Here is a 115,343-nt window from a genome sequence, read left to right as displayed (position 1 = left end):
CCTCGGCAATACCTCGCTCCAGATGAACCTGCCCGAACAGGCGATCGAAATGTACGATCGCGCCATCAAGCTGAAGCCCGATTATACCGATGCGCTCTGCAATCGTGGTCTGGCCGAGCTGGCGCTGGGCCGGTTTGCCCCTGCCATGCAAAGCTTCGAGCGCGCGCTGTTGTTTCAGCCGCGCCATGTCGAGGCGCTCGTCGGCAAGGCGGTGGTCGGCCTCGAGCTCAAGCATTACGATGATGCGGAAGCTGCTCTCGCAGCGGCGCTCGCGATCAGGCCCGGTTCGGCGAAGATATTGGCGCAACGCGGGCGGCTCAATTACGAGCTGCAGCGTCTAGAACCGGCGGTTGCCGATTTCGAGGCGGCGCTTGCGATTTCGCCCAAGCTCGAACTGGCTCTCCGAGGCAAGGCACAGGCTTGGCTCGTGATGGGAAAGACAGCGCAGGCGATGGCGGCCGCAGCGGCCTTGATCGAGCGAAATCCGCGCTCGGAGACAGGACTGGCGCTGATGGGCTTTGCTCATTCGAACCACGGGGACATGGACGCCGCGATCGAATATCTCGATCGCGCCCTGGCGATCCGGCCGGACTATGAAGATGCGATCCGGGGAAAGATCTTCTTGCAGGACTTCCGTGCCGAGGCCGATTTCGCGCTCCAGCAGGCGGTGCGACGGGATTGGTGGGACGTGATCGGCTCCAGGATACCGCGGCGGACGCTGCCGAAGCGGCCGCTCGATCCGGACAAGCAGATTGTGGTCGGCTATGTCGCTTCCGAATTCCGACAGCACTCGGCGGGGCTAACTTTGCTGCCGGTGCTGCGCCATCATGATCACACCAACTTCAAGATCATCTGCTATTCGTGCTCGCCGTCACGAGACGAGATGACCGCCAACTTCAAGTCGCTGGCGGACGTCTGGGTCGATGCGTGGCAGCTCTCGGACGACGAGCTCGCCGATCGCATCCAGGCCGACGATGTCGACATTCTGATCGACGTTTCGGGCCACACGACCGGCAACAGGCTGCAGGTCTTCGCGCGGAAGCCGGCTCCGATCCAGGCCACCGGATTCGGACACGCGACGGGCACGGGCATGCAGACCATGGACTATGTGCTCGCGGACCCCGTCTTCATTCCGCAATCGGCACGGCATCTGCTGGCCGAAAAGGTGTTTGACCTGCCGTGCCTCAACACCATCGATCCGATCCTGGATGTGCCGCCGTCGGACCTTCCCATGCTCCGCAACGGCCATGTGACCTTCGGCGTGTTCAACCGTGTCAACAAGATCTCGGACGAGGCGATCCGGGTGTGGTCGAGCGTGATGCACGAGGTGATCGGATCGAAGATCATCGTCAAACATACGCTGCTTGACGATCCCATGATCCGCGACGGCCTGCTTGCGCGACTCGTGAACCAAGGCATCCCCGAACAGAACATCACCTGCCTGGGCTCGTCAGGGCGGGCGGATCATCTGCGGACCTTCGCCCAAGTCGATATTTCGCTCGATCCATTCCCGCAGAATGGCGGCATCAGCACCTGGGAATCCCTCTATGCGGGCGTTCCTGTCGTGGCCAAGCTCGGTCATGGCGCCTCATCGCGCGCCGGCGGCGCCATCGTGGCGGCGGTCGGGCTTAACGACTGGGTCGCCGAGGATGACGACGGCTATGTCGAGATCGCCCGCAAATTTGCCTCGCAGCCCGACTATCTGGCGAAGTTGCGCGCGGGCCTGCCGGCCCGGATTGCAGCTTCGCCCGCCGGCAATGTCGAGATTTACACGCGCAGGGTCGAGGAGGGGTACCGCCGGTTCTGGCGCGACTATTGTGCCGCTGCTGCGGGGTGAGGCAACGCCGTCGCCGGCGAGGCGGGCGCGCCCAGCGGCTCCTGAGCCAGGACAGTCCAGCGCGGGCCCGGGATATCCCGGGTAATTTCCGGTCTCGCCGACCGTCAGGCTAACTGCGCGAATCAGCTAGACTCGCCGAGCACCATCTCCCGGAGAGACATCTTGCAGAGCAGCGCCGGCGCGCGCGCATTCCAGAATGCGCGGTTGCAGAAGAAATTGAAGAAGCAGGCCGACGGTATCATCTCCGCAGCGGCGAGCGCCTATGGCCAGGGTAGATATGCGGAGAGCGAGGCGCTTTGCCGCCAGATCGTGCAAGCCGTTCCGGATCATTTCGACGCTACGCATTTGCTCGGCTTGAGCGTGCAACAAAGCGGGCGGCTGCAGGAGGCGCAGCAGCTGCTGGAGCGCGCAATCGCGATCGAGCCACGCTCGCACGAGGCCCACAACAATCTCGCGGCAGTGCATCTGGCCCTTCAGAAATTTGACGCCGCTCGCGCCTGTCAGGAAAAGGCGATCGCGCTGAAGCCGAACTTTGCGCCGGCCTTGGCCGGCCTTGGCAATACCTTGCTTCAGATGAACCTGCCCGAACAGGCCATCGAGCTGTACGACCGCGCCATCGCCCTGAAGCCCGACAATGCCGATGCGCTCTGCAATCGTGGCCTCGCCGAGCTGGCGCTGGGCCGATTTGACCGCGCCAGGCAGAGTTTCGAGCGCGCTCTGTTGTTTCAGCCGCGTCACGCCGAAGCCCTTATCGGCAAGGGCGTGGTCGGGATCGAGCTCAAGCATTACGACGAGGCGGAAGCCGCGCTCGCAGCGGCGTTCGCGATCAGGCCAGGTTCGGCGAAGCTCCTGGCGCACCGCGGACGGCTCAATCTTGCGCTGTCGCGGCTGGAACAGGCGGCGGCGGATTTTGACGCAGCCCTTGCGCTTTCACCGAAGCTCGAAGTTGCGTTGCGGGGGAAGGCGGAAGTCGCGTTGAGCATGGGTAATACCGCGCAGGCGATCCAGGCCTGCACGGCTTTGCTCGAAGAAAATCCGCGCTCGGCGATCGCATTGGCGCTGCTGAGCTCCTGTTTTGCCAACCAGGGCGAAATCGCAGCCGCAATCGAACATCTCGACGCCGCGCTCGCAATCGCGCCGGACCAGCCGGACCTGCTCGCGCGGAAGATCTATTTTCTGGACTTTCTCTCCGACGCCGATTTCGCGATCCAGCAGGCGGCGCGCAAATCCTGGGGGGATGCGATCGGCGCCAGATTGGCGCAGAAGACGCACGCACCCCGGCAACTCGATCCTGACAGGCGGATCGTGGTCGGGTATGTCGCGGCCGAGTTCTGGTACCACTCGGCGGCGTTCGGTCTTTTGCCGGTGCTGCGCCACCATGATCACGCCAAGTTCGAGATCGTCTGCTATTCGTGCTCGCCGGTACGAGATGAGATGACCGCCAAGTTCAAGTCGCTGGCGGACGTCTGGGTCGACGCCTGGCAGCTTTCGGACGACGAACTGGCCGATCGTATCGAGGCTGACAAGATCGATATCCTGATCGACGTGTCAGGGCATACGACCGGCAACAGGCTCCCGGTCTTCGCCCGCAAGTCCGCCCCGATCCAGGTCACGGGCTTCGGACATGCCACGGGCACCGGCCTTCAGACCATGGACTACGTGCTCGCCGATCCGATCTTCATTCCGGAATCGGTCCGTGGTCTACTGGCTGAAAAGGTCTGCGATCTACCTTGCCTGATCACGATCGATCCCATCCTGGATGTGCCTGCTTCGGAGCTTCCCATGCTCCGCAACGGCCATGTGACCTTTGGCGTTTTCAATCGCATCTCCAAGATCTCGGATGAGGCCATCCGCGTGTGGTCGAAGGTGATGCGCGAGGTGCCCGGATCCAGGATCATCATCAAACATACGCTGCTTGACGATCCCATGCTGCGCGACGGCCTTCTTGCGCGGCTCGTGAACCAGGGCATCCCCGAACAGAACATCACCTGCCTGGGCTCGTCAGCGCGCGAGGAACATCTGCGGGCCTTCGCGCGAGTCGATATTTCGCTCGACACGTTCCCGCAAAATGGCGGCGTGAGCACCTGGGAATCCCTTTATGCGGGCGTTCCTGTCGTGGCCAAGCTCGGTCACGGCGCCTCGTCGCGCGCCGGCGGCGCCATCGTGGCGGCGGTCGGGCTTAACGACTGGGTCGCCGAGGATGACGACGGCTATGTCGAGATCGCCCGCAAATTCGCGTCGCAGCCCGACTATCTGGCGAAGTTGCGCGCGGGCCTGCCGGCCCGGATTGCAGCTTCGCCCGCCGGCAATGTCGAGATTTACACGCGCAGGGTCGAGGAGGGGTACCGCCGGTTCTGGCGCGACTATTGTGCCGCTGCTGCGAAGCGCGGCGAGGTCATATAAGCCGGACGAACCGCGCTGAGCTTTGTGACGCGCGTCCCCGACCCGAGGGTGCGCGTGACGATCACACGAAGGGCGGCTTGATGTTGCTGCGCTTCTCCAGCCATTCCGGCACCGGCAGGTTCTTGGCGCGCATGAAGTCCGCGTTGAACAGCTTCGACTGATAACGGCTGCCGGAATCGCACAGCACGGTGACGATCGTCTTGCCGGGTCCGAGCTGCTTGGCGAGGCGCATTGCGCCCACGATGTTGACACCGGTCGAGCCGCCGAGACACAGGCCCTCGTGCTGCAGCAGTTCGTAGATCACGCCGACGGCTTCGGCATCGGGAATGAGATAGGCATCATCGACCTTCGCGGTCTCCACGATGGCGGTCGCCCGGTTGAGGCCGATGCCCTCGGTGATCGAGCCACCCGGCGTCGCCTTGGGATCGCCGGTCCTGAAGTATTCATACATGCCGGCGCCGTGCGGATCGGCGCATGCGATCCGCACGTTCTTGTTCTGCTCTTTCAAGTAACGGCTGACACCAGCCAGCGTGCCGCCGCTGCCGACCGAGCAGACGAAGCCGTCGACCTTACCGCCGGTCTGCTCCCAGATTTCGGGTCCGGTGGACTCGTAATGCGCCTTGGCATTGTCGAGGTTATTCCACTGGTCGGCGAACAGCACGCCATTGGGTTCGGTCTTGCGCAGCTCGTCGGCGAGGCGGCGGCCGACATGCTGGTAGCTGTTGGGGTTGGCGTAGGGCAGGGCCGGCACCTCGATCAGCTCGGCGCCGCACAGCTTCAGGAAGTCTTTCTTCTCCTGGCTCTGCGTTTCCGGGATCACGATCAGGGTGCGATAGCCGCGCGCGCTGGCGACGACCGCAAGGCCGATGCCGGTATTGCCGGCGGTCGATTCCACCACGAGACCGCCCGGCTTGAGCTCGCCGCGCTTCTCGGCCTCCAGGATCATCCATTTGCCGGCGCGGTCCTTGACCGACTGGCCGGGATTCATGAACTCGGCCTTGCCGAGAATGGTGCAGCCGGTCAGTTCCGAGGCGCGCTTCAGCTTGATCAGCGGGGTGTTGCCGATGGCTTCGACAACGTCGTTTCGAATGGTCATGTCAGGGAAATCGCTACCAAGGGGGTTGATCTGGTTGGTCAGAACCTAGTGCTTGGGAGCCCAAAGGGGAAGGCTTTTGCGCTGCGGCGAAACCAAGCGAAACCTCTGCTCAAACAACGATATTCCTGAGAGGCGCGCCCGGCGGCAATCAGCTCGGCCGCAAGCCGGGATATCGATGGGAGGAAACGCCTGCGCTCCGTCCGGCCAGGGAAGATGACAGTCGTGACCAGCCAACTCGCGACAAACTTTTTCCAAGCCCGAGGCTTCTCGCCATCGAGGGCCGTGGATGACGCCCGGATGGTCGAATCATATCGGCCCGAGGAACGGCTTTCTGTTCGGCGATTGACGGGCTTGTGAGATTACTCAGCCAGGGCGCGACTGAGGCGGGGCGTGGTGCGGTCGGATGGAAACGCCCAAGTGCCGCTGTGGCAGCAATATCACATGAAATCTTGGTAAGCTTGATCGTGTATCCCAATGTTTCAAAATGAGAAAAATCCCTGCGAGACAGCCGTCTTTTGAATTTCGAGCGGTTCGTTTCCACTTCGTAGGCAGAGCCATCTCGCAACTGCGGGACTGTCCCGCAGTTCAGCGCCCGGCTAGTATGATTTTCGAGGTTCCGCAGAAAGCATCGCCGCTGTGAACGAGTTGTCCAAAGCCCCCCGACTGTCGCGCCGCGAATCGGCTAATCCGGCTGCGCGGCGGTTCGATCTGCCCGGCGGGGGATGGATGTGACAGAGGATGTTCCTGCGATCGCCACGCGGCGATCTGAAGGTTCTGCATCCCGGACGCTGCGCGCGGCGCGCTGGATTGCGGTGATGTGCCTTGCCGCCGGTTCGGGGGCTTGCGTGCTGACCCAGGATCTTCCCGATCCCGCCCTCGACGTTCCCACGCAGTACAAATACGCGGGCAAGGGTGATGCGCCGCCGTCACTGGATTGGTGGCGCGGGTTCCGCTCCGCGGAGCTGACGCAGCTGATGGAGGAGGCGCAAACCGTCAACCTCGACATCGCCGCCGCCGTTGCGCGCATCGTCCAGGCCGACGCCCAGGCGCGGCAGGCGGGGGCGGCGCTGCTGCCGAGCGTCTCGACAGGCGGATCGGAAACCTATTCGCGCACCTCGGGCTCGAGCGCGTCCGGCCTTTCGATCGGCGGCCGCGAAGTCGTCAATTATTCGGCCTCGCTGAGCGCGAGCTACCAGCTCGACTTCTGGGGCCAGAATCGCGATGCGCTGCAATCGGCGGAAGAGACGGCGAACGCCAACCGCTTTGACCGCGACACCGTCGCGCTGACGACGCTGGCGGCCGTCGCCAACGCCTATTTCCAGGTGCTGGCCTCGCAGGACCGCATCAGGACCTCACAGCGCAACATTGCGAGCGCGCAGCGCATCCTCGATGCGGTCAGGGAGCGGCGCAGGGCCGGCACCGGCACCGATCTCGACGTCGCCCAACAGGAGAGCGTGCTTGCCAACCAGAAAGCCCTGGTGCCGCCGCTGCGCCAGACGCTGGACCAGAACGTCAACGCGCTCGCCGTGCTGGTTTCGCGCCCGCCGGAAAGCGTGCGCGTGCTCGGCGGCTCCCTTGACCGGATCGCGATCCCGCGCGTCACGCCCGGCCTGCCTTCGGAGCTGCTGACGCAGCGGCCCGACATCCGCCGACAGGAGGCGCAGCTTGCCTCGGCGACGGCGAATATCGGCAATGCCCGTGCTCAGTTCTTTCCGACCATTCAGCTCACCGGCAATGGCGGCTATCAGAGCTCGGCTTTGGTCTCGCTGTTCCAGCCGCATGCGGCCTTCTTCCAGCTCGTCGGCAGCGCCACGCAGCCGATCTTCGACGGCGGCAAGATCCTCGGCAATTTCGAGTTGGCCAAGGCGCGGCAGGACGAATTGCTCCAGACCTACCGCAAGACCATCATCCAGTCGTTCGCCGACGTCGACAATGCGCTGTTCTCGATCAAGCAGACCACGATCAAGCTGCAATTGCAGCGCGACGTCGTCGTCGCCTCACGCCGCGCCTTCGATCTCTCCGAGCAGCAACTGCGCGCCGGCACCGCCGACATCGTGACTGTACTCAACACTCAACTGACCCTGTTCCAGGCGGAAGACGCGCTGTCACAGGCGCAACTGGCCCGCTTGCTCGCCATCGTCAGCCTGTATCAGGCGCTCGGCGGCGGCTGGGAGCCGCGAATGGAGAAACCGGTCAATGCTCTTTAAGCCGGATACCAAGCAGGACGCGAAGGAGGGGACGGCGAAGAAGTCGCGCGGCCGCGGTTTCGTCATGACCCTGATCACGCTCGCGATCCTTGGTGGCCTCGGCTATCTCGGCTGGAACGCGATGCACCAGAAGCCGGCTGCCGACCGCAACGCGCGGCCGGACCTGCCGGTGCCCGTGCTGGCGGCGACGCCCCGCGTTCAGGACGTTCCGGTCTATCTCGACGGCGTCGGCGCGATCCGCGCGCTCAACACCGTGACCGTGCGCTCGCAGGTCGACGGCAAGCTGATCGCCGTGAATTTTACCGAAGGGCAGGACGTCAAAAAGGGCGACGTGCTCGGCGAGATCGATCCCGCGCTCTACCAGGCAACCTACGACCAGGCGGTCGCCAAGAAGGCGCAGGACCAGGCCCAGCTCGCCAACCAGCGCATCGACCTGACACGGTACGAGCAGCTCGCTGCCTCCAACGCCGGCTCCAAGCAGCAGGCCGACACCCAGCGCGCGCTGGTCGCGCAGACCGAGGCGCTGGTCAAGGCCGACCAGGCTGCGATCGACAACGCGGCGGCGACGCTGAGCTACACCAAGATCGTGGCGCCGCTCTCAGGGCGAGCCGGCCTGCGCCAGGTCGACCAGGGCAACATCATCCACGCCGCCGACACCACGGGCCTCGTGGTGATCACGCAATTGCAGCCGATCGCGGTGTGGTTCAGCCTGCCGCAGCAACAAATCATGCGCGTCAACGCCGCGGCGTCGAAGGGCACGCTCGCGGTCGACGTGTTCGGCAATGACGGCATCACGGTGATCGATACCGGCAAGCTCACCGGCATCGACAACCAGGTCGACCAGACCACCGGCACGCTCAAGCTCAAGGCCGAGTTTCCCAACGCCAACTACCAGCTCTGGCCGGGCCAGTTCGTCAATGTCCGTCTCAAGGTCGAGACGCTGACGCAGGCGCTGGTGGTGCCGACCTCGGCCGTGCAGCGCGGCCCGATCGGGACGTTCAGCTATGTCATCGGCGAGGACAATATCGTCTCGGCCAAGCCCGTGACCGTGACCCAGCAGAACGAGCATGACGCGGTGATCGCCAGCGGCCTGTCGGCGACCGACAGGGTCGTCACCACGGGCTTTGCCAATCTGTCCGACGGCTCCAAGGTGACCATCGGCCGCGACGACCAGACCCCGTCGGCCGATCTCGCCCCGCGCAAGCGGTCGCGCGGGCCTGACGCCCAGAAGAAGGATGGTGCCAAGGAAGGGCAGAAGGAGCACCAGAAGGAACAGGGTAAGGACGGCGAGTTCCGCGCCAAGCGCAAGAGCAGCGAGGGCGACCAGAAGGGGCAGACCGGGCCGGCCCCGGGGCCGGGGGCAGCGGGAAGTGGAGCCAAGCAGCAATGATCCCGACAACAGCCGCTTGAAGCGGCAGGCAGATCCCATGGGTGTCTCCGAACCCTTCATCCGCCGTCCGATCGCGACCTCGTTGCTCGGCATCGCGCTGCTGATCGGCGGGCTGCTGGGCTATTTCGCGCTGCCGGTCTCGGCGCTGCCGCAGGTCGATTTCCCGACCGTGCAGGTGACGACGCAGCTTCCGGGCGCGAGCCCCGACGTGATCGCCTCACTGATCACCGCGCCTTTGGAGCGGCAGCTTGGCCAGATCCCGTCGCTGTCGGCGATGAACTCGACGAGCTCGTTCGGTGTCAGCCAGATCTCGCTCCAGTTCGATCTCAACCGTGACATCGACGGCGCGACCCAGGACGTGCAGGCCGCGATCAACGCAGCGGCGGGCGTGCTGCCCAAGACGCTGCCTTATCCGCCGACCTACGCCAAGGTGAACCCGGCGGACGCCCCGGTGATGACGCTGGCGCTGCGCTCCGACACCATCTCGCTGCGGGCGATGAGCGACATCGCCGACACGCTCCTGGCGCAACGGCTGAGCCAGATCTCCGGCGTCGGACGGGTCTCGGTGCTGGGCGGGCTGAAGCCGGCCGTACGCATCCAGGCCGATCTGGCGCGGCTCGCCGCCTACGGCATCGCCATGGAAGATCTGCGCACCGCGATCGCCAATGCCAATGTCTCGGGGCCGAAAGGCTCGCTCGACGGCGCGCAGCAATCCTACATCATCGCGGCCAACGACCAGATCGCCGCCGCCGATGCCTACAAGCCCGTCATCATCGCCTACCGCAACGGCTCGCCGGTCACCATCGCCGACGTCGCGCGGATCGTCGATGGCCTCGAGAACGACCGCACCGGCGGCTGGTACCAGGGCACGCCCGCCGTCATCATCGACATCCAGCGCCAGCCCGGCGCCAACGTCATCGACGTCGTCAGCCAGATCCGCGCCGAAATCCCCAAAGTGCAGCGCGCGATCCCGGCCGGGGTGAACCTCACCATCGTCTCCGACCGCACCGTGACCATCCGCGCCTCGGTCCACGACGTGCAGTTCACGCTGGTCCTCAGCGTCGTGCTGGTGACGCTGGTGGTGCTGCTGTTTCTGCGCTCGCTGCGGGCCACCCTGATCGCCGGCGTGGCGCTGCCGCTGTCGCTGATCACCAGCTTCGGCATCATGTATTTCGCCGGCTTCAGCCTCGACAATCTGTCGCTGATGGCGCTGACGATCGGCACCGGCTTCGTCGTCGACGACGCCATCGTCATGATCGAGAATATCGTCCGCCACATGGAGAACGGCGACGGGCCGATGGAGGCCTCGCTGAAGGGCGCCAGCGAGATCGGCTTCACCGTGATCTCGCTGACGGTGTCGCTGATCGCGGTCTTCATCCCGCTGCTGTTCATGTCCGGCCTCGTCGGGCGCATGTTCCGTGAATTCGCGTTGACCTTGACGATCGCGGTGGTGACCTCGGCCGTGGTCTCGCTGACGCTGACGCCGATGATGTGCTCACGGCTGCTCAAGCACGCCCATGAGGAGCTGGCGGTGCCGGGCCTCGCCGCCATCAGTCGCTTCATCGACCGCACCGTGGAGGCCTATCACCGGACGCTGCTCTGGGTGCTGGAGCGCCAGCGCGCCACGCTGGTCGTGACCTTCGCCACGCTGATTGCGACCCTCGTCCTCTACGTCGTTGCGCCAAAAGGCTTCCTGCCGCTGCAGGACACTGCCTCGATCACGGCGGTGACGGAGGCGGGGCCGGACGTGTCGTTCGCGGAGATGCAGAAGCGGCAGGGCGAGGTCGCCGACACCATCAAGGCGGATCCTGACGTGGTCGGCGTGGTCTCGGTGATCGGCGCCGGCTCGGTCAATCCGACCACCAATGTCGGCCGGCTCGTCATGACCTTGAAGCCGCGCGGCGAGCGGCGCGACGATGTCAGCGTGGTCGTGAGCCGGTTGAAGCAGCGGGTGGCGGGCATTCCCGGCATGACCGTCTATTTCCAGCCGGTGCAGGACGTGCAGATCTCGACCCAGTCGAGCCGCTCGCAATACCAGTACACGCTGACCGGCACCGATGCGGCGCTGGTGTCGGAATGGGCGCGCAAGCTGGTTACGGAGATGCGGCGCGATCCCCTGTTCCGCGACGTCTCCTCGGAGGCGCAGGAAGGCGGCCTGCGGGCGCAGCTCGACGTCGATCGCACCCGCGCGGGCCAGCTCGGCGTCAGCCTGCAAGGCATCACCGATACGCTCAACGATGCCTTCGCGCAGCGCCAGATCTCGACCATCTACGGCCAGGCCAACCAGTACCGCGTGGTGCTGGAGGCGCTGCCGATGTACCAGCGCGATCCCTCGATCCTGTCAAAACTCTATCTGCCGGGCGCCGCGAGCACTACAGTCGGCGCGCCCAATGCCCAGGTGCCGCTGTCGGCCGTGGCGACGCTGAAGCGCACCACGGCCCCGCTCGCGATCTCACACCAGGCGCAATTCCCGTCCGTGTCGCTCAGCTTCAATCTCGCGCCGGGTGCCGCGCTCGGCGATGCCGTCGAGGCCGTGAAGGCGATCGAGACCCGGATCGAAATGCCCAACAGCATCGTCGGCGTCTATGCCGGCGATGCCGCTGAGTTCGCCAAGGCGCTGGCGGGACAACCCTGGCTGCTGCTTGCGGCCGTGATCACGATCTACATCGTGCTCGGTGTGCTCTATGAGAGCTACATCCATCCGATCACGATCCTGTCGACGCTGCCCTCGGCCGGCGTCGGGGCGATCCTGGCGCTGGTGTTGTGCGGGCAGGACCTCTCGGTGATCGGCCTGATCGGCATCATTTTGCTGATGGGTATCGTCAAGAAGAACGCGATCATGATGATCGACTTCGCGCTCGAGGCCGAGCGCGGGCAGGGCATGTCGCCCAACGAGGCGATCGTGCAGGCCTGCCTGTTGCGCTTCCGTCCCATCATGATGACGACACTGGCGGCGCTGTTCGGCGCCTTGCCGCTGGCGATCGAGAGCGGCACCGGCGCCGAGCTGCGGTTTCCGCTCGGCATCTCCATCATCGGCGGGCTGCTGCTCAGCCAATTGCTGACGCTCTACACCACGCCCGTGATCTACCTCGCGCTCGACCGCATCAACCGCCGCCTCGAGCAGGCGCTGCCGCCGGCCGAATCCGGCGGCCCGCCGGTCGCGGGCGCGACCGAGGGGATGCAGTGATGGCATCGATCTCGGAGCCCTTCATCCGCCGCCCGGTTGCCACCACGCTGCTGTCGATCGGGTTGTTCCTGCTGGGTGTGGTCGCCTACGATTTCCTTCCCGTCGCCTCGGTCCCGAACGTCGACTTCCCCGCCATCTTCGTCTCGGCCAGCCGGCCCGGCGCCGACCCGTCGGTTATGGCGGCCACGGTGGCTTCACCACTGGAGCGGCGGCTCGGCGAGATCTCGGGCATCAATCAGATCACCTCGACCTCGACGCTCGGCAACACCAGCATCCAGCTCCAGTTCGACATCGGCCGCAACATCGACAAGGCCGCGCGCGACGTGCAGGCGGCGATCAACGCCGCGATGGTCGATCTGCCGAGCGACCTGCCGACGCTGCCGCGTTTCCGCAAGGCCAACACGGCCGGCGCGCCCGTCTTCGTGCTGGCGCTGACCTCGAAGACGCTGTCCGCCAGCGCGATTTACGATGTCGCCGACACGGTTCTGGCGCAGCGCATCTCGCAGGTGCCTGGAGTCGGCGACGTCACGGTATCAGGCGCCGACCAGCCGGCTGTGCGGGTCCAGCTCAACCCCGTCGCGCTGTCGAACGCCGGCATCGCCACCGACGACGTCAGGACCGCGATCGTCAACGCCAACCCGCTCGGTCCCGTCGGCATCTTCAACGGCGAGCGCCAGAGCGAGACGCTGGCGCTCAACAAGCAGATGCACACGGCGAAAGAGTTCCGCGACATCGTCATCAAGAGCGCCAACGGCAATTTCGTGCGGCTGTCCGACGTCGCCGACATCGAGGATTCCGTCCGTAACGCCCGCTCGATCGCCTGGTTCAACAAGCAGCCGGCAGTGCTGATCCAGATCACCAAGCAGGGCGATGCCAACGTCATCGACACCGTTGACAGGGTGAAGGCGCTGGTCCCCCAGCTGAAGCAGTGGATTCCGGCCGGCGTCGAGATCTCCACCCTGGTCGACCGCACCGGCACGATCCGCGCCAGCGTGCTCGATATGCAATGGACGTTGCTGGCGACCGCGGTCCTGGTGATGGTCGTGGTGTTCGTGTTCCTGCGCAGGCTGACGCCGACCATCGCGGCCGGCATCTCGGTGCCGCTGGCGCTGGCCGGCACCTGCGCCGGCATGTGGGTCGCGGGCTTCTCGATCGACAATCTGTCGCTGATGGCGCTCGCGATCTCCGTCGGCTTCGTGGTCGACGACGCCATCGTCATGATCGAGAACATGTACCGCAATCTCGAGCACGGCATGCGGCCGTTCCGGGCAGCGCAGGAGGGCGCGAAGCAGATCGGCTTCACCGTGGTCTCGATCAGCCTGTCGCTGATCGCGGCATTCACGCCGCTGATCTTCATGGACGGTATTGTCGGCCGCCTGCTGCGCGAATTCTCGCTGACGCTGACCTTCGCTATCCTGGTCTCGACGCTGGTGTCGCTCACGGTCACGCCGATGATCTGCGCTCATTACATCCGGCAGGCCACGTCCGGCACGGCGACGCTGTTCGATCGGGTGATCGAGGGCTCGCTGTCGCGCATCGTCGCCTTCTACGCCCGGACCTTGCGCACCGTGCTGGACTATCCGCTGGCGACGCTGCTGGTGTTCTTCGCCACCATCGGCCTCACGGTGACGCTCTACATCAAGGTCCCCAAGGGCTATTTCCCGACCGACGATTCCGGCTTCGTGATCGGAGCGACGCGTGCCTCGGCCGACATCTCGTTCCAGTCGATGCTCGGTCTCCAGCAGCGGCTCGCCGACATCGTGATGCAGGATCCGGCCGTGGCCGGCATCGGCTCGACCGTCGGCGCCGGAGGCGGGCCGGGGGGAGCGACCTCAAACCGCGGCATCATGTATATCAGCCTGAAGCCGCCGGAGGAGCGCGACCACGTCTCGACGCAGGTCGTGATCGACCGTCTGAGGCGCGCGCTGTACCCCGTGCCCGGCATTCGCCTCTTCATGTTCGCTGCCCAGGACGTCCGTGCCGGCGGGCGGCAGAGTGATTCCGACTTCCAGTACACGCTGACCAGCACCGACCTCGGTCTGCTGCAGAAGTGGGCGCCGATCGTGGCCAAGCGCATGGAGAGCGTCGAGGGCATCACCGACATCTCCAGCGACCGCGATCCCGGCGGGCTTCAGCTGACCCTGAACATCGATCGCCAGAAGGCCTCGGCACTCGGCGTCAGGGTTCAGGACATCGACAACGCGCTGAACAACGCGTTCTCGCAGCGGCAGATCTCGATCATCTACACCCAGCGCAACCAGTACATGACCGTGCTGGAGATCGATCCCAAGTTCCAGGTCGATCCCTCCAACCTCGAGCGCATCTACGTTGCCGGCGCGAACGACGCGCAGGTGCCGCTGTCGGCCGTGGTGCATGCGACGCGTGGGTTGGCCGCGCTCGCGGTCTATCACTCGCAGTCGTTTCCCTCGACGACGGTGTCGTTCAACCTGCTGCCGGACGTGCAGCTTCAGGCAGCGACCCAGAACATCCAGCGGGCGGTGGAGGAACTGCACATGCCCGAAGGCATCCGCGGCAGCTTCGACGGCAACGCCGGCGACTTCGCCAAGACCAGCGGCCGCCAGCCGCTCCTGATCCTCGGCGCGCTGGTGGCGATGTATATCGTGCTCGGGGTGCTCTATGAGAGTCTCGCCCATCCGCTCACGATCATCTCGACGCTGCCCTCGGCGGGGTTAGGCGCACTGCTCGCCTTGCAGCTCACCAATACGCCGCTGACGGTGATTGCCTTCGTCGGCATCATCCTCTTGATCGGCATCGTCAAGAAGAACGGCATCATGATGGTGGATTTCGCGCTCGACGCCGAACGCCAGCGCGGCCTGTCCTCGGCGGAAGCGATCTTCGAGGCCTGCCAGGCGCGCTTCCGGCCGATCCTGATGACGACCATGGCGGCGCTGTTCGCCGGCATCCCGCTGGTGGTGGCGACCGGCCCCGGCACGGAGCTGCGCCGTCCGCTCGGCATCACCATCATCGGCGGCCTGTTCGTCTCGCAGATCCTGACGCTCTACACCACGCCGGTGATCTACCTCTTGATCGATCGCCTGCGGCGCCGGTCCGCGCCGCGCCCGGTGCCTGCGCCCGCGGAATAGGTTGTTGAAGCGCCGCATCAAGCGTATAGCGGCGCCCATGTCGAACCCGCCAGACACGGCCGCCGCGCCGGCCGATCCGATCCCCGAGTGCCCGCATTGCCAGAAGCCGATGCCGCTGTGCATCTGCGACAGCGTCACGCCAATCGAAAATCGCCTCTCACTCCTGATCCTCCAGCACCCGCAGGAGCAGGACAGGGCGCTCGGCACCGCGCGCCTGCTTGCCAGGCATTTTGCCGATGCCACGGTGCGGGTCGGCCTGTCCTGGCCGAGCCTGTCCAAGGCGTTGGGACGGCCGGTCGAGAATGCCGCGCGTTGGGCCGTGCTCTATCTCGGCTCGGCCCGCGCCGCCGATCTCGAAGCGGAAGGCGAAATCGTCGCGCTCAACCGCAAGGGCGAGGTCGCGGAGAACCAGCGCGCGATCCTCGGCAAGCTCGAAGGCGTCGTGCTGCTCGACGGCACCTGGAGCCAGGCCAAGGCGCTGTGGTGGCGCAATCCCTGGATGCTGAAATGCCAGCGCGTCATCCTCAACCCGGCGCACCCCTCGCGCTATGGCCGTCTGCGCAAGGAGCCGCGCAAGGACGGGCTCTCCACAATCGAGGCCGCGGCGACGATTCTCGCCGGGCTCGAGCGGCGTCCCGACATCGCCGAGACGCTGAATGCGAGCTTTGAACGCCTGTTAATACGCTACCGCGAGGTCCAGGCCGAGATGCCGGAATTGGCGCCAAAACCTGCCCCGAAGGGCCGGCGCGACTTCCGGCGGCGCAAACGAGCCTGACTTCGGCCCGCATCATCTGTACGGTCGATTGCACCGCGACAGCCGGGCGTCTAGAGACGATCGGCCGAAACCGGTTGCGATCTGCTCTCCTGTTGCGGCATCGGAGAGCGAGAACCTGAGGGGCAGTCGAATTCAGCTCGCAGCGAAGGAAATCCTGGCACAGGCGGCGCGGCCCGATCGTTGGGGCACGCTCGCGCTGATGGACATTTCGCTGCGCTACCGCCGGACCGTGATCGGCCCGCTCTGGATCACGCTGACGCTGGCCGCGACGATCGCAAGCGTCGGCACCGTCTATGCGGCCCTGTTCAAGCAGGACATCGCCACTTTCCTGCCGTCCTTCGCGGTCGGCCTGATCGTCTGGACCCTGATCGCCACGACGCTCCAGGAAGGCTCCAACATCTTCGTGGTATCAGGCCATCTCATCAAGGCGGTGCCGGCCCCGCTGATCGTTCATGTCCTCCAGATGATCGCGCGCAACGTCCTCATCTTCGCACATCATTTGGTGATCGTCGTGCTGCTCTACGTCGTGATGCCCTGGCCGCTGCGCTGGAGCATGCTGCTCGCGCTGCCCGGCTTTGCGATCCTGTTCCTCACGCTGCTCGGCGGCTCGGTCGCGCTCGGCATGCTCTGCGCGCGTTTTCGCGACATTGGTTCGGCGGTCGTCAGCGGCCTGCAATTCGTCTTCTTTCTCACGCCGATCATCTGGACCGAGGACAGCGCGCGCGGCACCGCGTTTCACTGGCTGACGCGGGTCAATCCGTTCGCGACGCTGCTCGATCTGGTGCGCCGGCCGCTGTTGTCGCAGCCGACCGATGCGGAGCAATGGCTGTTAGGGGCACTCTATGCGATCGTCGTGGCCGTCATTGGCCTCGGCTACTACGCAAAATACCGCCATCGTGTGGCGTATTGGCTGTGATGCGCGCATGACCAGGACGGCCCACATCGTGCTTCGCGACGTCTCGGTCACGTTTCCTGTGCTGTCGTTTCGCGACCGCTCGCTGCGCAGCCGGTTCGTCAGCGCCGTGACGCTGCGGCGGAAGGCGGCGGTCTCGCACCTCATCACGGCGTTGAACGAGGTCAGCCTCGACATCCGCGCCGGCGACCGCCTCGCCATCATCGGCGCCAACGGCGCCGGCAAGACCACGCTGCTGCGGGTTCTCGCCGGCATCTACCATCCGACGGCGGGGAGCATCGACGTACGCGGCCGCTGCCTGTCGCTGTTCGATTTGCAGGCCGGCTTCGACGAGGAAGCAACCGGATACGAGAACATCATGCGGCGGGGGCTCGTGATCGGCGCGCGGCGCGCCGAGATCGACGCGCGGCGGGCGGAGATTGCCGAGTTCACCGAGCTCGGCGACCGCCTCGACCTGCCGCTGCGCACCTATTCCAGCGGCATGATGCTGCGCCTGATCTTCGCGGTCGCAACCGCGGTCGAGGGCGAGATCGTGCTGCTCGACGAATGGATCGGCGTCGGCGACCAGCAGTTCCGCAAAAAGGCGCGGCAGCGGCTGGATGAAATCGTCGCCCGCGCCGGCATCCTGGTGCTTGCCTCGCATGACATCGAGCTGATCCAGAGCACCTGCAACCGGGCGATCCTGCTGGAGCAGGGGAAGATCATCGCGGCCGGCGCAACCGATACGATTCTCGCGCAATATCTGGCGGGGTCCGGCGGGAGGAACGCGTAGCGGTTCGAAGGTCCCGTGACGGCCAAAATCGGACGAAGGCGGTTGCCTAAACCCTTCATCCCCTATATTGCTCCGGCCTTACGGGGCCACGTGGCGGAGTGGTTACGCAACGGTCTGCAAAACCGTGTACACCAGTTCAATTCTGGTCGTGGCCTCCATCACATCCCTCTGATCTCCCAGCACAATTCGATCTCGCCGCCGGCTCCGCTGATGCTGCGCGAAATGTTCTGCCGACCTGAGAGGCGGATCGATCTCCGGGTTTGTCCGGAGCTCGCTGGCCCCCCGATTCAGTCTCGTTGGCATAGACTTCGCATCTGCGAAGCGATGCGACTGACATCAACGAGCGCTGGAGCACCCGTGGGCGACATCGTCCGATTTGTCCCGAAATCCGAGCTGGAGCGGGCCCGCCTCATTCGCGAGGCTCGCGCGATCTATGACAGCATCTTTCCATCGGCCGCACCCGACCGGGTGCCGCAGGATGGCGAGGATCGCATCAAGACCTGATCGGCGCAGCGCCAAGTTTTACGCCCAGTGCCTATGGCAAAACGCCCGCGAAGCGGGCTCTCGGGCTCAGGGTGAAAGCAGCTTCAGCAGGCCGCGTACCAGCCGTCGGGGAACGGCAGAAGGGGCCAGGCGCCCTCATTGTCATTGGCGGCTTTGGGCGTCGCGTGAAAACTCCACGAGCGGGGCACGAATTCCTCCTCCGGCGCGGGAGCAAAGTCTTCAATGACCATGGCGTCCCGGACGGCATCCAGCAACAAGTTGAATTCGGCTTCGCTTCTCATCGCACCCTCGCAGAACGCGGACGGCGCAATGTCGCAAAGCCGGTTTGTTACCCGGTTGAGCGGATCGTTCGCATTTTAACGATCCGGCGATCGGGTCCCGATTGGTTAGCGGTTTGTGAAAATCCCCTGGGAAACTCTAGGTTCCTCCGCTGCGCCGGCAGTGTGAAAGAGATCACATCCTCGGCGGTTTATTTCTCTTAACCCTTTTCGCAAGCGGCCCAATGCGGGCCGGAGCGGGCAGGGCGAAGGGAAGACTGGTCATGAAGGCGAGGTTCTTGCGGTTTGCGGGTGTGAAGAGCCGAGCCCGCCGCGCCTCCACGGTCGGGCTGTTCCTGACGCTGTTTGCTTCCACCGCCCACGCGCAGGGGACAGCCGAACAGCGCCGGGCCTGCACGCCCGACGTCTACCGGCTCTGCGCCGGCGAAATACCCAACGTCCGCGCCATCACGGCGTGCCTGCGGCGCAACCGCTCGAGCCTGAGCGAAGCCTGCCGCAGCGTATTCGATCAGGCCGGCGGTTAAGGGCCTGTGGATGTGTGCGCAGCAAGTGGCTCGCGTCGGCTGACGAATTCGCGATAGCGGTTCTGTGGATATGCTGCGGACAGGCTGTGGATAGCCTTTGAGCCGATGCGAGTGAGAGAAGAAGGGCTTGCCGAGCGCTCGCTGCATTTCGTCTCAAATTGCAACCCGTGCGTGCAAGAAGTCTTGATTGGGTGTGATCTGGGGTGAACGCCCGGCTTGAACGCGCGTCCCGGGCACAACGACTAATAGTAAGAGTGCATGAGGATCAGGGAAACGTGATCAGACCTCCTCTTTCTAAAGCACCAAAATGGTGCTTTAGTGCTTTCCATGAGTCAATCGCCCCGAAACGCGCCATCTGCGCTGCGTTACAGGCTTGCCCCTGACCCGGCCGCCACGGCCGCGCTGGAGGCGACGTTTAGGGCTTATGACCGCATGATGGAGATCCTCGATGAGGTCGCGCGGAGCCACAATGTCGGCTCCAACGTCGTCCTGCTGCATGCCCACGCCTATGACCCGATCCGCAAACAGACCGCGCTGCCCTCGCGCCTGGTAACGCTGGGCCTGCGTGACCGCGCCGAGTATCGCGCAGCACAGGGCCGCCGTCTGCCGCTCGACGACAAGCTCGCCAAGATCAAGGGCCCGGCCACCATTTCGATCGCGACCGTGCAAGGGCGCTTCAACGTGCCCTTCGATTATGCCGGCTATGCCGAGGGCTGGGGGCAGAGCGTGCCCGCGCGCCTCATCCGCACCGACGACGGCTTTGAAGTTCACTACGGCGTCACGCCGAACAATCTGCCAGAGGAGGAGAACGCCATGGATACCATCGCTGCCGCTCCCGAAAACTTCCTGTCCCGGGTCGGGCGCCTGATCGCCGGGATCGCCTATGACGCGATCGAGCAGGCCGAAGGCAAGAACAAGCTGAAGGTGGTCAGCCAGGCCATCCGCGAGATCGAACGCGCCGAGAGCGAAGCGCGCGACGCGCTCGCCGCTGCGCGTGCCGAGGAATATCGCCTCAACGCGCGCCGCACCGAGATCGAGCGCGAGATGGCCGATCTCGCGCCCAAGATCGAGGGCGCGATCGCTGACAGCCGCGACGATCTCGCCCGCGCCGGCATCGCGCGCCAGATGGATCTGGAGGCCCAGTTCGATGTGCTCTCCCGCGCCATCGACGAGAACAACGAGAAGATCGAGCAATGCATCACCTCGCTGCGCGCGGTGCTGTCTGCGCTGCAGGACGCCGAGCAGCGCCGTGCCGATCTCGAAAAGAGCGAGGCGGCCGCAAGCCATCAGGCCTCGACGTCATCCCGAAAACAGGGCGGCGGCTCTGCGGCAGCGAAGGCGCTGCGGGCGGGCAGGGCGGTGGCACGCGCCACCGGCGTGCCGCCGGGCATTCCCTATTCGAGCGACATCGACGAGCTCAGCACGCTGCATCGCGACAAGGAAATTGCGGCGAGGCTCGCGCGGTTGAAGTCGCGCTCCTGAGTGCCGTGTCATGAGCGCTCTGCTCGAACACGTCATGTCGCCGGAGGTCAGGCCGTTCGCGATCGCGGCGGCCATGATCCTCATCGTCGGCTCGATCGAAGTGGTCTCGATGCTGGTCGGGGCTTCCTTGAGCGAAATGCTCGGGACCAACATCGATTTCGGTCACCCCAGCGACAATGGCGTGATCAACGCCATTTCCTGGATCAATGTCGGCGGCGTGCCGCTTCTGATCTTCCTGTTGCTGCTGCTCGGCGCCTTCTCCATCACCGGCTTCCTGATCCAGGACATCGCGCGAATGGTTGCGGGGCCCTTGCCGGCAACAGTGGCCTCGGTGGGGGCCGTCGTGATCTCGGTTCCGGTGGTCCGCGCTGCCAGCAGGGCGATCGCGCGGGTCATTCCCAAGGATGAAAGCTATGCCGTCGGCTTAGGGGATCTCGTCGGCCGCATCGGTGAGGTTGTCATAGGCCCGCTCGACCAGGGGCCGCCCGGCAAGGTCAGCGTCGCCGACGTCCACGGCAACCGCCATTTCGTCTGGGCGGTTGCGGCGCCGGCGTCATCGCCCCTGCCACAGGGAACCATGGTCCTGCTGGTCGATCGCGACGGCACCCGCTTCGTGGCGGTCAGGGCCGACGATGAACTCAAACCTTCCAAGCCCACTCTAAACAGTTAGCAAGTCATTATCGGAGAGCATCATGTTCGACATCGCAGTCCCGGCCATGATCGGCGTCGCGCTGATCGTCGTCCTCGGGATCGTCTTCACCATCCTCTACAAGCGCGCCACCCGCGACGAGGCCTTCGTGCGCACCGGCCTCGGCGGCAAGAAGGTCGTGCTGGACGGCGGCGCCATGATCCTGCCGATCTTCCACTCCTATGCCAGCGTCAATCTGAAGACGCTTCGGCTCACCGTGGAACGCAAGGAGCGGGAATCCCTCATCACCAAGGACCGGCTGCGCGTCGACATCGTCGCCGAATTCTACGTGCGCGTCCGGCCCGACGATGAGAGTATCGCGCTTGCGAGCCAGACGCTGGGCGCACTGACCAATGACGCCGAAGCCCTGCGCAACCAGGTCGAGGCGAAATTCGTCGACGGCCTGCGCTCGGTGGCGGCGACCATGAGCATCCTCGAACTCCAGGAGAAGCGCTCGGACTTCGTCAAACATGTGCAGGCGACAGTCGAATCCGACGTCAAATCCAACGGCCTCGAGCTTGAATCCGTGTCGCTCACGAAGCTCGACCAGACCGACGTCAAGTTCTTCAACCCGGAAAACTTCTTCGACGCCGAAGGTCTCACCCAGCTCAAGACCGTCACCGAGACGCGCCGGCGTGACCGCAACGCCATCGTGCGCGACAACGAGGTGGCGATCGCCCAGAAGGACCTCGAGGCGCGGCAGCAGACCCTCGGCATCGAGCGGACCAAGAAGGAGGCCGAGCTGTCGCAGGAGCGCGACATCGCCAACAAGACCGCGAGCACCCGCGCCGAGGTCGCAACCGCGACGCAGACCGCGCGCCTCACTGAGGAAAATGCCCGCATCGATACCGACAGGGCGGTCGCCGAGAAGGAGGCGGGCGCCAAACAGGTCAAGGAAACCGCGGTGATCGAGTCGGATCTGGCGATCAACAAGCGCAAGACCGACGCCCAGCGCGAGATCCAGATCGCGACCCAAGAGAACGAGATCCAGATCGCGTCCAAGAGCAAGCAGACCTCGGAGGCCGTTGCCGAGGCCAAGACCGCCGAAGCGATCGCGGTCTCCGCGGAGGAAAAGGTCGTGACCGCACGCGCGGTCGAGGTCGCCGATCGTGCCCGTCTCACCCAGGTGCTGGCCGCGCGGACCGAGGCCGAGCGCAAATCGACGGAGCTGATCGTCGCGGCCGAAGCCGAGAAGAAGGCCTCGCTCGATCGCGCCGAGGCCGTGAAGACGCTGGCCACCGCGGAAGCCGAGTCCAACAAGATCAAGGCCGTGGGTGTGCGCAACATCGGCGAGGCGGAAGCGGCCGTCATCACCATGAAGAACGAGGCGCAGAACAAGCTCGGCAGCAACGTCATCGACTTCGAGATCGCCAAGAAGCGGATCGAGACGATGCCGTCGGCGCTGGCCGAGATGGTCAAGCCCATCGCCAACCTGAAGGACGTCCGTATCCTGCACACCGGCGGCGCGTTCGGCGGCAACGGCACCGGTGGAGGCAATGTCGGCTTCGGCGAGGGACTCGCTGGCGAGCTGCTCAAGGTGCACGCGCTGCGTCCGATGATCGACGAGATCCTGCGCCAGAGCGGCTTTGCGCCCGGCGAGGATCCCGTGAAGGCGCTGGTCGGCGCCGTGACCGGGAAGAGCAACGGCGCCGCCGTGCCCGCGCCGGCACCAGAGAAGACGAACACCGCCGATCTATGAATGCCCGTTCATTGCTGCGGAGAATTCGAATCGATAAACAGGCTGAGCGCGTCTCGCGTCGCGCAACGTGCCGGAGTGACGATCGATCGTCTTGAACCTTTCGATCGCACTCCGGACGGATCTTCCAAGGCAACGACATTGGTTGCCGCGGCGCCTGCGCCGATCGACGCCAGGCGCTGAAGCCTGTTTTCGATCGGGGAATTTCATATGAAATATTTTCTGTCTGGACTGATCGCGATCGGCCTTTCGATCGCCACCATGCCCTCGTTCGCGGCCGATGCCCGCAACGTCACCGTCGTCAACGAGACCGGCTATGCCATCAAATTCCTGGGCTTCAACGCGCCGGACGATGGCCTGGACGAATGGGACAATGAGCTCGAGAAGGTCTTGCAGAACCAGGCCAGCACCTATGTCGAGTTCGACGAGGACGACGAGGGCTGCGTCTGGAACATCCGCGTCGACTGGCAGAACTACGACGAAGCCGTGCTCTGGAAAAACGTCAACCTCTGCAAGATGACCGCGCTTCGGCTGCGTTACGATCCCGGCACCAAGACCACCTCGTTCCTTGCCGAGTAGTCTCTGGCAGACATGGCCCGGAGGAGGGGGCATCCCAGCCTTCCTCCGGCGCATTGCGGATGATGACGAATTCGTCCTTTGCAAGCGCAAGCGGCTTTGTTATACGCAGCCGCGCGCGAACGACTGGTTCGCCTTTTCCTCGGTAGCTCAGCGGTAGAGCATCCGACTGTTAATCGGATGGTCGCTGGTTCGAATCCAGCCCGGGGAGCCAAATCCTTCCGCAAGGTCAACGGGTTACGGGCGCATTCTCGCGCGATATGCAATCTTGTTGCCTTGCCCTCTGAACCGCGTTTTCGCGATCCCGGCTGGGAATCGCATTCAAGCAGATGTGTTGTGGGTTGGCCCCGTCACGCCATGCGGACGGCGCCAAATCGACTCAATTGAAATCGAGCTTCGCGATAGCCGGATCTTAACGGAGCTGATTCCCATGCCAGACATCCAGGTCGACCATATGGCCCCCTCGATTCTGCCGGCCGACATTCCCGAGCTCAGTGACGACGAATGCCTCGCCTGTCTGGCGCGTGCGGTCGAGACGCCCGATTCGGCGCGGCTGGATGAGGTCGCCGCTCTGATCGGCCGCCTTGCGGTGGCCATCGAATAATCCGTCCCGACCCTGATGCGGTAACATGCGGAGGCCTTAGCTGCGCAGGCTAACGGCCGTGTTGCGTTTTGGCCGTGCATGCTCCAAAGATGCCGCGAATTTCGTCCGCGGCATCGTCCGCCTTGCAGGGTCCGCAAATGTCCGGTTTCTCGACCGCGCGCCTCAAAATGGTCGATGGCCAGGTGCGCACCAATGACGTCACTGACCGTCGTGTTCTCGATGCCATGCTCACGGTTCCGCGGGAAGCCTTCGTGCCGGCCGACCGGCAGGCGTTGGCTTATCTCGACCTCGACCTCGACGTGAGCGAAGGCGCGGCCAAGCGGTTCCTGATCAAGCCGCAGCTGACCGGCAAGCTGCTCCAGGCCGCCGAGATCGGCGAGGGCGACAACGTGCTGGTGGTCGGCTGCGCCACGGGCTACCTCGCCGCACTGACCGCCAAGCTTGCACGCCAAGTCACCGCCACCGAATGCGATTCGGCTTTGGCCGCGAAAGCCAAGGCCGCCCTGAACCTTGCCAACGTCACCTGCAAGGCCGCGGCCTGCGCCGAAGGCGATCCGTCCGCCGCTCCCTTTGACGTGATCATCCTCAATGGGGCGACTGAGGTCGTGCCGGAAGCGCTGCTCGGGCAGCTGAAGGAGGGCGGGCGTCTGGTGGGGGTGTCGGCCGAATCGAGGCCGCCGCGTGCCATAATCGTGACCCATACCCATGGTGAATTCGGCCATCGGGCCCTGTTCGACGCTGCCGCTCCGGTCCTTCCCGGGTTGGAACGGGCTGCCGCCTTTGTGTTCTGACGGCCCAAAACGCGATAAAATCCCGTTCTGAATCAGAAGTGTGGCCGGGATGCTGCACGTAAAGAGTTTCCACCGAGAACTACCCTCAGGTAGTTCCGTCGCGCTTGACCGCGTCTTATGTTGCGGCGGGGCAACGACTCCACTCGTAGACGGTAACCCAGCTCGCGGGCACGAGCCGGGCGTTAGAATGAACGGAATTTTTGGGATGCATGGGGTGAAGCTCTTCACCGGAGCTGCGGTTTCGGTCCTGCTGCTCGCGCTTGCCGGGCCGACGCCTGCCTTGGCGGACACGATCGAGTCCGCGCTGGTGCGCGCCTATCAGAACAATCCACAGCTCAACGCACAGCGCGCCCAGGTGCGCTCGACTGACGAAAACGTGCCGCAGGCGCTCTCGGGATATCGCCCGAAGGTCTCGCTGACAGCGAGCGGGGGCATTCAGTACTCGGACTTCAAAAGCGCCTCCAACAGCGATCCAATTAACGGTAAAGGCTATCCCCGAAGCGTGGGACTGACTGCCACCCAGACGCTCTACAACGGCAACCAGACCGCCAACAGGACGCGCGCCGCGGAGAGTCAGGTTTCCGGCTCCCGCGAAGCGCTGCGCAGCCTCGATCAGAGCATATTGCTCCTGGCCGCCACGACCTACATGGATTATCTGCGCGACTCGGCGACGCTCGAAGTCCAGCGCAGCAACGTCCGAGTGCTCGAGCAGACGCTCAAGCAGACCCGTGACCGCTTCAATGTCGGCGAAGTGACGCGAACCGACGTTGCGCAATCGGAAGCACAGCTGGCGGCTGGCAGGACGCAGGCCCTGACCGCGGAAGCAAATCTCACCACGACGCGCGCGAACTTCCGCCGCATCATCGGCAACGAGCCGACGAATCTGGCACCCGGCTCGCCGGTGGATCGTTTCCTGCCCGCGACGCTCGCTGCCGCGGTCGAGCTCGGCCTCGTCGAGCATCCCAACGTCACCGCCGCGATGTTCGGCATCGACGTCAATTTCTTGCAGGTCAAGGTTGCCGAGGGCGCTCTGCTGCCCACGGTCACCCTGCAGGCGGGGGTGACCCAGGCCTACGAACAATCTTTGATTCAGTACCGCTCGCTCAGCGCTTCCGCGCTCGCGCAGATCTCGGTGCCGATCTATCAGGGCGGTAGCGAATATTCGCTGATCCGGCAATCCAAGGAAAACCTGGCGCAGCAACGTCTCAACCTCGAAAACACGCGGGATCAGACCCGCGCGACCGTCGTGCAGTGGTGGGGTTCGCTGCAGGCCGGCAAGGCGCAGGTGCAGTCCGCGCAGGCGCAGGTGACGGCGTCCGAGATCGCGCTGAATGGCGTGCGCGAAGAGGCCAAGGCCGGTCAGCGCACGACCCTGGACGTCCTCAACGCGCAGCAGGCGCTGGTCAATGCGCGCGTCGCGCTGGTGACTGCGCAGCACGATCGTGTCGTCGCATCGTACAACGTCCTCGCCGCCGTCGGCCGTCTGGCGCCGCAGGTTCTCGGCCTTGCGACCACGGTTTACGATCCCAGCGTTCACTACCATCAGGTCCGCGATAGCTGGGCCGGCGTGCGTACGCCTGACGGGCGCTGATTCCCGTACTCGTCCGGTCGGCCTCATGAATTGCCGAGGCCGACCGGCGCTTTGCTTGCAATCATCAAAATCCCTGACATAGCCTTGCCAAGACGATGCGGGTCGATTCGCCTCGCAGTGATGCCGTGTGCGTAAAGCTTGAGTGCCGGGGGCAGGGGCGCACCGCTGCACGTTGAGCCGTGATCTGGGGACAAGTCGGGCTGCCGCGACGAAAATGTCGGGCCGCCCATCCGGAACCGGCCAATCCTGTCGTGCTTGGTGTAAAACAACGCATGCGAGGGCGTTGATGATGTGGAGTCGGAGATGACGCAGCCTGCAAAGGTCACAGAACCCTCGATGGAGGAGATTCTGGCCTCGATCCGGCGCATCATTGCCGACGATGAGGCCAAGCCGCCGCCGGCAGAGGCCGCAAAGCCCGCGCCAGCTCCTGCTGCGCCCGCACCCAAGCCGCAGGCGATGAACGACATTCCGCCCTCCAAGGTTGCCCCTGCCAAGCCTGCCGCTGAAAAACCTGCGCCACCTCCGGCCGCAAAGCCGGCAGCGGCCCCTCCGCCTGCGGTGGAGGGATCACCGAACAGCCAGGACGACATCGACGCGCTGTTGGCGGGGCTGGATACGGCCACAACCGCGCCGGAGGTCCGCGAGCCTGAGCCGGAGCCCGAGCCTGAGCCCGACGTGCTCGAATTGACCGACGAGATGGCGATGGATCCGACGCCGCCTCCGCCGCCGCCGAGCTTCCGCAAGGTCGAGCCGCGTGACGATCTCGAATTCGCCGAATCGCCGCCGCCGCGCCCGACGCCGTCCTACGCGCCGGTGGACTTCGATGCCCCGCCGCTGCCGCCGCAGCAGCCCATGCTCGCGCAGTCCACCGTCTCGGCGGTCGAATCCGCCTTCAACTCCCTGGCTCATACGGTGCTCAGCAGCAACGCGCGGACGCTGGAGGATCTGGTCAAGGAGATGCTGCGTCCGATGCTGAAATCCTGGCTCGACGACAATTTGCCGGGCCTCGTTGAACGCATCGTGAAGGCCGAAATCGAGCGGGTCTCGCGCGGCGGGCGCTGATACGGCCCTGCGGCCCCGATAAAGCCCTGCTCCTGCGGCATATTCGGTCTGCGGACCGGGCAGGAAAGCCTTTGCCGCTGAGCTTCCCGTTGACTTGACCCGCACACGCGGCTTTCTAACAGCCCCATGATCGAGAAAAATTACCAGCCCGCCGATATCGAAGCCCGCATGTCCGTGGTGTGGGAGGACAGCCTTGCCTTCAAGGCCGGCCGCCCCGACCGCCGCGACGCCGTGCCCTTTACCATCGTGATCCCGCCGCCGAACGTGACGGGCTCGCTGCACATGGGCCACGCCCTCAACAACACGCTGCAGGACATCCTGTGCCGGTTCGAGCGCATGCGCGGCCGCGACGTGCTGTGGCAGCCCGGCACCGACCATGCAGGCATCGCCACCCAGATGGTGGTCGAGCGGCAGCTGATGGAGCGCCAGCAACCCGGCCGCCGCGAGATGGGCCGCGAGAAGTTTCTGGAGCGGGTCTGGCAGTGGAAGGCCGAGAGCGGCGACACCATCATCAACCAGCTCAAGCGGCTCGGCGCCTCCTGCGACTGGTCGCGCGAACGCTTCACCATGGACGAGGGCCTGTCGAAGGCCGTCATCAAGGTGTTCGTCGAGCTGCATCGCGACGGCCTGATCTACAAGGACAAGCGGCTGGTGAACTGGGACACCAAGCTGCTGACCGCGATCTCCGATCTCGAGGTGCAGCAGACCGAGGTGAAGGGCCACCTCTGGTATCTGCGCTATCCGATCGAGGGCAAGACGTTCAATCCTGAGGATCCCTCGAGCTTCATCGTCGTCGCCACCACGCGCCCCGAGACCATGCTCGGCGATACCGGCGTTGCCGTGCATCCCGAGGACGAGCGCTACCAGAAGCTGGTGGGCAAAAACGTGATCCTGCCGCTGGTCGGCCGCAAGATCGCGATCGTCGCCGACGATTATTCCGATCCGGAGAAGGGTTCGGGCGCGGTCAAGGTGACACCGGCGCACGACTTCAACGATTTCGAGGTCGGCAATCGCCACGGCCTGCGCCGCATCAGCGTGATCGACAGGGAAGGTTGCCTCGATCTCGTCGACAACGAGGACTATCTGCGCGACCTGCCGGAAGGCGCCTCGCAATTCGCCGAGGAATTCCACAAGGTCGACCGCTTCGCTGCGCGCAAGCGCATCGTCGAGCGGCTTGAATCGTTCGGCTTCGTCGAGCGGATCGAGCCGCACACCCACATGGTGCCGCACGGCGATCGCTCCAACAGCGTGATCGAGCCGTACCTCACCGACCAGTGGTATGTCGACGCCAAGACGCTGGCAAAGCCCGCGATCGCGGCGGTGCGGTCGGGCGACACGTCGTTCGTGCCGAAAAACTGGGAAAAGACCTATTTCGAGTGGATGGATAACATCCAGCCCTGGTGCATCTCGCGCCAGCTTTGGTGGGGCCATCAGATCCCGGCCTGGTACGGCCCCGATGGCAAGGTGTTCGTCGCCGAGACCGAGGAGGAGGCCGTCAGCCACGCGCTCGGCTATTACGTCGAGCAGGAGGTCATCACGGCCGAGCAGGGCCGCGAGATGGCGCTCGACCGCATCAAGCGCGAAGGCTTCATCACCCGCGACGAGGACGTGCTCGACACCTGGTTCTCCTCGGCGCTGTGGCCGTTCTCGACGCTCGGCTGGCCCGAGGATGCCCCCGAGGTGCAGCGCTATTACCCGACCAATGCGCTGGTGACCGGCTTCGACATCATCTTCTTCTGGGTCGCCCGCATGATGATGATGGGCATGCACTTCATGAAGGAGGTGCCGTTCTCGACGATCTACATCCACGCCCTCGTCCGCGACGAGAAGGGCGCCAAGATGTCGAAGTCGAAGGGCAATGTCATCGATCCGCTCAACCTGATCGACGAATACGGCGCGGACGCGCTGCGCTTCACGCTGGCTGCGATGGCCGCGCAGGGCCGCGACATCAAGCTCGCCACCAGCCGCGTCGAGGGCTACCGCAATTTCGCGACCAAGCTCTGGAACGCCTCGCGGTTCGCCGAGATGAACCACTGCGCCGTGCCCGATGGTTTCGAGCCGGCGAAGGCCAAGGAGACGCTGAACCGCTGGATCGCACATGAGAGCGCGCACACCACGCGCGAGGTGACCGAAGCCATCGAAGCCTATCGCTTCAACGATGCAGCCGGCGCGATCTACCGCTTCGTCTGGAACGTCTATTGCGACTGGTATGTCGAGCTCGCAAAACCCGTGCTGCTCGGCCCCGACAGCCCGGCCAAGGACGAAACCCGTGCCATGGTCGCCTGGGCGCGCGATGAGATCCTGAAGCTGCTGCATCCCTTCATGCCCTTCATCACCGAGGAGCTGTGGGAGGTGACGGCCAAGCGCGACGGTCTGCTCGCATTGGCGCAATGGCCGCTGAAGCCGGCCGAGCCGACGCCGGAGCAGCTCGCAATCCTCGCTGCAGCGGCCGGACCGACCGAACCGCTGATGTCGCCGATGCTGGTCATGCCGATCTTCGACCACGCCGACTTCACCGATCCCAAGGCGGAAGCCGAGATCGGCTGGGTCATCGACCTGATCACGCAGATCCGTTCGGTGCGTGCCGAGATGAACATTCCGCCGGCAACGCTGACGTCGCTGGTGCTCGTCGGCGCCTCCGCCGAAACCAGGGACCGCGTGCCGCGCTGGACCGACGTCATCAAGCGCATGGCGCGGCTGTCGGACATCTCCTTCGCCGACCGCGCGCCTGACGGAGCGGTTCAGCTCCTCGTCCGCGGCGAAGTGGCCGCGCTGCCGCTGAAGGGTGTGATCGACGTCGCTGCCGAGCGCACGCGTCTCGACAAGGAGATCGGCAAGGCCGACGCCGATATCAAACGCGCCGAGTCCAAGCTCGCGAACGAGAAGTTCGTCGCCAACGCAGCCGAGGAGGTCGTCGAGGAGGAGCGCGAAAAGCGCGAGGCCGCGCTCGCGCGCAAGGCCAAGCTGCTCGAGGCGCTGGAGCGGCTGAAGCAGGCGTCGTGACCTCGCTGTCATTCCGGGATGGTCCGAAGGACCAGACCCGGAATCTCGAGATTCTCCGGTGCGCAATTGCGCACCGTAGTTCGCGTCTTCGTCGCGCCCCGGAACGACGACTACTTCGGAAACGGCTTGCTCAGAAACTTCGAGCCCCTGACGCCATAGCGCCAGGGCAGCTCGACGGCCTTGGTAATGCCGATTCGGATGCCGGCCACCACCTCGACATCGTCCGTCCGCGCATGCAGCGCGATCGGCGGCCGGTCCAGCGGCAGGGTGTTGTGCGCAATGTTGATGCCGAGCGCCTCGGTCAGCTTGCCGGGGCCCGAGCACAGCGCGTGCACATCCTGGAGATGACGGCGGCGGCGCATCGCGGCGATCCCGTGCGTCGGCTCCAGCGCGCGGATCAGCACGGCGCTCGCCGAGCCTTCCTCCTCGCAGACGAAGTTCACGCACCAGTGGATGCCGTAGGAGCGATAGACATAGGCAAAGCCCGGCGGGCCAAACATCACCTGGTTCCGCGGCGTCGGCCCGTTGTAGGAGTGCGCCGCCGGCTCGGTATGATGATAGGCCTCGACCTCGACGATGACGCCGCCGACGCCGTCGACCAGCATGGTCGCGCCAATCAGGTCTCGGGCGACCTCGCGGACGTCGCGGTCGAAAAAGCCGCGCTTGAGCAGCTTGCCGAGCCGCGGGGTGGAAGTCTTCGATACTGGAGCCATTCGAGGTGAGAATCGCCTGAGAACAGAGCAGGATATTGCCCATATCTGCCATGTTCCCTGAAGCGGCGCGAGCCGGGTTGCGATGCGGGGCGAGACCGACTAGGTAGGACCTGAACAGACCGGACATCCCATGGTCGTTATTGTCGATACCATCACGAACCCGCTGCGCCCGCGCCACCCCGAAAAGGTGAATCGTCCTGACTCCGCTTCGCCGCCGAAGCCGGACTGGATTCGCGTGCGCGCGCCGAACACCCGTGGCTACGCCGACACCCGCAACATCGTGCGGTCCAACGGCCTGCACACGGTGTGCGAGGAAGCGGGCTGCCCGAACATCGGCGAGTGCTGGGACAAAAAGCACGCCACCTTCATGATCATGGGTGACACCTGCACCCGAGCCTGCGCGTTCTGCAACGTCAAGACCGGCCTGCCCAATGCGCTGGATGCGGCCGAGCCTGAGAACGTCGCCGAGGCGACCGCCAAGCTCGGCCTTGCCCATGTCGTCATCACCTCCGTGGATCGCGACGACCTCGCTGACGGCGGCGCCGAGCACTTCGCCCAGACCATCCGCGCGATCCGCGCCGCGTGCCCCACGACCACGATCGAGATCCTGACGCCGGACTTCCTGCGCAAGGAGGGGGCGCTCGAGGTGGTGGTTGCCGCCAAGCCCGACGTCTTCAACCACAATCTCGAGACCGTGCCGTCGCGCTATCTCACGGTGCGGCCGGGCGCGCGCTACTTCCATTCGATCCGGCTGTTGCAGCGGGTCAAGGACCTCGATCCCACCATCTTCACCAAGTCCGGCATCATGGTCGGCCTCGGCGAGGAGCGCCACGAGGTGCAGCAGGTGATGGACGACCTTCGCTCGGCCGAGGTCGATTTCCTGACCATCGGCCAATATCTACAGCCGACCCGCAAGCACCACGCCGTGATGCGCTACGTGCCGCCGGACGAGTTCGCCTCTTACGAGAAGGTCGCCTACACCAAGGGCTTCCTGATGGTGTCGGCGAGCCCGCTCACCCGCTCGTCGCATCATGCCGGCGAGGACTTTGCGAGACTGAAGGCCGCGCGGGCCGCGACGGCCCGCTGAACCGCCATGCCCAAATTTTCGAGCAAGCGCCGTGTCAATCACAGCGCCACCGAGATGTTCGATCTGGTCGCCGACGTCGAGCGCTACCCGGAATTCGTGCCGCTCTGCAGCGCGCTGAAGGTGCGCCAGCGCATGGCCAAGCCTGATGGCACCGAGGTGCTGGTCGCCGACATGACGGTGTCGTTCAAGCTGGTCAAGGAATCCTTCACCAGCCGCGTGAGCCTCGACCGCGCCAATCTGAAGATCCTGGTCGAATATCTGCAAGGTCCTTTCAGCAACCTGGAAAATCGCTGGACGTTCGAGCCCAAAGGCGAGGGCGTCTGCGACGTCGGGTTCTTCCTGTCCTACGAATTCAAGAGCCGCATGCTGGCGCTGCTGATGGGCTCGATGTTCGACGCCGCCTTCGCGCGCTTCTCGACCGCGTTCGAGAAACGGGCGGACGCGATTTACGGGCGGAAGCTGGCGTCGTCGTAGGTGTCGATCGCCTGTAGCCCGGATGGAGCGAAGCGTAATCCGGGGCAGTTCGCGCGTCGAAGCACCGTCCCGGATTGCGCTTCGCTCCATCCGGGCTACGAGAATCGACTTCAATCCACCGCCTTCACCACATCGGGCGGCTGCGAGGCGTAATACGCCGCGGCCTGCTCGATCTCCTGCGGCGTCATTGCGCGGGCGATGTTGCGCATCTGCTGGCTGATGTCGTTGCGCCGTTCACCGGAGGCGAAGGCGTGGAGCTGCGCCTTCATGTAGGCCTCGGACTGTCCCTCCAGCCACGGGCTGCCGGTCTTGTTGTCGAGGCTGCCATGGCAGGAGCCGCAGGGCGCGATCCCGCGCATCGGCGCGCCGTAGATGACGATGTTGGGTTTCGGCAGTTGTGGCGTCGGGTGATAGGCCGGAAGCCGCGGCAGATAGGCGTAATAATTGGAGAGATCGGCGATCTCCTGGTCTGTCAGGTTGACCGCAAACGGCGACATCACGGCATTGGTGCGCGCACCCGAGCGGAAATCGTGCAGCTCCTTGTAGATCACGGCCGCATACTGGCCGGCGAGATTGGGCGAGTCCGCGCGGCTGACGCCGGTGGGGCCATGACAGATCGCGCAGCGCTGCGCCAGCGTCGCGCCGCGGCCGATCGCTTCCTGGCTCGGACGTGACAACGTGTTCGAGGTGAGCACGACCCCGGACAGGCGTTTTGCCTGTTCGGGCGCCGTGACGCTGGCCACACGCTGCGGTACGCCGGCGGCACTGCAGATCGCATCCCAGACATTGGCGAACTGAACCCAGGGCTGTGCGAACGGCAGCACGATGAAGCCGGCAATCGCGGTGACGACGAGGATCGCCACGGTGATGCCGACGCCAGTCCTGAAATGGCTGTTGCGGAGGGTGAAGAGGTCGCGCGTGCTCATCACTGCGCCCCCACATAGACGGCCGGCACCGAGGTACCCGAACTCAGCGCCAGATTCAGGATCGGATAGCCGTAATTGGTCAGCGTGAGGCCGATCATCAGCGCCACCCACAGCGCGTGGGTGTTGAGCGCGACCGGGACGGTTGTCGGCTGATGCACGGCCAGCGCGAAGCGATAGGGCCCGGCGTCGGCCTGCGGCGCGCGCATGCCGCGCGCGAGGATGACGATGAACATGATGCCCGAGGCCAGCAGGATGAAGCCGCCGATCGCCGAAAGGGTGACGGAGAGCGCCTGCGGCGCGATCGCGGGATCGCCGAAGTCGAAATAGGCCATGCGGCGCGGCATCCCCAGAATGCCGACCCAGTGCCACGGGAAGGTCGTGACCATCATGCCGACGAACCACAGCCAGAGCTGGGTGCGCATCAGGCGGAGATCGATCAGCTCCCGGCCGGTCAGATGCGGCCACAGATCATAGGCGATCGCAAAATACATGATGACGATGGCGCCGCCGAAGATCAGGTGGAAATGGCCGGTGATCCACTGCGTGTTGTGGATCGAGGCATCGAGCTGATAGCTCATGTTGATGAGGCCGCCGGCGCCGCCGAAGCCGAGCATGACGAAGGAGAACGCCAGCGCCAGCATCATCGGGTTGTCCCAGGGCAGGGCCCCGATCCAGCCGAACATGCCGCGGCCGCCGCGCAGGCGCGCCGCGATCTCGACCGAGGCGCAGATCGTGAACACGGTCAGCAGCGTCGGCAGCGCGACCAGCGCGGTGAAGGCCGAATGGATGAACTTGAAGCCGGCGCCGACTTGCGGATCGGCGAAGGTGTGGTGCATGCCGATCGGCATCGACACCACCAGGAACAGGATGAAGGAGATCCGCGCCATCGAGTCGGAGTAGACGCGGCCGCCGATCGCGCGCGGCACGATGGTGTAATAGGCGATATAGGTCGGCATCAGCCAGAAATAGACGATGGCGTGCAGCGTCCAGGAGAAGAAGACGCGGGCGAGGCCGGCATCGATGGTGGCCTTGAGGCCTGCCGCAACCGGAATGATCTGCAGCAGCAGCTCGAGCGCGGCGCCGACCGCGGTCCAGGCCCAGAGGTAGGAGCCCGCGACATTGGCGAACATGGCGAGCGGCACTGGCGCGCCGGGATTGGCCTTGCGCCAGACGCGCAGATTGACCGACATCAGCGCGACCCAGATCCAGGAGCCGACCACGACCAGGACGACGCCGAGATAATAGAAGACGTTGCCGATCAGCGGCGGATAGAAGGTGTAGAGCACCGAGGCGCGGCCGAGCGCGATCGGGATCACCGCCATGACGCTCCCGGCGACGATCAACCAGAATCCGGCCCAGGCCCAGCGCACACCGACCAGGCGCTGCTGTAGCGCGGACTCGCTGATGGCGTAGCCGAAGGCCATCGCCACCAGGGTCGGGAAGACGTAGCCCATCACCGTGCCGTGGGCGGTCAGCGAGCGGTAATAGAGCTCGGGGTTGGAGAGCCAGGTGCCGATCGGGCTGCGGATGAACATCTGCCAGGCGCCGAGCGTGAGCGCGATGCCGAATACGGCGAAGGCCAGCCAGAAATGGGCGAGGATGAGCTTCCTATTGACCAACACAGCTCAGCCTCCCGCCACCCTTCGCGCGATCGGCGAATTCGGTCTTGTCGATCACCTTGACCTTGCCCCACATGCCCTCATGGCCAAAGCTGCAGAACTCCTGGCAGGGCATCAGATAGTCGCCGGTCTTCGCGAAGCGCATCAGCTGCTCGGAGATGTAGCCCGGCACCAGCATGGTGTTGACGTTGGTGCCCTGAATGAGGATGCCGTGGACAACGTCGGCACTGGTGGCCCGCAGCGTGATCGGCGTATCCGCGGGCACCACGATGCAGGCTGGCGTGAAGGAATATTGCTGGCCGATTGCGCGCACGGTGACATTGCCGTTGGCCTCCAGCACGCTGCCGAGATTGCTCTCGACGAATTCGCCGGACAGATGCAGGCGCGAGGGATCGGTGATCTCGACGCGCGGCTGCGGCATGGTCGCGCGATGGATGCCGGCGAAAGCCGCCAGCAGCGCCATCATCACGATGATGGTCACGGCGATGGTGGCCCAGCGCCGCTCGACGCGGGCGGCGACCTCGGCGCTGTCGTGATGAGTTTCCTCGGTGCTCATTGCAGCGATCCGCGGGGCAGGAAGACGAACAGGTAGAAGGCGAGCCACATCGCGACCACGCAGGCGGTGGCGATGCCGGCGAGCACGATCGCGCCGGACGGGCCTTGCGCGACGACCTCCTCGACGGCCTGGTCGGCGCTCGCGGGGCTGGTCGGCGGGTCGGAGTTGATCATGTGATTCTCAGTTCAGCGGTGCGGAGCGCAGCTCGTTGGCCTCGCGCGCCGAGACCGGCGTGCCGCGATTGCCCCAGGCGGTGCGGATGTAGGAGACGACGGCGGCGATCTCGTTGTCGGACAACAGGCCCGCGAACGGCGGCATGCCGTAGGGCATCGGGTTGCCCTTGGTGCCCGGCGGATAGCCGCCATTGAGCACCATGCGGATCGGATTGACCGCGGACTGCATCTCGATCGACTGGTTGTTGGCGAGCGGCGGCCAGTGCGGCGGCTTGCCTTCACCCTGCGTGCCGTGACAGCTCGCGCATTGCTTGTCGTAGACGGTCTTGCCGAGGCTGATCAGCAGGCTGCTTTCGGTGGTCGGCAGCGTCGAGCTTGCCGGCGGCGGAGGCGAGGGCTCCGCAATGCCCTTGAGGTACACCGCCATCGCTTGGGTGTCCTCGTCATTGAGATATTGCAGGCTGTTGTGCACGACCTCGGCCATCGGGCCGTAGACCACGCCGCGCATGGAGACGCCGGTCTGGAGCAGGTCGGTGATGTCCTTGATGCTCCAGTCGCCGAGGCCGGCCTCGCGATTGGACGTCAGCGAGGGCGCGTACCAGTTCTGCATCGGGATCAGGCCGCCCTTGAAGGCATCCGATTGCGAGGTGCCGCCGAGCGCATTGATCGGCGAATGGCACATGCCGCAATGGCCGAGGCCCTCGACGAGATAGGCGCCGCGATTCCATTCCGCCGATTTCTTCGGATCGGGCTTGAACTCGCCTTCGCTGAAGAACAGCGTGCGCCATCCCAGGATGAGCTGCCGGTTGTCGTAGGGAAAGCGCAATTCGTGCGGCTTGTTCTTCTGGCTCACCGGCGCGATTGAGCGCAAATACGCGAAGATCGCGTCGCTGTCGGCGCGCGTCACCTTGGTGTAGGACGCGAACGGCATGGCCGGATAGATCAACCCGCCGTCCGGGAAACGGCCGCTGTGCATGGTCTTGTAGAAATCATCGGCGCTCCATTTGCCGATCCCGGTATCCGGGTCCGGCGTGATGTTGGAGGTGTAGAGCGTGCCGAACGGCGTCGGCATGGCGCGGCCGCCGGCGAACAGGCGGCCTTCCGGCGCGGTGTGGCACGCCGTGCAATCGCCGGCACGGGCGAGATATTCGCCGCGGGCGATGATGTCGCTGCTCTTGTCCTGCGCCTGCGCGGCCGTGGTGAGCGCGGCGAGGGCCAGGAGCTTGATCGATAACAGTGCGGTCGACAGTTTCGAGCCCATCATCCGCCTCGTCAGTTGGGCTGGCTGCCGCAGCCGAAAGGCAGCGCGTAGGTGCCTTTCGGCACGGGGGCCGGGTTCGTGGGCGCCGGCCGTGTCGCGAGCCAGGCCGCGACGGCGGTGACATCGGCTTCAGTCAGATGGCCTGCGACTTGCTGCATGCAGTCTGGCGATTTCGCCGTGCGGGTGCCGTAGCGCCAGGCGCCGAGCTGGGCGCTGATGTAATTGGCGCGCAGGCCGAGCAGGCCGGGGATGCCGGGTTGCATGCCGGCGAGTCCCGGGCCATGGCAGCTGACGCAGGCCGGAATGTTGCGGCTGGCATCGCCGCTGGTGGCGAGCAACTCGCCCAGCGCCAGCACGTCCTTGCTGACCTCGCTCGGCGCCGGCTGCGGCAGCGGCGGATGTTCGCCAGCGAAATATTCCGCCATTGCCTCCAGATACGGATCGGGCAGAAACTCCAGCAGATAGTTCATGGGCGGATATTTGCGGCGGCCGCTGCGGAAGGCGAGCAGCTGATTGTAGAGATAGCCGGCGGGCTTGCCGGCAAGCCGCGGGAAATAGACGTCGCTGGTGCCTTCGCCCTTGTTGCCGTGACAGGGCGTGCAGGCCTCGACCCGCGCCGCCATCGTATCCGGCGGCTGGTTGGCCGTTTGTGCGGCCGCACCATCAATGGTGGCCAAGGTGATAGTTACGGCGACTGAAGCCGCGGCGCGAGCGAACAATTTCGTCGCCCTCCAGAATGCTGGTCCGGTTGATTCCGGCTCACAACGTAGAGCGGCATTATTGCGCCAATATTTTCTCGCGCAAGATCGGAGACGCGTGATGACGTTTGGTCGCGCCGTCTGCATTCGCGATTCCGATCGAATTGGACAAACTTGCGTGCTTTTTTCGAAAACTGAGCATAACGCTGCGGTCTCGCGACAGTTCCTGCCCGAGTCCTGCATTGGTCATGTCGCCCTCAGATGTCAGAGGGCGCAGGGAAGACCGGGTGCCGGCTGGCACCCGCGGTCCACTGTGCGAATCCTGCGTGACAAGAAGCTGCACAGCGGCATACAGGTCTAGCCAGGACAACCCGGCCTTCCCTGCGCAGTGGTTTGACGGCTTATGCCGAGCTCTCCCCGGGGAGCGATGCACTATTGCCCCCGTCGCCTTGCAGATGACTGACGTGCGCACCCGGTCGGGCACCACACATCACCACAAGACTTGACGCACAGACCCCGGGCGTCAGGACGACACGGTTTTGCCGTACGCAGATCACACCGGTCGTGTGCACGATAGGCTGTTGCTCACGGTTGCCCGCCCTGCAATGCCTCTCGCGCCGATGTGACGAACGTCCACCGCAGCTCACCCCACGTTTCGTGACGATCGCGATACGCCCCTCTGACCGGGGTGAGGTGGCGAGACAATGCGACAAAGCCGAAATTCTGTAAAGGCGAATCTTTTCGACAGCGCGCCTTGCCCTACGGCTAGCGTGTTTTGCCCGTCGGGCAACGCAAGACATTGTACGCCGTAGGGCGGATTAGCCGAAGGCGTAATCCGCCATTCTGGTCCCGCGACGAGAGACGCGGCGGATTACGCTTCGCTAACCCGCCCTACGGGACCGTGTTCCCTTCGGGATCAATTCGCGCCGCAGTGAGTTTGCAACGGATTGTCCGGGTTGGAGCCGCCATGACCATCAATTTCGACACGTTGAAAGCCTCGCTCGTCCTGTATGGCTTGAACGCGATTTACGCGATCCTTCTGCTCGCGATCGGCTGGTACCTGTCGGGCGCCATGCAGCGGTTCGTCACGCGCCTGTTGAGCGTCACGCATCGCGTCGACCCGCTCGTGACTTTGTTCGTGGGCAGCCTTGCACGTTACGGCGTGCTGGCGGTGGTCGGCATCGCCGTGCTTCAGCTGTTCGGCATTCAGACCGCGAGCCTCGTTGCCGTGCTGGGCGCGACATCGCTCGCCATTGGTCTGGCACTTCAGGGCACGCTCTCCAATCTTGCCGCCGGCGTGATGCTGCTGTTGTTCCGGCCGTTTCACATCGGTAACGATGTCGAGGTCGCCGGCAAGGCGGGCAAGGTAAAGTCGCTGTCGCTGTTCATGACCGAGCTGGTCGCGCCCGACAACACGCAGATCCTGTTGCCTAACGGGCAGGTGTGGGGCGCGGCCATCATCAACCGCAGCGCCTATCCCGGCACGGGCGAGGTCAAGGTTGCGTTTCCGGTCAGGGCCGGATCGGCCAACGCGCTGGCAGACCGGATCCTGAAACAGCTGCGCGACGATCCCCGCATCGCCAAGGGTGTCGCACCGTCGGTCAATGTGACGAAGGTGATCGCCGCCGATCCCGCGGCGCCCGTCGTGGAATTGACGGTCAGTGCGAGGGTGAATCCGTCAGATGCAGATGCGGTCAGGCAGCGGGTGCTCGACCATGCGAGCGCGCTGCTGGCGGCGGCATAGCCGCCTCAGCCGAGGCGAGTTGGAACGAAACTAATTCCAAGCTGAGCGCTGTTTGCTCCAGCGCAACCGGATCCCGACCGCGCGCGGCGAGGTTCGCGCGTGATCGCGACGGCGTACCACATCGCCGCGTGGAGAGTGGGGGCTGGACTTGGGAAGCAAGATGAAGAATCCGTCGTTGGGGCGAGGGCGCTCGCGGCGCGCATGTAGAACGAAGGGTGCGGTGCTGTTGTCCTGGACAGCGTCCGGCTTGCTGCTGCCGGCCCTCGCCGGGGAGGCTTGCCTGGCGCAATCGGCGGCGCCAGGCGCGTCGGTCCAGCTCGATCCTGTCGTGGTGGAGGCGCCGAAGAGCGCGGCGAAGCCCCCGGCGGCATCTCGCGAGCGGGTCGCGGCGCGGCGCGGCGCCGCCAAGCCGCAATCTCGCAGCGGTGACAATTCCGGCGACGAGGTTGCGGGGCATGCTGCCCCGGCTGCATCGGTACAGGAGCGCTTCGAAGCGCTCGCAGGCGGCGTCGCGCTGGTCCGGCGCGAGGATATCTCACCCACGGGCAATCCGACCGTGTCACGTGCCCTCAGCGGTGTTCCCGGTGTCGTGGTGCAGAATTTTTTCGGCGGCAACGACCAGCCGCGCATCCAGATCCGCGGCTCCGGCCTGCAGCAGAATCCGGTCGAGCGCGGGCTGCTGGTGCTGCAGAACGGCTTGCCCATCAATCGCGCCGACGGCTCCTACATCGTCGGCTTCGCCAATCCGCAGCAGGCTGAGGCCATCGAGGTCTATCGCGGCTACATGGCCAACCGCCTCGGCGCCACCGTGCTCGGCGGCGCGCTGAACTTCGTGTCGCCGACGGGATCGTCCTCGCCGGGCACGCAGGCCGCAATCAGCGGCGGCAGCTTCGGCCAGATCAATGCCAGCGCGCAGACCGGCGGCAGGAAAGACAATGTGGACGCGCTGGTGCAGGCCGATTTCAGCCGTCGTGACGGCTTTCGCGACTACAACAGCTCCGAGCGTAGCAGTTTCAATGCCAATGTCGGCGCCGTGCTGTCCGAGAATGTCAGCACGCGCTTCTTCATCGGCTACACCGATCTCGGCTTCGATGTGGCGGGACCGCTGACCAAGAGCGCGATGCAGGCCAATCCGCGGCAGGTGTTTGCCGGGCCGACCTTCATCCCGCCATCGACCTCGATCAATCCGGGGCCCAACGTGGTGCGCGACAGGCCGCGCCGCGAGGCCGAGCAGTTCGTGGCGGGATCGCGAACCACCGCGACGTTCGACGCGCATCTGTTCGACGTGGCGCTCGGCTATACCCACACCGACGACATGTTCCGCTTTCCGATCTCCTCAGGCGTCCGCGCCACGCGGGGTGACGATGCGACCGGCGTGTTCCGCTACGCCTACAAGCCCGACAGCGCGGCAGCGTTGCCGCTCGTGGAAACGACCGCGCAATATTCGGTGGGATCGGCGGATCGGGAGAATTTCATCAACCAGGCCGGGCAGACCGGCGCCAAGTTCGGCGAGAGTCGGCTCGATGCGACGACGCTGGCGCTGCATAGCGGCCTCAATCTACCGATCTGGGACCGGATCACCGTGTCGCCGGCGATCGCCTATGGCTACGCCACGCGCGACAATGACGACGTCTACCGGAGCGCGACGCGGCCGACGATTGCCTACAATCCGGCAAATCCGACCATGCTGCTGCCGAACGGCGCCGTGCCGACGCAGAGCTCGATCTATGCGCGCAGCTATTCGGCGTGGAGCCCCAGCCTCGGCGTGACCTTCCGGCCCGTGCCCGGCCAGACCGTCTTTGGCGCGGTCAGCCGCAGCTTCGAGCCGCCGTCACATGACGATTTGCTCGCGACGATCAACGGGACGCCGAACAGCAGCCCGGGGCGGCCGACGCCGGGCAATCCGGGGCTCGTCGCAGCTGCGTTCGCGACGCCCAATCTGAAGGCCCAGACCGCCACCACCGTTGAGGGCGGCTGGCGCGGCCGCGCCGGCATCCTGTCGTGGGACGCGGTCAGCTACTATTCCTGGGTCGACAACGAGCTGCTCAGCCTGCGCGACTCCACCGGCGCGTTGATGGCAGCGTTCAATGCCGACCGCACCACGCATCTCGGCGTCGAGCTCGGCCTCGGCGTCAGGATCACCCAGCGGCTGACCGGCCGCGTCGCCTACACCTACCAGGACTTCCGCTTCGACAACGATCCGCTGCGCGGCAACAACCGGCTGGCCGGCGCGCCGCCGCATCTCGTCAACGCGGTCCTGCAATATCAGGCGACCGACGCCTGGAAGCTCGAAGGCGTGGTGCGCTGGAGCCCGGGCCACATGCCGGTCGACAACATGAACACGCTGTTTGCCGATCCGTTCGTGGTCGCCGATCTGCGTACCGAATACCGGATCAGCGAGCGCTTCTCGGTGTTCGGCGAGATCACCAATCTGTTCGACGCGACCTATGCCGCATCGACCCTGATCGTCGATCAGGCGCGACCGGACCAGGCCGCGTTCATCCCCGGCGACGGACGCGGCTATTACGGCGGCATCCGGGCGCGGTTCTAACTTGCAAAGGAGACTCCCATGATTGCAGACCACACGATGCCATCGGTCGACCTGCCCGGAGGCGATCTCGACGTGGCGAAGATGCCGGGTCACTGGCTGCTGGCCCGGCTCGGCAAGCGCGTGCTGCGTCCCGGCGGTCTTGGCCTGACGCGCGCGCTGCTGCACGGGCTGGTGATCGGCGCCGAAGACGATGTCGTCGAGTTTGCGCCTGGGCTCGGCGTCACCGCGCGCCTGATCCTGGCGCGAGGCCCGCGAACCTATGTCGGCGTCGAGCGCGATGCGCAGGCGGCGGCGTGGATGACACAGCAGCTGCCGGCGAGGCGGAACGTCTCGGTCATGGTCGGCACGGCCGATCGGACGACCTTACCGGCCGGTTCGGCGTCGGTCGTGATCGGCGAGGCGATGCTGAGCATGCAGACCCAGGAGCAGAAGCGCCGCATCGCGGCGGAAGCGTTCCGGCTGCTTCGCCCCGGGGGACGTTACGGCATCCACGAGCTCGCCGTGACGCCGGACAATATGCCGTTCGGCCAAAGGCAGGAGATCGATCGCGCGCTCTCCGGCGCTATCCATGTCGGCGCGCGTCCGTTGTCCGGCGACGGATGGAGAGGGCTGCTGGAGAGCGTCGGCTTTCAGATCGAGGCGGTCGAATTCGCGCCGATGCATCTGTTGCGGCCGCGGCGCCTGGTGCAGGACGAGGGCCTCGTCGGCGCCTTGCGGCTCGCCAGGAATCTGTTGCTGGATCGTGCGGCGCGGCGCCGGGTGCTGGCGATGCGGCGGGTGTTCGAGCAGCATCGCGCCAATCTGGCCGCGATCCGTGTGATTGCCCGGAAGACGTGAGCGGGGTGCTCAGCCCCGCGGCGACCTCGGCGTCCGTCGTTTGGCCACATGCCGGCGCGGCGAGCGCGTCACACGCGGGCGCAGGCGGCTTGCAGCGGGACGGCGCGGCTTGGCCTGGGGCTGCGGGCCGCGGGCCAGATCCATCAGCATGCGCAGCGCCTCGACCACCGAGCGGGCGCGCACCGCGGTGCGGCCGATCGCGCCGAAGCGGTGCTCGCGGTGGATGATGCGCCCGTCGCGCGCTGCGACGGCGAAATGCACGAGACCGACCGGCTTGCCGGGCGTCGCGCCGCCGGGGCCGGCAATGCCGGTGATGGCGACAGCGAGATCGACGCCGGCACGCTCCAGCGCGCCGACCGCCATCGCGGTCGCGGTCTCCTTGCTGACGGCACCGAAGTTCGTGAGCGTGCCGGCTTCGACGCCGAGCATCGCGCGCTTGGCGTCGTTGGAATAGGTGACGAAGCCTCGATCGATCACGTCGGAAGAGCCGGGGATGTCGGTCAGCGCGCCGGCGACGAGGCCGCCGGTGCAGGATTCAGCCGTCGCGATCGTCAGCTTGCGCATCCGGCACAGGTCGAGCAGCGAGCGGGAGAGGGCGCGTGCGTCGCTGCCGCCCATGACCTAGACGCTCCAGGGAAGACGGATGGTGGCGCTCGCGGTCGCCGCGATGCCTTCCTCGCGGCCGGTGAAGCCGAGCCGCTCGCTGGTGGTCGCCTTCACCGCGACGCGCGAGACGTCGACGCCGGAAATCTCGGCGATGCGCGCACGCAAGGTGTCGCGCAGCGGGCCGATCTTCGGCCGCTCGCAGATCATGGTGACCTCGAGATTTGCAACGCGGCCGCCGCGCTGGGTGACGCGCTCGATGGCGTATTTCAGGAACTGGTCGGAGGAGGCGCCCTTCCACTTGGCATCGCTCGGCGGAAAGTGCGAACCGATGTCGCCGTCGGCGAGCGCGCCGAGGATGGCATCGACCAGCGCATGCAGGCCGACGTCGCCGTCGGAATGAGCGAGAAAACCCTTGGTGTGCGGCACGCGCACGCCGCAGAGCATGAGATGGTCGCCCTCACCGAAGGCGTGCACGTCGTAGCCCGTGCCGGTCCTGATATCGCCGAGCTGGGCCGCCAGGCGCGCTTCCTCGCGCACGAAATCCTCGGGAGTGGTGAGCTTCATATTGGCAACATCGCCTTCAAAGGTTGCAACCGTCAATCCCGCCCATTCGGCAATCGCGGCATCGTCGGTGAAATCGCTACGGCCATCCTTCGCGGCGCGACGATGCGCTTCGAGGATGACGTCGAAACGAAAGGATTGCGGCGTCTGCGCGATTCGCAACCGCGCACGGTCCGGCGTGCCCTCGACATTGCCGCCATCGCCGGTCAGCTTGATGGTGTCGGTGACGGGAACGGCGGGGATGGCAGCGCCGGTGCGGCTCGCCGCCTCGATCGCGCGCGAGATCAATCCTTCCGAGACGAAGGGGCGGGCGGCGTCGTGGATCAGCACGATGTCGGGCGCGTGCTTGACCAGCGCCTCGAGGCCGGCAAGCACCGAGGCCTGCCGGGTCGCACCGCCATTGGTCGGCGGCTCGTGCTCGAGCCCGGCGACCGCGGCCGTGAACATGGCGCTGTCATCAGGGTTCACCACCGGCTGCACCGCAAACACGTCGGCGTGGCGGCTGAAGGCTTCCATGGCGCGGTAGATCACGGGCACGCCGCCGATCTCGCGATATTGCTTCGGCCCACCGGCGCCCGCACGCAGTCCACGCCCGGCTGCCACGAGGACGACTGCGGTGCGTTGTGATTTCGCCATAGGACTCGAATACTCAGTTGGTGATGGAGAGTCGGGGAGTGGGGTGATTGCCGCATGCCTCTAGCACGGCAGGCCCGCAAAAAAAGGGGGTTTCCCCGGATTGTTGGAAACAGCAATTTGCTGCACTGCACTTGAAAGATTTGCAGAATTGTCTAAACTGTAGGCATGACGCTTGACTGCACAAGAATTGTGCGCAAGATAGGTCATGGCAGGCGCGATGAGGCCCTGCCCAGTCAACGAGAACCCCGTGACCGGTTCGGCAGTATCCGGCTCTAAGCCGTTGAAAATAGGCGATATTGATGTCGCCACCCCGGTCTTCCTGGCACCGATGTCGGGGGTGACTGACTCGCCCGTCCGCCGGTTGGCCGCCGAGCTTGGCGCCGGTCTCGTCGTGTCCGAAATGACTGCCAGCGATGAGCTCGCGAGCGGCCACCGGATGTCCCGGTTGCGTTGCGAAGCCACCGGCATCGGCCCGCACGTGGTCCAGCTCGCCGGCTGCGAGGCGCATTGGATGGCCGAGGGCGCCCGGATCGCCGAAGCCGAAGGCGCCGATATCATCGACATCAACATGGGCTGTCCGGCCCGCCACGTCACCGGCGGTCAGTCCGGCTCGGCCTTGATGCGCGACCTCGACCATGCCGTCAGCCTGATCGATGCGACCATCGCGGCGGTGAAGGTGCCGGTGACGCTGAAGATGCGGCTCGGCTGGGACGACCGCAGCCGCAACGCGCCGGAACTGGCGCGGCGCGCGGAAGCCGCCGGCGTCAAGCTCGTCACGGTGCATGGCCGCACCCGCAGCCAGTTCTACAAGGGCGAGGCCGATTGGGATGCGATCCGCGCCGTGCGCGAGGCCACCTGCCTTCCGCTCGTCGTCAACGGCGACATCACTTCCTACGAGAAAGCGCTCGCGGCGCTCGAAGCCTCCGGCGCCGACGCCGTGATGATCGGCCGCGGCGCGCAGGGCCAGCCCTGGCTGCCCGGTCAGATCGGCCGACGCCTGCAGGGCGGGGCTGAGGAGGCGGCGCCCTCGCTGGAGACGCAGCTGCATTATGTCCGCACGCTCTATGAGGGTGTCTGCGCGCTCTACGGTCTGCGCATCGGCCTCAGGCATGCCCGCAAGCATCTGGGCTGGGCGCTCGACGTCGCAGCCGAGGTAAGCCGCGCGCCGGCCGAAAAGCTGAAATCCTGGCGCCAGAAGATCCTCACCGCGGAAGATCCGCGTCTCGTCCACCAGTCGCTGCAGGATGCCTTCGACGACTTCGGATGGAGCGCTGCTGCATGAGCTCCGCCGCTGAACATCGCCGGCCGTCCGACAGCGACGCGATCCTGGATGCCTTGCCCAATCCCGTGCTCATGATCGGGCCGGACGGCAAGATCGTCGCCGCCAATATCGCGACCGAGGCCTTCTTCGACATCTCGACGCAGTTCCTGAAGCGGCAGTCGCTGAAAGAGCTGGTGCCGTTCGGCAGCCCCTTGCTGGCGCTGATCGACCAGGTGCGCTCGTCGAATTCGCCGGTCAACGAATACAAGGTCGATCTGGGCACGCCGCGCATGGGCGGCGACCGGCAGGTCGATCTGCATGTCGCGCCGCTGACCGAGCGGCCCGGCCATATCGTGGTGATGCTCCAGGAGCGCTCCATCGCCGACAAGATGGACCGCCAGCTCACCCATCGCAGCGCGGCGCGCTCGGTGATCGCGCTGGCCGCGATGCTGGCGCACGAGATCAAGAATCCGCTTTCCGGCATCCGCGGCGCGGCGCAGCTTCTCGAGCAGCAGGCCTCGTCCGAGGACCGCATGCTGACGCGCCTGATCTGCGACGAGGCCGACCGCATCGTGACGCTGGTCGACCGCATGGAGGTGTTCGGCGACGAGCGCCCCGTATTGCGCGGCCCCGTCAACATCCATTCGGTGCTCGACCACGTCAAGCGGCTGGCGCAGTCCGGCTTTGCCCGCAACATCCGCTTCATCGAGGACTACGATCCCTCGCTGCCGCCGGTGCTGGCGAACCAGGACCAGTTGATCCAGGTGTTCCTCAATCTCGTGAAGAATGCCGCAGAAGCCCTGATCGACATCCCTGACGCCGAGATCCAGCTCACCACCGCGTTCCGCCCCGGCGTGCGCCTGTCAGTCCCCGGTCAAAAATCCCGGGTATCCTTGCCGCTCGAATTCTGCGTGAAGGACAACGGACCAGGCGTGCCGGACGATCTTCTGCCCAACCTGTTCGATCCCTTCGTGACCACCAAGCAGACCGGCTCGGGCCTGGGCCTTGCGCTGGTCGCCAAGATCGTCGGCGATCACGGGGGCATCATCGAATGCGAATCTCAGCCGCGCAAGACCACCTTCCGCGTGCTGATGCCGATGTATTCCACATCGGTGAAACATGCCGATCAAAGCAGTCGCGCCGACTCTGCCGGGAAGCCGTCGCCTGCGTCACAGGGGGCGAAATGAGGATTAACGATGCCCGCAGGTAGCATTCTCGTAGCAGATGACGATACCGCCATCCGCACCGTTCTCAATCAGGCACTGTCCCGCGCCGGCTACGAAGTGCGGCTGACCGGCAATGCCGCAACGCTGTGGCGCTGGGTCAGCCAGGGGGAGGGCGATCTCGTCATCACCGACGTGGTGATGCCGGACGAAAACGCCTTCGACCTCTTGCCGCGGATCAAGAAGATGCGGCCGAATCTGCCCGTCATCGTCATGAGCGCGCAGAACACGTTCATGACGGCGATCCGCGCCTCCGAGCGCGGGGCTTACGAATATCTGCCGAAGCCGTTCGACCTCAAGGAGCTGATTGCCATCGTCGGCCGCGCGCTGGCCGAGCCGAAGGAGCGGGTCTCGACCCCCGACGAGGACGCCGAGATGGAGGCGATCCCGCTGGTCGGCCGCTCGCCGGCGATGCAGGAAATCTACCGCGTGCTGGCGCGGCTGATGCAGACCGATCTCACCGTGATGATCACGGGCGAGTCCGGCACCGGCAAGGAACTGGTGGCGCGCGCGCTGCACGATTACGGCAAGCGCCGCAACGGCCCGTTCGTCGCGGTCAACATGGCGGCGATCCCGCGCGACCTCATCGAATCCGAACTGTTCGGCCATGAACGCGGCGCCTTCACCGGCGCCAACACCCGCGCCTCCGGCCGGTTCGAGCAGGCCGAGGGCGGCACGCTGTTTCTCGACGAAATCGGCGACATGCCGATGGAGGCGCAGACGCGATTGCTGCGCGTGCTGCAGCAGGGCGAATACACCACCGTCGGCGGCCGCACCCCGATCAAGACCGACGTGCGTATCGTCGCGGCCTCCAACAAGGATCTGCGCGTCCTGATCCAGCAGGGCCTGTTCCGGGAAGATTTGTTCTTCCGCCTCAACGTCGTGCCGCTGCGGCTGCCGCCGCTCCGCGAGCGCATCGAGGATTTGCCCGATCTCATCCGTCACTTCTTCGCGCTGGCCGAGAAGGACGGCCTGCCGCCGAAGAAGCTCGACGTGCTGGCGCTGGAGCGGCTGAAGCAGCACCGCTGGCCCGGCAACGTCCGCGAGCTGGAAAACCTCGCCCGGCGCCTCGCCGCGCTCTATCCGCAGGACGTGATCACGGCTTCCGTCATCGATGGCGAGCTCGCGCCGCCCTCGGTCAGCCCGGGCGCCGCGGTCCAGCAGGGCGTCGACAATCTCGGCGGCGCAGTGGAGGCCTATCTGTCCTCGCACTTCCAGGGCTTTCCCAACGGCGTGCCGCCGCCCGGCCTCTATCACCGCATCCTCAAGGAGATCGAGGTGCCGCTGCTCACGGCCGCGCTCGCCGCCACCCGCGGCAACCAGATCCGCGCCGCCGACCTGCTCGGCCTCAACCGCAACACGCTGCGCAAGAAGATCCGGGATCTCGACATCCAGGTCTATCGGAGCGGGGGCTAGTTCCCTCGCGACAAACGCTAAACGCGTTTACGCGGACGGTGGCTCAGCTCCCCCTACCAAAGCGGAGCTGAGCCTGTCCGGATCGCGCTGGCCGTTTTGGCTGACGCGGTGAGCAGAAGTCGGAATGGGGCCGAAATGTTCCGCGGTCACACATGTTCCGCGGTCACACAAGGGTGAGGCATTCAGTCGCCCGCGACCGCGATCCATCACCTGAACAGTCGCTCGGTCGACGGCATCAGGCGCGCTACGTCTGTCGTCGGCTCCTGCAGACCTGGACCGTTGACCAGCAGATCGGACGCCACGATCAGCAGCAGAACGGCAGAAACCATTATCGCGAGGAAGAACCTATCCATGCCATGTCAAGCCGGAATGGCCGGAAACAGTTCCCCCGTCTGACATTATCGATCTACCTCTAGAAGGTTCCAAGATCTGGCGTCCCGCTATGCCGGAAACCGCTGACCGTTGACCTATGTCAACGTCGCCGGTGACATCTCTCCTTGAGTGGCCTCGCACACAACGAGGTCAGATTGCGATGGAAAATCTGAAGCCGCCTGCCGGTCCCATGTCGGAGTTAGTCGCCTCCGCCGTGGAGTATCTGGTCGATGCCGGACAGCGGAGCGTGTTGTTTCTGGACATCATGCGCCAGCGCGGCGACCAATATCGCGAGCACCTCGCGCAGACCGCGCCGCATGTGCTGCAATATGCCGCCGAGTTGATCACGGACGGCCGCAAACTCGACGAGCCTGTCAACTACGCGCTCGTACGCATCATCCCGCCCAAGAATGTCGCGATCGACATGAGGCGGCGGCCGTTCGTCGTCGTCGATCCGCGCGCCGGCCATGGTCCCGGCATCGGCGGCTTCAAGGCGGACAGCGAAATCGGTGTCGCGATGCAGGCGGGACATCCCTGCTACTTCATCGGGTTTCTGCCCGAACCCATGCCCGGCCAGACGATCGAGCGCATTGCGCGAGCCGAAGCGAAGTTTCTTGAAACTGTCATCAGCCGTCACCCCGACGCCGACGGCAAGCCTTGCGTCATCGGCAATTGTCAGGCCGGCTGGGCGATCATGATCCTGGCGTCGCTACGGCCGGAGCTGTTCGGACCGCTGATCATCGCCGGCGCGCCGCTCGCTTATTGGGCGGGCGTGCATGGCAAATATCCGATGCGCTATTCCGGCGGCCTCTTGGGCGGAAGCTGGTTGACGGCGCTGACGAGCGATCTCGGTGCCGGCAAGTTCGACGGCGCCTGGCTGGTGCAGAATTTCGAGAACCAGAACCCCTCGAACACACTCTGGACCAAGCAATACAACGTCTATTCCAAAGTCGACACCGAGGCCGAGCGCTATCTCGACTTCGAACGCTGGTGGGGCGGGCACGTCAATCTCAACGCCGAGGAGATCCAGTTCATCGTCGATGAGCTGTTCATCGGCAACAACCTCGCCGCCGGCCGGATCGAAATGTCGGACGGGGAGAAGGTCGACCTGCGCAATATCCGCTCGCCGATCGTGGTGTTCTGCTCCAAGGGCGACAACGTCACCCCGCCGCAGCAGGCGCTGGACTGGATTCTCGACTGCTACGCCGACGTCAATGAGATCAGGGCATATGGCCAGACCATCGTTTACACCATCCACGAAAGCATCGGTCATCTCGGGATCTTCGTGTCCGGAGGCGTCGCCAAGAAAGAGCATTCCGAGTTCTCCAGCAACATCGATCTGATCGACGTGCTCCCGCCCGGGCTCTACGAGGCGACGTTCGAGGCGAGGGGCAGCGAGACGCTCAACGCCGACCTTGCAACGGGACAATGGGTAATGCGTTGCGAGGCCCGTACGCTCGACGACATCCGGGCCATGGGCGGCAATTCCCCCGAGGATGAGCGGCGGTTCGCCACCGCCAAGCGCATCTCGGAGCTCAATCTTGCAGCCTATCAGAAATTCGTGCAGCCCTGGATCAAGAAGATGGTGACGCCACAGGCGGCCAACTGGGCGCGCGAGATGCATCCGCTACGCATGCAATATGAGGCTTTCAGCAGTCAGAATCCATGGATGTCCATGGTGAAGGCGGCGGCCGATCGCGCCGAAGAGAAGCGCAGACCGGTGTCGCAAGACAATCCGTTCCTGGCCTTCCAGGAGCATGTGTCGAAGCAGATTGTGCATGCGCTCGACAGCTGGCGCGATGCCCAGGAGGCGCTGAGCGAGACCGTCTTCCTCAACGTCTATGGCTCACCTGCGCTCCAGGCCGCTGTCGGCATCGACCCCAACGCCGAGTCAACGCGGCGCCGTGAGATGTCGGACGAGCATCGCGCCATGCTCGAAAGCAGGATTGCGGAGTTGAGGGCGAAGATTGGTGACGGTGGCCTGCGGGAGGCTGCTATCCGCGCGCTGCTCTATGTCGGCTCCGCGCGCGGCATGGTGGACGAGCGCAGCATCGAGGCGCTGCGCCAGGTCAGGCGCGACCATGCCGGCTCCCGGATGACCCTGTCCGCATTCAAGATGCTGGTACGCGAGCAGTTCTTCATGCTGCTGCTCGACCGCGAGGGCGCCTTGGCGGCCATTCCAAGGTTGTTGCCCGAGGACATGAACCAGCGGCGCGCGGCCTTCGAGGCGATGTGCGAGGTGCTCTCGGCAAGCGCGGACATCACCGGCGAGCGCGCCAATCGCCTGAGGCGAGTCGCCGAGTTATTTGGCCTGGACGGAGGGGGCGAGATGACGTCGAACGTCGCGCCATTCGATCCCCAGGCAAGAGCGTCGTAGCGTGGTTGACGAAAGCGGGAGTGACCTGATGTCGACCGATATGACGCACGAAACCGGCGGCAAGTACGACCGGCTAATCGCGGCGGCGAGGGCTGCGCCTCCGACACCGACGGTCGTCGTGCACCCCTGCGACGAGACCTCGCTACGCGGGGCGGTCGACAGCGCCAGCGCGGGGATCATTCGACCGATCCTGGTCGGGCCGGAAGGGAAGATCAGAGACACCGCCGCGAGGTTCGATCTGGACGTATCAAGCTTCGAGATCGTGGATGCCGCCCATAGTGACGACGCCGCGGCCAAGGGCGTCGAGCTCATCCATGCCGCCAGAGGCGAGCTGTTGATGAAGGGCAGCCTTCACACCGACGAGTTGATGCGCGCGGTCACGGCAAAGACCGGCGGCCTGCGCACGGATCGGCGCATCAGCCATGTCTTCGTCATGGATGTCCCGGCCTATGCCGAGACGATTTTCGTCACCGACGCCGCGATCAACATCTTTCCCGATCTCGATGCCAAGCGCGACATCATCCAGAACGCGATCGATCTCTACAATCACGCCGGGTTTGGCCAAACGCCGCGCGTGGCGATCTTGTCGGCGGTCGAGACCGTGACGTCCAAAATTCCCTCGACCATCGAAGCCGCCGCCCTCTGCAAGATGGCCGATCGCGGCCAGATCAGCGGCGGCGTGCTCGACGGTCCCCTGGCGTTCGACAACGCCATCGACCCGGAAGCGGCCCGCATCAAGGGCATCGAGTCCGAGGTCGCCGGCCGCGCACAGATCCTGGTCGTTCCAGATCTGGAGTCCGGCAACATGCTGGCCAAGAATCTCGCCTATTTCGCCAAGGCGGATGGTGCCGGCATCGTTCTTGGCGCGCGGGTACCCGTCGTCCTGACGTCGCGCGCCGATACGCCGCGTGCGCGCATGGCCTCGTGTGCGGTGGCGGCGCTCTACGCGCGCGCCCGGCGCCAGAAGGCGCCGTCAGTGGCCGCGTGATCGCCATGGACACGATCCTGGTCGTCAATGCCGGCTCTTCGAGCGTCAAGTTTCAGGTCTATTCGGCATTGGGCGACGGTGCGCTCCGGCGTCAGATCAAGGGACAAATGGATGGCATCGGCAGCCGCCCGCGCCTGCGCGCCAGCGGTGCGAGCGGCGATGCGCTGGCCGATCGCGCCTATTCGGTTGAAGCTGTGCCCGATGTGCCCGCCGCCATGTCGGTTGCCGGCAATTGGCTGCGCGACGAGCTTCGGATTACGCCGATCGCGGTCGGTCATCGCGTCGTTCATGGCGGGCCGGACCATGTCCGCCCGGTCCTGATCGACCACGGCGTCGTCTCCCGCCTCGAACGCCTTGTCAACTTGGCGCCGCTGCATCAGCCGCACAATCTCGCGCCGATCCGCTCGCTGCTCGCGAATTTCCCTGGGCTGCCGCAGGTGGCGTGCTTCGACACGGCATTTCACCGCACGCATGATCTCGTCGCCGATCACTATGCGATTCCGCAGCAGCTCTATGCCGAGGGTGTGCGGCGCTACGGTTTTCACGGGCTCTCCTACGAATACATCGCCCGGACGCTGCCCGGTGTGGCGCCTGAGATCGCCAAGGGGCGGGTCATCGTTGCCCATCTCGGCAGCGGCGCCTCGATGTGCGCGATCAAGGAGGGACGCAGCGTCGAGAGTACCATGGGCTTCACGGCGCTCGACGGGCTGCCGATGGGAACGCGTCCGGGGCAGATCGATCCCGGGGTCATCCTCTATCTCATCGCCGAGAAGGGCATGCCGGCCGCGAAGGTGCAGGACTTCGTCTATCGGGACTGCGGTCTGAAGGGGCTTTCCGGCGTCAGCAACGACATGCGCGAGCTGGAAGCGAGCACCGATCCGCGTGCGCGGCTCGCGATCGACCATTTCGTCTACCGGATCGGCCTCAACGCGGGCATGCTGGCCGCGGCCTTGCAGGGCCTGGATGCCTTCGTCTTCACTGCCGGTATCGGGGAGAACTCGGCATCGATCCGCGCACGTATCGCTGAGCAGCTCGGTTGGCTCGGCGTCCGCCTCGATGCCGGTGAGAACGCCCGCCATGCGCCCCTGATCTCGGCAGCCGACAGCCGCGTCCCCGTCTATGTCGTCCCGACCGACGAGGAGCTGATGATCGCACAGCACACGCTATCGCTATTGGATGGACGGTCAGTTGATCAACACGAGACCTGAGAGGGTGTCATGATCCCAGTATTTCCGGAAAGCAAGGTGGCCCTGAAGGGAAAGAAGGGACTGATCGTCGGCATCGCCAACGACCAGTCGATCGCCTGGGGATGTGCGCGCGCGTTTCGTGCACTGGGTGCTGATCTCGCGGTGACCTATCTGAACGACCGCGCCAAAAAGCATGTCGAGCCGCTGGCGCAGGCGCTGGAAGCGCCGATCTTCATGCCGCTGGACGTGATGGCCGAAGGGCAGACCGAGGCGGTGTTCGAGCGTATCGCGTCGGAATGGGGGCAGCTCGATTTCATGCTTCATTCCATCGCCTTCTCGCCGAAGGAAGCGCTGCACGGCCGTGTCGTCGACGTCGGCCGTGACGGCTTCCTCAAGACCATGGATGTCTCATGCTGGTCGTTCTTGCGGATGGCTCATCTCGCCGAGCCGCTGATGAAGAACGGCGGCACGCTTTTCACCATGACCTATTACGGCAGCCAGATGGTGGTGGAGAATTACAACGTGATGGGTGTCGCGAAAGCCGCGCTGGAAGCCTCGGTCCGCTATATCGCCGCGGAGCTCGGCCCGAAGGGCATTCGCGTGCACGCGATCTCGCCGGGTCCGCTGGCCACCCGCGCGGCTTCGGGGATTCCCGAGTTCGATGAGCTCATGGACAAGGCGCAGTCGAAGGCGCCGGCGCGCAGTCTCGTCAGCATCGACGATGTCGGGAACGCCACCGCGTTCCTCGCGCTCGACGGCGCCAAGCTGATCACGGGCGGCGTGCTCTACATCGACGGCGGCTATCACATCATCGATTGAGGCCGACGACGGATCAGACGTTCATTTCCGGGACGTTGTCGGGAACAGCGAGCTCGGCCTCAGTGAGCACGATGACCTCGCCGACACTGACCCCGGGCGCGGTCTCCAGCAGCGTCGCCCTGCCGCCGGAGAAGCCGATCACGGCCATGTCCGTGACGACGAGATCGACCGACCGCGCCGAGGTCAGGGGCAGGGTGCATTGGGCGACGATCTTCGACTTGCCCCTGGCCGCGTGCTGCATGGCGACGATGACGCGCCTGGCGCCGCTGACGAGGTTCATCGCCCCGCCCATGCCGGGCACCATCTTGCCGGGGATCATCCAGTTGGCGAGGCGGCCCTGCGCATCGACTTGGAGGCCGCCGAGCACGGCACAAGATCGACCTTGATCTCGTTCGTCAGCATCTGCTGCTGGGCCTTGGGATTGAGCCCGACATGCGTCGCGGTCAGACGCGACACGAGCGATGCGTCAAACAACTTGCCGACGCCTTTGCCCGGCAGTGCGGCATCGTTGCAGATCACCGACAATCCGGTCTTCTGCCGCCGGACCATTTCATCGAGCAAGCGCTCCGGTGTTCCAGTACCCATGAAGCCGCTACGCTGGCGCCAGCGGGAAGCATCGCAACGGCTTCTTCAACGGCCACAGCCTTCATGGGCGGAACTCCGGTCGGGCATGAGCCACATTGGCGCGAGCGGCCACCGCGCCCCCTTGATCTGCGTCAAAGCTCACCCTCGTTCGCGAATGACGATGCCGGTCCCACGCGCCGCGCCAGAGCTGTGGATGCGCCGGTCCGCCGCGGCGGGGGCGCCGCGGAATTGTCGCAATTCGGCAACAATGTGGTACGAATACATCAGTATCCGCCCTTCGCGGACCCGTTTTCAGCACCACCATTGCCGGAATGACCAGCGCAGACACCTCGGCCGCACACTTTGACACGACACCAGCGGAAGAGCCCCGGCGTTGGTCGGCGCGGCGCTGGCTGGCGCCCTTTGCCGTGGCGCTGGCGCTGCTCTCGGCCTTCCTGACCTTTCTGGTTCTGACCGGCCTGACCACGATCGAGCCGACGCCGGCGGTGGTCCGCTCGATCTACCTGACCAACGCGGCCACGATCCTGTTGCTGGTCGGAATCATCATCCGCGAGCTCTGGCAGCTGATCCTGGCGCGACGGCGGGGCCGGGCGGCGGCGCGGCTCCATGTCCAGGTCGTCAGCCTGTTCTCGATCGTGGCGGTGCTGCCGGCGGTGCTGGTCGCCGTCGTCGCCAACGTCACCATCGAACGCGGCCTCGACCGGCTGTTCTCCGGCCCGACCAAAGAGGTGATCCAGAATTCGCTGACGATCGCGCGGGCCTATATGCAGGACCATGCGCAGCTGATCCGCGGCGACATTCTCGGCATGGCCAACGACATCGCGCATGCCCGGCCGCTCTACGACCAGGATCGCCGCTCGTTCCGGGAGATGCTGAGCGCCAGCGCCAGTTCCCGCAATTTGCCGGGCGCGATGATCATCGACAAGAACACCAACATCCTGGAATCCGCCGACACCGGCATGCGGCTCGCCTATTCGCCGCCCGCGTCCGACTTCCTCAGCAACGTCAACGAGTCAGAGCCCGAGATCGCGGTCCTTCCCGATGCGAGCTTCGTGGCCGCGGTGATCCGGCTGCGCGCCTTCAGCGACACCTTCCTCTATGTCGCCCGTCCGCTTGATCCGAACGTCGTCAATCAGCTCAAGCAGACCGAGGTCAGCGTCGCCGAATACGCCCAGATCGAGTCGCGCCGGCTCGGCATCCAGGTTGCCTTTGCGCTGATGTTCGCCGTGATCGCGCTGACCATCCTGATGGCCTCGGTGCTGATCGGCCTGAACTTCGCCAATTCACTGGTCTCGCCGATCCGGCGGCTGATGAACGCGGCCCACACGGTCTCGACCGGCGACCTCCATGTCCAGGTGCCGGTGCACCAGTCGGAAGGCGATCTCGCGCAGTTAGGCGAGACTTTCAACAAGATGACGCAGGAGTTGCGCAGCCAGCGCGATGAGCTCGTCAACGCCAGCGACCTGATCGACAGCCGCCGTCGCTTCATCGAAGCGGTGCTGTCCTCCGCAAGCGCCGGCATCATCGGCGTCGATGCTTCCGGCAGCGTCGGCATTTTGAACCGCTCGGCCGAGAAACTGATCGGGCACTCCGAGGCGGAGACGCTTGGTCATCCGCTCTCCGACGTGCTGCCCGAGCTGGACGAGATGATGAAGGCGGCGCGGGAAGGGAGCCAGCGTCTGGTGCAGGGCCAGATCACGATCACCCGCGACGGCACCGAGCGCAATCTCTCGGTCCGCGTCAGCGCCGAGAAGAACCAGCCGCATGACAGCTACATCATCACGCTCGACGACATCACCGAGCTGGTCTCGGCGCAGCGCACCTCGGCCTGGGGCGACGTGGCGCGCCGCATCGCGCATGAGATCAAGAATCCGCTGACGCCGATCCAGCTTTCGGCCGAGCGCATTCGCCGCAAATTCGGCAAGGGCATCACCGAGGCCAAGGACAAGCAGATCTTCGAGCAGTGCACCGACACCATCGTGCGCCAGGTCGACGACATCAGGCGCATGGTCGACGAGTTCTCGCGCTTTGCACGAATGCCGAAGCCGGTGATGGAAGGCGAGGACGTCGCCGACACCGTGCGGCAGGCCGTATTCCTGATGAAGGTCGCCCATCCCGAGATCGATATCGAGGCCGAATTCAAAGACGATCCTCTCCGCGCCCAGTTCGACCGGCGGCTGATCTCGCAGGCCGTCACCAACATCGTCAAGAACGCCACCGAGGCGATCGAGCAGGTCCCGCCGGAGGAGCTGGGCAAAGGCCGCATCGACGTGGTCGTGTCGCGCGAGGGCGAGGACGTTCTGATCGACGTCATCGACAACGGCATCGGCCTGCCCAAGGTCGCGCGCTCGCGGCTGCTCGAGCCCTATGTCACGACGCGCGCCAAAGGCACCGGCCTTGGCCTTGCGATCGTCGGCCGCGTGCTGGAAGACCATGGCGGGCGCATCGAGCTGAAGGATGCTTCCGACTTCCGCGAGGGCCAGCGCGGCGCCTGGATGCGGATGCGCTTCGCAGTCTCCGGCCAGCCGGCGAAGTCCGAGGGAGCCGAGCAGGCCCCGGCGGCCGCGGTCAAGGACGCAACCGGCGAAGAGGCCGGCGCTCCTGTCAAGGACCCGGCGCAGGAAACAAAAGAGCTGGCGGCCGAAACCAAAGAGGCCGCTGAAAAGACCAATGATTCAACGAAAATCGAAGCCTCAACAGGCAGCTGACAAGACAGGGCGCGACCCATGGCAAGTGAAATTCTGATTGTCGATGATGAGGCCGATATTCGGGATCTCGTCGCAGGCATTCTCGAGGACGAGGGTTTTGTCACGCGGACTGCGCGCGACAGCGACTCTGCACTGGCTGAAATCGCCAACCGGCGGCCGCATCTGGTGTTCCTCGACATCTGGCTGCAGGGCTCCAAGCTCGACGGCTTGCAGCTCCTGGAGCAGGTCAAGAAGGACAATGCCGACCTGCCGGTCGTGATGATCTCCGGCCACGGCAACATCGAGACCGCGGTGGCCGCGATCAAGCGCGGCGCCTACGACTTCATCGAGAAGCCGTTCAAGGCCGACCGGCTGATCCTGGTCGCGACCAGGGCGCTGGAGAACTCGCGGCTCAAGCGCGAGGTCAAGGAGCTGAAGCAGCTGGCGCCGAGCGCAAGTCAGCTCGTCGGCCGCTCGCCGAGCATGAATCAGTTGCGCCAGACCATCGAGCGCGCGGCCAAGGCCAACAGCCGCATCCTGATTGTCGGTCCCGCCGGCGCCGGCAAGGAATTGACGGCGCGCACCTTGCATACGGCCTCGGGCCGCGCCGACGGTCCCTTCGTCGTCATCAACGCCGCCGCGATCACGCCCGAGCGCATGGAGCACGAGTTGTTCGGCGTGGAGCAGTCCAACGGCGAACAGGCGCGCAAGCCCGGCGCGCTCGAGGAAGCCCATGGCGGCACGCTGTTCATCGACGAGATCGCGGACATGCCGCGTGAGACCCAGAACAAGATCTTGCGCGTGCTGGTGGAGCAATCGTTCCAGCGCGTCGGCGGCACCGCCAAGGTGCAGGTCGACGTCCGCATCATCTCCTCGACCGCGCGCAATCTCGAAGAGGAGATTGCGGCCGGCCATTTCCGCGAGGACCTCTATCATCGCCTCTCGGTGGTGCCGATCCGCGTGCCTGCGCTGTCGGAGCGGCGCGAGGACATCCCGGAACTGATCGACTATTTCATGGAGCAGATCTCGGCCGGTAGCGGCCTGCCCAAGCGGCAGATCGGCCAGGACGCGATGGCGGTGCTGCAATCGCATGTCTGGCCGGGCAACGTGCGCCAGCTCCGCAACAACGTTGAAAGAGTCATGATTCTCGCCGCCGGCGGGCCGGAGGTCATCATCACGGCCGACATGTTGCCGCAGGACGTCGGCTCCATGGTGCCGGCGATGCCGACCAGCAACAATGGCGAGCACATCATGGGCCTGCCGCTGCGCGAGGCGCGCGAGGTGTTCGAGCGCGACTATTTGATTGCACAGATCAGCCGTTTTTCAGGAAATATTTCTCGCACGGCCGAGTTCGTTGGCATGGAACGGTCGGCGCTGCATCGAAAGTTGAAAGCGCTCGGTGTCGGCTAGCGCGTGCTCGTGCGAAGCGGGTACCGGTTCGCATTGGGAAAACGCCGTCAGAACAAGATCTAACGCCGCGACGTTGCGGCGACACCTTTGAATAAAACGAGGAAATTCATCGATTTCCGTAGTTTTTCGGGGCAATACGGCGCCCGCTGCCGCGTGAAGCGGCTTGCCTAATAGGTCCACCTGTCCTCTAATTGCACAGCTGTTCCTTCCGAGGGGGATCTCATGAGGAACGGCAACCGGGAGAGGCTCCGAACTTCACAAAGAGGGCCGCAACCGGCGCAATAAAAAGAAACTCAAAGCGAGAAAAAAACGATGGCGGCAGACCGCGCACAAAACCTACAGGACACCTTCCTTAATCACGTTCGCAAAACCAAGACGCCACTGACGATCTTTCTGGTCAACGGAGTGAAGCTCCAGGGCATCGTGACCTGGTTCGACAATTTCTGTCTACTGCTTCGGCGCGACGGTCATTCGCAGCTCGTCTACAAGCATGCGATCTCGACCATCATGCCGGGTGCGCCGATCCAGTTGTTCGAAGGCGGCGAGGATCAGCCGGCTTGAGAGTGATCTGATTGGAACCCCGGAATTTCGACGGGGATGCCGACCGTCCGCGGTCGGCAGGGGCTAAGCAGACGGGGCGGGTGCTTGTCATCGGCCCCTATTTGCGGGTGCGCGCAGGCGGTGCCGACGCGCAATCGGAGACTCATATCCAGCGCAACGCCGAGGCCCGGCTCGATGAAGCCGCCGGCCTCGCGCGTGCGATTGATCTCGTCATTGCCGACGCCATCATCACGCCGATCAGCCAGATCAGGCCCGCGACCTATATCGGCAAGGGCAAGGTCGAGGAGATCGCGGCGCTGGCCAAGAGCCTCGACGTCGAGCTCGTGGTGATGGACTGCGCGCTGGCACCGATCCAGCAGCGCAACCTCGAAAAGGAACTGCACGCCAAGGTGCTCGACCGCACCGGTCTCATCCTGGAAATCTTCGGACGCCGCGCCAAGACCAAGGAAGGCTCGCTCCAGGTCGAGCTCGCGCATCTCAACTACCAGCGCTCGCGCCTGGTGCGCTCATGGACCCATCTGGAGCGCCAGCGCGGCGGCTTCGGCTTCATGGGCGGTCCCGGCGAGACCCAGATCGAAGCCGACCGCCGCCTGATCCAGGAGCGCATCTCCAAGCTCGAGGGCGAGCTGAAGAAGGTGCAGGCGACGCGGCGGCTGCATCGCGCCGGCCGCCAGCGCGTGCCATATCGCGTCGTCGCGCTGGTCGGCTACACCAATGCCGGCAAGTCGACGCTGTTCAACCGCCTGACGCGTGCCGACGTGCAGGCCGCCGACATGCTGTTTGCGACGCTCGACCCCACGCTGCGCGCACTCAACCTGCCGCTTGGCGGCAAGGCGATGCTGTCGGACACGGTCGGCTTCATCTCCAACCTGCCGACCCAGCTCGTCGCCGCCTTCCGCGCCACGCTGGAGGAGGTGCTGGAGGCCGATGTCATCCTGCATGTGCGCGATATCTCGCATGAGGATGCCGAGGCGCAGCAGAGCGACGTCGACGCCGTGCTGCGCCAGCTCGGCATCAACCCCGATGATTCCGGCCGCATCATCGAGGTCTGGAACAAGATCGACCGCTACGATGCCGAGCAGCGCGAAGAGCTCCTGAACATCGCCGCACGCAGGCCGGAGGATCATCCGGCGATGCTGGTGTCCGCCGTGTCGGGCGAGGGCGTCGACGCGCTGCTCGCCGCAATCGAGCAGCGGCTGGCGGCCAAACGCACCACGCTCGACCTCTCGATCGACGCCGCCGATGGCGCCGGTATCAGCTGGCTGCACCGCAATGCCGAGGTGCTGGCGAAAGAGCTGCACGACGGCCGTTTTGATATGACCGTGCGGGTAGACGAGACCAAGCGGGACATCGTGGTGTCGCGGTTTGATGCGGTGCCCCGCCTTCCTGCGTAACAGCTGTCGTCTCGGACAAACGCAGCCCTCGTAGGGTGGGCAAAGGCGCGTGAGTGCCGTGCCCACCATTTGCCCGTTGTTGAAAGGCGTGGGCACGGCGCGCGAAGTGCGCGCCTTTGCCCCTACGAATTGTCCTTCGCCAAGACGACAGCAGAATTAGCGGCTCGCTTCCTTGCGCCGTTCCTGCGCCGATTGCTCATCACCCTTCGCCGCATTCCACAGCGCGTCCATCTCCGCCAGCGAGGCCTGCTCCAGCGTCCGGCCCTGCGCTTCCAGCGCGCGCTCGATATAGGCAAAGCGCCGCTCGAACTTTGCGTTGGTCGCACGCAAGGCGGCCTCCGGATCGGCGTCGACATGGCGGGCGAGGTTGACGAGGGCGAACATCAGGTCGCCGGTCTCTTCCGCAATTTCCTGCTTGTCGTTGCGGTCGAGCGCAGCCTCGATCTCGTCGGCTTCCTCGCGGATCTTTTGCAGCACCGCGCGCGGGTCGTTCCAGTCGAAGCCGACGGTGGAGGCCTTGCGCTGCAGCTCCATGGCGCGCGTCAGCGCGGGCTGGCCGGCCTTCACGCCTGACAGCAGCGATTTGTGAGATGGCGCGTCCTCCGGCGGCCGGCGCGCGGCGCGCTCGGCTTTCTCCTCGGCCTTGATGCGGTCCCAGACTTCCTTGACGTGGGAGGAGGCGAGATTGCCGTCCTTGTCGGCGAAGACGTGGGGATGGCGCCGGATCATTTTTCGCGTGATCGCCTCGACCACATCTCCGAACGCAAAGGCGTTCTGCTCCGAGGCCATCTGGGCGTGGAACACTACCTGGAGCAGGAGGTCGCCGAGCTCCTCGCGGAGATCGTCGAGATCGCCCCGCGTGATGGCGTCGACCACCTCATAGGCCTCCTCGATCGTGTAGGGCGCGATGGTCGCAAAATCCTGCTCGAGGTCCCAGGGGCAGCCGGTCACCGGCGTGCGCAGCGCCGCCATGATCTCGATCAGGCGGGAAATGTCGCGGGAAGGGGTCATTGCGGGGCGCTCTCCTGGCTCCAAAACCTTATGCCAAAAGGAGCCCGCCGTTCCCAGCGCGGCGGCGCGGAACAGGCCGATTTCCACCGATTGGCGGGCGGTCTGCGCAGTGCTAAAGCGCGGGCCATGAGTGACGCATTTTCATCACAAACCGCGCTGGTGTTGTTTTCCGGCGGCCAGGATTCCACCACCTGCCTCGCCTGGGCGCTGAGCCGCTTCTCGCGCGTGGAAACTCTGGGGTTCGACTACGGCCAGCGCCATGCCATTGAGCTGGCCTGCCGTGGGCGGCTGTTCGACGGGGTGAAGGCGCTGCGCGCCGATTGGGCCGCGAAGCTCGGCGAGAGCCATACGCTGTCGATCCCGACGCTGGCCGCGGTGTCCGAGACCGCGCTGACGCGTGACGTCGCGATCGCGATGGGCGCCGACGGCCTGCCGAATACGTTCGTGCCCGGCCGCAACCTGGTGTTCCTGACTTTCGCGGCGGCGCTGGCCTACCGGCGCGGCATCACCCACATCGTCGGCGGCATGTGCGAGACCGATTATTCCGGCTATCCCGATTGCCGCGACGACACCATCCGCGCCATGCAGGCCGCGCTGTCGCTCGGCATGGCCCGGACGTTCGAGCTGCATACGCCCTTGATGTGGATCGACAAGGCCGCGACCTGGCAGCTCGCGCAGGATCTCGGCGGCGAGGGGCTGGTCGATCTGATCCGCGAGCATTCCCACACCTGCTATCTCGGCGAACGCGGCGCGCAGCATGATTGGGGCTTTGGCTGCGGCGAGTGCCCGGCATGCAGCCTGCGGGCGAAGGGCTGGCGGGAGTTTGTGGCGGGAAGGTAGCGTCATCCCCGACATGCGTCCCAAGCAACGGGTCGATCGCGCGTTACGGGACCGACCCTTGCTGAAGACTTCACGTCACTTGCCCGAGGGCATGGACGTCAGCCGAAGGGCTGCGTCCGAAACACGAAGCTTGTCTTGATCTCTTCCCAGGGCTTCCATGGATCTGAACGATCACCGCAGCCTGATTTATAGGCGGTCGAGATGGCCGACAGGCTCGCCGCGGTCGGCTTTTCGATCAGCATATTCCCAATCAGAAGTCCGTCGACATTGGTAGCCTTGGGATCCGTGAAGCCCACGATGACATTGACGAGTCTCTGGTTACCACCTCCGGAATCGAGCAAGACCAGCATCTGCGCCGAATACTTTGTGAGAAGCTGCTTGTCCGGCGCGAGGAAACATCCGTACCGTATCGACGCACCAATCGGCCAGCCCACGATCTTCGCCGCAAGAGAATCCCTGAGCACGCCGGTGCTGGACGGCAGGAGGTCAGGCGCATCGAACGATTCGGTCGCAACCCTTGCATCGAAGTAGGGTGCCAGTTTTCTGGCACGAACTTCAGGTGAGAGATTTGCCGCGGAGATTGCGCTCAGCGTGCGGCCAAATTCGTTGAGAAACTCCCTGATCGAGCTCCAGCGGATCGGGTCCGCAGCGTCCTTTGCCGGATCTCGCGCGGGTCCACTGTTCTCTTGCGGAGCCGCGCGGGCGGAGAGGGGATCTGTCAACCCCATCGTTTTGAGAGCCTCGCGTTCGATCGCCCTGAAGCAGGGGTCCTTCAGGTCCTTGATCGTAGCGTCTCCAAACCTGTCGAACTCCTTGGCAAGAATGACTATCATCTCTTCCTTCGTGAAGAGATACCCGAGCGCTTCACGGATCTTGCCGCATCCCGTCCTCGACGTGTTGACATCGGTGCTGATGACCATCGTGTCCCAGTTGCCTGCCTTGGTCGTAAGATAGGCCGCAATGTCGATCCCGGTCTTCTCGGATATGAGCTTCTGGAGCGGAGCGCCCGGCGCATTCAGCTTGGGGCCGGTGAACGTCAGGAAAGCAGAACGTTTGCCGATTCGAGATATCGTGAATTTCGAACTGTCGGAGAGAAGGAGCGTCACGCTCTTTTCGTTGACGTCGAACGTCGCCATGGGCTGCTGCGTATTGACCTCGTCAAACGCTTTCACGATCTCATCGATATCGCTCTTGTTGTCCTTGATGGCGTCGCTGATCTTTGTCGCTTCTGCTGCGATCGCCGCACCACCAGGACCGGCGAAAACGAAACCGAGCACTTTCGAAACGATGCGGATGGCACTGTAAGTCGATGGATTGACGGTCGTCGTCTTCGATTGCAGCAGCTTGAATTTCAGCTTCAGCGTCGAATTGAACGAGATGTTCGTTGCAAGAAAACTGTCACAGCCGGTCACCGTGGTATTCCCGCCGGCATCGCGCTTGATTTGCGCGATCAGATAAGTGAGCGGCTTGGGTGGCTCGGCGGAGTTCCTGCTGATCTGCTCGATGTCGACCGAAAGAGCGAATTCGCGATTCTCGGACAGCAGGCCGACGGACCAGGCGCGATCGACAAACTGCCGTGCGAAGCGCTCAAGCCCTGCGGAATTGCAGTCTATCTTGATGTCCGCGTAGCTGAAGTCTGCGACCTCGCCCGGCTTGTAGAGAACGGAAGAACGGTCTGCGACGATCTGCTGAAGATTGGTGTCCTTCCGAGGTGTCTTGTCCAGACAAAGCCATTCAGGAACGTTGCACGCTGCTTGGCTTGGAGTCGGAAAGGCGGAAATGGCGATAAGCAGCAACACAAAAGCCGCGATCCTTGCGAACATAATGCCCCCCAAAACGCAATTCTTGATTGAAATAAGCGTTCGTGTACGCCGCGATATTACAACCACTGATATGAATTTGAAGGGTCTTTTTGTCGGCAATCTGAAGTAGCCGAGCTTCGCCTGCTCAGCCAAAATCCTCCGGCCTGAGCTCAATCGGCTTGCCGTGGGGGGTGCGGTCGGCGGCGTGGTCCCAGGCGTCGCGGTAGCGATGCAGGGTTTCCGTCGAGGCGACACCCTTGCGCGCGACCAGACCTTCCAGCGTGGCGAGCCAGTGCAGATAGTAGGTCTCGCCCGTATCAGGATCGCCGGCGGCCTGCGCGCGCTTGATCTCGTCGGCCAGGCTTGCTGCCCATTCCGGCCAGGTGAATACGCCGCGTTCGTGCAGGCTCAAGGCCATCGCAAACGCATGCGCCTCCCAGGGCGCGCGGAACACCGGGCCGTCGTCATCGCGCGGAATGCTGGGTATGGCCGCGGTGGCTGCGGCAGCAGCGGCACCGCTCATTGCGCCGGATCCAGATAGGGCTCGAACGCGTCGATCGAGACCTTCAGGGTGGGATCACCATCCTCGCCCCAGAGATCGCGGCCCTCGAACACCACGGTGTAAAGCCATTGCGGGTTCTCGCCGAGCTCCATCGCCGCCGAATCCGGAAACACGTGGCAACCATGGTTCAATTCGACCACGCCGACATGGCCGCGCACATAGCGCGGCAGCCGCGTGTGCGTGGCCGGATGGATGTTCTTGGCGCGCACGCGATCGCCGATCTTGAACTTCGCCGGGGCCGGGGCGGGGCGAGCGAACTTGCCGCGCACCATCACGCGCTCGACATTGGCGAGATCGAACCTGCCGTGCTTGAGCGCCTTTGCCGGCTGCATCGCGTGGCCGGCGGCGACCTCCTCTCTTGTGAGGTAGCCTTTCTCGATCAGCATCTCTTCGAGTCCGAGAAACCACTTCTTGTAGTAGGAGCTCGACAGATAGACGTGCGGCGGCAGCGTCTCGCGATAGAAGCGCGAGGTGTCGATGTTGAAGGCGCCGGCCGCGCCCATCGCGCGCACCATCGCCAGCACGCGGGACTCCCACTCCTCATGGAACATCGGCTCGTTCGGCTCCGGCTCGACCTTGCCGAAACCGTCCATGCCGCCCATGTCGTGCACGCCGTTCATGACGGCGCTCCGGGCGTCTTGGGAAAGCCGGTGCCGATCATGGAATCGCGCGTGACGAGTTCGGCGAGCTGCTCCTCGCTCCAGCCCTCCGTGCCCGCGGGGCGCATCGGCAGCACCAGGAAGCGCGTCTCCGCGGTGGAATCCCACACCCGGATCTCGATGTCCTTCGGCAGGGTGACGTCGAAATCGGCGAGCACGCCACGCGGATCCTTCACCGCGCGGGAGCGGTAGGGCGCCGCCTTGTACCAGACCGGCGGGAGGCCCAGCATTTCCCAGGGGTAGCAGGAGCAAAGCGTGCACACGACCATGTTGTGACGCGCGGGCGTGTTCTCGACCACGACGAGATGATCGCCGACGCGGCTGACATGGCCGAGCGTGCCGATCGCCTTGGAGCCGTCCTCCAGCAATGCCTTTTTGAACGCCGGATCGGTCCAGGCCTTGGCGACGACGCGTGCGCCGTTGTGCGGGCCGATCTTGGTCTCATAGGCCTGGATGATGGCGTCGAGCGCGGCCGGCTCGACATAGCCTTTTTCGGTCAGGATCGTCTCGAGCGCGCGCACGCGCAGCTCGGTCTCCGACAGCTCGGAATGGTCGTGATCGTGGTGGTGGTGATGGTCGTGATCGTGGCTCATGACGTCGAAGATAGGCGCAATGGCCCAGGCCTGTCGAGTATCCGCTGCGGCGCATCCGGGTCCCATATTCGTGAGGCCGGATGTAGGCTAGCATCGCGGCAGAGCAGACGGGGAGACGTTGGTGACGGACTACGTGAAGATCGAAAGGGGCCTCGGGCCCGAGGGGCGGATTGCGGTGGTGCGTTTCGATCGGGGTGACGGCATCAATGCACTGTCACCTGAGGCATTGCGGCAGCTGACCGCGGCGGCGCGCAGCTTCGAGGACGATGCCGCGACGTCGGTCGTCGTATTGACCGGCAGCTCGGGCGCATTCAGCGCCGGCTTCGACCTCAAGGACGCCGAGGGGCGCTCGCGCAAGGAGATGGACCTCGGCACGCTGCGGCGGCACCTCAAGCTCGGGCCGCGTCTAACGCACGCCTGGCAGGAGATGGAGCAGATCACGATCGCGGCGATCGAGGGTTTTTGTGTCGGCGGCGGTGTGGCCCTCGCCGTCGCGCTCGACTTCCGCATCATGGGCCGCGATGCACATCTGCGCGTGCCGGAAATCGGGCTCGGCATGAACATGAGCTGGCAGAGCATCCCGCGCATGCTGCATCTGATGGGGCCCGCCCGCACCAAGCAGGCGGTGATCCTGGCTGATGAGCGCATCTCAGCGGATGAGGCCCATGAATGGCGCCTGGTGGAGCAGGTGGTCGATCCCGGCCATGCCTTCGAGGCCGCCATGGATCTCGCCCGGAAGGTCGCCGCGCAGCCGCCGCTCTCGGTCGCGATGACGAAACTCACCGTCAACCGGCTTGCGCATGCGCTGGACGATCTCGCCAGCCACATGGACGTCGACCAGTTCGCGCTCGCCAGCTTCAGCGAAGATCACAAGGAGGGCGTCGAGGCGTTCCTGGGCCGCCGCAAGCCGCGCTTCAAGGGGCGCTAGATCTATGCCCGGCCATTGATCGCACAACCGGCAGTCCCTATACGCGGCGCAGGGACAAGAGCAGGCTGCGCGCACGGGCCGCACAGGCAACGACGATCGAGGGGAGGGTCCATGACTGCTAGCTCACAGGCGCCGGAGGCGAAAGGCTTTCGCTGGAAACTGGTCGCGCCGCTCGCGGTGTGGCTGGTGATCTATCTGTGGCCGGTGCCTGCAGGGCTCAATGTCAATCAGTGGCACTATTTCGCCGTGTTCGCGGCCGTCATCACCGGGCTCATCCTGGAATCGATGCCGGTGGGCGCGGTCGGCTTCATCGGTCTCACGGTCGCGGGCGTTGCCGGCTATATCGACCCCGATCCGACCAAGTCGCTGCGCTGGATGCTGGCGGGCTTTGCCGAGAGCACGGTCTGGCTCATCGTCGGCGCCTTCGTGTTCTCGATCGGCTATCGCAAGAGCCAGCTCGGCCGGCGCATTGCATTGGTGCTGGTGCAGCGCCTTGGCCGCAACACGCTCGGCCTTGGCTATGCCGTGGCGATGTCCGACTTCCTGCTCGCGCCGGCGACGCCGTCGAACACCGCGCGCAGCGGCGGCATCGTCTATCCCATCATCAGCAACATCCCGCGCATCTATGGCTCCGAGCCGGGGCCGACCGCCGGCAGGATCGGCACGTACGTGATGTGGACCGCCTTTGCCGCGACCGCCGTCACGAGCTCGCTGTTCTTCACCGCGCTTGCGCCCAACGCGGCGGCGCTGGCGATCGCCAAGAAGACCGCCGGGGTCGAGGTCAGCTGGGGCCAGTGGTTTCTCGGCTTCGCGCCGCTCGGCATCCTGCTGATGGTGCTCGTGCCGCTGCTCAGCTATCTGGTGTGCCGGCCGGAGGTGAAAAGCAGCCCTGAGATTTCCGAATGGGCCGCGAAAGAGCTCGGCGCCATGGGCCCGATGTCGCGCAACGAGTGGATCATGCTCGGCTTGATCGTGCTCGCGATGTTCCTGTGGATCGCGGGCTCCAGCCCGGACATCCACATTCCCGTGCTCGGCTCGAACTTCGTCAATGCCACCACCGTCGTGTTCATCGTGATCTCCCTGATGCTGGTGACCGGCGTGATCGAGTTTGCCGACATTGTCAGCGAGAAGAGCGCCTGGGAGGTGTTCTTCTATTTCACATCGCTGCTGACGCTGGCCTCCGGCCTCAACGAGATCGGCTTCATCAAATGGTTCGCGACCGAATACGCAAAACCGCTTGCCGGGCTGTCGCCGTCGACCGCGATGCTGCTGCTGGTCGCGCTGTTCTTCTGGATCCACTATTTCTTCTCGAGCATCACCTCGCATGCCGCCGCCGTGCTGCCCGTCGTGCTCGCAGTCGGATCGGGCATCCCCGATCTGCCGGTCACGACACTCGCGATGCTCTGCATGTACTCGCTCGGCCTGATGGGCGTGATCTCGCCTTACGCGACCGGACCGGCGCCGATGTATTTCGGCAGCGGCTATATCGGAAAGGGCCAATTCTGGGGTTTTGGCCTGATCTTCGGGCTGCTCTATTTCGCCGGGCTCCTGCTGATCGTGCTGCCCTGGTTGCAGATGGGATGAGCCGGGTGGGGCGCTGATAGCCCCGGTGGAGGAATATTCTTCTCCGGGGAGGGTTTGGGAAAACTTCGTCCAACTCCTTCCAAATATCTGACATTGCAACACAGTCCTGAAAGGGCGATGGTGCGTGCTGCGGTGCAGCGCGTTCCTCGCGAACCCTCACCGCGATTTCACCCCCGTCGCTCGACGCGACCCGGTTCCCGTACGCCCCAAGGGCAGGCGGGCAAGCGAACTATTGTGCATGAAGGCCGCTTCCATGAATGCCCACCAATCGCTCGCGGTCGGACAGCTGATCGAGAGGTGTGAAGCGATTTCACCTGCCGCAGCTGAGCCGGACGCGATGGTCCGTTTCGCCGGCATCTCGAAGACCTATCCGGCCTATCGCGGCAAGCCCGGCGTCAATGCGCTGCAAAACATCGACTTCGCGATCCCGCGCGGTTCCATCACCGGCGTGATCGGCCGCTCCGGCGCCGGCAAGTCGAGCCTGGTGCGGCTCATCAACGGGCTGGAGAAGCCGACCACGGGGCGCGTGATCGTGGACGGCCGCGATATCTCGGCGCTAGCGGGCCGCGAGCTGCGGCTGGCGCAGCGCTCGATCGGCATGATCTTTCAGCATTTCAACCTGCTGTCATCGCGCACGGCGGCCGACAACATCGCGCTGCCGCTCGAGATCGCCGGCTGGGCCAAGGCCGAGATCAAGGCCCGCGTCACCGAGCTGCTTGCGCTCGTCGGCATCGCGGACAAGCACGACCGCTATCCGTCGGAGCTCTCCGGCGGCCAGAAGCAGCGCGTCGGCATCGCGCGGGCGCTGGCGACGCGGCCGAGCGTGCTGCTGTCGGACGAGGCGACTTCGGCACTCGATCCGCAGACCACGCGCGCGATCCTCGATCTGCTCGCGAATATCAACCGCGAGCTCGGGGTGACCATCGTATTGATCACCCACGAAATGTCCGTGGTGCGCCAGCTCGCCCGGGACGTCGTGGTGCTCGACGCCGGCCATGTGGTCGAAAGCGGCCATGTCGCGGACATCTTCACCCACCCCAAGCATCCGATCACGCAATCCTTCCTGGCCGAGGTGACCGGCGATAGCTTGCCCGTCTCGCTTGCCAGCCGGATCGTGGCGGAGCCGTCCGCCGGCGGGCAGGCCGTGATCCGCCTCGGGGTGCGCGGGGCAGGGGCCGGCGACACCCTGGTCGCGCGGCTCGCCCGCGAGCTCGGCCTCGACGTGTCGCTGCTGGCGGCGCGCATCGACGAGATCGGCGGCCAGCATGTCGGCTCGCTCGTTCTCGGCATTCCTCTCGGTATTTCTGGCGGCGAGGACGCGACGGCGCGCACGCTCGCCTTTCTCTCTCAACATCAATTCCCGGCGGAGCATCTCGGCTATGTCGCCTGAACTCATCAACCTGATCGTCCAGGCCACCTTCGAGAGCCTGTACATGGTCGGCATCGCGGCGCTGCTCGGCACCGCCTTCGGCCTTCCGCTCGGCGTTTTCCTCGCAACCAGCCGGAAAGGGGAGCTGTTCGCGGCTCCCATCGTCAATCGCGTCCTCGGCATCGTCGTCAATGCGACGCGGTCCACGCCCTTCATCATCCTCGTCGTCGCCATCATCCCGTTTACACGTCTCGTTGCCGGCACCTCGATCGGATCGACCGCCGCAATCGTGCCGCTGACGATCGCGTCGGCGCCGTTCATTGCGCGTTTGGTCGAAGCCGCCATCCGCGAGGTCGATGGCGGCCTGATCGAGACGGCGTCCTCGTTCGGGGCCTCGCCCATGCAGATCGTGTTCAAGGTGCTGATCCCCGAGGCACTGCCGGGACTTCTGCTGGCACTGACGCTCGCGGTGGTCAGTCTGCTCGGCTACTCCGCGATGGTCGGCGCGGTCGGTGGCGGTGGCTTGGGTGATCTCGGCATCCGCTACGGCTATCAGCGCTTCATGCCGGAGATGATGCTGGCTGTCGTCGTCGTGCTGATCGCACTGGTGCAGCTCGTCCAGAGCGCCGGCGATTATCTGGCGCGCCGGGTCAATCGCCGGCTGCGGCATCGCTGAGCCGGATCAGGTACACCTCGCGCGCCGCAGTGTCTCCGAGGGCTTTTCGGAGAAGTGGCGCTTGTAGTCGAGCGAGAACTGGCTGAAGTGCCAGAAGCCGTGCTGCACGGCTACGTCGTAGACAGAGGCATCGGTGCCGCCGGCGCGCTTGAGATCGCGCCGCACGCGGTTCAGCCGCATCGCCCGCCAATAGTGCATCGGGCTCGTGCCCAACACCTCCTGAAAGCAATAGCCGAGCTTGCGCGGGCTGGCGCCGACCGCCTTGCAGACCTCCAGCAGCGAGAGCGAGCGATCGCCGCTGCCATGCATCAGCGCCCGCGCACGATCGACCGTGCGCTTGCGCGCCGCGGCGCTGCGGCCGGGATCGCTGGGGCGTGCGGTCGGCAGCATGTCCATGATCTCGACGAGAAGCGCGTCTTCCAGCACCTGCCCGACGGCCGGATCGTCGAACCGTTCGGGGGCAGTCGAGATGGTCTCGTGGATCGCGGCAAGGTGAGCGCGCAATCGCGCGACCGGTGCCTGCGCCATCTCGATCACCCGCAACTGGTGCCAGACCGCACGCGGCAGCTCGATATCGAGCCGGGCGGCAAGCTCCTCGATCAGCGCCGCGCTGGCGACGACACCGCGCAGCTCGAATGATTTCGGCGTGCACATATCGACCTCGGCGTCGATGCAGGCGATGACCTGGGCGCCTGCAACGCTGGCGCCGTTGCAATTGACCTCGCCGTCACCGTGCCAGGGCAGACCGATGCCGAAGCTGTCGGCCCCCAGCTGGCCGTATTGGCGGACCTGCTGGCTGGTGATCTCGCGGAAGACGTCAAGCTGGGGCAGGGAGAGTTGGGTGAAGCTGCCCCTGAAGGCTCCGGCGCTGATCTGGTCGTAGCTGAGCCGCCAGCGACCGAGCGAAGCGCAATGCTCGTCGACATCGGTACTGCTGGCCTGAAACAGGCCGACAGCCGAGTCCAGAGTCGGAAGAGTTGCGCCTAAGGGCATGATAACACGTCGAAAGTCACCACCCGACAGCGGGCAAGAACCACGCCAGACTGGCACGGCCATAGGCGCTGTCCAGCAAAATATTGCCGGATCTCGATAACGCCCGATGGCGCCGCGGTGCAGGCTTCGGTCCTGCCGTTCCGACATCGCAGCCGGGACAGCGCTTTGCGGAGGGATCGAGATGCGACCGACCGAGATCATGCGCGGCAGCCCGCCCGCGCCCGAGGCGCAGGTGACGCGCGCCAATTGGCGCAGCTTTCCCGCGATCCGCTGGGGCTTTACCCACACCCGTGAAGTGCTGCCGACCGCAGAGATCCGCCGCTCGGCCCAGCCGACGCTGATGCGAAGCGCGCCGCGCGAACTGGCAAAACTCGCTTTCACCGCGCCTGATGGCAAAGAGACCACGATCGAAGCCACGCTCCGCGAGACGTTTGCCGATACGCTCCTCGTCATGCACCGGGGCACGCTGATCCACGAATGGTACGGCGATGGCATGAGCGTGGCCACGCCGCATCTGATCTGCTCGATCAGCAAGGCGATCGCCGGCACGCTTGGCGGCGTGCTGGCCGCGCGCGGGCTGCTCGATCCCGAGGCGAGGGTGGTGCGCTACGTGCCGGAGTTGGAGACGTCGGTCTACGCCGGCTGCACTGTCCGCAACCTGCTCGACATGGCCGTCGCCATCAAGTTCGAGGAGGATTACGAGGACCCCGCCGGCGACGTTGCGCGCTATCGGTTCTCCTCGGGCTGGGACGTGCCGCCGCCGGGCGTCGAGGCAGGCCACCAGCGCGCTTATCTCGCAACCTTGCGCGGCACCGGCGAGCCGCACGGCAAGGTGTTCCACTACGTCTCGCCCAACACCGAGGTGCTCGGCTGGGTCTATGAGCGTGCCTGCGGGATGCCCTACCATCGCATCCTCTCCGAATATCTCTGGCAGCCCCTGGGCGCGGAGGACGACGGCTCGCTCACGCTCGACAGCCACGGCATGGGCCGCATCGCCGGCGGCATCTCGGTCACCGCGCGTGACCTCATCCGTTTCGGCGAGATGATCCGCTGCCGCGGCGTGGTCGAGGGGCGGCAGGTGGTGCCGGGCTGGTGGATCGACGACATCCGCGAGAACGGCGATCCCAAAGCCTGGGCCGACGGCGACCTCGCTGAGTTCTTCCCGGGCGCGCGCTACCGCAGCAAATGGTTCACGATCGATCCGTCGCGCAACGCGCTCACCGCGATCGGCATTCACGGCCAGCACCTCTATGTCGACCTCGACTCGGACACCGTCATCGTCAAGCTCGCGACCCAGCCCAAGGCGATGGACGTGCCGATCGACCAGCGCTGGTTCGCCGCCTTCAGCGCCATCACCGCGCATCTCGCCTGATTTCTGGACATCCCCATGCTCGATACCGTCAAAGCCAAATCGCAAACAGAGACCGCGGAGCCGCATCCGCTCGATCCGCTGACGGCCGAGGAGATCACCGCCGCCTGCACGTTGGTGCGCGCCGCCGTGGCCTCGCCGGAGAACTGCCGCTTCCCGGCGGTGCGGCTGGAGGAGCCGACCAAGCAGGAGCTGGCCGCGGGTGGGGCAGGGCGTCGCGCCTTCGCGTTGACGCTCGACGTCGCCACGGGCGAGGCCATCGAGCACATCGTCGATCTCGGCCGTGGCGAGATCGTCGGGCGCAAGGTCGTCCCGAACCGCGAGGCGCCCTATGGGCAGCCGCCGGTGATGCTGGAGGAATTCTTCAAGTGCGAGGCCGTGGTCAAGGCGGATCCGGGCTGGCGGGCGGCGATGGTGCGGCGCGGGCTTTCCGACAAGGACATCGAACTGGTCCAGGTCGATCCGTTCTCGTCGGGTTTCTTCGACAAGGAGTTCGAGCGCGGCGCCCGTATCGTGCGTGCCGTCAGCTATTTTCGCGAGCACTTGCAGGACAATGGCTATGCGCACCCGATCGAGGGCGTGGTCGCTGTCGTTGACCTGATCGGCGGCAAGGTCATCGACCTTACCGATGAGGATCCGATCGTGCCGATTCCGCGCAAGAAGCGGAACTACGGCGCGCATGAGGTGGCCAATCCGCGCGCCGACATCAAGCCGCTGCACATCGAGCAGCCGGAGGGTGCGAGCTTTCGCGTCGAGGGCTGGAAGGTCGACTGGCAGAAATGGAGCTTTCGCATCGGCTTCACGCCGCGCGAGGGCCTCGTGCTGCATCAGCTCGCCTACCAGGACGGCGCGCGCAAGCGCTCCCTGATCCATCGCGCCAGCGTTACCGAGATGGTGGTGCCTTATGCCGATCCGACCGCGAACCATTTCTGGAAATCGGCGTTCGATGCCGGGGAATATGGCCTCGGCATGCTTGCGAACGCGCTCGAGCTCGGCTGCGACTGTCTCGGCAACATCCGCTATTTCGACGTGCCGGCCGCCGACAGCAAGGGCGAGCCGTTCGTCATGCAGAACGCCATCTGCATGCATGAGGAAGACTATGGGATCGCCTGGAAGCACTATGAGTTCCGCAACGGCCTGTTCGAGGTCCGCCGCTCGCGGCGGCTTGTGATCTCGTTTTTCGCGACCGTCGGCAATTACGATTACGGCTTCTACTGGTATCTCTATCAGGACGGCACGATCCAGCTGGAGACCAAGCTGACCGGCATCATCCAGACCGCCGCGGTGCGATCTGGCGAGACGTACAAATGGGGCGGCATGGTCGACGACAATCTGGGCGGACCGACGCACCAGCACTTCTTCAACGTGCGCCTGCACATGGATCTCGACGGCGGCGGCAACACCGTCACCGAGCACGATTTCGTGCCGCGGCCCTGGGGTGACGACAATCCGCACGGCAACGTCTTCGACACCACGACGCGGGTTTTGTCGCGCGAGCATGACGCGGCGGCGATCGCCAATGGCCAAACCGGCCGGTTCTGGAAGATCAGCAATCCCAATGAGACCAACTCGGTCGGTAATGCTCCGGCCTACAAGCTCGTCGTCAATCCGAGCCCGCTGATGCTGGCGCAGAAGGGCAGTTACGTGCGCAAGCGCGGCGGCTTCGCCACCAAGCATATCTGGGTGACAGCATTCGATCCGGCCGAGAAATACGCAAGCGGCGATTATCCCAACGTCCATGCCGGCGGCGATGGCCTGCCGCGTTATGCCGCGAAGGACCGCAACATCGAGAATGCCGATATCGTGGTGTGGCACTCTTTCGGCCACACCCATGTCTGCAAGCCCGAGGACTTCCCGATCATGCCAGTGGAATATGCCGGCTTCCTGCTGAAGCCGACCGGCTTTTTCGCCGCCAATGCGGCCGGCGACATCCCGCCGGACCGCAACAGCCGCAGCGTGCTGGCACACACGAGCAACACTGCCGACGAATCGTGTTGTCGCGCCGGCAAGTCATAGAGCCGGATCGAGCTCGATCGGATTTCCCGGCAGCGCCGACCGTCGTAGTTGGCGATTCTCGCGCGGTAGCAGGCTGATCGTTTCCAGCCATTGCCGAATGGTGAGGGAGCGTTTCGATCTAGAAGCATTCCAAATCTGTGGGCACGACAGCTGCGTGGCACCGGACGCGGCAATTCGGCATGAGCGCATTCGTCGCACGCGCCGCGCACGCCTCTGGAGAGATTCTAACCTCGTTCCTATCGCACTCCGAAACCGCCTGAGTTAGGGCGGGGCACCAAAAATGATACCGGCAAAGCCGGCAGTGCGTGGGGCCTCGAAAGACGTGACCGACTACCAACTTTCTTCGCGTGAACGCGCGCGTCGTCGACAGATTCGTGTGCTGCTGCTCGGGGCGGTCAGCACATTCTCGCTCGTAGTTCCCTTCGGTTCCGTGGAGGCGCAGATCCAGATTCCCGCTGTCACCGTCGACGCGCCGGTTCAGCGCGCCCGTCCTGCGGCGGTTGCTTCGTCGCGAAGGGCGGCGACACGCACCTCTCGCGCCAATCGTCGCTCGCCTGCGCAGGCCGCCGCGCCGACCCGGTCGGGATCATCGAACGGCGCAACGGGCGAACGTGCCAATGGTCCGGTGCGCGGTTTCGTCGCCACACGGAGCGGCACGGCCACCAAAACCGATACACCGCTGATCGAAACTCCGCAGTCGGTTTCCGTCGTCACCACCGACCAGGTCAGGAATCAGGGCGCGGTCTCGATCGGCGAGGCGCTGCGTTATACCGCCGGTGTCAGCGGCGACGTCAATGGCGGCTCGGACACCCGCTTCGGCGCACTCCAGATCCGCGGCTTCGACACGACCATGTCGGGTCTCTACGTCGACGGCCTGCGGATCCCCTCGAGCAACTACGTGCACTTCAATGGCCTCGATCCCTACGGGGCCGAGCGCCTGGAAGTGCTCAAGGGCCCGTCATCGGCGATGTATGGCGGCAGCGGCACCGGCGGCATTCTCAACTACGTGACAAAACTGCCGACGGCGCAGCAGTTCGGCGAGGTCTCGATCTCCGGCGGCAGCTTCAACCGCTATCAGGGCCAGTTCGACATGGGCGGCCCCGCCAACAAGGAAGGCACCGTGCTGTGGCGCCTCACTGGCGTCGTCCGCGACGGCCAGACCCAGGTCGACTTCACCAAGGACAACCGCGTCTTCATCGCGCCCGCCGTCACCTTCAAGCCGAACGAGGACACCACCATCACGCTGCTGGCCAACTACCAGCGCGACCGGGCAGGGTGGGGCCTCCAGTTCCTGCCGGCCTCGGGCACGGTGTGGCCGAACAACGGCCGCACCATCCCGGTCTCGTTCTTCGCGGGCGTGCCGAGCTTCAATGCGTTCAACACCGAGATTGCGACCGCCGGCTATCAGCTTTCGCACAATTTCACCGACAACATCACGTTCCGGCAGAACCTGCGCTACGCCTATCAGCACAACGAGGAAAAGACCTTCTACGGCACCGGATACACAGACGAAGCGGCGGGGCAGCTGGGGCGTTTCGGCAGCTATAGCAACTCCTACATCAACTCCTTTGCAGTGGATAACCAGCTCCAGGGCAAGTTCAATACCGGCATCCTCAGCCACACCACCCTGGTCGGGCTCGACTATCGCAACACCACGTTCCGCGATACGGCCTTCGCCGTCACAACGTCAGGGCCGGAGATCAACGTCTTCAACCCGGTCTACAGTTACGACTGGGCCCTCGGCGGCATGTACGACAACAAGGGCATCAAGCAGTCGCAGCTCGGCCTCTATGCGCAGGACCAGATCAAGCTCGGCCGGCTGTCGTTCCAGCTCGGCGGCCGCCAGGACTTCGTGACGACGCAGCTCGACACCAATCTGCCCCCGGCCGATACTTCGACATCGAAGGACGCCTCGGCCTTCACCGGCCGCGCTGCCGTCATGTACAATTTCGACAACGGCATCGCGCCCTATTTCAGCTATTCCGAGTCGTTTCTGCCGCAGCTCGCGACCAGTCCTTCCGGACAGATGCTCGATCCCGAGACCGGCGTGCAGTACGAGGTGGGCGTCAAGTATCAACCGGTCGGCTGGAATGCGCTGTTCACCTTCGCCGCCTTCGACCTGACGCGTGACAACGTCGCTGTGTACGTGCCTGCAACCACCTTTTACGAACAGATCGGGCAGGTGAAGTCGCGCGGTATCGAGCTCGAAGGCTCGATGTCGCTCGCCGACGGCTGGAATCTGCGGGCGGCCTACGCTTATATCGATGCCATGGTCACGCAAGATCCGGTCAATGTCGGCAAGGCGCCGGTCACCGTGCCGCTCAACCGCGCCTCGCTGTGGAGCGACTACACCCTTCAGAACGGCATGCTGGCGGGCTTGCAGTTCGGCGGCGGCGTTCGCTATGTCGGCGCGACCTGGGGCGATGATGCCAACACCTTCAAGGTGGGATCGGCCACAGTGCTGGATGCGCTTCTTGCCTATACCCGTGACAATTGGCGGCTGTCGCTGAACGTCACCAACGTTGCGGACACGCGCTATGTCGCGGCGTGCTACGGCCTTTCGGGCTGCATGTATGCCGAGGGACGGAAAGCCATCGGCAAGCTGACTTATCGCTGGTGAAATCGAAGACGGTCCGACGATGGCGGGCCGGACCTGCTGGATGAGAGTGCAAGACGATGAGAGCGATATTCGGCAAGCTGCATCGCTGGGCGGGACTGCTCACGGCCGGATTCCTTTTCTTCTCCGGCATCACCGGGGCGATCATCTCCTGGGATCACGAGATCGACGACGTCCTGAACAGCCATCTGTTCGACGTCTCGACCAAGGGCCCGGCGATCCCATCGATCGAGCTCGCCAAGATGATCGAGCAACGCGATCCCCGCGCGCGCGTCGTCTACCTCTTCATGACTCCGGAGGAGGGCCACTCGCTGTGGTTCTTCGTCATGCCGCGGATCGATCCCGCGACCGGCAAGCGCTACGCCCTCGACTACAACCAGATCTTCCTCGATCCCAACACCGGCGCGGAGCTCGGCCGGCGCTATTGGGGCGCGGTCTGGCCGGTCACGCGGGAGAATTTCGTCTCGTTCCTCTACAAGCTGCACTACACGATGCACATTCCGGAGTTCTGGGGCAGCGATCGCTGGGGCATGCGCGTGCTCGGCGTGATCGCCATCATCTGGACCATCGATTGCTTCGTCGGCTTCTACCTGACACTGCCCTCGCGCAGACGCGCCAAGGCGGCGCGGGCGCCAGCCGTCACGCGCCAGCTCGATCGCGGCTTCTGGGCGCGCTGGGCGCCGGCCTGGACCATCAAGACCTCCGGCAGCGCCTACCGGATCAATTTCGACATCCACCGCGCCTTCAGTCTCTGGACCTGGGGCGTGCTGTTCATCATCGCCTTCACGGCGTTCTCGCTGAACCTCTATTTCGAGGTGTTCTCGCCGCTGATGAAGATGGTGTCGAACTACACGCCGACACCCTATGAGCAGCGGCCTTATCGCGATCTCGACGATCCCATCGAGCCCAAGGTGACCTTCGCCGACATCGCCGCACGCGCCGCCGCCGACGGCAAGGCGCGGGGGTGGACGATCCCGGTCGGCTCGGTCAATTACGGCCCGGCCCATGGCGTCTATGCCGCCGCGTTCTTCCACCCCGGCGACGATCACGGCGCCGGTGGCGTCGGCCCGGCGCAGCTCTATTACGACAGCGAGGACGGCCGCCCGATCGGCGAGCGGCTGCCCTGGGTCGGTACCGCCGCCGACATCTTCGTCCAGGCACAATTTCCGCTGCATTCGGGCCGCATCGTCGGACTGTTCGGCCGCATCCTGATCTCGATCATGGGGCTGGTCGTGGCGGCACTCTCGGTCACCGGCGTCGTGATCTGGTGGCGCAAGCGCCGCGCCCGCATCCGCGTGCGCGAGACCGCGGCGGTGCGTCTGACCCGGCAGTTGACGCCGGCGGAGTAGGGCCCCCGCACGGTCGTTGGGGATGAACCTTCCCGCCTCCAGCCGGCACAAAGACTGGAGATCGCTCCCAGTCCGCGGACACCGAATGAAATCGCTTGCCTTGCTCTGCCTGCTCGTCCTGGCGACGCCCGTCCATGCGGCCACGCCCGAGCAGCACTATCTCGACCTGCGCGACCGCTACATCGCAAAATTCTCGAGTGCCAAGGAGAGCGACGAGATCTACAAGCAGCATGATGCGGCGCTGAAGGAGCTGGCAGGCGTGCTGCGCGGCCTGGTAGGGCCGGTCACAATCAAGGGGCTCCCCGCAGACGGCAAGTCGAACGTCGACACGCTCTTCAAGAGTGATATCGGCTTCGGCCATCTCGACGGGCTCGGTTTGGCCTCGGAGGGCTACAAGACGCAAGCCGTCGTAACCACGAGTACGCTTCTGGCGCACTGGCTGCGCGAGCATCGCGAGGACGGCATGCCGCAAGAGAGCGGCGCCGCGTTCAAGTCCGACCGCTTCTATTATCATGCGATCCAGGACGCCGCCTTCGCCAAATATGCCGAGCTGCCGATCACAAAGCCCGCATCCGCGAGCGCTGCAGTTGCGGTGCTCGGCGTGCGCGGCAATGGCGGGCTCAAGGGACCGCCGGATGAAATCGACGTCGTCGCGACCAAGGGCGACAAGGTCTACTTCCTCGCCACATCGAACGCCGTGAAGACGGCCGAAATCCCGGCCTGCGAGCGCGTGTGGAAGCAGATGATGGCGAAACCCGTCAACAAGAAGGACCCGCGCGGCGACATGGCCCGCGAGGATCAGGCCATGGACGCCTACACGAAATGCTTCGCCAGGGAAGCGCCGAGCCAGGGCTGGTACGCCGCGGCCGTCAAGAAGGCGCAGAGCCAGCTGGAGCTGCTGCCACTGCAGTAGCGCGCAAGGTTACGCCGACAATTCGATCGATTGGCCGGCCCCATCGATCAGATGCACGCGGTCGATGTCGACATGCGGCAAGAGCGATCGAATCTTATCTTCCGGCATCAGGCTGAACGCCGTCGACAATGCATCCGCCGCGGTCGCGCTGCGGGACACCGTCGTCACGCTGCGATAGCGGTGGGCGCAGCCGCCGGATCTCGGATCGAACAAATGATTGAAGCGCGCGCTGGAATCGAACTGGAAGCCGTAGCCGCCCGAGGTGGACACGGCGCGGTCGACGATCGGCAGCACCGCTTTCGTGTGACCCGCAATGTCGGGATCGGCGATGCCGATCTCCCAGGGCCCTCCGTCCGGACGCGCGCCGATCGCGCGCGCCTCGCCCATGTCGACCAGGCTGCGAGAGATGCCGTGCGCCCGCAGCAGGTCGACCACCTTGTCCGTGACGTAGCCTTGCGCGATCCCGTTCAGGGTGACGGCCATGCCCTTGGGCATCACGATCCGGTCGCGGCTGATCGACAGCCGGCTGCTGCCGATGCGCGCGAGCGCAGCCTCAATCGCGGCCGCCGCAGGGCCGGCCGGATCCGCGTCATCTCGCGCGAAATGGCTCGCGTAGAGCTCCCACAGCGGCTGCACCGTGACATCGAACAGACCGCCCGTCAGCGTGGAATAGTGCTGCGAGGTCGATAGCAGATCGACCATTTCGGCGGCGGGATCGATCAGGACACCGGTGCGGTTCAGCGCAACCAGGGCGGAATCGTTCAGGTAAAGGCTGAACAGCCGCTCGAGCCGCCGCGCCTCGGCGCAGGCCAGCGAGGTCAGTCGCTCCGCCCGGCTGCGGTCTTCGTCGTGGATCTCCATCGTGGCCACCGCGCCCAGCATCGTGCCACGCCAGGTGACCGGCGCGATCTCTGCACGAACGGAGTGTCCCGGAGCCAGCGCGCCGAGGCCCGCGGCCGCCGCGCTGATCCGGATGAAGCGTCGGCGCGTCAGTGTTCGCGTCATGGCGTTCTCCTCGATCGTTCGCCCGGCGGCCCTTCGGCCGCTTCGTCGGCCGCAACGGCGCCGGCGGCATTCGCCGACGTCAGGACATAGTCCCGGGGCACGTCGTCGAAGCCGACGATCCGGCCGCCGTTTTCTCCGGCGAACTTCTCGGCCGCCGCCCGGTCCGAGAACGGAACGGCCTCGTCACCGCCCATGCCGCTTTTGACCCGGCTCTCGATCACGTACAGCGCCTTGCGTGCCTCGATCCAGTTGTCGGCACCGGGCTTGTCCCACTCAGGCGCCTTGCCCATGTCGGACACGTAGATCGCCTGAATGTCCTTGGGCTCGTCCGGCAGCATGGTGAAGGCGATCGTGTCCCGCACCGACGAGAACCAGACGGGCTCGATCAGGCTCGCGGCAAAGACATGGCCCTTCGGTCCCGGGTGCTCGAGCACGTTCATGCCGCAGTAATGGCCGATGTCCTCGGCGGTCATCCGATGCGGCGGCGGGATCTTCGCGGCCTGCTTCTCGTTGCAGCCGGCGAGCACGAGCGGCACGAGCAAGGCAAGGAGGATCGTTCGGCGCCTCATAGCTCCCTCCGCGAGAAGGCGAGCGCGGCCAGCCCCAGCGGCAGCAGCGTCCAGCAGAGCAGGGCGGTCAGAAGGACCGGTATCGTCAGGGACGTGGTTTGGGCAAGGCCAGCCATGCCGGCGAAGGTGCTGACATTGGCGAACCCGGTCAGGTTGATCAGCCGGTAGGCGTCGGTCGGATTCGACAGCAGCATGGCGTTGAGCACGCTCGCCGAGATGCTGCGCCCCTGATCGAGCGCGAGCACGCCCAGCAGCGCCATGTCGTAGATCAGCACCAGCAGCAGCCATAATCCGATGCAGATGCCGGCTGCCGTTCCGCGGTCGCGCACGAGCGCGCTGACCAGATATCCGATGGCGACGAAAGCGGCGCCGAGCAGCACCGAGGAGCCCACCATCGCCGCGAACGCCAGGAAACTGTCGCCATCGATCTGGCTGCCCGTCGCCGCCAGCGCTCCGACCGCCGCGCCGTAGCCGAGGCAGGTCGCAAAAGCGAGGACGGCGAGGTGGCCTAAGAACTTGCCGAGCAGCACCTGCCATCGCGCGACCGGATAGCTCAGCAGCAACAGCATCGTTCCGCGTTCCATCTCGCCGACGATGGCGTCATGGGAAATCAGAAGCGCGATGAGCGGAACGAGAAAGATCGTCAGGCTCGACAGGCTGACGATGACCACATCCAGGGTGCGAACACCCACGTTTCCGGTCGGCGCGCTGCCGAGAAAGGTCAGCGACAGGGCAAGCCCGGCGAGCAGGAGCGTTGCGGCAAGCACCCAGCGATTGCGGATGGCCTGGTGGACTTCCTTGGCGGCGATGATCAGGACATTCATGGCGCCTGCTCCGATTGCCGGAGGAAATGAGCATAGAGCTCGTCGAGGGTGGGCGGGACCACGTCGACGTCCTCGACCGAATTGCCGGCGGCCGTCGCGCGATGCAGCAGCTCGATCTTCCGCTCCGGCGCGGCGTCGATCTCGACGATGTGGCCGTTCAGACGACGGCAGGTGGCGTCTTGCGGAGCCCAGCCCGGCATCTCGCTGGGCGCGAGGCCGGCCACCTTGAGACGGATCCGGGTCGGGAGCCGGGCGAGGCGACGCAGCTCGTCGATCGATCCGTCCGCGACCTTGATGCCGCGGTTCATGATGATGACGCGCCCGGCGCGCTCCTCGAGCTCGGTCAGCGCATGCGACGACAGCAGCACGGTCGCGCCGCGCGCCGCGAGCCGCGCGATGATGTCGTAGAAGGTCTGCCGCAGCTCCGGATCGAGACCAGTGGTCGGCTCGTCCAGCAGCAGCACGCGCGGCTCGCCAAGCAGTGCCTGCGCGAGCCCCAGCCGCTGGCGCATGCCCTTCGAATAGGTGTTGACCCGGCGGCGGCTGGCGGCTCCCAGTCCGACCGCGTCGAGCAGCTCCAGCGCCTTGGCAACCGGCTCTCGTTTCAGCCTGGCGTAGAAGGCCTGCGTCTCGCGGCCGGTGAGGGCGGGGTCGAAGGAGACGTTTTCGGGGAGGTAGCCGAGCTGCCGTCGGCCTGCGAATTCGCCGGCGGCGGGATTGTCTCCGAGAACCTCGATGGCGCCTCTGGTCGGCCGGATCAACCCGAGCATGAGCTTCATGAGCGTGGTCTTGCCGGCGCCGTTGTGCCCGATCAAGGCCACCAGCTCGCCCTGGCCAAGCGTGAACGACGCACCGCGCACGGCCTCGACCCGGCCAAACACCTTGGTGACGTCGCTGACACGTACCGTGCTGGTCATCGTGCCTCCTTCACCGGGGTCCGCGGCGGCGACACCAGCGGATGGCTGTCGACCACGCCGCCCGGCAGCAGCGCGGGAAACTGTGCCTGCGCCCAGCGGATCACCTGGACGGCGGGACTGTTGATCAGGACCTTCGCAGCCGGCGCCGTCCACAGCACGCGGTCGATGAGGTCGTTCGGCCGGTACGCCGTGTCGGCGATGCCGTCGCCATTCAGATCGAATGCCGGATTATCGCTCCAATAGTTGCCGCGCCCTCCGGTCGACCAGTCGAGGTGCCGGGTGCCGACATATTTCACCTGGTTGGCATTGCTGACGAAGGAATTGCCGGTGATTTCGTTGCCTTCGGAGCCCGCCGTGAAGTGCACGCCGATGGCGCAGCGTTCGAACCAGTTGTTGCGGAATTTGTTGTGATTGGTGTTGTAGATGAACACGCATTTCTCCGGGCCACTCTTAAGAGTGGTGTCCCGTGCCTGCCGCGGAAGCATTCCTCGCTCGTCGGCGGGACCGTCCTCCGCCCTCTGTGTCATCGAGCCGAGCGGGCCGCCCGTGACCCGGTTGCCCTCGATCTGGGCATAGTTCGCGTAGTTGAAGAGCAGCCCATAGTCGCGGTCGTGATCTGAGGAGTTGCCGCGGATCACCAGACGGTTCGAATACATGATGGCGTAACCGACATGGTTGCCTATCGAAACGTTGCCGCTGATCTCGCTGTCGTTGGTGTACATGTAGTGGACGGCGAAACGAACCTGCTCGAAGCGATTGTCGATGAAGCGGTCCTTGCTGCTGGAGATCGAGAAGATGCCGTCGCGGCCGTAGCGGAACATGTTGTTCGCGATGGTGACGTCGGGCGCGTTCCACAGCGAGATGCCGTTGCCTGCCTCGCTAAGGCGCCCGCCGCGCAGTCCCTCGATCTCGTTGCGGACGACCCGGGAGCCCCTGGCGCCGTGCACATAGACGCCGAAGAGGTTTCCCACCAGGTGGTTGTCCTCGATCTTGGCGCGCTCCGCGGTCTTTTGCAGGAAGATCCCCGAATTCATCTGCTGCAGATCGCGGCCGGATGCCCGGATGGTCACGCCGCGGATTGTGACGTCGGGCGCGCTGACGGTGATGACGTTGCCGGAGCCGTCGCCGTCGAGCACCGCGCCTCGGCTCCCGACCAACTCCAGGGGACGGTCGATCCGGATCGAGCCGTGATATTCGCCGGGAGCAAGCTCGACGACGTCGCCGGCGCGCGCACCATCCAGCACCGCTTGCAGCGGCTGCCCAGGCGCAGCCGTCAAGGTCTCCGCATCGGCGAAGCCGGACAATCCGGCGGCGACCAGCGCCGCCGGAAACATGCGTGACAACAGACCCACGAGGTCGCTCCGATCAGACCGACTTCAAACCGATTTGGGCTCGACGAACATCCGGCCTTTCATCTCCATGTGCATGGCGTGGCAGAACCAGGAGCAGTAGTACCAGTAGACTCCCGGCTTGTCGGCCGTGAAGGTCACCGACGAGGTGGCCATCGGCCCGATCTCCATGTTGATACCGTAGTTGACGATACAGAAGCCGTGCGTGAGATCCTCGACTGCGTCGATGTTCGTGATGAAGACGGTGACTTCCTCGCCTTGCTTGACCTGGAACTGTTCGAGGCCGAACGCTGGCGCGGTCGACGTCATATAGACGCGCACCTTGTTGCCGTCGCGAATGATCTTCGAATCGGCCTCCAGGTTGATGCCGTCCGCCTTGGCCTGCTTGACCGCATCGGCAAACATCGGATCCGCGCGGTCATAGATCGAGATCGGGTTGATCTTGGAGCGGTGGACGATGGTCGCGTCATGCGGCTCGGCAAAGCTTGGGCCGTCATGCACCAGCTTCATCTGATCGCCGGAGATGTCGATCAGCTGATCGTTCTCAGGCTTGAGCGGCCCGACGTTCAGGAAGCGGTCCTTCGAGAACTTGTTCAGCGAGATCAGCCATTTTCCATCGGCCTCCTTGGTCTGGCCCATCGAGCTATGGTTGTGGCCCGGCTGATAATGGACGTCGAGCTTCTGGATGATGGGGTTGACCTTCTCACCCTTGAAAGCCCGCTTGGCGAGGTCGATGCTCCACTTGCAGACCTGGCTGTCGAGGAACAGGGTCGTGTAGGCGTTGCCCTTGCCGTCGTAGGCGGTGTGCAACGGGCCAAGGCCAAGCTCAGGCTCGGCGACGACGACGTCGCGCGGCTTGATCTTGTCGTCGAACAACTGGTCGAACAGACGCACGTCCATCACGGTCACGGTGGGCGAGAGCTTTCCGGCCGCCACGATGTGGATGCCGTCCGGAGCCGTGTTCATGCCGTGCGGATTGTTCGAGACCGGGATGTAGCGCGTGTACGCCGACCCCTTGCGGCCGTCGATCACGGGCACGCCGTTCATTTCCTTGAAGTCGCCCTTCTTTACGGCCTCTTCGATCCGCTTGATGTTGAAGATGACGACCCAGTCCTGCTCGCTGGCGGTCATCTCCGCGAGCGTGACGCCTTCCTCGCCGTTGTAGCAGGTCGCGAAGCAATACTTGCCCTGGTAGTCGGCGTCGACATTGTCGAGGTTGCCGCTGACGATCACCTGCCAGGCCACCTTCATCGTTTCGCCGTCGATCGCGCTGAAGATGGAGTGATACTGCTTGGGATCGTCGAGGACCTTGCCGTCATTGGGCAAGGGCACGCCGTCCTCGCCGTTGGCGAACACATAGCCCGTGCGCGGATATTTCTGCAGACGCAGGCCGTGGACCGTGTGCTGGTTCGGCAGTTCGACAATCTTGTCGCATTTCATGATGTCGAGCCGCACCCGCGCGACGCGGCTGTTGGCCTTGTCGTTCATGTAGGCATAGCGACCGTCATAGGTGCCGTCCGTGAACGAAATATGGGGGTGGTGGAGGTCGCCGTTCATGAACGTGCCGCCGCGGTTCTTGAGGAATTCGCGGGTCGCGGGCTGCATGCCTTCGGTCAGAACCTTGAGGCTTTCATTGGTCTGGCCCCAACCGGTCGCGCTGCACCGGTTGAACACCGGAACACGCATCAATTCGCGCATCGAGGGGAGGCCGACGATTCGCATCTCGCCGGACTGGCCGCTCGAGAAGAACACGTAATATTCGTCGAGCTCGCCGGGCGCGACCTCGGTCTTCTGCACGGCCGGCCGTGCCGCCGGCGCTTTCGGAGCAGCATTCTTGGTCTGCGCGTCCGCGGACGTGACGAAGCCGCCGTCCTTCAGCGCCACTCCGCCAGCCAGGCCGACGCCCGCCGCCGCCGCTGTCGTTCCGAGCACTGCTCGTCGGCTGACGCCCTTTGCCTTTTCGTTTTCACTCATGATTGCCTCCTCGGCTTTCGGTTCAGTTTGGGGGTGGAGTCGCGACGGGTGAAACGCCGACAGGTTTGCCGCCGGCGGTGATGACGGTCGCTGGACCCTTGCCGCCTGGGCGCATCGCGGGCGAGGACATCGCCGCGAACTTCTCGCGCTTGAGTCGCACCTGGATCATGTGCGGGCAGCGGTGATCGTCGTAATAGAGTTCCTGACAATGCATGCAGTAGATGCACTCATTGACGTTGATGTGCCCCTCGGGATGGATCGACTGCACCGGGCATTCCTTGGCGCAGCGTTGGCAGGGTGACCCACATTCTTCCCACCGGCGGAGCCATTCGAACGTCCGGATGCGGCCGGGGATCGCGAGCGCGGCGCCGAGCGGGCAGAGGTAGCGGCAGAAGAAGCGTTCGATGAAGAGGCCGATGACGAGCAGGGCGACTGCGTAGGCGACGAACGGCCAGCTTCGCGAAAACTTCAGGATGATCGCGGTCTTGAACGGCTCGACCTCGGCGAACCGCTCGGCCATGTCGACCGAATAGAGCGACAGGCCGAACAGACCGAGGAAGATGATGTACTTGATCGGCCATAGCCGTTCGTGCAGGCCCCACGGCACCGTTATCTGGGGCACCTTCAGCCATTTCGCGGCCGTGTTGGTGAGCTCCTGGAGCGCGCCAAAGGGACACAGCCAACCGCAGAACGGACCTCGGCCCCAGAACAGAAGCCCGCCGGCCGTTGCAGCCCACAGAATGAAGATCAGCGGAGCGGCGAGGAAAAACTCCCAGCGGAAGCCCGTCACCAGCGCATTGGTAAAGGTGACGACGTTGACGACGGAGAGCTGCGCGTTGGCGTACCAGCCGAGCCAGACCAGAACGAGGGCGAGATATCCCCGCCGCACCCAGGTGTAGAACACCGGACGGCGCACCAGTAGATTCTGGAAGAAGAAGATGCCGGTAAGGACGGCCAGCATGAACGCGGTGATGCCGATCGAGACGGTGCTCGACCGCCAGATCCGCATCCACAGAGGTTCGTCCGCCTCCGGGGGCGGTGCGGCCGCAGCGGTGGCCTGCTGCGAGGCCGGAGGCGCCGCGCTCTCCGGTACCGTCACCGCACGCTGCTCGCGGCGTATATAGCTGTCGGGCAGGGTGTAGCCGAGATCGAAAGTCAGGAACGCCTTGTCGCGGCCGCCGAGACTGCGTTGCACCAGCAATTGAAGCTGCCACGGCTGCGTCGGATCCAGGGTGAACTCAGGCGGGGTGACGAACAGGCCGATTTCCCTGAACTCGGGCGCGCCGACCGCGTCCAGTGCGCCGAGCCGGGTGTGGTTGCGGTCGCGGAAGCGGGCGCTGTTGCCTTCCTGCAGGATTTCGATGCGATCGAAGATGCCGCCGCGGACATAGGCCGAACCCTTGAACGAGTAGGGGCCGTTGCCGGCAACGACGATGGCCTGCTGCCCGGGCTTCAGGCTGTCCTTCAGCCGCTGATAGCCGTCCTCGCCAAGCAGGCTGCGGCCGATCGTGGGCGCGGTCACCAGCGCCACGTAGAGGTCGATGAAGGTATCGCTCGCGTCACCCGGTTCGGGATACTGGCTCGCCGCGGCGCTGCCGGACTTCGCAAAGGCTTCGTTGATGTCGCCGATGCCGAGCTGAAGCCGGCGCACCGAGCCGTCGCCGACGAGGCTCTCCCAGTCACGCACTTCACTGCGCCCGAGATCGAGCGTCTTGACGACAGGGGGAAGGGCGGCCGAAGCCGCCGCGCCGTCACCGCCGCCGATGCGTCCGCCGCGGATGAGCTTGGACGCGGCGCGGACGACACTGTCACCCATCACCAGCACGGTGACGGTCGCGCCGCTCACGATGTCGACCTGCGGCGGCTTCTCGGCACCACTTGCGACAGGCTTCATGTCCTTGCCGATCAGGGAGTTCATGGCGGCGACGATGCGCGCCTCCGGAATGCCGACCAGCACGATCGGCTCCTTGTGATCGACGAGCTTGATCCCGGTGATGACGCCTTTCGGATCAATTCCGGCAAGCAAGTGAATCGGTTTGCCCGAGTACCCGACAGAGTTCGCAAAATCGGAGTTGAGGAAAACGAATCCCTGAAGCTGATCGCCGCGGTACATTGGTACAATGGGCGGATCGCCTTGCGGCGGGCCGAAACGATCCGCATCCGGGAAAAATTCGGCAGGCGTAAGCTTCGGCAGGTATGTTGGTAAGTCACCGGCGGCGCATGCGGGCGAGACGTACGCCAGACACATCAGCAGCAAGCCCGCAAGCGCTAGCGCCGCACGCCTTGTGAAGGCGGTATCGTCATCCGGTCGCTTCAACATATCGGTTCAAATGCGATCTGCGCGACCCACCGGGACGCGCGTGCCTTGAGATTCTTCTTCGATGATTTGTCGCCGCTGACGTGTCAAAGTCATCGCGCGTGCCCACATCTGTCAAGGCCAGCGAAAATATTTGTATTCGCGCTGAGCTGAATCAGAAGCCTGCATTTGGAGTCCTTGCCATGCCATTCCTGCGCACTTCATTGCTGAGCGCTGAGCCCGCAGGTGTATTGCAGTCGCTCGACGAACTCTTTGCGCTAGCGCATGCAATGGAGCAGGAGGCAGCCAAAAGGTATGATGCTCTTGCTGATGACATGCGCGGGCAGGGCAAGGATGATCTCGCAGACGTGTTCGCGAAGCTCGCCGCCGCCGAGCGCGAGCATGTCGACAGCGTCACGCGGTGGTCGCAATCTCGGCGCGGCAAGATCCCGGATCCCGCCATGGTGCGTTGGGAGGCGCCGGAAACGCTCGCCCCGGAATCCGCCGCTGAGGTCAAAACGTCGCGCTTGATGACGCCGTACCGCGCGCTCGCGATGGCGGTCCGCAACGAGGAGCGCGCCTTTGCGTTCTGGTCTTATCTCGCCGCCTATTCCGATGACCGCGATATCAAGAAGGCGTCCGAGGCAATGGCCAAGGAAGAGCTCGGCCATGTCGCGACGCTGCGGAAGGAGAGGCGCCGCGCCTATCATCGCGAGCACGAACGGAGCGGCGCCGAGGCATCGTCCGTGCCTCTGCGGCAAATTGATGCGCAAAGGCTCGAGCTTCGCCTGGTCTTGCAGCTCAGCGACATGGAACAACGCCTGAGCGGGCCAGCAGCAATCCGGACCCAGGACATTCGCCAGCAGACGATCGAGATGGCCGACGCCACCGTGGGCCTCGGGAGCTTTCCGGCGTCCATGGAGCGCAAAGGCCCACTGGAGATCGCCGAGGCCCTGGTCGACGGCTACCTCGACGGCGCCGAGCGGTCGAGCGACGCGGCCCATCTCGAACGCCTGCAGCAACTTGCCGAGCGCGCGATCTCGCGGCTGGCCTGGCTGCGATCGCTTTCGGCGGACTGACGCGCTTACGGCACCCTCGGAGCTGCTGCACACCAGAGCCGCATAGCCGCTCGGCCGGGGCAATGGCCGCAGGTCCTTCACTGGCGGAAAGGACGTACAGGTTTGGCGATAGGCGCTCAGTTCAGGCGGAGATCCGACCGGCAGGTCGCGTGCGGCCACAGCCTGATCCATAATTCGCATAAGGTATATTATGGAATATGTTTATACACAATGAGATCAAATATTTAGCCGCAATTCCTGCCACCGCACCTTCACCCAAGCGCGATTTTCAGTCCGGGCCGCGACGCCGCCCCGGGTCTCGACGGCTACTGTGCATGGGGTTGTATTTCAGATTTTCAATCCGGCCCATCTCTGCGAAAGCCGATATTGCCGGGACCTTGTCCGGCTGCAATAAGCGAGGCCTCGCGAGATCGCAGATGACCTTCAGGCCTTCCGTCCGTATAGGTTTGCATCTCAGAACAACAACAAACCTTCCGAGGAAGCAGACCCATGGTCTTTTCAACGCGCTTTTCCCGACGCACGCTTCTCAAGGCCTCCGCCGCGACCGCGGTCCTGGGCGGCATCGGTGCGCCCCATGTGGCCCGCGCCCAGAGCGCCGAGTTCACCTACAAATACGCCAATAACCTGCCGGACACCCATCCGCTGAACGTACGCGCCAAGGAGATGGCGGCGGCGATCAAGACCGAGACCAACGGCAAGTTCGACCTCCAGATCTTCCCGAACAACCAGCTCGGGTCCGACACCGACATGCTGAGCCAGATCCGCTCGGGCGGCGTCGAGTTCTTCACGCTGTCCGGCCTGATCCTGTCGACCCTGGTGCCGGCGGCCTCCATCAACGGCATCGGCTTCGCGTTCCCGGACTACGACACGGTCTGGAAGGCCATGGACGGCGACCTCGGCGCCCATGTCCGCGGCGAGATCAAGAAGGCCGGCCTCGAGGTCATGGACAAGATCTGGGACAACGGGTTCCGCCAGACCACCTCGTCGAGCAAGCCGATCACCGGTCCTGACGACCTCAAGGGCTTCAAGATCCGCGTGCCGGTGTCGCCGCTGTGGACATCGATGTTCAAGGCGTTCGACGCGGCGCCCGCCTCGATCAATTTCAGCGAGGTCTATTCGGCGCTCCAGACCAAGATCGTCGAAGGCCAGGAGAACCCGCTGGCGATCATCTCGACCGCCAAGCTCTACGAGGTGCAGAAATACTGCTCGCTGACCAACCACATGTGGGACGGCTTCTGGTTCCTGGCGAACCGCAGAGCCTGGGAAAAGCTGCCGCAGGATGTGCGCACCGTCGTCGCCAAGAACATCAATGCCGCTGCCGTCAAGGAGCGTGAGGACACCGCCAAGCTCAATGCCAATCTGCAGCAGGAGCTCGCGGCCAAGGGCCTGACCTTCAATCAGCCCACGGTGGCGCCGTTCCGCGACAAGCTGCGGACCGCCGGCTTCTATGCCGAGTGGAAGGGCAAGTATGGCGACCAGGCCTGGGACCTCCTGGAAAAGGCCGTCGGCAAGCTGTCGTAACGCGTTGGGGCCATCATGGCTCATGTCGAGGTCGAGGTGACCGCAGTGGCGGGCGAGGCGGCGTTTCAGTCCCCTCGCCGACCTTCCGTGCTGGGTTCGGTCGAGCGCGCGCTCGGTCTCGTCGTCGAAATCCCGGCGGCGATCCTGGTCGTCGCCGAGATCGTGATCCTGTTTGCCGGCGTGGTCGCGCGCTACGGCCTGCACCGGCCGCTGATCTGGTCGGACGAGCTCGCCTCGATCCTGTTCCTGTGGCTCGCCATGCTGGGCGCGGCGGTTGCGTTCCGCCGCTCCGAGCACATGCGCATGACGGCGGTCGTCGCCAGCGCCAAGCCTGCGATGCGGGCCTATCTCGATCTGGTCGCGACCTCAGCGGCGCTGGCGTTCCTGGTCCTGATCGTCTGGCCCGCCTGCGACTACGCCTACGAGGAAAGCTACATCACGACGCCGGCGCTGCAGATCTCCAATATGTGGCGCGCCGCCGCGCTGCCGGCCGGCATCGGGCTGATGGCGGCCTTTGCCTTGCTGCGGCTGCTGCGCGCGGCCGATTACCGGATGGTCGCAGCTGCCGTCGTCAGCGTTGCCGTCATCATCGGCCTGTTCTGGCTGGCGGAGCCGTTGCTGCGGCCGCTCGGCAATCTCAACCTCGTCATCTTCTTCGTCGGCGTCGCCGGCTTCTGCGTCTTCGCCGGCGTTCCCATTGCGTTCGGGTTCGGCCTTGCGATCTTCGGCTATCTCGCGCTGACCACGCGCACGCCTGTCATGGTGCTGGTCGGGCGGATGGACGAGGGCATGAGCCACCTCATCCTGCTCTCGGTGCCGCTGTTCGTATTCCTGGGACTGCTGATCGAGATGACCGGCATGGCGCGGGCCATGGTGGCGTTCCTGGCGAGCCTGCTCGGCCATGTCCGCGGCGGCCTGCACTACGTGCTAGTCGGCGCCATGTACCTGGTCTCGGGCATATCAGGCGCCAAGGCCGCGGACATGGCGGCCGTCGCGCCCGTGCTGTTTCCGGAGATGAAGCAGCGCGGCGCCAGGCCCGGCGATCTCGTCGCGCTGCTGGCGGCCACCGGAGCCCAAACCGAAACCATTCCGCCGAGCCTCGTGCTGATCACGATCGGCTCGGTGACTGGCGTCTCGATCGCCGCCCTCTTCACCGGCGGCCTCCTGCCCGGCGTCGTGCTTGCGATCACGCTCTGCATGCTGGTGTGGTGGCGCTACCGCCACGAGGACATGAGTCACGTGCGCCGCGCCAGCGGTGGCGAGATCGGCAAGACCTTCGTCATCGCCCTGCCCGCGCTCGCACTGCCCTTCGTGATCCGCTACGCCGTGGTCGAGGGCATCGCGACCGCGACCGAGGTATCCACCATCGGCATCGTCTATGGCGCCCTGGTCGGCCTCCTCGTATACCGCCGCTTCGACTGGTCGCGGCTGTTTCCGATGCTGGTCGAGACCGCCGCGCTGTCGGGCGCCATTCTGCTGATCATCGGCACGGCGACCGGCATGGCCTGGGGCCTGACCCAATCAGGCTTCTCGCGCTCGCTGGCGGCGGCCATGACCGGATTGCCCGGGGGAGCGGCGACCTTCATCGCCGTCTCGATCCTGGCCTTCACCATCCTCGGCAGCGTGCTGGAGGGCATCCCGGCGATCGTGCTGTTCGGACCGCTGCTGTTTCCGATCGCCCGGGCCGTCGGCGTGCACGAGGTGCACTACGCCATGGTGATCATTCTCGCTATGGGAATCGGACTATTCGCCCCGCCCTTCGGCGTCGGCTATTATGCCGCCTGCGCCATCGGACGCGTCGATCCGGCCGAGGGCATCCGCCCGATCTGGGGCTATCTGCTGGCGCTGCTGGTGGGATTGATCATCGTCGCGATCTTCCCGTGGATCTCGATCGGATTCCTTTGAGGCGTTTGACGGAGGGTGTCGATGAGTGAGCGGCAGAACCAGTACAATATCGGCCTCGACAAGACCCCCGCCAATTACGTGCCGCTGAGCCCCCTCAGCTTCCTCGCGCGCAGTGCCGCCGTCTATCCCGACCATGTCAGCACGGTCTATGAAGGCCGCAGTTTCACCTGGGCGGAGACCTATGAGCGCTGCAAGCGTTTTGCGTCCTGGCTCGCGCGCAAGGGCATTGGCGTCGGCGATACCGTGGCGGCGATGCTGCCGAACATTCCTGCGATGAACGAGGCGCATTTTGCCGTGCCGATGACCGGCGCCGTGCTCAACGCGCTCAACATCCGCCTCGATGCGCCTTCGATCGCATTCCAGCTCGACCATGGCGGCGCCAAGATCATCCTGGTTGATCCCGAGTTTTCGGGCGTCATAAGTGACGCGCTGGCGCAGATGAGCGGGCCAAAGCCATTCGTGGTCGACGTCGACGACGCATCATTCAAAGGCGGCGGTCGCATCGGCGAGATCGAATATGAAGCAGCGGTTGCGGAAGGCGATCCTGCGTTCACGGCGATCCTGCCGCAGGACGAGTGGGACGCGATCGCGCTGAGCTACACCTCGGGCACGACCGGCAATCCCAAGGGCGTCGTCACCCATCATCGCGGCGCCTATCTCAACGCCGTCAGCAACATCCTTGCCGGCAATCTCGGCCAGCATCCGGTCTATCTCTGGACGCTGCCGATGTTCCACTGCAACGGCTGGTGCTTTCCCTGGACCATCGCGGCATCCGCCGGCATCAATGTCTGCCTGCGCAAGGTCGAGCCGACCAGGATCTTCGAGCTGATCAAGCAGCACGGCGTCACGCACATGTGCGGCGCGCCGATCGTCTACAACACGCTGATCAACGCGCCCGATGCGCCCAAAGGCAACGCGGCGCGCCGGGTCGTCGGCCTGATCGCAGGTGCCGCGCCGCCGGTCGCGGTGCTCGAAGGCGCCGAGAACATCGGCATCAAGCTGACCCATGTCTACGGCCTGACCGAGGTCTACGGCCCCGCCTCCGTCTGCGCCGAGCAGCCCGGCTGGGACGAGCTTCCGCCCGCCGAACGCGCACGCATGAAGCGCCGGCAGGGCGTGCCCTACCCGCTCGAGGAAGGCGTCACCGTCATCGATCCGAAGACGATGCAAAAGGTGCCGCGCGACGGCGAGACCATCGGCGAGGTCATGTTCCGCGGCAACATCGTGATGAAGGGCTATCTCAAGAACGAGAAGGCGACCAAGGAAGCCTTCGAGGGCGGCTGGTTTCACACCGGCGATCTCGGCGTGCTCGACGAGCGCGGCTATGTCATCATCAAGGACCGCTCCAAGGACATCATCATTTCCGGCGGCGAGAACATCTCCTCCGTCGAGGTCGAGGACATCCTCTACAAGCACCCGGCTGTGCTGTTCGCCGCCGTGGTCGCAAAGCCCGATCCGAAATGGGGCGAAGTGCCTTGCGCCTTCGTCGAGTTGAAGGACGGCGCCAGCGCCAGCGAAGCCGACATCATCGCGTTCTGCCGCAGCCACATGTCGGGCTTCAAGACGCCGAAAGCCGTCGTGTTCGGACCTATCCCGAAGACTTCGACCGGCAAGATCCAGAAATTCCTGCTGCGCAACGAGGTCGGATCCGCGAAGGCGATCTCGACCTAAGTCGGTACGTCACGAGCAGGCTGTCTCGATATCGCAGAAGCCACCTCCGCCCACACGCCGGAAAGCGGTGAACGGAGGGCTTCGTCGTCCTCACATCTTCTTATAGGCGTCGACGATCGCCTGACCATCGGCGCCGGCCTTCTTGAGCCAGTCGGCCGTGAGCTGCTCGCCGATCTTCTGGAAGCCGGCCTTCAACGCCGGGCTCGGCGGCTCGACGGTCATGCCTTTGGCCTTGAGCTGATCGATGTACCAGGTGCTCTTGTCCTGCCAGGCCTTCCAGCCGCGCGTCTCCGCCGTTGCCGCCGCCTTGAGGATGGCCTCCTGGGTCGGCTTGTCGAGCGCGTCAAACGCGGCCTTGTTGACGAAGGTGTAGTCCTTGGGAATCCAGGCCTGCACGTCATAGAAATACTTCAGCGACTCCCACGCCTTCGCGTCGTAGCCCGTGCCGCCCGAGGACATGAAGGAATTCACCACGCCAGTGGCAAGCGCCTGCGGCAGTTCCGCCGCCTGGATCGTGACCGACTGCGCGCCGACCAGCTCGCCGATGCGCGCGGTGCCGACGTTATAGGCCCGCCATTTCAGGCCCTTCATGTCTTCGATCGATGCGAGCGGCTTGTTGACATAGACGCCCTGCGGCGCCCAAGGCACCACGAACAGCAGCTTGAGACCCTGCGCATCGAGCTTCTTGGCGATTGCAGGCTTGGAGGCCTGATACAGCTTCATTGCGTCAGGGAAGCTGGTCGCCAGGAACGGCACGACGTCGACGCCGAACAACGGATCCTCGTTCTCGTGGATCGAGAGCAGCACCTCGCCCATCTGCGCCTGCCCGGTCATCACCGCGCGCTTGATGTCCGGTGCCTTGAACAGCGAGGCGCCGGGATGGACCGTGATCAGGAGCTTCCCGGACGTGGCGGCTTCGACGTCCTTGGCGAAAGCGGCCAGGTTTTCGGAGTGCGGATTATCTGCAGGGTACGCTGCCGGCAGATTCCATTTGGTTTGCGCCAAAGCGGGTGTCGCAGCCGCCACGAGGCCCGCGATCAAGGATGCGCGGAATAAACGAGACATCATCAGGCTTCTCCTCACAGTCAATTTGAATACCGGTACGCTCAATCTGGGAAAGCGAGCTTGGGCAAGAACATCACGATCTGCGGATACTCCGTGATGATGAAGACGGCGACCAGCAGCAGGATGAAGAACGGAAACGCCGCCCGCGCAACGGTGAACGTGTCGCGCCCGCTCATGTTCTGCAGCACGAACAGATTGAACCCGACCGGCGGCGTGATCTGCGCCATCTCGACGTGGATGATAAGGTAGACGCCGAACCAGACCAGATCGAGTCCGGCCTGCCTGACCATCGGCAGCACGATGACGGCGGTCAGCACGATCATCGAGATGCCGTCGATCAGGCAGCCGAGGATGATGTACATGATGCTCAAATACAGTGCGAGCATGCTCGGCGTGAGCTGCTGCCCCTGGACCCAGGTGGCGAGCGCGGCAGGAATGCCCGTATAGGCCATCGCGGCCGTGGTATAGGCTGCGCCTGCCAGGATCAGCATGATCATGCAGGTCAGGCGCGTCGCGCTCATGATGCTCTCGAGAAAGTTCTTGCGCGTGAGCGTGCCGCTCCACCAGGCCAGCAGCAACGCGCCCGTGACGCCCCATGCCGCGCATTCCGTGGCGGTCGCAAAGCCCAGCACCAGCGAGAAGAAGACCGCCATGATCAGGAGCATACAGGGCGCGAGCTTTGCCGACTCCCGCAGCTTCTGTCGGAATGGCATCGGCGGATCGCGCGGCGGGACCTTCTTGGGATTGAGCAGCGACCAGATGATGATGTAGCCCGAATAGAGCGCCATCACGAGTACGCCCGGCAGGAAGCCGCCGAGGAACACCTGCAGCACGGAGACATTCGCCGTGACCGCGTAGACCACCATCGGGATCGAGGGCGGGATCAGGAGGCCGAGCGTGCCGGAGCCTGCGAGCGATCCGAGGCTCAAGCCCTTGTCGTAGCCGCGTTTGTCGAGCTCGGGCAGCGCGATCTTGCCGATCGTCGCACAGGTCGCGGCCGAAGAGCCCGACACTGCGGCGAAGATGCCGCAGCCGATTACGTTCACATGGGTCAGGCGCCCCGGCAGCCACTGAACCCAGGGCGACAAGCCCCGAAACATCTCTTCCGACAATTTGGTACGGAAGAGAATTTCGCCCATCCAGATGAACAGCGGCAGCGCAGCCAGCGTCCACGACGCGCTGGCGCTCCAGGTGGTGGTGGCGAGCACGGCGCCGAGCGGCAGGCTCGTGGTCAGCGCCATCGCCACGAAACCGACGAGCCCGAGCGAGACCGCGATCCAGACGCCGCTTCCCAGCAGCAGGATCATGACGCCGAGCAGGATGAACGACAGCTCGATCATGCCGAGATTGGCCATGGTCAACCTCCGCCGCCCTGCGAGATACGCTCGATGAATTCATCCGGCGTCTCGTCCGGCGAGCCCTTTTCGTAGGTCGGCCGGTTGCCGGCGACGACATTGACCATTTCATCGATCAACGCGATCGACAGGATCGCAAGTCCGCCGGCGAAGCCGAGCTGCGGAATCCAGAGCGGAAGCGGGACGACGCCCTGCGCCATATCGTTGAAGCGCCAGGAATCGTAGGTCATCTGCACGGCATAGCGTGTGAAATAGAGAATGAAGGCGGTGGCGATCCCGAGCGCCATGATCTCCGCGATCTGCTTGGTCCGCCCCTGCAGACGTTCCAGCAGCAGGCCGACGCGGATCATCTCTCCGCGCTTGAAGGTATGGGCAAGGCCGAGGAACGCCATCGCGGCCATGCACCAGGACGCGAAATCATCGCCGGCGGGAATGTTGATCGCAAACTGGCGCCCGACCGACATGGCCATCATGATTGCAAAGATCGCAACCAGGAAGACGCCGGCGGCGTAGCCTGCCCCGAGATAAAGGAGATCCAGAGCGCGGCGCACCGGTCCTCCAGTCGTTACGTCGTCCCCTGCCACGCGATCCCCATCTCACATGTGGGCGATTCAGCCGACCCGGCGGTCACATATCGCGCGCCGCCGATCCTCTTCAATATCGCCGTTGCCCAACGTCTGTCTTTCAGACGTTAGATCAACATGATGCAACCGGTGCAAGCAAGGACTATGCCTGCTTGTGGCGGGAATTTCTACCGCAGGTTCAGTGCGTTTCCAGCCGCAGCCCGTCATAAGCGGGCACGACGCCCGCGGGCAGCGATTGCCGGATGACTTCGTAGTCGACATCGGCCGTCATGTTGGTGATGACTGCGCGCTTCGGCTTGAACCGTTCGATCCAGGACAGCGCATCGTTGATGCTGAAATGGCTGACATGACTGGTGTAGCGCAGGCCGTCGACGATCCAGAGGTCCAGATTTTCCAGCGCGCCCCAGCTTTCGCGCGGGATGTCGTTGAGGTCGGGTGTGTAGGCCGCATCGCCGATACGATAGCCGAGCGCGGGAATGGCGCCGTGCTGCACCAGGAAGGCTGTCATCGTCACCGCGCCGCCCTTCCCCAGAATGGTCTGGCTTTCGCCCGCCTCGATCGAATGCCGCGTCAGGATCGGCGGATAGTCGCTGCCCTCCGGCGAGATGAAGCAATACGAGAACCGCGCCATGATGTCCTTGGCGGTCGACAAGTTGAAATAGGTCGGGATACGACGGCGCATGTGCATCACGACCGAACGCAGATCGTCCATGCCGTGGGTCTGATCGGCGTGCTCATGGGTCAGGAACACCGCGTCGATGTGATCGACATTGGTCGAGAGCAGTTGCTCGCGCAGGTCCGGCGAGGTGTCGATCACGATCCGCGTGGTGCCGTGCTCGGACTTCCGCTCGACCAGTAGCGAACAGCGGCGGCGGCGGTTCTTGGGATTATTGGGATCGCAGGCGCCCCAACCGAGCGCCGGGCGCGGCACGCCGGCGGAGGAGCCGCAGCCCAGGATCGTCAGCGTCAGCGTCATGCGGCTCCCGGTTTCAAGCTTTCACCTTCGAGAACAGGCGGAAGAAGTTCTCGCTGGTCTGGCGCGAGATCTCGTCAAGCGATACGCCGCGCGTCTCGGCCAGCACTTTGGCGACCTCGACCACATAAGCGGGCTCGTTGCGTTTCCCCCGGAACTTGCCGGGCGCAAGATAGGGCGAGTCCGTTTCGACCAGGATGCGATCGGCCGGCAGTTCGGCCGCCAGCGCCCGCAACGTCTCCGATTTCTTGAAGGTCAGGATGCCCGTGAAACCGATATAGAGCCCGAGCGACACCGCCTTCAGCGCCAACTCGCGTCCGCCGGTGTAGCAATGCAGCACGGCGCCAAACGCGCCCTTGGCCGCCTCCTCCTCCAGGATGCGTGCGCAGTCCTCGTCGGCTTCGCGGGTGTGGATCACCAGCGGCAGGCCGGTGGTGCGGGCGGCGGCGATGTGGGCGCGAAAGCCCCTCGCCTGCGCCTCTGGCGAGCCGTTGTCGTAAAAATAGTCGAGCCCGGCTTCGCCAAGCGCGACGACCTTGGGATGCTCCGTCAGCGCAATCAGCTCATCCGATGCGATCCCGTCCTCCTCATTCGCATTGTGCGGATGAGTGCCGACCGAGCAGTAGACGTCCTCATAGCGCTCAGTGATGGCCAGAAGCTGATCGAGCTTCCGCACCCGGGTCGAGATCGTGACCATGCGGCCGATGCCGGCCGCGCGGGCCCGCGATACGATCCCGTCGAGATCTTCCGCAAAGTCCGGAAAATCCAGATGGCAGTGGCTGTCGACCAGCATCGCGCAAACGTCCTAGGCTGCCGGCTCGATGTAGCGCGGGAACGCCGGCGTCGGCGCCGGCAGGGTCGAGCCGGGCGCGATGCGCTTGGCACCGCCGAGCATGGCGAAGTTGCGCTCCCCGTCCGGGATGCCGAGGCTGTCGAGCAGCAATCCCGAGGCGGTCGGCATCGCGGGCTGCGCCAGGATCGCGATCTGGCGCACGACTTCGGCGGTGACGTAGAGCACCGTCTTCTGCCTTGCCGGGTCGGTCTTGGCGAGCGCCCACGGCGCCTCGCCCGCGAAATAGCGGTTGGCCTCCGCGACCACGGCCCAGACGGCGTTGAGCCAGTGATGGATCTGCTGCGTTGCCATGGCCTCGCGCGATGCGGCGACCATGCCGTCGGCCATCGCCAGGATTGCCTTGTCGTTGTCGCTGAATTCGCCGGGCTCGGGCAGCACGCCGCCGAGTTGCTTGGCGATCATCGACAGCGAACGCTGCGCGAGGTTGCCGAGATCGTTGGCGAGATCGGCGTTGATGCGCGCCACGATGGCCTCGTGATTGTAGTTGCCGTCCTGTCCGAACGGCACCTCGCGCAGGAAGAAATAGCGCACCTGGTCGACGCCGTACTGGTCGGCAAGATTGAAGGGATCGACGACGTTGCCGACCGACTTCGACATCTTCTCGCCCCTGCTGAACAGGAAGCCGTGGGCATAGACGCGCTTCGGCAGCGGAATCCCGGCCGACAGCAGGAACGCCGGCCAATACACCGCGTGGAATCGGATGATGTCCTTGCCGATGATGTGCACGTCGGCCGGCCAATAACGCCAGTTTCCGTCGTTCTCATCGGGGAAGCCGACGCCGGTGATGTAGTTGGTCAGCGCGTCGACCCAAACATACATCACGTGCTCTTCGTCACCAGGCACCTTGACACCCCAATCGAACGTGGTGCGCGAGATCGAGAGATCACGCAGGCCGCCTCTGACGAAGCTCACCACCTCGTTCTTGCGGGAGTCCGGCCCGATGAAGTCAGGCTGATCCGCATAGAGCTTCAACAGCTTGTCCTGGTATGCCGACAGCCGGAAGAAATAGCTCTTCTCCTCGACCCATTCGACCGGCGTGCCCTGCGGGCCCAGCCGGACGCCGTCATCGTTCAAGCGCGTCTCATCCTCGGCGTAATAAGCCTCGTCCCGCACGGAATACCAGCCGGCATAGATGTCGGCATAGATATCGCCGTTCGCTTCCATGCGCCGCCAGATCTCCTGGCTGGAGCGATGATGCTGCTCCTCGGTGGTGCGGATGAAGCGGTCGAACGACACGTTCAGACGCTCGTCCATCTCCTTGAAGCGACCGGCATTGCGGGCCGCGAGCGCTGAGACGGCCATGTTCTCGCCGGCCGCCGTCTGCACCATCTTCTGGCCGTGCTCGTCGGTGCCGGTCAGGAAGAACACGTCCTTGCCGTCGAGCCGCGCAAAGCGTGCCAGCACGTCGGTCGCGATCGCTTCATATGCGTGGCCGATATGTGGACTGCCATTGGGATAGGCGATCGCCGTCGTGATGTAGAAGACATTGTCGCGCGCGGGCGCGGCCACGGGCGCTGCAGCCTTTGGTGTGGCTGCGGGCGTCGCGGCTTGCGGAGCCGCAGCGGGCTTCGGCGCGCGGGGTGCCTTCGGCTTGACAACCTTCGGCGTGGCGGCGGGGGACGGCGCTGCGATCACTGGCGCGACCACCCTCGCCTTCTTGGCCACCGTCTTCGCGGGAGCCTTGGCGGACTTCTTGGCGGATTTCTTGGCTGATTTGTTAGCTGGCTTCTTGGCGACGGCCGGCTTCTTCGCAGCCTTCTTGACCGCCTTCTTTGCCGTCTTCACGGCGCTCTTCTTCGCGCCCTTCTTGGCCGTGGCCTTCTTGGTCTTCTTGACTTTCTTGGCCGCCTTGGCGTTGGCCTTGGACGCACGTGCCTTCACGGCCTTCTTTGCGGCTTTCTTCGCAGCCTTGTTGCGGCCCTTGCCTTTAGCAGTTTTCTTAGCTCGCGTTGCCACGACGAATTCCTTTACCGGCTTCTCGAAATCTGGAGACGAACCTGGGTTCGATTATTGATTTGCGCATGATCTTTCGGAAAACCGCTGCGCAATGTTCTGGATCATGCTTTAGCGCGTTGCGTCCGCCAGCCAGCCAAACACCGAGAAAACCAAGGGCTTTCGCTCCAGATTGTAGGTTTCGGTGTCGCGCGCGGCGCGGACGATCTTTTCCCATACCTCAGCTAGGCGCGCAAGGCGCGGCAGGTTCTGGTTGGCATTGGCGTCGTCCGCATGCAGGCGTTCCGCGATCCAGCGATCGATCCCGTCGATGAAGGCCGCGAGCGCGACGCGGTCGCTGGTGCCGAGCGAATCGCCGAGCGTGTGCAATTCGCGCGGATCGACCTGCGGCAGGCGCGCGAGCAGCGCCGCCGTGCGCTGCTGGAGCTTGAGCGCATCGCCGCCGAGCAGCGTCAGGGCCCGTGCAACGCTGCCCTCGGAGGCCTCCGCCGCCTCGCGCAGCGCGGGATCGCTCGGATCGAGATCGGCGGCCGAAGCCGCAGCGCCAATCACATCATCCGTGGCGAGCGATCGCAGGCGCAGCTTGCGGCAGCGCGACTGGATGGTGGCGAGCACGCGCGCGGGGGCGTGGCTGACCAAAAGGAACAGCGATTGCTGCGGCGGTTCCTCGAGAATCTTCAGCAGCGCGTTGGCCGCATTCGGATTGAGCTCGTCGACGGTGTCGACGATGCAGACGCGCCAGCCTTCGGCCGCGGCAGTCGAGCCGAAGAAGCCGATCGTCTCGCGCGTCTCGTCCACGGTGATCACGGTGCGCATCACGCCGCGATCGTTGGCGGTACGCTCCAGCGTCAGTAGGCCGCCATGCGAGGCGGCCGCCACCTGCCGCGCCACGGCGTCATCGGGATCGATCGCGAGGTCTTCGGCGCGCTGCACGGCTTCCGCCAGCGGCTGGCCATGGGCGAGCACGAAGCGCGCCATGCGATAGGCCAAAGTCGCCTTGCCGATGCCCTGCGGCCCGCCGATCAGCCAGGCGTGAGGGATGCGGCCGCTGCGATAGGCCGTCAGCAGTGCGGACTCGGCCTCGCGATGGCCGAACAATTTCGATGTCTCGCGCGGATGCGGAATGGCGCTTTCGGGCTCGGTCTGACGCGGGCTCATGCTGATATCACCGAGGCGGGCGTCGGAAGCAGACGATCGCGCAGCGCCGCCCAGACACGGCCTGCGACCGTGTCAGGGTCAGAATTGGCGTCGATCAGCACGCAGCGTGCGGGATCGTCCTCGGCAATCTTGCGATAGGCCTCGCGCAGGCCCTGGTGAAAACCGAGCTTCTCGCCTTCGAACCGGTCGGGCGTGCCGTTGCCGCGGCGCGCGGCGGCGCGTTGCAGGCCGATCTCGACCGGCAGATCGAGAATGATGGTGAGGTCCGGCTTGAGATCGCCGATCGTGACCCGCTGCATCGCGTTGATCAGGCCCTCAGGCACCTGGCCGAGGCTGCCCTGATAGGCCCGCGTCGAGTCGGCGAAGCGGTCGCACAGCACCCAGGTGCCCTGGTTGAGCGCAGGCAGGATCACGGTGCGGACATGGTCATCGCGCGCGGCGGCGAACAGCAGCGTTTCCGCCTCGGGGCCGAGCAGCTTGCCCATGCCCGACAGCACCAGATGACGCATGATCTCCGCGCCCGGCGAGCCGCCCGGCTCGCGCGTGACGCGGATGCGGAGCTTTGCCGCCTTGAGGCGGTCGGCAAGCTTCTTGATCTGGGTCGACTTGCCCGTGCCCTCGCCGCCTTCAAAGGTGACGAAGCGTCCGCGTCCGGACGGCCGCTGTAGCGCGCTCTCACTCATGATCAGAGCTTCTCGGCGCCTGCGCGGAACATGCCGATCACGAGCTCGCTGGCGCCGTCGATCGCGCGTCGCACGGTCGAGCCGGTGCCGATCGCTTCGGCCGCATAGACCGGCGTCTCCACCGCGATGTTGCCGCTGCGCCAGACCTTGACCACGCCGACCCGCTGGCCGGCCTCGACCGGCGCCCGCACCGGACCGCTATAAACGACGCGTGCAATCAGCTTGTCGCTGCCGTTCTTGTGCACCATCACCTTCACCGGAGTCTTGGCGACGAGCTTGACCGAACGGCTCTCGCCGCCGAACACCTTGGCGTAGCCGACGGGCTGCTCGGCCGCGATCAGCGTGCGGGTCTCGAAATTGCGGAAACCCCATTCCAGCATTTTCTTGGCTTCCGTCGCGCGATCCTCGGGGTCTTCCAGTCCGTTGACGACGACAATCAGCCGCGTGCCGTTCTGCACCGCCGAGCCGACCATGCCGTAGCCGCCCTCCTTGGTATAGCCGGTCTTCAGCCCGTCGGCGCCTTCCATCGAATTGAGCAGCGGATTGCGGTTGGGCTGGCGGATCTTGTTCCAGGTGTACTCTTTCTCGCCGAACAGTTTGTAGAACTCCGGAAAGTCCAGGATGATGTGCCGGGCGAGCATGCCAAGCTCGCGCACCGTCATCTTGTTGGCGGGGTCGGGCAAACCGTTGGAGTTGCCGAAGGTCGATTTGGTCATGCCGAGCTCGCGGGCGCGCTTGGTCATGAAGTCCGCCGCGAAAATCTTCTCGTTGCCCGCCATGGCCTCGGCGAGCGCGATGCAGGCATCGTTGCCGCTCTGGATGATCGCGCCGTGCAGGAGATCGTCGACCGAGACCTTGCTGTTGATGGCGGCGAACATGGTCGAGCCGCCCGAGGGCGCGCCGCCCCGGCGCCAGGCGTTCTCGCTGATCCGGTACTCGTCGGTCAGCTTGATGTCGCCCTTCTTGATGGCATTGAAGACGACCTCCGCCGTCATCAGCTTCATCATGCTGGAGGGCGCTCGGAGCTCGTCGGCGTTCTTCTCGAACAGCACGCTGCCTGAGGAGGCCTCGATCAGGATCGCGGTCGGGGCATCGCCGTCGAATCCGGCATCATCAGGCTTCTTGGCGCCCTGGATGCTCTGGTTGGCGGCCAGAAGCGCCCCGCTCCAGCCGATGCTTGCCACCAGAATCGCGGCGACCAGCCCGCGCGCCAGTGTTCCGGCTGTGAGCCAGTTACGACTAAGCAAAGGAAGACGAAATGCCATGGCGAAGCCCTGAGAGAGGCGTTCTAACAGTTGGAACAGATGCGAACAACACGCGGTTCGACGCCTGTCCCTGAGATTGCACGATTCTCGCCGCGCCCCTATCGTGGCGCCTTATGTTTTTCGACCAAACCCCTGAAACAAGGCGGAAAAGCGATGTCCTCCACCCGCGTGATCAAGGCCAACGGCATCGATCTCTTCATCCGCGAAGCCGGCCAGGGTGCGCTGGTCGTGCTGTGCCATGGCTGGCCGGAGCTTTCCTATTCCTGGCGCCACCAGATCCCCGCGCTGGCCGCGGCCGGGTTTCACGTCGTCGCCCCCGACATGCGCGGCTACGGCCAGAGCGCCGCGCCGCCTGAGGTCGCAGCCTACTCGATTTTCGACACGGTCGGCGACATGGTCGGTCTCGTGCAGGCGCTCGGCGAGACCAAGGCGATGGTGGTCGGCCACGATTGGGGCGCACCGGTTGCCTGGCATGCGGCGCTGTTCCGGCCCGACATCTTCACGGCGGTCGCGGGCCTCAGCGTGCCGCCGCCGTTCCGCGGCCGCGGCAAGCCGCTCGACCTCTTGCGCCAGGGCGGCGTCACCAATTTCTACTGGCAGTACTTCCAGGCGCCCGGCGTCGCCGAGGCCGAGCTGGAACGAGACGTCGCCCGCACCATGCGCATCGTGCTCGGCGGACGCGGCCTTGCCGATCCCACTGCCGCCATGTTCGTGCAGGAGGGCAAGGGCTTTCTCAGCCACGCCACCACCGAGGAGCCGCTGCCCGGCTGGCTCGGCGAGGCCGACCTCGCCTATTTCACCGAAAGCTTCCGCAAGTCCGGCTTTCGCGGCGGGCTGAACTGGTACCGCAACATCGACCGCAATTGGGAGCTGACGGCGCCCTGGCAGGACGCGCAGATCCATCAGCCCTCGCTGTTCATCGCCGGCTCCAGGGACGCCGTCATCACCGGCCTGATCGGTGCCAAGCGCGTCAACGAGCTCGAGCGCGTGCTGCCCAATCTGAAGCAGAAGCTGATCATCGAGGGCGCCGGCCATTGGGTGCAGCAGGAACGGCCCGACGAGGTGAACGCGGCGCTGGTGCAATTCCTGAAGGAAAGCGCAGCCTAATAGAGCCCGCGGCCGCTCAGGATGCTGCGGGCCTCGGCGGCCCCGTCGGCCGATGACGGCGCGTTCTCCGCCGCGTAGCGGCCGTCCGCGTCATAGGACACGGCGCGCGCGTTGTGGACCGCCCGCCCCCGGCCGCGGCTCGAGGCCGACATTTCCGAGGTCGCATTGAGCGAGGCCATGTCGGCGGAGGTGGTGCCGAGATTATAGGGCCGCCCCTCCGGCATCGGCACGTCGCCGCGAATGGCACCGCGGCTCGATCCCGGCAATTCCGGCACGAAGGGCTTGGCCGAGGCGACCCGGACCATCGAGGGCGACGGCGCCGGAACGCCGGTGCGCAGGGTCGCCAGAAGCTGGCGGTCGTCGGAGCCTTCGAGCGGCGCCCGGCCGACATATTCGACGCGGACCTTGGCGACGCCATTGCCTTTGAATTCAAGCAGTTCGGCGGCCTTGTTCGAGACATCGATGAGGCGGTTGCCGTGATAGGGGCCGCGGTCATTGACGCGCACGATCAGCGACTTGCCGTTCGAGACATTGGTCACCCGCGCATAGGACGGCATCGGCAGGGTCGGATGCGCCGCGGTCAGCGAGGTCATGTCGAACACTTCGCCATTGGCGGTCAGGCGGCCGTGGAAGTCATCGCCGTACCAGGACGCCATGCCCTCGGCGCGATAGTTGACGTCCTCCTCGGGCATGTAGGTCCGGCCGGCCACGACATAGGGCTTGCCGACGCGGTAGGTGCCGCCGCCCTTCGGGACCGGGTCCCCGAACGCCACGACCCGGGGGCTCGAGGACACGCCGTATTTCGGATCGACGCGGCTGGCGAATTTGTTGGAGGAGGCGCAATTGGCCAGCGCAACGCAGGCCGCGACCGCCGCAGCGCCACGCGCGGCCCGCAAAACCGAATCTGACCGTCGGATCCCCATGCGCCCCAAATACCACTTTGCCGGAGGTGTACCCACCCCGCTTTGGCTACGGGGAGCGCTGTCCGGTCCTTTAATCCGAGGCGGCCCACCACCGCGTCGGATGCGGTAACGATAACGCAACCCGAACACGGCGGAAATGGGGAGCCCACAGCGATCCCGCCGGGATGGTAAACGAGACGTTCGCATTTTTCCGTTGTTCTACGGAGCGATGGCGCCAACCCTGTGCCACGGCTGGACATTCTGTTGCGCCGAATCCTCACTCCACCCCCATTGTCGCTGCCTTCACTGGAATTCTTTTGACTGTGCAAGGCCGCACGCGTTCTCTCGGCTGCAAGGGCGGGATTTGGAATTTAACGATGATCGAGACGGTTTCGGCACTGATGGGTCTGGTAAGCGCGGGGATCTTCCTGGCCCATGCGTTTGAAGGCTACCGCACGAGGGCCTAAGGGCACTCGCGCGAGCATCACCTCTTTCAAGACGGCGCGTTCGGACAATTTTGATCGATCCGAGCGAGCATCGAAAACGAGAGCGGCAGGTGTCACATGCGCAACCATGACCTGGTATCTGACGGCTTCCTGGCATTGACCGCCGGCGGCTTGGTACTGCTCTGCTCGAGCCTCGTGGCACTGGCGTTCGCCTGAGCCCCGCTTCGTTACCCTCCAGCACAGCTCCACCGCGGCGCAGTATGCGCCAATGTCCCGCTCCCAATCTGTTGATTGAATTCCCGCGTTCGGTGCCTCGACTCATTTCCAGAGGCCATCACCAACGAGGGTGACACAAATGCTTGCCGAGAAATTCTTCCTGGTCCTGGAATCCCTGATCCGCGGCGACCGCACCTATCCGGACGGAAGCCCCCGGGTCATCAGCACCTCCCCGCACGTGCCGGTCAGGCTGCCGGCGCAGAAATAGCCGGCGTCACGCGCCACTCAGCGCAGACCCAGCAGGGAGCGGCGATAGCGGCTGTCACGGGCCTCGTTCAGGCAGACGAAGCTGCCGTCGACCCCCTGGCCGTACCGCTTCTGACCCTTGCGGTAGTAGATGCCCTTCCTGAGGTCGAGCCAGACCACCTTGTCGTGCGGGCAATGACGCTGCGCCTGCGCCTCGTAGCGAAACGGCGTCAGCGGTGTCGCCGAGACCTCCGCGGCGCCCGCGCCAATCATGATCGCGCCGGCGAGCGCGATGCCGCCGGACCACCTGCGAAAGCCGCTCCTCGTCACTCCCCGCCTCCCGATCCACACCGTCGCGCGATGGCCGTTCGGCACGCTAGCACGAAATGGCGCGATCAGCCGCTGGCGGGACGTGCGGCGCGTCTTCCGCCGGCCATGTTGTCGGGCTAGATGAAAGCGATCGTTTCGATTGCGAGGATGCAGCCTGAATGTCGGTTGAGCCTTCACCCCAATCCGAACCTCGTTCGCCCTCGCCGCGCCTCGGCCTGCTGCCGATGATCATCTTCGGCTCGCGCTGGCTGCAACTGCCGCTCTATCTCGGACTGATCGTGGCGCAATGCGTCTACATCGCGCTGTTCCTGAAAGAGCTCTGGCACCTCTCCTGGCACGCCCTCGACCTCACCGAGCAGCAGATCATGATGAGTGTGCTGGCGCTGATCGACGTCGTGATGATCTCCAACCTGCTCGTGATGGTGATCGTCGGCGGCTACGAGACGTTCGTCTCGCGGCTCGACCTGCAGGGCCATCCCGACGAGCCGGAATGGCTCGGCCACGTCAATGCGAGCGTGCTCAAGATCAAGCTCGCCATGGCCATCATCGGCATCTCCTCGATCGCGCTGCTGCGCACCTTCATCGAGGCCGGCAATCTCGGCTCGAACCGCGCCGGCTTCACCGAGACCGGCGTGATGTGGCAGGTGCTGATCCACCTCACCTTCGTCGTTTCGGCGATCGGCATTGCCTATGTCGACAAGCTCGGTGACTCCGGCACGCGCAAGCAGGCCGAGTGAGGTTACCAAGGTCGGCCTTATTGCTTGTCCACTTCGAGCTGCGCCAGCGCCTGGTGCAGGCACTCCTGAAGCTTCAGCGCGACCTGCTCACGCGCGATGCCCTTGGCGGCGAGATCGCCTGACACCTTGTCTACGACATCGGCGATCGCCCGGCTCTCCAGATGGTCCGTCACCAGCGTGGTGGCGTAGCTTGCCGCGGCATCGCCGCTCAGCCCGAGTTGGCCTGCAGCCCAAAGCCCGAGCAGCTTGTTGGACCGGGCGGTGGCCTTGAACATGAATTCCTCGTCGTGGACGAACTTGGCCTCAAAGCCCTGCTCGCGCTTGTCGAACGTGGTCATGGTCAGCTCCATTTGCGCTTGCGCTGATAGGTGTCGGACTGGCTGGGGGCGAACGTCTCCCGTGCTTCACGTCAGTTCGGATCAGTTGAAGCTTCCGGCGGAAGCCAAACGCCGTCAAGCCTGCCGATGCGCCCCCGCGCCGGGCGCGTGCATCCCTGCACAAGCCCGGCGCCAGCCGGCTCGGCTAGGCAGAGATCGTTTACTGATCGTTAAGCAGACTCGGCGCCGCATGGCTTGGGGCATACCGAGAGCTGACGCATGAACAAAGAGCTGCGGGAGTTTCGACGGCTTGAACGGGTTTGCCTGGAGCAGGCCGCCCTCTCCATGGACCTCGCGAAAAGCGGGCTGCTCAAGGTCGCCGACGATTGCCGCATCGCAGCCGAAGCCATCGAGGCGCAATCGCCCCGCGGCGCGTTCACAGGGGCCGTCCAGGCGCTGAGGCTGGCTTGGAGCGCGACGCGGACGCCGAAACGGCACTAGCCGGCGGCATCGCCCGGACAGATCGCGTCAGAAGATTGCGGGCGGGACCCGCGCTGGATCAGGCCTTCGCCGCCGCCGCCTCGCGCGCCAGCCGTTCGGCCTTCAGCCGCTCCTTGTTGGCGTAAAACGCCTTCTGCGCCTCTTCATGGTCGCGCATGGCCTTTTCGGCCTCGATCCGGCGTGCCGCATCGCGCGCCTGGCGCTGCTCGGGGGTCAGAGGTTTGCGTCGGAAGGAAAGGTCTTCAGTCATGCGGAGACAACGCAGACCCGGCGAAAGGGTTCCACTGGGCGGACCCGGCGGCCCTGCAAATTGGAACTCGACCGGTCCGCCCCGCCCGAACGGGCTCCAACAAATATCGAAAAACAACCCCATGCATAGTAGCTATGCTATTGTAGAATAAAGCTTTTTCTAGGCTCTCGAAGGCCCCTGGATATCAACCTCGGCGATGACGGGCAGGTGGTCCGAGAACGCCCTCGCCTCCGTGTCGGTCCAGACTTTCGCGATCCGGCTATCAGAGGTCGCATAAATCCGGTCGAGCCGCATCAGGGGCAAGCGCGATGGGAAGGTGCGCAGCCGCGTACGGTTTGGGCAGGCCTGCGCGAGCACGCGCCGCACCGACTTGACCCAAAACCAATCGTTGAAATCGCCGAGGACGACGGTCCTTTCGGGTTTCACCAGGCTCACCAGGGTTTGTGCCTGGGCATGCCGCTCGTGGATGCTCAGGCCGAGATGCGTGGCAACCACGCGCACATCACCGACCGGCGTCAGGAGGCCAGCGGCAATGGCCCTGCGCGGCTCGCGCTCCCGATACGACACGTCGACGATTTCGGGCACCCCGGAGAACGGAAAGCGGCTCAGGAGCATCTGACCGTAGTCGCCATCCGCGGTGACAATCGACTTGGCGTGAACGCGGTGATCGCCGACGACACTCGCCAGCTTCGCAAACGGATCGTCGGACCTCGATCGCGAATCCACCTCCTGAAGCGCGACGACATCAGGAGCCCATTTGCGAAGGATGGAGCAGACCCCCTCCAGATCGAACTTCGGATTGAGATTGAACGTGCCGTGCACATTCCACGTCATGAAACGCACCGGCGCCATCAGCGCCTCCCGGCGAGCCAGGTCGCGAGGAATTGCGCGCCTGCGCAGACGCCGAGCCAGCCCAGGAACGCCAGCACCAACAGCAACATGCTGCTCCAGGATGCATGGCGGGCCAAATCCGCGATCTGAGCCCCCAGCACGGCCATGGCAAGAATACCGGGCGTCATGCCAAGCAGGGTTCCGAGCAGGAAGTCGCGCAAAGGCAGCGTGCTCGCGCCAGCCACGACGTTCACGACCGAGAACGGTGCGATGGGAATCATCCGGATGACGACGACAGCCAGGACGCCCTTGCCGACAACGCGGTCCTGGATCCGCGCGGCGCGTCGTCCGAGCAACTGCTGGAGCCGCTGCCGTCCGAGGGCCCGCCCGATCACGAAAAGGACGAAGGCGCTGAGCAAGACGCCGGCGATCGCAGTGGCGAAACCCAGCCATGGCCCAAGCGCGGCAGCCGTTGCTGCAATGAGCACGAGCACCGGAAACACCACCAGCCCGCCAACGACAAAAGCCGCGATTGCGAGTGGCGGCCCCCAGACGGACTGGGAGTAAGTAGACAGCAAATTCGAGACGCGGCCCGTGTCGGCCAAATCGCTCAAGGAGGTGTACGACCAGGCTATTGCCAAGCCAAAAAGCGCCACGGCGATCGATACGATCCCGATGACGGTCTTCGTGCTCCACATGCGCGATGCCGCCCGCTCGAGATGAAGGGGCCGCTCAGGGTCCGCCACCGGCTGAACCATCGTGGCCAGAGTGCTGGTCAGGACTGAGGCTTCCACTGCCCGCAGCGTCTTCGGGCCATCGGCTTTCGACACCTCGTCCATAAGAGCAAGAAGACGATCGTCGTTTTGCCTGACGCTCCGTTCGTCGAGGCCACAAAAATGGGCTATCAGGCGACGCCGAACTGAAGCGACGGACTCCCGATGTTCGTCGGATGCGGCTTCAAAAATCAGATCACATTCGCTGTCGGCGCCCATCGACCGGTTGTTCAAATTGGCCGAGCCTATCCTCAAGATCCTGTCATCGACGATCATGAGCTTGCTGTGCACCATCACGGCCGCTTCCGTGTCTCCCTCTCGTGTGACCGGGTAGACGAAGCGGATGCGATCTGCCACGCCGGCCTCGCTGAAGCAGTCGATGAACGCGCCACGGCCGTTCTGCATGGCCTGGGATTCCAGCCACGAGGAATGCAGTTTTGGAGCGACGACCAGAACCCGGAGCGACGGCACGCGCTGCATCTGCTCCGCCAACTCATGCGCGATCTTGATCGCGCTGGTGAACTGGTTCTCGATGTAGATGAAGCTCGTCGCGGACCGGATCGCTGCAATCAAGGAGCGTTCGACCTCCCTGATGGTCGAACCTGCAGGACAGACCACCTCGGTCCGGGCGATCCCAACCGGCATGAGCTCAGCCTCGACCGGCACATGCGACGGCCAGCGCATACTCTTTTGCGCATGCCGATCCTGCATCTGTTGGCCTGCCGCACGCCAGCGCTCCTCGGCGAGCTCGAACAGCGAGGCGGCAGCATCCCCGTCGACCACGCATTGAACATCATGAAACGGCGGGTATGGCTTGCCCTGGGGGTCGCAGCGCAGTTCGTGATCGACGCGATGATCGCTCGTGTCCCAGCGCCTGATCGTCAGATCGAGCCCGCCGACGAACGCCAGTGAGCCGTCGATAGAGACGATCTTCTGGTGCTGGGCCGAGCCGAACGGAAGCGTGGAATCCAGATGAAATCGGACGCGGCCGTCCGTGTCGGCGGTGAATTTGGCCGCGGAATTCCATTCCCGTTCGGAGGCGTAGAACGAGACGAAGTCCCAGACCAGAATGTTGATCCGCAGGTCCGGCCGGCGGTGAACGAGGGCGCGCAGAAATGGGCCGAGCTCTTCCGGCAAGCCGTCATCCGCCCGCCCCGACGATCCAACCAGCCTGGTCTCGCTATGGATATCCCACCCGACGATGTAGATGAGATCCTGCGCCGCGAGCAGCGCCTCGCGCAGGGCCGCGAAATAAGCGGCCGCATCGTTCAGAACCGCCACGCGCCGCGCCTTGCACCGCCGCCAGACGGTGTCGCCGGGTATCAGGGTGGATGAGCTCTGAAGCAGGTGGACCTCGCAATTTGCATTCGCGTCTAAACGCGCTGAATGCTCAAGGGGTTCCACGAATCCAGGAGGTCGAGGTTGCCAGGCACTGAGTCTGCGCTGTGCGCCGTCGCAATTTCGTGAGACCGCAACATCATTGAGACAGGTCAATACGAGCAGGCCGAAGCTCTGGGAACCTCAGGTCGGCAAGCAGATGGAGACGGCCATGTCACAGCAGAGCAGCATGCACTTCTACCTCAATTGGGCCAAGGAGCGGATCGACGAGATGGACGCCGCATTGGCCTCGTTCGAGGTCAAGGCAGGTCAGGCCAAGGCCGAGTCCAAGGTGAAGACGGATCAGCTCCTGTCCGATCTGACGACGCGCCGTGACGCGTTTCAGGCAATGCTCAAGTCCCAGGCGGAAGCAGGTGAAGCCGCCTGGACGGACGCCAAGGCCGATTTGGAAAAGCAGTGGGCGGGATTCGAGGCCCAGGTGAAAACCTACTTCGAAGGCGCCGGCAAACAGTTGGAGCAGCAGCAAGCCACTTTCAAGGACGTCGCAGCGGCCCAAGCCAAGGCCTGGCGCGAAGCGGCGGACAAATTCCGCGAGGCCGCGGGTAAAGTGACCGCAGCCCGCACCGTCGATGTCGATGCCGCGCTCAAGCAGATGAAATCCGATGCGTCCGAAGCCGAAGCGCGTCTGCAGAAGCTGAAGCAGGCCGGCAGCGAATCCTGGTCGGTCCTGAGCGAGGCGCTCGCCGAGTCCCGGAAGGCGTTCGATCAGGCGAACCAGGCCGCGTGGAACGCGCTGAAGGGTGGCGGTCCGAAGAGCTGAGGTTTTCGGTTTGCCAAGGCTGCCCACTTGAAAAAGACGGGCGTAGGGCACGTGTGGCACGGCGTAGCTCACGCGCCCTAATGCGGTCAGCTTCCTTTGGCAGTGGCCCCTGACCGCGCTCTACCAAGGCCGGAATGAATGGCTAGCGACGCTCCGGCGTCGCCACCGGCTTCATAGGCCGTCATCGACACCATCCGTCCGGTGCTGCGCTGGGTCCGGAGCTTGAGGTCGAGCTTGTCGAATTCCGCATCGACCACCGAGGTCTTGAGAACCACCAGCCCGCGGCCGGTGCCTTCGTTGACCTGATCGCGACTGGCCTTGATTGCCACCAGCCTGTCCGCGATCGACGCCACCATCCCGAGCGCGAAGGAGGCATTGGCCAGATGCCGCTCTTGGTGCCGGAACCGGGCGTAGTCGACCGAGGTCTTAAAGCGCCCAAGTTCGGCGCGCACGGCGCCGTCGATCAGCTCGGCCAGGTAATGCGCGACCTCGACATCGGCGCCGAGACCGAAGAACACATAGATGTTCTCGCCGGCCGGGTTCTTCTCGCGCCAGACCCGGCAATCGCAGAAATGAGCGATCGCGCCGATGCAGTCGTCGAGCGGAATTCGCTTCTTGCGATGGGTCTCAAAGACCCTCCGTTCGCACGGCGAGGCGCGCAACTCGACGTCGGAGAGCGACAAATCGTGGCGATCCAGCAGTTCGGCAACCTTGGCGGCGGCAGACAGCGCCTCGTCCTCGGTACAGCCATTGGCGATGGTCTTGGCGCGCAACGCCTGAATGCGAAGCTTGAGCTTGCCGAGCCCGTCCGGATTTAACGCCTGGTCCACCGATCACCTGCTCGGGAAAGCCCGACCGAGAGACCCCGTTCGGTGAGCGGCCCGAGACATAGGTGACAGAACGTACCGGACACATGGGTTACACTTTCCGCTTTTGTTCTGCGGGAGGTGGCGATGCCGTGGAGAGCGAGTTCGGTCATGGAAGAACGCCTTCGCTTTGTCGCCCGGCTTCTGGAAGGAGAAGCCATGTCCGAGGTCTGCCGCG

At 64.8% G+C, this 115,343-nt stretch carries 94 protein-coding genes, 2 tRNA genes and 3 pseudogenes (1 of these 99 running past the window's edge); 57 read left to right on the top strand and 42 right to left on the bottom strand.

The window, feature by feature from the left end:
• Both GGD67_RS00495 and GGD67_RS00490 read left to right on the top strand, forming a co-directional pair.
• Positions 1-1,837, top strand: the 3' portion of a protein-coding gene (locus GGD67_RS00495) for a tetratricopeptide repeat protein (protein WP_179730507.1). It extends 389 nt beyond the left edge of the window; only the last 1,837 of its 2,226 coding nucleotides appear in the window; its start codon lies off the left edge, out of view; the stop codon is at positions 1,835-1,837.
• A gap of 162 nt (positions 1,838-1,999) precedes the next feature.
• A complete protein-coding gene (locus tag GGD67_RS00490; protein ID WP_179730506.1) occupies positions 2,000-4,240 on the top strand; it encodes a glycosyltransferase family 41 protein in 2,241 nt (746 codons plus the stop codon).
• A 61-nt stretch (positions 4,241-4,301) separates the two neighbouring features.
• Here GGD67_RS00490 and GGD67_RS00485 read toward each other — a convergent pair whose 3' ends face one another.
• The gene (locus GGD67_RS00485) at positions 4,302-5,336 is read right to left on the bottom strand and encodes a cysteine synthase A (RefSeq protein WP_018320401.1); all 1,035 of its coding nucleotides are present in this window, start codon (positions 5,334-5,336) and stop codon (positions 4,302-4,304) included.
• 722 nt (positions 5,337-6,058) lie between these two features.
• On the opposite strand from GGD67_RS00485, the gene GGD67_RS00480 reads away from it, so the two are divergent.
• The 9 genes and pseudogenes from GGD67_RS00480 (at position 6,059) to GGD67_RS00440 (ending at position 18,188) form a co-directional block, all read left to right on the top strand.
• Positions 6,059-7,543 (top strand): efflux transporter outer membrane subunit, encoded by a 1,485-nt coding sequence (locus GGD67_RS00480; protein WP_179730505.1) that lies wholly within the window; start codon positions 6,059-6,061, stop codon positions 7,541-7,543.
• Complete coding sequence (locus GGD67_RS00475; protein WP_179730504.1) at positions 7,533-8,933, top strand: efflux RND transporter periplasmic adaptor subunit; 1,401 nt, start codon at positions 7,533-7,535, stop codon at positions 8,931-8,933. The genes GGD67_RS00480 and GGD67_RS00475 overlap by 11 nt, the downstream gene beginning before the upstream one ends.
• Before the next feature lie 37 nt (positions 8,934-8,970).
• Positions 8,971-12,120 carry an efflux RND transporter permease subunit gene (locus tag GGD67_RS00470; protein ID WP_179730503.1) on the top strand — a complete coding sequence of 1,050 codons (3,150 nt, stop codon included), beginning with the start codon at positions 8,971-8,973 and terminating at the stop codon, positions 12,118-12,120.
• The gene (locus GGD67_RS00465; RefSeq protein WP_179730502.1) at positions 12,120-15,224 is read left to right on the top strand and encodes an efflux RND transporter permease subunit; all 3,105 of its coding nucleotides are present in this window, start codon (positions 12,120-12,122) and stop codon (positions 15,222-15,224) included. The genes GGD67_RS00470 and GGD67_RS00465 overlap by 1 nt, the downstream gene beginning before the upstream one ends.
• Positions 15,225-15,261: 37 nt before the next feature.
• Entirely contained in the window at positions 15,262-15,999 is a 738-nt protein-coding gene (locus GGD67_RS00460; protein WP_018320406.1) for a tRNA-uridine aminocarboxypropyltransferase, read from the top strand.
• 199 nt (positions 16,000-16,198) lie between these two features.
• Positions 16,199-16,915 (top strand): ABC transporter permease, encoded by a 717-nt coding sequence (locus tag GGD67_RS00455; RefSeq protein WP_246784242.1) that lies wholly within the window; start codon positions 16,199-16,201, stop codon positions 16,913-16,915.
• Positions 16,916-17,078: 163 nt separating this feature from the next.
• Positions 17,079-17,684, top strand: a pseudogene (locus tag GGD67_RS00450) (ABC transporter ATP-binding protein); the annotation flags it as partial.
• Positions 17,685-17,768: 84 nt separating this feature from the next.
• Positions 17,769-17,842: transfer RNA gene (locus tag GGD67_RS00445), tRNA-Cys, on the top strand.
• A 199-nt stretch (positions 17,843-18,041) separates the two neighbouring features.
• On the top strand, positions 18,042-18,188 hold the full coding sequence (locus tag GGD67_RS00440; RefSeq protein WP_018320409.1) for a hypothetical protein: 147 nt from the start codon (positions 18,042-18,044) through the stop codon (positions 18,186-18,188).
• An 83-nt stretch (positions 18,189-18,271) separates the two neighbouring features.
• Here the strand turns inward: GGD67_RS00440 and GGD67_RS00435 are convergent, their stop codons facing one another.
• The gene (locus GGD67_RS00435; RefSeq protein ID WP_018320410.1) at positions 18,272-18,469 is read right to left on the bottom strand and encodes a hypothetical protein; all 198 of its coding nucleotides are present in this window, start codon (positions 18,467-18,469) and stop codon (positions 18,272-18,274) included.
• Between the two features lie 260 nt (positions 18,470-18,729).
• Between GGD67_RS00435 and GGD67_RS00430 the strand changes: the two genes are divergently transcribed.
• From GGD67_RS00430 to GGD67_RS00380, 11 genes are all read left to right on the top strand, one after another.
• On the top strand, positions 18,730-18,990 hold the full coding sequence (locus GGD67_RS00430) for a hypothetical protein (protein ID WP_026202356.1): 261 nt from the start codon (positions 18,730-18,732) through the stop codon (positions 18,988-18,990).
• Between the two features lie 318 nt (positions 18,991-19,308).
• Positions 19,309-20,472: a PspA/IM30 family protein gene (locus tag GGD67_RS00425; RefSeq protein ID WP_179730500.1), complete on the top strand. Its 1,164-nt coding sequence runs from the start codon at positions 19,309-19,311 to the stop codon at positions 20,470-20,472.
• Between the two features lie 10 nt (positions 20,473-20,482).
• Complete coding sequence (locus tag GGD67_RS00420; protein ID WP_018320413.1) at positions 20,483-21,142, top strand: OB-fold-containig protein; 660 nt, start codon at positions 20,483-20,485, stop codon at positions 21,140-21,142.
• A 22-nt stretch (positions 21,143-21,164) separates the two neighbouring features.
• On the top strand, positions 21,165-22,859 hold the full coding sequence (locus tag GGD67_RS00415; RefSeq protein ID WP_018320414.1) for a flotillin family protein: 1,695 nt from the start codon (positions 21,165-21,167) through the stop codon (positions 22,857-22,859).
• A 207-nt stretch (positions 22,860-23,066) separates the two neighbouring features.
• Positions 23,067-23,435 (top strand): hypothetical protein, encoded by a 369-nt coding sequence (locus GGD67_RS00410; protein ID WP_018320415.1) that lies wholly within the window; start codon positions 23,067-23,069, stop codon positions 23,433-23,435.
• Positions 23,436-23,571: 136 nt separating this feature from the next.
• Positions 23,572-23,646: transfer RNA gene (locus GGD67_RS00405), tRNA-Asn, on the top strand.
• Between the two features lie 216 nt (positions 23,647-23,862).
• Positions 23,863-24,036 carry a hypothetical protein gene (locus GGD67_RS00400; RefSeq protein WP_018320416.1) on the top strand — a complete coding sequence of 58 codons (174 nt, stop codon included), beginning with the start codon at positions 23,863-23,865 and terminating at the stop codon, positions 24,034-24,036.
• A 137-nt stretch (positions 24,037-24,173) separates the two neighbouring features.
• Positions 24,174-24,827 (top strand): protein-L-isoaspartate O-methyltransferase family protein, encoded by a 654-nt coding sequence (locus GGD67_RS00395; RefSeq protein ID WP_092258300.1) that lies wholly within the window; start codon positions 24,174-24,176, stop codon positions 24,825-24,827.
• Positions 24,828-25,032: 205 nt separating this feature from the next.
• Positions 25,033-26,418: a TolC family outer membrane protein gene (locus GGD67_RS00390; protein WP_179731376.1), complete on the top strand. Its 1,386-nt coding sequence runs from the start codon at positions 25,033-25,035 to the stop codon at positions 26,416-26,418.
• Positions 26,419-26,721: 303 nt separating this feature from the next.
• Positions 26,722-27,480 carry a PopZ family protein gene (locus tag GGD67_RS00385; RefSeq protein ID WP_179730499.1) on the top strand — a complete coding sequence of 253 codons (759 nt, stop codon included), beginning with the start codon at positions 26,722-26,724 and terminating at the stop codon, positions 27,478-27,480.
• 126 nt (positions 27,481-27,606) lie between these two features.
• Positions 27,607-30,483: a valine--tRNA ligase gene (locus tag GGD67_RS00380; protein WP_179730498.1), complete on the top strand. Its 2,877-nt coding sequence runs from the start codon at positions 27,607-27,609 to the stop codon at positions 30,481-30,483.
• A gap of 110 nt (positions 30,484-30,593) precedes the next feature.
• Here GGD67_RS00380 and GGD67_RS00375 read toward each other — a convergent pair whose 3' ends face one another.
• Positions 30,594-31,196: a DNA-3-methyladenine glycosylase gene (locus GGD67_RS00375; protein WP_179730497.1), complete on the bottom strand. Its 603-nt coding sequence runs from the start codon at positions 31,194-31,196 to the stop codon at positions 30,594-30,596.
• Positions 31,197-31,326: 130 nt separating this feature from the next.
• Between GGD67_RS00375 and lipA the strand changes: the two genes are divergently transcribed.
• Together lipA and GGD67_RS00365 are read left to right on the top strand one after the other, a co-directional pair.
• On the top strand, positions 31,327-32,283 hold the full coding sequence (gene lipA, locus GGD67_RS00370) for a lipoyl synthase (protein WP_179730496.1): 957 nt from the start codon (positions 31,327-31,329) through the stop codon (positions 32,281-32,283).
• Between the two features lie 6 nt (positions 32,284-32,289).
• Positions 32,290-32,757, top strand: a complete 468-nt coding sequence (locus GGD67_RS00365; protein WP_018320423.1) for a type II toxin-antitoxin system RatA family toxin — start codon at positions 32,290-32,292, stop codon at positions 32,755-32,757.
• A 110-nt stretch (positions 32,758-32,867) separates the two neighbouring features.
• Here GGD67_RS00365 and GGD67_RS00360 read toward each other — a convergent pair whose 3' ends face one another.
• From GGD67_RS00360 to GGD67_RS00335, 6 genes are read right to left on the bottom strand one after another with little or no spacing between them, the layout of a single operon-like run.
• Positions 32,868-33,683 carry a cytochrome c gene (locus GGD67_RS00360; RefSeq protein ID WP_179730495.1) on the bottom strand — a complete coding sequence of 272 codons (816 nt, stop codon included), beginning with the start codon at positions 33,681-33,683 and terminating at the stop codon, positions 32,868-32,870.
• Complete coding sequence (locus GGD67_RS00355; protein ID WP_179730494.1) at positions 33,683-35,305, bottom strand: b(o/a)3-type cytochrome-c oxidase subunit 1; 1,623 nt, start codon at positions 35,303-35,305, stop codon at positions 33,683-33,685. Before GGD67_RS00355 ends, GGD67_RS00360 begins: the two co-directional genes overlap by 1 nt.
• Positions 35,292-35,858, bottom strand: a complete 567-nt coding sequence (locus tag GGD67_RS00350; protein WP_179730493.1) for a cytochrome C oxidase subunit II — start codon at positions 35,856-35,858, stop codon at positions 35,292-35,294. Before GGD67_RS00350 ends, GGD67_RS00355 begins: the two co-directional genes overlap by 14 nt.
• Positions 35,855-36,031, bottom strand: a complete 177-nt coding sequence (locus tag GGD67_RS00345; protein ID WP_018320427.1) for a hypothetical protein — start codon at positions 36,029-36,031, stop codon at positions 35,855-35,857. Before GGD67_RS00345 ends, GGD67_RS00350 begins: the two co-directional genes overlap by 4 nt.
• Positions 36,032-36,038: 7 nt before the next feature.
• Positions 36,039-37,295 (bottom strand): cytochrome c, encoded by a 1,257-nt coding sequence (locus GGD67_RS00340; protein WP_409411101.1) that lies wholly within the window; start codon positions 37,293-37,295, stop codon positions 36,039-36,041.
• An 8-nt stretch (positions 37,296-37,303) separates the two neighbouring features.
• Positions 37,304-38,011: a c-type cytochrome gene (locus tag GGD67_RS00335; RefSeq protein ID WP_179730492.1), complete on the bottom strand. Its 708-nt coding sequence runs from the start codon at positions 38,009-38,011 to the stop codon at positions 37,304-37,306.
• A 946-nt stretch (positions 38,012-38,957) separates the two neighbouring features.
• On the opposite strand from GGD67_RS00335, the gene GGD67_RS00330 reads away from it, so the two are divergent.
• The 3 genes from GGD67_RS00330 (at position 38,958) to GGD67_RS00320 (ending at position 43,122) form a co-directional block, all read left to right on the top strand.
• Positions 38,958-39,734 carry a mechanosensitive ion channel family protein gene (locus GGD67_RS00330; RefSeq protein ID WP_018320430.1) on the top strand — a complete coding sequence of 259 codons (777 nt, stop codon included), beginning with the start codon at positions 38,958-38,960 and terminating at the stop codon, positions 39,732-39,734.
• Between the two features lie 160 nt (positions 39,735-39,894).
• Positions 39,895-42,285, top strand: a complete 2,391-nt coding sequence (locus GGD67_RS00325) for a TonB-dependent receptor (protein ID WP_179730491.1) — start codon at positions 39,895-39,897, stop codon at positions 42,283-42,285.
• An 18-nt stretch (positions 42,286-42,303) separates the two neighbouring features.
• Positions 42,304-43,122 carry a class I SAM-dependent methyltransferase gene (locus tag GGD67_RS00320; protein WP_246784243.1) on the top strand — a complete coding sequence of 273 codons (819 nt, stop codon included), beginning with the start codon at positions 42,304-42,306 and terminating at the stop codon, positions 43,120-43,122.
• Between the two features lie 9 nt (positions 43,123-43,131).
• Here the strand turns inward: GGD67_RS00320 and GGD67_RS00315 are convergent, their stop codons facing one another.
• Both GGD67_RS00315 and GGD67_RS00310 read right to left on the bottom strand, forming a co-directional pair.
• Entirely contained in the window at positions 43,132-43,740 is a 609-nt protein-coding gene (locus tag GGD67_RS00315; protein ID WP_018320432.1) for a CinA family protein, read from the bottom strand.
• 3 nt (positions 43,741-43,743) lie between these two features.
• Positions 43,744-44,925, bottom strand: a complete 1,182-nt coding sequence (locus GGD67_RS00310) for a bifunctional 2-C-methyl-D-erythritol 4-phosphate cytidylyltransferase/2-C-methyl-D-erythritol 2,4-cyclodiphosphate synthase (RefSeq protein WP_179730490.1) — start codon at positions 44,923-44,925, stop codon at positions 43,744-43,746.
• 280 nt (positions 44,926-45,205) lie between these two features.
• On the opposite strand from GGD67_RS00310, the gene dusB reads away from it, so the two are divergent.
• The 3 genes from dusB to ntrC are packed head-to-tail and all read left to right on the top strand — an operon-like array spanning position 45,206 to position 48,825.
• Positions 45,206-46,207: a tRNA dihydrouridine synthase DusB gene (gene dusB / locus GGD67_RS00305; RefSeq protein ID WP_179731371.1), complete on the top strand. Its 1,002-nt coding sequence runs from the start codon at positions 45,206-45,208 to the stop codon at positions 46,205-46,207.
• Positions 46,204-47,373, top strand: a complete 1,170-nt coding sequence (locus tag GGD67_RS00300) for a two-component system sensor histidine kinase NtrB (protein ID WP_092258633.1) — start codon at positions 46,204-46,206, stop codon at positions 47,371-47,373. Before dusB ends, GGD67_RS00300 begins: the two co-directional genes overlap by 4 nt.
• A 9-nt stretch (positions 47,374-47,382) precedes the next feature.
• The gene (gene ntrC / locus GGD67_RS00295) at positions 47,383-48,825 is read left to right on the top strand and encodes a nitrogen regulation protein NR(I) (protein ID WP_028144677.1); all 1,443 of its coding nucleotides are present in this window, start codon (positions 47,383-47,385) and stop codon (positions 48,823-48,825) included.
• A 206-nt stretch (positions 48,826-49,031) separates the two neighbouring features.
• On the opposite strand, the gene GGD67_RS00290 is transcribed toward ntrC, so the two are convergent.
• A complete protein-coding gene (locus GGD67_RS00290) occupies positions 49,032-49,178 on the bottom strand; it encodes a hypothetical protein (RefSeq protein ID WP_177237179.1) in 147 nt (48 codons plus the stop codon).
• A gap of 179 nt (positions 49,179-49,357) precedes the next feature.
• On the opposite strand from GGD67_RS00290, the gene GGD67_RS00285 reads away from it, so the two are divergent.
• The 4 genes and pseudogenes from GGD67_RS00285 to fabI all read left to right on the top strand — a co-directional run bounded on the left by GGD67_RS00285 (position 49,358) and on the right by fabI (position 54,568).
• Entirely contained in the window at positions 49,358-51,574 is a 2,217-nt protein-coding gene (locus GGD67_RS00285) for a DUF3141 domain-containing protein (protein ID WP_179730489.1), read from the top strand.
• Between the two features lie 28 nt (positions 51,575-51,602).
• Positions 51,603-52,562 (top strand): phosphate acetyltransferase, encoded by a 960-nt coding sequence (locus tag GGD67_RS00280; RefSeq protein ID WP_092258627.1) that lies wholly within the window; start codon positions 51,603-51,605, stop codon positions 52,560-52,562.
• A gap of 5 nt (positions 52,563-52,567) precedes the next feature.
• Positions 52,568-53,783, top strand: a pseudogene (locus tag GGD67_RS00275) (acetate/propionate family kinase).
• Positions 53,780-54,568 carry an enoyl-ACP reductase FabI gene (gene fabI / locus GGD67_RS00270; protein WP_018320440.1) on the top strand — a complete coding sequence of 263 codons (789 nt, stop codon included), beginning with the start codon at positions 53,780-53,782 and terminating at the stop codon, positions 54,566-54,568. Before GGD67_RS00275 ends, fabI begins: the two are co-directional and overlap by 4 nt.
• 13 nt (positions 54,569-54,581) lie before the next feature.
• Here the strand turns inward: fabI and GGD67_RS00265 are convergent.
• Positions 54,582-55,117, bottom strand: a pseudogene (locus GGD67_RS00265) (CoA-transferase).
• Positions 55,118-55,464: 347 nt separating this feature from the next.
• Here GGD67_RS00265 and GGD67_RS00255 point away from each other — a divergent pair.
• The 4 genes from GGD67_RS00255 to hflX all read left to right on the top strand — a co-directional run bounded on the left by GGD67_RS00255 (position 55,465) and on the right by hflX (position 61,205).
• Entirely contained in the window at positions 55,465-57,861 is a 2,397-nt protein-coding gene (locus GGD67_RS00255) for a PAS domain-containing sensor histidine kinase (protein WP_179730487.1), read from the top strand.
• An 18-nt stretch (positions 57,862-57,879) separates the two neighbouring features.
• Complete coding sequence (locus tag GGD67_RS00250; protein ID WP_018320442.1) at positions 57,880-59,250, top strand: sigma-54 dependent transcriptional regulator; 1,371 nt, start codon at positions 57,880-57,882, stop codon at positions 59,248-59,250.
• Between the two features lie 312 nt (positions 59,251-59,562).
• Positions 59,563-59,811, top strand: a complete 249-nt coding sequence (gene hfq, locus GGD67_RS00245) for an RNA chaperone Hfq (protein ID WP_007591126.1) — start codon at positions 59,563-59,565, stop codon at positions 59,809-59,811.
• Positions 59,812-59,822: 11 nt separating this feature from the next.
• Complete coding sequence (gene hflX, locus GGD67_RS00240; RefSeq protein WP_179730486.1) at positions 59,823-61,205, top strand: GTPase HflX; 1,383 nt, start codon at positions 59,823-59,825, stop codon at positions 61,203-61,205.
• Positions 61,206-61,361: 156 nt separating this feature from the next.
• Here the strand turns inward: hflX and mazG are convergent, their stop codons facing one another.
• Complete coding sequence (gene mazG / locus GGD67_RS00235; protein WP_179730485.1) at positions 61,362-62,216, bottom strand: nucleoside triphosphate pyrophosphohydrolase; 855 nt, start codon at positions 62,214-62,216, stop codon at positions 61,362-61,364.
• Positions 62,217-62,342: 126 nt separating this feature from the next.
• Here mazG and queC point away from each other — a divergent pair, with 126 nt between their 5' ends.
• Positions 62,343-63,056, top strand: coding sequence for a 7-cyano-7-deazaguanine synthase QueC (gene queC, locus GGD67_RS00230; RefSeq protein WP_179730484.1), 714 nt, complete (start codon positions 62,343-62,345; stop codon positions 63,054-63,056).
• A 98-nt stretch (positions 63,057-63,154) separates the two neighbouring features.
• Here queC and GGD67_RS00225 read toward each other — a convergent pair whose 3' ends face one another.
• The 4 genes from GGD67_RS00225 to nthA all read right to left on the bottom strand — a co-directional run bounded on the left by GGD67_RS00225 (position 63,155) and on the right by nthA (position 66,672).
• The gene (locus GGD67_RS00225; protein WP_179730483.1) at positions 63,155-64,879 is read right to left on the bottom strand and encodes a hypothetical protein; all 1,725 of its coding nucleotides are present in this window, start codon (positions 64,877-64,879) and stop codon (positions 63,155-63,157) included.
• Between the two features lie 124 nt (positions 64,880-65,003).
• Positions 65,004-65,381 (bottom strand): nitrile hydratase accessory protein, encoded by a 378-nt coding sequence (locus GGD67_RS00220; protein ID WP_179730482.1) that lies wholly within the window; start codon positions 65,379-65,381, stop codon positions 65,004-65,006.
• Entirely contained in the window at positions 65,378-66,040 is a 663-nt protein-coding gene (gene nthB, locus GGD67_RS00215; protein WP_179730481.1) for a nitrile hydratase subunit beta, read from the bottom strand. The genes GGD67_RS00220 and nthB overlap by 4 nt, the downstream gene beginning before the upstream one ends.
• Positions 66,037-66,672 carry a nitrile hydratase subunit alpha gene (gene nthA / locus GGD67_RS00210; protein ID WP_018320449.1) on the bottom strand — a complete coding sequence of 212 codons (636 nt, stop codon included), beginning with the start codon at positions 66,670-66,672 and terminating at the stop codon, positions 66,037-66,039. The genes nthB and nthA overlap by 4 nt, the downstream gene beginning before the upstream one ends.
• A 121-nt stretch (positions 66,673-66,793) precedes the next feature.
• Here nthA and GGD67_RS00205 point away from each other — a divergent pair, with 121 nt between their 5' ends.
• From GGD67_RS00205 to GGD67_RS00190, 4 genes are all read left to right on the top strand, one after another.
• Positions 66,794-67,600, top strand: coding sequence for an enoyl-CoA hydratase/isomerase family protein (locus tag GGD67_RS00205; RefSeq protein WP_026202364.1), 807 nt, complete (start codon positions 66,794-66,796; stop codon positions 67,598-67,600).
• A gap of 111 nt (positions 67,601-67,711) precedes the next feature.
• Complete coding sequence (locus tag GGD67_RS00200; protein ID WP_018320451.1) at positions 67,712-69,184, top strand: DASS family sodium-coupled anion symporter; 1,473 nt, start codon at positions 67,712-67,714, stop codon at positions 69,182-69,184.
• Between the two features lie 238 nt (positions 69,185-69,422).
• Complete coding sequence (locus GGD67_RS00195) at positions 69,423-70,574, top strand: methionine ABC transporter ATP-binding protein (RefSeq protein WP_179730480.1); 1,152 nt, start codon at positions 69,423-69,425, stop codon at positions 70,572-70,574.
• Positions 70,564-71,229 (top strand): methionine ABC transporter permease, encoded by a 666-nt coding sequence (locus GGD67_RS00190; protein ID WP_018320453.1) that lies wholly within the window; start codon positions 70,564-70,566, stop codon positions 71,227-71,229. Before GGD67_RS00195 ends, GGD67_RS00190 begins: the two co-directional genes overlap by 11 nt.
• A 6-nt stretch (positions 71,230-71,235) precedes the next feature.
• On the opposite strand, the gene GGD67_RS00185 is transcribed toward GGD67_RS00190, so the two are convergent.
• Entirely contained in the window at positions 71,236-72,222 is a 987-nt protein-coding gene (locus tag GGD67_RS00185; RefSeq protein ID WP_018320454.1) for a helix-turn-helix domain-containing protein, read from the bottom strand.
• 181 nt (positions 72,223-72,403) lie between these two features.
• On the opposite strand from GGD67_RS00185, the gene GGD67_RS00180 reads away from it, so the two are divergent.
• The 5 genes from GGD67_RS00180 (at position 72,404) to GGD67_RS00160 (ending at position 80,486) form a co-directional block, all read left to right on the top strand.
• Positions 72,404-73,594: a serine hydrolase gene (locus GGD67_RS00180; protein ID WP_179730479.1), complete on the top strand. Its 1,191-nt coding sequence runs from the start codon at positions 72,404-72,406 to the stop codon at positions 73,592-73,594.
• Positions 73,595-73,609: 15 nt separating this feature from the next.
• Positions 73,610-75,607 carry a primary-amine oxidase gene (locus tag GGD67_RS00175; protein WP_179730478.1) on the top strand — a complete coding sequence of 666 codons (1,998 nt, stop codon included), beginning with the start codon at positions 73,610-73,612 and terminating at the stop codon, positions 75,605-75,607.
• 625 nt (positions 75,608-76,232) lie between these two features.
• Complete coding sequence (locus GGD67_RS00170; protein ID WP_179731369.1) at positions 76,233-78,227, top strand: TonB-dependent siderophore receptor; 1,995 nt, start codon at positions 76,233-76,235, stop codon at positions 78,225-78,227.
• A gap of 56 nt (positions 78,228-78,283) precedes the next feature.
• Positions 78,284-79,573, top strand: a complete 1,290-nt coding sequence (fsrB, locus tag GGD67_RS00165) for a siderophore utilization protein FsrB (RefSeq protein WP_179730477.1) — start codon at positions 78,284-78,286, stop codon at positions 79,571-79,573.
• An 85-nt stretch (positions 79,574-79,658) separates the two neighbouring features.
• Positions 79,659-80,486, top strand: coding sequence for a hypothetical protein (locus GGD67_RS00160; protein ID WP_179730476.1), 828 nt, complete (start codon positions 79,659-79,661; stop codon positions 80,484-80,486).
• Positions 80,487-80,495: 9 nt separating this feature from the next.
• On the opposite strand, the gene GGD67_RS00155 is transcribed toward GGD67_RS00160, so the two are convergent.
• The 7 genes from GGD67_RS00155 to GGD67_RS00125 are packed head-to-tail and all read right to left on the bottom strand — an operon-like array spanning position 80,496 to position 89,372.
• On the bottom strand, positions 80,496-81,491 hold the full coding sequence (locus GGD67_RS00155; RefSeq protein WP_179730475.1) for an FAD:protein FMN transferase: 996 nt from the start codon (positions 81,489-81,491) through the stop codon (positions 80,496-80,498).
• Positions 81,488-82,060: a nitrous oxide reductase accessory protein NosL gene (locus tag GGD67_RS00150; RefSeq protein ID WP_179730474.1), complete on the bottom strand. Its 573-nt coding sequence runs from the start codon at positions 82,058-82,060 to the stop codon at positions 81,488-81,490. Before GGD67_RS00150 ends, GGD67_RS00155 begins: the two co-directional genes overlap by 4 nt.
• Complete coding sequence (locus GGD67_RS00145) at positions 82,057-82,884, bottom strand: ABC transporter permease (RefSeq protein WP_092258191.1); 828 nt, start codon at positions 82,882-82,884, stop codon at positions 82,057-82,059. Before GGD67_RS00145 ends, GGD67_RS00150 begins: the two co-directional genes overlap by 4 nt.
• On the bottom strand, positions 82,881-83,801 hold the full coding sequence (locus GGD67_RS00140) for an ABC transporter ATP-binding protein (RefSeq protein ID WP_018320463.1): 921 nt from the start codon (positions 83,799-83,801) through the stop codon (positions 82,881-82,883). Before GGD67_RS00140 ends, GGD67_RS00145 begins: the two co-directional genes overlap by 4 nt.
• On the bottom strand, positions 83,798-85,135 hold the full coding sequence (locus GGD67_RS00135; RefSeq protein WP_210286311.1) for a nitrous oxide reductase family maturation protein NosD: 1,338 nt from the start codon (positions 85,133-85,135) through the stop codon (positions 83,798-83,800). The genes GGD67_RS00140 and GGD67_RS00135 overlap by 4 nt, the downstream gene beginning before the upstream one ends.
• 42 nt (positions 85,136-85,177) lie before the next feature.
• Complete coding sequence (gene nosZ / locus GGD67_RS00130; RefSeq protein WP_179730472.1) at positions 85,178-87,124, bottom strand: TAT-dependent nitrous-oxide reductase; 1,947 nt, start codon at positions 87,122-87,124, stop codon at positions 85,178-85,180.
• Between the two features lie 22 nt (positions 87,125-87,146).
• Positions 87,147-89,372: a NosR/NirI family protein gene (locus GGD67_RS00125; RefSeq protein WP_246784267.1), complete on the bottom strand. Its 2,226-nt coding sequence runs from the start codon at positions 89,370-89,372 to the stop codon at positions 87,147-87,149.
• A gap of 251 nt (positions 89,373-89,623) precedes the next feature.
• Between GGD67_RS00125 and GGD67_RS00120 the strand changes: the two genes are divergently transcribed.
• From GGD67_RS00120 to GGD67_RS00105, 4 genes are all read left to right on the top strand, one after another.
• Positions 89,624-90,499 (top strand): ferritin family protein, encoded by an 876-nt coding sequence (locus GGD67_RS00120; protein WP_179730470.1) that lies wholly within the window; start codon positions 89,624-89,626, stop codon positions 90,497-90,499.
• A gap of 489 nt (positions 90,500-90,988) precedes the next feature.
• A complete protein-coding gene (locus GGD67_RS00115; RefSeq protein ID WP_018320467.1) occupies positions 90,989-92,020 on the top strand; it encodes a TRAP transporter substrate-binding protein in 1,032 nt (343 codons plus the stop codon).
• Positions 92,021-92,035: 15 nt separating this feature from the next.
• Positions 92,036-93,925, top strand: a complete 1,890-nt coding sequence (locus GGD67_RS00110) for a TRAP transporter large permease subunit (protein ID WP_179730469.1) — start codon at positions 92,036-92,038, stop codon at positions 93,923-93,925.
• A gap of 21 nt (positions 93,926-93,946) precedes the next feature.
• Complete coding sequence (locus GGD67_RS00105; protein WP_179730468.1) at positions 93,947-95,596, top strand: acyl-CoA synthetase; 1,650 nt, start codon at positions 93,947-93,949, stop codon at positions 95,594-95,596.
• Positions 95,597-95,686: 90 nt separating this feature from the next.
• On the opposite strand, the gene GGD67_RS00100 is transcribed toward GGD67_RS00105, so the two are convergent.
• The 9 genes from GGD67_RS00100 to GGD67_RS00060 form a co-directional block, all read right to left on the bottom strand.
• Positions 95,687-96,664 carry a TRAP transporter substrate-binding protein gene (locus GGD67_RS00100; protein WP_179730467.1) on the bottom strand — a complete coding sequence of 326 codons (978 nt, stop codon included), beginning with the start codon at positions 96,662-96,664 and terminating at the stop codon, positions 95,687-95,689.
• Between the two features lie 38 nt (positions 96,665-96,702).
• A complete protein-coding gene (locus GGD67_RS00095; RefSeq protein ID WP_179730466.1) occupies positions 96,703-98,016 on the bottom strand; it encodes a TRAP transporter large permease in 1,314 nt (437 codons plus the stop codon).
• 2 nt (positions 98,017-98,018) lie between these two features.
• A complete protein-coding gene (locus GGD67_RS00090) occupies positions 98,019-98,567 on the bottom strand; it encodes a TRAP transporter small permease (protein WP_018320472.1) in 549 nt (182 codons plus the stop codon).
• A gap of 211 nt (positions 98,568-98,778) precedes the next feature.
• Positions 98,779-99,576, bottom strand: a complete 798-nt coding sequence (locus GGD67_RS00085) for an MBL fold metallo-hydrolase (RefSeq protein ID WP_018320473.1) — start codon at positions 99,574-99,576, stop codon at positions 98,779-98,781.
• A 13-nt stretch (positions 99,577-99,589) separates the two neighbouring features.
• Positions 99,590-100,366, bottom strand: a complete 777-nt coding sequence (locus GGD67_RS00080; protein ID WP_179730465.1) for a TatD family hydrolase — start codon at positions 100,364-100,366, stop codon at positions 99,590-99,592.
• Between the two features lie 12 nt (positions 100,367-100,378).
• Entirely contained in the window at positions 100,379-102,382 is a 2,004-nt protein-coding gene (metG, locus tag GGD67_RS00075) for a methionine--tRNA ligase (RefSeq protein WP_179730464.1), read from the bottom strand.
• 108 nt (positions 102,383-102,490) lie between these two features.
• The gene (locus GGD67_RS00070) at positions 102,491-103,537 is read right to left on the bottom strand and encodes a DNA polymerase III subunit delta' (RefSeq protein ID WP_179730463.1); all 1,047 of its coding nucleotides are present in this window, start codon (positions 103,535-103,537) and stop codon (positions 102,491-102,493) included.
• Positions 103,534-104,220 (bottom strand): dTMP kinase, encoded by a 687-nt coding sequence (gene tmk, locus GGD67_RS00065; RefSeq protein WP_179730462.1) that lies wholly within the window; start codon positions 104,218-104,220, stop codon positions 103,534-103,536. Before tmk ends, GGD67_RS00070 begins: the two co-directional genes overlap by 4 nt.
• 2 nt (positions 104,221-104,222) lie before the next feature.
• Positions 104,223-105,485, bottom strand: coding sequence for a D-alanyl-D-alanine carboxypeptidase family protein (locus tag GGD67_RS00060; protein WP_018320477.1), 1,263 nt, complete (start codon positions 105,483-105,485; stop codon positions 104,223-104,225).
• A gap of 153 nt (positions 105,486-105,638) precedes the next feature.
• Here GGD67_RS00060 and GGD67_RS00055 point away from each other — a divergent pair, with 153 nt between their 5' ends.
• The gene (locus GGD67_RS00055; protein WP_018320478.1) at positions 105,639-106,592 is read left to right on the top strand and encodes an alpha/beta fold hydrolase; all 954 of its coding nucleotides are present in this window, start codon (positions 105,639-105,641) and stop codon (positions 106,590-106,592) included.
• On the opposite strand, the gene GGD67_RS00050 is transcribed toward GGD67_RS00055, so the two are convergent.
• Positions 106,589-107,515 (bottom strand): septal ring lytic transglycosylase RlpA family protein, encoded by a 927-nt coding sequence (locus GGD67_RS00050; protein WP_179730461.1) that lies wholly within the window; start codon positions 107,513-107,515, stop codon positions 106,589-106,591. The genes GGD67_RS00055 and GGD67_RS00050 overlap by 4 nt on opposite strands.
• A gap of 780 nt (positions 107,516-108,295) precedes the next feature.
• Here GGD67_RS00050 and GGD67_RS39670 point away from each other — a divergent pair.
• Positions 108,296-108,424 (top strand): hypothetical protein, encoded by a 129-nt coding sequence (locus tag GGD67_RS39670; RefSeq protein WP_018320480.1) that lies wholly within the window; start codon positions 108,296-108,298, stop codon positions 108,422-108,424.
• A gap of 17 nt (positions 108,425-108,441) precedes the next feature.
• Here GGD67_RS39670 and GGD67_RS00045 read toward each other — a convergent pair whose 3' ends face one another.
• Positions 108,442-108,732 (bottom strand): hypothetical protein, encoded by a 291-nt coding sequence (locus GGD67_RS00045; RefSeq protein ID WP_179730460.1) that lies wholly within the window; start codon positions 108,730-108,732, stop codon positions 108,442-108,444.
• Between the two features lie 158 nt (positions 108,733-108,890).
• Between GGD67_RS00045 and GGD67_RS00040 the strand changes: the two genes are divergently transcribed.
• The gene (locus tag GGD67_RS00040) at positions 108,891-109,469 is read left to right on the top strand and encodes a TIGR00645 family protein (protein WP_092258137.1); all 579 of its coding nucleotides are present in this window, start codon (positions 108,891-108,893) and stop codon (positions 109,467-109,469) included.
• A gap of 17 nt (positions 109,470-109,486) precedes the next feature.
• Here GGD67_RS00040 and GGD67_RS00035 read toward each other — a convergent pair whose 3' ends face one another.
• Positions 109,487-109,807: a DUF1476 domain-containing protein gene (locus GGD67_RS00035; protein ID WP_038970337.1), complete on the bottom strand. Its 321-nt coding sequence runs from the start codon at positions 109,805-109,807 to the stop codon at positions 109,487-109,489.
• A gap of 258 nt (positions 109,808-110,065) precedes the next feature.
• Here GGD67_RS00035 and GGD67_RS00030 point away from each other — a divergent pair, with 258 nt between their 5' ends.
• Entirely contained in the window at positions 110,066-110,287 is a 222-nt protein-coding gene (locus tag GGD67_RS00030) for a hypothetical protein (protein WP_179730459.1), read from the top strand.
• Between the two features lie 58 nt (positions 110,288-110,345).
• Here GGD67_RS00030 and GGD67_RS00025 read toward each other — a convergent pair whose 3' ends face one another.
• The 3 genes from GGD67_RS00025 to GGD67_RS00015 form a co-directional block, all read right to left on the bottom strand.
• Positions 110,346-110,537, bottom strand: a complete 192-nt coding sequence (locus GGD67_RS00025) for a hypothetical protein (RefSeq protein ID WP_018320485.1) — start codon at positions 110,535-110,537, stop codon at positions 110,346-110,348.
• Between the two features lie 159 nt (positions 110,538-110,696).
• A complete protein-coding gene (locus GGD67_RS00020) occupies positions 110,697-111,389 on the bottom strand; it encodes an endonuclease/exonuclease/phosphatase family protein (protein ID WP_018320486.1) in 693 nt (230 codons plus the stop codon).
• Positions 111,389-113,422 carry a VTT domain-containing protein gene (locus GGD67_RS00015; RefSeq protein ID WP_179730458.1) on the bottom strand — a complete coding sequence of 678 codons (2,034 nt, stop codon included), beginning with the start codon at positions 113,420-113,422 and terminating at the stop codon, positions 111,389-111,391. Before GGD67_RS00015 ends, GGD67_RS00020 begins: the two co-directional genes overlap by 1 nt.
• Before the next feature lie 268 nt (positions 113,423-113,690).
• Between GGD67_RS00015 and GGD67_RS00010 the strand changes: the two genes are divergently transcribed.
• Positions 113,691-114,299, top strand: a complete 609-nt coding sequence (locus tag GGD67_RS00010; protein WP_179730457.1) for a hypothetical protein — start codon at positions 113,691-113,693, stop codon at positions 114,297-114,299.
• 86 nt (positions 114,300-114,385) lie between these two features.
• Here the strand turns inward: GGD67_RS00010 and GGD67_RS00005 are convergent, their stop codons facing one another.
• Positions 114,386-115,129, bottom strand: a complete 744-nt coding sequence (locus tag GGD67_RS00005) for a DUF2786 domain-containing protein (protein ID WP_018320488.1) — start codon at positions 115,127-115,129, stop codon at positions 114,386-114,388.
• Positions 115,130-115,343: the final 214 nt, after the last annotated feature.

This window comes from Bradyrhizobium sp. IAR9 (assembly GCF_013408065.1).
In the GTDB taxonomy this organism is placed as follows: Bacteria; Pseudomonadota; Alphaproteobacteria; order Rhizobiales; family Xanthobacteraceae; genus Bradyrhizobium.
The sequence above is the reverse complement of the archived record's forward strand: the minus strand, read 5'-3'. Positions and strand labels throughout refer to the sequence as shown.

Bases quoted from the DNA above. Each gene is read 5' to 3' on its own strand.
- GGD67_RS00485 (WP_018320401.1), bottom strand. From the start codon at position 5,336: ATGACCATTCGAAACGACGTTGTCGAAGCCATCGGCAACACCCCGCTG.
- GGD67_RS00480 (WP_179730505.1), top strand. From the start codon at position 6,059: ATGGATGTGACAGAGGATGTTCCTGCGATCGCCACGCGGCGATCTGAA.
- GGD67_RS00475 (WP_179730504.1), top strand. From the start codon at position 7,533: ATGCTCTTTAAGCCGGATACCAAGCAGGACGCGAAGGAGGGGACGGCG.
- GGD67_RS00470 (WP_179730503.1), top strand. From the start codon at position 8,971: ATGGGTGTCTCCGAACCCTTCATCCGCCGTCCGATCGCGACCTCGTTG.
- GGD67_RS00465 (WP_179730502.1), top strand. From the start codon at position 12,120: ATGGCATCGATCTCGGAGCCCTTCATCCGCCGCCCGGTTGCCACCACG.
- GGD67_RS00460 (WP_018320406.1), top strand. From the start codon at position 15,262: ATGTCGAACCCGCCAGACACGGCCGCCGCGCCGGCCGATCCGATCCCC.
- GGD67_RS00455 (WP_246784242.1), top strand. From the start codon at position 16,199: ATGGACATTTCGCTGCGCTACCGCCGGACCGTGATCGGCCCGCTCTGG.
- GGD67_RS00435 (WP_018320410.1), bottom strand. From the start codon at position 18,469: ATGAGAAGCGAAGCCGAATTCAACTTGTTGCTGGATGCCGTCCGGGAC.
- GGD67_RS00430 (WP_026202356.1), top strand. From the start codon at position 18,730: ATGAAGGCGAGGTTCTTGCGGTTTGCGGGTGTGAAGAGCCGAGCCCGC.
- GGD67_RS00420 (WP_018320413.1), top strand. From the start codon at position 20,483: ATGAGCGCTCTGCTCGAACACGTCATGTCGCCGGAGGTCAGGCCGTTC.
- GGD67_RS00415 (WP_018320414.1), top strand. From the start codon at position 21,165: ATGTTCGACATCGCAGTCCCGGCCATGATCGGCGTCGCGCTGATCGTC.
- GGD67_RS00410 (WP_018320415.1), top strand. From the start codon at position 23,067: ATGAAATATTTTCTGTCTGGACTGATCGCGATCGGCCTTTCGATCGCC.
- GGD67_RS00400 (WP_018320416.1), top strand. From the start codon at position 23,863: ATGCCAGACATCCAGGTCGACCATATGGCCCCCTCGATTCTGCCGGCC.
- GGD67_RS00395 (WP_092258300.1), top strand. From the start codon at position 24,174: ATGTCCGGTTTCTCGACCGCGCGCCTCAAAATGGTCGATGGCCAGGTG.
- GGD67_RS00390 (WP_179731376.1), top strand. From the start codon at position 25,033: ATGCATGGGGTGAAGCTCTTCACCGGAGCTGCGGTTTCGGTCCTGCTG.
- GGD67_RS00385 (WP_179730499.1), top strand. From the start codon at position 26,722: ATGACGCAGCCTGCAAAGGTCACAGAACCCTCGATGGAGGAGATTCTG.
- GGD67_RS00380 (WP_179730498.1), top strand. From the start codon at position 27,607: ATGATCGAGAAAAATTACCAGCCCGCCGATATCGAAGCCCGCATGTCC.
- GGD67_RS00375 (WP_179730497.1), bottom strand. From the start codon at position 31,196: ATGGCTCCAGTATCGAAGACTTCCACCCCGCGGCTCGGCAAGCTGCTC.
- lipA (WP_179730496.1), top strand. From the start codon at position 31,327: ATGGTCGTTATTGTCGATACCATCACGAACCCGCTGCGCCCGCGCCAC.
- GGD67_RS00365 (WP_018320423.1), top strand. From the start codon at position 32,290: ATGCCCAAATTTTCGAGCAAGCGCCGTGTCAATCACAGCGCCACCGAG.
- GGD67_RS00360 (WP_179730495.1), bottom strand. From the start codon at position 33,683: ATGAGCACGCGCGACCTCTTCACCCTCCGCAACAGCCATTTCAGGACT.
- GGD67_RS00350 (WP_179730493.1), bottom strand. From the start codon at position 35,858: ATGAGCACCGAGGAAACTCATCACGACAGCGCCGAGGTCGCCGCCCGC.
- GGD67_RS00345 (WP_018320427.1), bottom strand. From the start codon at position 36,031: ATGATCAACTCCGACCCGCCGACCAGCCCCGCGAGCGCCGACCAGGCC.
- GGD67_RS00340 (WP_409411101.1), bottom strand. From the start codon at position 37,295: ATGATGGGCTCGAAACTGTCGACCGCACTGTTATCGATCAAGCTCCTG.
- GGD67_RS00330 (WP_018320430.1), top strand. From the start codon at position 38,958: ATGACCATCAATTTCGACACGTTGAAAGCCTCGCTCGTCCTGTATGGC.
- GGD67_RS00325 (WP_179730491.1), top strand. From the start codon at position 39,895: ATGAAGAATCCGTCGTTGGGGCGAGGGCGCTCGCGGCGCGCATGTAGA.
- GGD67_RS00320 (WP_246784243.1), top strand. From the start codon at position 42,304: ATGATTGCAGACCACACGATGCCATCGGTCGACCTGCCCGGAGGCGAT.
- GGD67_RS00315 (WP_018320432.1), bottom strand. From the start codon at position 43,740: ATGGGCGGCAGCGACGCACGCGCCCTCTCCCGCTCGCTGCTCGACCTG.
- GGD67_RS00310 (WP_179730490.1), bottom strand. From the start codon at position 44,925: ATGGCGAAATCACAACGCACCGCAGTCGTCCTCGTGGCAGCCGGGCGT.
- GGD67_RS00300 (WP_092258633.1), top strand. From the start codon at position 46,204: ATGAGCTCCGCCGCTGAACATCGCCGGCCGTCCGACAGCGACGCGATC.
- ntrC (WP_028144677.1), top strand. From the start codon at position 47,383: ATGCCCGCAGGTAGCATTCTCGTAGCAGATGACGATACCGCCATCCGC.
- GGD67_RS00290 (WP_177237179.1), bottom strand. From the start codon at position 49,178: ATGGATAGGTTCTTCCTCGCGATAATGGTTTCTGCCGTTCTGCTGCTG.
- GGD67_RS00285 (WP_179730489.1), top strand. From the start codon at position 49,358: ATGGAAAATCTGAAGCCGCCTGCCGGTCCCATGTCGGAGTTAGTCGCC.
- GGD67_RS00280 (WP_092258627.1), top strand. From the start codon at position 51,603: ATGTCGACCGATATGACGCACGAAACCGGCGGCAAGTACGACCGGCTA.
- fabI (WP_018320440.1), top strand. From the start codon at position 53,780: ATGATCCCAGTATTTCCGGAAAGCAAGGTGGCCCTGAAGGGAAAGAAG.
- GGD67_RS00255 (WP_179730487.1), top strand. From the start codon at position 55,465: ATGACCAGCGCAGACACCTCGGCCGCACACTTTGACACGACACCAGCG.
- GGD67_RS00250 (WP_018320442.1), top strand. From the start codon at position 57,880: ATGGCAAGTGAAATTCTGATTGTCGATGATGAGGCCGATATTCGGGAT.
- hfq (WP_007591126.1), top strand. From the start codon at position 59,563: ATGGCGGCAGACCGCGCACAAAACCTACAGGACACCTTCCTTAATCAC.
- mazG (WP_179730485.1), bottom strand. From the start codon at position 62,216: ATGACCCCTTCCCGCGACATTTCCCGCCTGATCGAGATCATGGCGGCG.
- queC (WP_179730484.1), top strand. From the start codon at position 62,343: ATGAGTGACGCATTTTCATCACAAACCGCGCTGGTGTTGTTTTCCGGC.
- GGD67_RS00225 (WP_179730483.1), bottom strand. From the start codon at position 64,879: ATGTTCGCAAGGATCGCGGCTTTTGTGTTGCTGCTTATCGCCATTTCC.
- GGD67_RS00220 (WP_179730482.1), bottom strand. From the start codon at position 65,381: ATGAGCGGTGCCGCTGCTGCCGCAGCCACCGCGGCCATACCCAGCATT.
- nthB (WP_179730481.1), bottom strand. From the start codon at position 66,040: ATGAACGGCGTGCACGACATGGGCGGCATGGACGGTTTCGGCAAGGTC.
- nthA (WP_018320449.1), bottom strand. From the start codon at position 66,672: ATGAGCCACGATCACGACCATCACCACCACCACGATCACGACCATTCC.
- GGD67_RS00200 (WP_018320451.1), top strand. From the start codon at position 67,712: ATGACTGCTAGCTCACAGGCGCCGGAGGCGAAAGGCTTTCGCTGGAAA.
- GGD67_RS00195 (WP_179730480.1), top strand. From the start codon at position 69,423: ATGAAGGCCGCTTCCATGAATGCCCACCAATCGCTCGCGGTCGGACAG.
- GGD67_RS00190 (WP_018320453.1), top strand. From the start codon at position 70,564: ATGTCGCCTGAACTCATCAACCTGATCGTCCAGGCCACCTTCGAGAGC.
- GGD67_RS00185 (WP_018320454.1), bottom strand. From the start codon at position 72,222: ATGCCCTTAGGCGCAACTCTTCCGACTCTGGACTCGGCTGTCGGCCTG.
- GGD67_RS00180 (WP_179730479.1), top strand. From the start codon at position 72,404: ATGCGACCGACCGAGATCATGCGCGGCAGCCCGCCCGCGCCCGAGGCG.
- GGD67_RS00175 (WP_179730478.1), top strand. From the start codon at position 73,610: ATGCTCGATACCGTCAAAGCCAAATCGCAAACAGAGACCGCGGAGCCG.
- fsrB (WP_179730477.1), top strand. From the start codon at position 78,284: ATGAGAGCGATATTCGGCAAGCTGCATCGCTGGGCGGGACTGCTCACG.
- GGD67_RS00160 (WP_179730476.1), top strand. From the start codon at position 79,659: ATGAAATCGCTTGCCTTGCTCTGCCTGCTCGTCCTGGCGACGCCCGTC.
- GGD67_RS00155 (WP_179730475.1), bottom strand. From the start codon at position 81,491: ATGACGCGAACACTGACGCGCCGACGCTTCATCCGGATCAGCGCGGCG.
- GGD67_RS00150 (WP_179730474.1), bottom strand. From the start codon at position 82,060: ATGAGGCGCCGAACGATCCTCCTTGCCTTGCTCGTGCCGCTCGTGCTC.
- GGD67_RS00145 (WP_092258191.1), bottom strand. From the start codon at position 82,884: ATGAATGTCCTGATCATCGCCGCCAAGGAAGTCCACCAGGCCATCCGC.
- GGD67_RS00140 (WP_018320463.1), bottom strand. From the start codon at position 83,801: ATGACCAGCACGGTACGTGTCAGCGACGTCACCAAGGTGTTTGGCCGG.
- GGD67_RS00135 (WP_210286311.1), bottom strand. From the start codon at position 85,135: ATGTTTCCGGCGGCGCTGGTCGCCGCCGGATTGTCCGGCTTCGCCGAT.
- nosZ (WP_179730472.1), bottom strand. From the start codon at position 87,124: ATGAGTGAAAACGAAAAGGCAAAGGGCGTCAGCCGACGAGCAGTGCTC.
- GGD67_RS00125 (WP_246784267.1), bottom strand. From the start codon at position 89,372: ATGTGTCTGGCGTACGTCTCGCCCGCATGCGCCGCCGGTGACTTACCA.
- GGD67_RS00120 (WP_179730470.1), top strand. From the start codon at position 89,624: ATGCCATTCCTGCGCACTTCATTGCTGAGCGCTGAGCCCGCAGGTGTA.
- GGD67_RS00115 (WP_018320467.1), top strand. From the start codon at position 90,989: ATGGTCTTTTCAACGCGCTTTTCCCGACGCACGCTTCTCAAGGCCTCC.
- GGD67_RS00110 (WP_179730469.1), top strand. From the start codon at position 92,036: ATGGCTCATGTCGAGGTCGAGGTGACCGCAGTGGCGGGCGAGGCGGCG.
- GGD67_RS00105 (WP_179730468.1), top strand. From the start codon at position 93,947: ATGAGTGAGCGGCAGAACCAGTACAATATCGGCCTCGACAAGACCCCC.
- GGD67_RS00100 (WP_179730467.1), bottom strand. From the start codon at position 96,664: ATGATGTCTCGTTTATTCCGCGCATCCTTGATCGCGGGCCTCGTGGCG.
- GGD67_RS00095 (WP_179730466.1), bottom strand. From the start codon at position 98,016: ATGGCCAATCTCGGCATGATCGAGCTGTCGTTCATCCTGCTCGGCGTC.
- GGD67_RS00085 (WP_018320473.1), bottom strand. From the start codon at position 99,576: ATGACGCTGACGCTGACGATCCTGGGCTGCGGCTCCTCCGCCGGCGTG.
- GGD67_RS00080 (WP_179730465.1), bottom strand. From the start codon at position 100,366: ATGCTGGTCGACAGCCACTGCCATCTGGATTTTCCGGACTTTGCGGAA.
- GGD67_RS00070 (WP_179730463.1), bottom strand. From the start codon at position 103,537: ATGAGCCCGCGTCAGACCGAGCCCGAAAGCGCCATTCCGCATCCGCGC.
- tmk (WP_179730462.1), bottom strand. From the start codon at position 104,220: ATGAGTGAGAGCGCGCTACAGCGGCCGTCCGGACGCGGACGCTTCGTC.
- GGD67_RS00060 (WP_018320477.1), bottom strand. From the start codon at position 105,485: ATGGCATTTCGTCTTCCTTTGCTTAGTCGTAACTGGCTCACAGCCGGA.
- GGD67_RS00055 (WP_018320478.1), top strand. From the start codon at position 105,639: ATGTCCTCCACCCGCGTGATCAAGGCCAACGGCATCGATCTCTTCATC.
- GGD67_RS00050 (WP_179730461.1), bottom strand. From the start codon at position 107,515: ATGGGGATCCGACGGTCAGATTCGGTTTTGCGGGCCGCGCGTGGCGCT.
- GGD67_RS39670 (WP_018320480.1), top strand. From the start codon at position 108,296: ATGCTTGCCGAGAAATTCTTCCTGGTCCTGGAATCCCTGATCCGCGGC.
- GGD67_RS00040 (WP_092258137.1), top strand. From the start codon at position 108,891: ATGTCGGTTGAGCCTTCACCCCAATCCGAACCTCGTTCGCCCTCGCCG.
- GGD67_RS00035 (WP_038970337.1), bottom strand. From the start codon at position 109,807: ATGACCACGTTCGACAAGCGCGAGCAGGGCTTTGAGGCCAAGTTCGTC.
- GGD67_RS00030 (WP_179730459.1), top strand. From the start codon at position 110,066: ATGAACAAAGAGCTGCGGGAGTTTCGACGGCTTGAACGGGTTTGCCTG.
- GGD67_RS00025 (WP_018320485.1), bottom strand. From the start codon at position 110,537: ATGACTGAAGACCTTTCCTTCCGACGCAAACCTCTGACCCCCGAGCAG.
- GGD67_RS00020 (WP_018320486.1), bottom strand. From the start codon at position 111,389: ATGGCGCCGGTGCGTTTCATGACGTGGAATGTGCACGGCACGTTCAAT.
- GGD67_RS00010 (WP_179730457.1), top strand. From the start codon at position 113,691: ATGTCACAGCAGAGCAGCATGCACTTCTACCTCAATTGGGCCAAGGAG.